Source organism: Micromonospora sp. NPDC051006, assembly GCF_044456245.1.
Classification (GTDB): Bacteria; Actinomycetota; Actinomycetes; order Mycobacteriales; family Micromonosporaceae; genus Micromonospora.
Genome location: NZ_JBITFP010000024.1, coordinates 1 through 107,583, shown reverse-complemented (window position 1 = coordinate 107,583; position 107,583 = coordinate 1). Strand labels below are relative to the sequence as shown.

General features: G+C 72.8%; 130 protein-coding genes, 2 tRNA genes, 1 pseudogene and 1 riboswitch (1 of these 134 only partly in view). Of the genes and pseudogenes, 46 read left to right on the top strand and 87 right to left on the bottom strand.

The features are described 5' to 3' along the window. On the bottom strand, window positions 1–1,294 hold the 5' end (the start) of the coding sequence (locus tag ACIBBA_RS27975) for a ThuA domain-containing protein (protein WP_396701045.1). The gene continues 2,036 nt to the left of window position 1, outside the view; only the first 1,294 of its 3,330 coding nucleotides appear in the window; its start codon is at window positions 1,292–1,294; its stop codon lies off the left edge, out of view. Between the two features lie 280 nt (window positions 1,295–1,574). Beyond that, complete coding sequence (locus tag ACIBBA_RS27970) at window positions 1,575–1,973, bottom strand: hypothetical protein (protein WP_350874077.1); 399 nt, start codon at window positions 1,971–1,973, stop codon at window positions 1,575–1,577. A gap of 294 nt (window positions 1,974–2,267) precedes the next feature. On the opposite strand from ACIBBA_RS27970, the gene ACIBBA_RS27965 reads away from it, so the two are divergent. The 6 genes from ACIBBA_RS27965 to ACIBBA_RS27940 all read left to right on the top strand — a co-directional run bounded on the left by ACIBBA_RS27965 (window position 2,268) and on the right by ACIBBA_RS27940 (window position 8,732). Further along, a tRNA-Asn gene (locus ACIBBA_RS27965) sits at window positions 2,268–2,340 on the top strand. A 227-nt stretch (window positions 2,341–2,567) separates the two neighbouring features. Further along, window positions 2,568–4,688: an MMPL family transporter gene (locus ACIBBA_RS27960; protein ID WP_396701042.1), complete on the top strand. Its 2,121-nt coding sequence runs from the start codon at window positions 2,568–2,570 to the stop codon at window positions 4,686–4,688. Then, on the top strand, window positions 4,678–5,916 hold the full coding sequence (locus ACIBBA_RS27955; protein ID WP_396701040.1) for an NAD(P)/FAD-dependent oxidoreductase: 1,239 nt from the start codon (window positions 4,678–4,680) through the stop codon (window positions 5,914–5,916). Before ACIBBA_RS27960 ends, ACIBBA_RS27955 begins: the two co-directional genes overlap by 11 nt. A 44-nt stretch (window positions 5,917–5,960) precedes the next feature. Then, the gene (locus tag ACIBBA_RS27950; protein ID WP_396701038.1) at window positions 5,961–6,911 is read left to right on the top strand and encodes a hypothetical protein; all 951 of its coding nucleotides are present in this window, start codon (window positions 5,961–5,963) and stop codon (window positions 6,909–6,911) included. Beyond that, window positions 6,908–8,593, top strand: coding sequence for a M16 family metallopeptidase (locus tag ACIBBA_RS27945; protein ID WP_396701037.1), 1,686 nt, complete (start codon window positions 6,908–6,910; stop codon window positions 8,591–8,593). Before ACIBBA_RS27950 ends, ACIBBA_RS27945 begins: the two co-directional genes overlap by 4 nt. A 62-nt stretch (window positions 8,594–8,655) precedes the next feature. Then, window positions 8,656–8,732, top strand: a tRNA-Ile gene (locus ACIBBA_RS27940). Between the two features lie 82 nt (window positions 8,733–8,814). On the opposite strand, the gene ACIBBA_RS27935 is transcribed toward ACIBBA_RS27940, so the two are convergent. The 4 genes from ACIBBA_RS27935 to ACIBBA_RS27920 all read right to left on the bottom strand — a co-directional run bounded on the left by ACIBBA_RS27935 (window position 8,815) and on the right by ACIBBA_RS27920 (window position 11,177). Next, window positions 8,815–9,123: a hypothetical protein gene (locus ACIBBA_RS27935; RefSeq protein ID WP_396701035.1), complete on the bottom strand. Its 309-nt coding sequence runs from the start codon at window positions 9,121–9,123 to the stop codon at window positions 8,815–8,817. Between the two features lie 119 nt (window positions 9,124–9,242). Next, window positions 9,243–10,244 carry a hypothetical protein gene (locus ACIBBA_RS27930; RefSeq protein ID WP_396701033.1) on the bottom strand — a complete coding sequence of 334 codons (1,002 nt, stop codon included), beginning with the start codon at window positions 10,242–10,244 and terminating at the stop codon, window positions 9,243–9,245. Window positions 10,245–10,499: 255 nt separating this feature from the next. Further along, entirely contained in the window at window positions 10,500–10,901 is a 402-nt protein-coding gene (locus tag ACIBBA_RS27925; protein WP_396701031.1) for a GntR family transcriptional regulator, read from the bottom strand. A gap of 63 nt (window positions 10,902–10,964) precedes the next feature. After that, a complete protein-coding gene (locus ACIBBA_RS27920; RefSeq protein ID WP_396701029.1) occupies window positions 10,965–11,177 on the bottom strand; it encodes a winged helix-turn-helix domain-containing protein in 213 nt (70 codons plus the stop codon). A 225-nt stretch (window positions 11,178–11,402) separates the two neighbouring features. Between ACIBBA_RS27920 and ACIBBA_RS27915 the strand changes: the two genes are divergently transcribed. Then, window positions 11,403–11,600, top strand: coding sequence for a hypothetical protein (locus ACIBBA_RS27915; protein ID WP_396701027.1), 198 nt, complete (start codon window positions 11,403–11,405; stop codon window positions 11,598–11,600). Continuing rightward, window positions 11,597–12,004, top strand: coding sequence for a DUF397 domain-containing protein (locus tag ACIBBA_RS27910; RefSeq protein ID WP_396701025.1), 408 nt, complete (start codon window positions 11,597–11,599; stop codon window positions 12,002–12,004). Before ACIBBA_RS27915 ends, ACIBBA_RS27910 begins: the two co-directional genes overlap by 4 nt. Window positions 12,005–12,061: 57 nt before the next feature. Here the strand turns inward: ACIBBA_RS27910 and ACIBBA_RS27905 are convergent, their stop codons facing one another. After that, on the bottom strand, window positions 12,062–12,274 hold the full coding sequence (locus tag ACIBBA_RS27905; protein ID WP_396701023.1) for a hypothetical protein: 213 nt from the start codon (window positions 12,272–12,274) through the stop codon (window positions 12,062–12,064). 133 nt (window positions 12,275–12,407) lie between these two features. On the opposite strand from ACIBBA_RS27905, the gene ACIBBA_RS27900 reads away from it, so the two are divergent. From ACIBBA_RS27900 to ACIBBA_RS27885, 4 genes are all read left to right on the top strand, one after another. Next, a complete protein-coding gene (locus ACIBBA_RS27900) occupies window positions 12,408–13,388 on the top strand; it encodes a DUF2637 domain-containing protein (RefSeq protein ID WP_396701021.1) in 981 nt (326 codons plus the stop codon). A 72-nt stretch (window positions 13,389–13,460) separates the two neighbouring features. Further along, complete coding sequence (locus ACIBBA_RS27895) at window positions 13,461–13,742, top strand: hypothetical protein (protein WP_396701019.1); 282 nt, start codon at window positions 13,461–13,463, stop codon at window positions 13,740–13,742. Between the two features lie 133 nt (window positions 13,743–13,875). Then, window positions 13,876–15,285, top strand: a complete 1,410-nt coding sequence (locus ACIBBA_RS27890) for a hypothetical protein (protein WP_396701017.1) — start codon at window positions 13,876–13,878, stop codon at window positions 15,283–15,285. 26 nt (window positions 15,286–15,311) lie between these two features. Continuing rightward, window positions 15,312–17,432, top strand: coding sequence for a hypothetical protein (locus ACIBBA_RS27885; protein ID WP_396701015.1), 2,121 nt, complete (start codon window positions 15,312–15,314; stop codon window positions 17,430–17,432). Window position 17,433: 1 nt separating this feature from the next. Here ACIBBA_RS27885 and ACIBBA_RS27880 read toward each other — a convergent pair whose 3' ends face one another. Continuing rightward, window positions 17,434–17,670: a hypothetical protein gene (locus ACIBBA_RS27880; protein ID WP_396701013.1), complete on the bottom strand. Its 237-nt coding sequence runs from the start codon at window positions 17,668–17,670 to the stop codon at window positions 17,434–17,436. Between the two features lie 116 nt (window positions 17,671–17,786). On the opposite strand from ACIBBA_RS27880, the gene ACIBBA_RS27875 reads away from it, so the two are divergent. Both ACIBBA_RS27875 and ACIBBA_RS27870 read left to right on the top strand, forming a co-directional pair. Then, complete coding sequence (locus tag ACIBBA_RS27875) at window positions 17,787–17,987, top strand: hypothetical protein (RefSeq protein ID WP_396701011.1); 201 nt, start codon at window positions 17,787–17,789, stop codon at window positions 17,985–17,987. Window positions 17,988–18,072: 85 nt separating this feature from the next. Beyond that, the gene (locus ACIBBA_RS27870; RefSeq protein ID WP_396701009.1) at window positions 18,073–18,597 is read left to right on the top strand and encodes an FxLYD domain-containing protein; all 525 of its coding nucleotides are present in this window, start codon (window positions 18,073–18,075) and stop codon (window positions 18,595–18,597) included. A gap of 73 nt (window positions 18,598–18,670) precedes the next feature. Here ACIBBA_RS27870 and ACIBBA_RS27865 read toward each other — a convergent pair whose 3' ends face one another. Continuing rightward, on the bottom strand, window positions 18,671–18,910 hold the full coding sequence (locus tag ACIBBA_RS27865) for a hypothetical protein (protein ID WP_396701008.1): 240 nt from the start codon (window positions 18,908–18,910) through the stop codon (window positions 18,671–18,673). A 27-nt stretch (window positions 18,911–18,937) separates the two neighbouring features. Between ACIBBA_RS27865 and ACIBBA_RS27860 the strand changes: the two genes are divergently transcribed. After that, entirely contained in the window at window positions 18,938–19,189 is a 252-nt protein-coding gene (locus tag ACIBBA_RS27860) for a hypothetical protein (RefSeq protein WP_396701006.1), read from the top strand. A gap of 589 nt (window positions 19,190–19,778) precedes the next feature. Here the strand turns inward: ACIBBA_RS27860 and ACIBBA_RS27855 are convergent. From ACIBBA_RS27855 to ACIBBA_RS27805, 11 genes are read right to left on the bottom strand one after another with little or no spacing between them, the layout of a single operon-like run. Beyond that, complete coding sequence (locus ACIBBA_RS27855) at window positions 19,779–20,078, bottom strand: hypothetical protein (protein ID WP_396701004.1); 300 nt, start codon at window positions 20,076–20,078, stop codon at window positions 19,779–19,781. A gap of 6 nt (window positions 20,079–20,084) precedes the next feature. After that, a complete protein-coding gene (locus ACIBBA_RS27850) occupies window positions 20,085–20,948 on the bottom strand; it encodes a hypothetical protein (protein WP_396701002.1) in 864 nt (287 codons plus the stop codon). Next, a complete protein-coding gene (locus tag ACIBBA_RS27845) occupies window positions 20,948–21,211 on the bottom strand; it encodes a hypothetical protein (protein WP_396701000.1) in 264 nt (87 codons plus the stop codon). The genes ACIBBA_RS27850 and ACIBBA_RS27845 overlap by 1 nt, the downstream gene beginning before the upstream one ends. After that, the gene (locus ACIBBA_RS27840; protein ID WP_396700998.1) at window positions 21,208–21,759 is read right to left on the bottom strand and encodes a hypothetical protein; all 552 of its coding nucleotides are present in this window, start codon (window positions 21,757–21,759) and stop codon (window positions 21,208–21,210) included. Before ACIBBA_RS27840 ends, ACIBBA_RS27845 begins: the two co-directional genes overlap by 4 nt. A gap of 9 nt (window positions 21,760–21,768) precedes the next feature. Further along, a complete protein-coding gene (locus ACIBBA_RS27835) occupies window positions 21,769–24,183 on the bottom strand; it encodes a hypothetical protein (RefSeq protein ID WP_396700996.1) in 2,415 nt (804 codons plus the stop codon). Window positions 24,184–24,195: 12 nt separating this feature from the next. Then, window positions 24,196–25,656, bottom strand: a complete 1,461-nt coding sequence (locus ACIBBA_RS27830; RefSeq protein ID WP_396700994.1) for a hypothetical protein — start codon at window positions 25,654–25,656, stop codon at window positions 24,196–24,198. Between the two features lie 15 nt (window positions 25,657–25,671). Next, window positions 25,672–25,854 carry a hypothetical protein gene (locus ACIBBA_RS27825; protein WP_396701065.1) on the bottom strand — a complete coding sequence of 61 codons (183 nt, stop codon included), beginning with the start codon at window positions 25,852–25,854 and terminating at the stop codon, window positions 25,672–25,674. After that, a complete protein-coding gene (locus tag ACIBBA_RS27820; RefSeq protein WP_396701063.1) occupies window positions 25,848–26,414 on the bottom strand; it encodes a hypothetical protein in 567 nt (188 codons plus the stop codon). Before ACIBBA_RS27820 ends, ACIBBA_RS27825 begins: the two co-directional genes overlap by 7 nt. Next, entirely contained in the window at window positions 26,411–27,175 is a 765-nt protein-coding gene (locus ACIBBA_RS27815; protein WP_396700992.1) for a phage tail tube protein, read from the bottom strand. Before ACIBBA_RS27815 ends, ACIBBA_RS27820 begins: the two co-directional genes overlap by 4 nt. A 13-nt stretch (window positions 27,176–27,188) precedes the next feature. Further along, window positions 27,189–27,638: a minor capsid protein gene (locus ACIBBA_RS27810; RefSeq protein ID WP_396700990.1), complete on the bottom strand. Its 450-nt coding sequence runs from the start codon at window positions 27,636–27,638 to the stop codon at window positions 27,189–27,191. A gap of 1 nt (window position 27,639) precedes the next feature. Next, window positions 27,640–27,984 (bottom strand): hypothetical protein, encoded by a 345-nt coding sequence (locus ACIBBA_RS27805; RefSeq protein WP_396700989.1) that lies wholly within the window; start codon window positions 27,982–27,984, stop codon window positions 27,640–27,642. Window positions 27,985–28,146: 162 nt separating this feature from the next. On the opposite strand from ACIBBA_RS27805, the gene ACIBBA_RS27800 reads away from it, so the two are divergent. After that, window positions 28,147–28,386 carry a hypothetical protein gene (locus ACIBBA_RS27800; protein ID WP_396700987.1) on the top strand — a complete coding sequence of 80 codons (240 nt, stop codon included), beginning with the start codon at window positions 28,147–28,149 and terminating at the stop codon, window positions 28,384–28,386. Window positions 28,387–28,388: 2 nt separating this feature from the next. Here the strand turns inward: ACIBBA_RS27800 and ACIBBA_RS27795 are convergent, their stop codons facing one another. The 35 genes from ACIBBA_RS27795 to ACIBBA_RS27625 all read right to left on the bottom strand — a co-directional run bounded on the left by ACIBBA_RS27795 (window position 28,389) and on the right by ACIBBA_RS27625 (window position 47,918). Further along, a complete protein-coding gene (locus tag ACIBBA_RS27795) occupies window positions 28,389–28,736 on the bottom strand; it encodes a hypothetical protein (RefSeq protein ID WP_396700985.1) in 348 nt (115 codons plus the stop codon). Window positions 28,737–28,739: 3 nt separating this feature from the next. Further along, window positions 28,740–29,111 (bottom strand): hypothetical protein, encoded by a 372-nt coding sequence (locus ACIBBA_RS27790; protein ID WP_396700983.1) that lies wholly within the window; start codon window positions 29,109–29,111, stop codon window positions 28,740–28,742. Between the two features lie 57 nt (window positions 29,112–29,168). Beyond that, window positions 29,169–29,411 (bottom strand): hypothetical protein, encoded by a 243-nt coding sequence (locus ACIBBA_RS27785; RefSeq protein WP_396700981.1) that lies wholly within the window; start codon window positions 29,409–29,411, stop codon window positions 29,169–29,171. Window positions 29,412–29,422: 11 nt separating this feature from the next. Further along, entirely contained in the window at window positions 29,423–30,298 is an 876-nt protein-coding gene (locus ACIBBA_RS27780; protein WP_396700979.1) for a N4-gp56 family major capsid protein, read from the bottom strand. 26 nt (window positions 30,299–30,324) lie between these two features. Further along, window positions 30,325–31,029, bottom strand: a complete 705-nt coding sequence (locus tag ACIBBA_RS27775) for a hypothetical protein (protein WP_396700977.1) — start codon at window positions 31,027–31,029, stop codon at window positions 30,325–30,327. A 76-nt stretch (window positions 31,030–31,105) separates the two neighbouring features. After that, on the bottom strand, window positions 31,106–32,230 hold the full coding sequence (locus ACIBBA_RS27770) for a phage minor capsid protein (protein ID WP_396700975.1): 1,125 nt from the start codon (window positions 32,228–32,230) through the stop codon (window positions 31,106–31,108). Window positions 32,231–32,236: 6 nt separating this feature from the next. Then, window positions 32,237–33,757, bottom strand: coding sequence for a phage capsid protein (locus tag ACIBBA_RS27765; protein WP_396700973.1), 1,521 nt, complete (start codon window positions 33,755–33,757; stop codon window positions 32,237–32,239). 14 nt (window positions 33,758–33,771) lie between these two features. Then, the gene (locus ACIBBA_RS27760) at window positions 33,772–35,073 is read right to left on the bottom strand and encodes a PBSX family phage terminase large subunit (RefSeq protein ID WP_396700971.1); all 1,302 of its coding nucleotides are present in this window, start codon (window positions 35,071–35,073) and stop codon (window positions 33,772–33,774) included. Beyond that, a complete protein-coding gene (locus tag ACIBBA_RS27755) occupies window positions 35,073–35,552 on the bottom strand; it encodes a helix-turn-helix domain-containing protein (RefSeq protein ID WP_396700969.1) in 480 nt (159 codons plus the stop codon). The genes ACIBBA_RS27760 and ACIBBA_RS27755 overlap by 1 nt, the downstream gene beginning before the upstream one ends. Window positions 35,553–35,747: 195 nt before the next feature. Beyond that, window positions 35,748–35,975 carry a hypothetical protein gene (locus ACIBBA_RS27750; RefSeq protein ID WP_396700967.1) on the bottom strand — a complete coding sequence of 76 codons (228 nt, stop codon included), beginning with the start codon at window positions 35,973–35,975 and terminating at the stop codon, window positions 35,748–35,750. Next, on the bottom strand, window positions 35,972–36,262 hold the full coding sequence (locus ACIBBA_RS27745; protein ID WP_396700965.1) for a hypothetical protein: 291 nt from the start codon (window positions 36,260–36,262) through the stop codon (window positions 35,972–35,974). Before ACIBBA_RS27745 ends, ACIBBA_RS27750 begins: the two co-directional genes overlap by 4 nt. A 100-nt stretch (window positions 36,263–36,362) precedes the next feature. Next, entirely contained in the window at window positions 36,363–36,620 is a 258-nt protein-coding gene (locus tag ACIBBA_RS27740) for a hypothetical protein (protein WP_396700963.1), read from the bottom strand. Between the two features lie 69 nt (window positions 36,621–36,689). Continuing rightward, window positions 36,690–36,887 carry a hypothetical protein gene (locus tag ACIBBA_RS27735; protein ID WP_396700961.1) on the bottom strand — a complete coding sequence of 66 codons (198 nt, stop codon included), beginning with the start codon at window positions 36,885–36,887 and terminating at the stop codon, window positions 36,690–36,692. Window positions 36,888–36,985: 98 nt separating this feature from the next. Further along, complete coding sequence (locus ACIBBA_RS27730) at window positions 36,986–37,639, bottom strand: hypothetical protein (RefSeq protein ID WP_396700959.1); 654 nt, start codon at window positions 37,637–37,639, stop codon at window positions 36,986–36,988. Between the two features lie 8 nt (window positions 37,640–37,647). Next, on the bottom strand, window positions 37,648–37,920 hold the full coding sequence (locus ACIBBA_RS27725) for a hypothetical protein (protein ID WP_396700957.1): 273 nt from the start codon (window positions 37,918–37,920) through the stop codon (window positions 37,648–37,650). Then, the gene (locus tag ACIBBA_RS27720) at window positions 37,917–38,102 is read right to left on the bottom strand and encodes a hypothetical protein (protein WP_396700955.1); all 186 of its coding nucleotides are present in this window, start codon (window positions 38,100–38,102) and stop codon (window positions 37,917–37,919) included. Before ACIBBA_RS27720 ends, ACIBBA_RS27725 begins: the two co-directional genes overlap by 4 nt. Next, window positions 38,099–38,467: a DUF4326 domain-containing protein gene (locus ACIBBA_RS27715; RefSeq protein ID WP_396700953.1), complete on the bottom strand. Its 369-nt coding sequence runs from the start codon at window positions 38,465–38,467 to the stop codon at window positions 38,099–38,101. Before ACIBBA_RS27715 ends, ACIBBA_RS27720 begins: the two co-directional genes overlap by 4 nt. A gap of 24 nt (window positions 38,468–38,491) precedes the next feature. Next, the gene (locus tag ACIBBA_RS27710; RefSeq protein ID WP_396700951.1) at window positions 38,492–39,583 is read right to left on the bottom strand and encodes a hypothetical protein; all 1,092 of its coding nucleotides are present in this window, start codon (window positions 39,581–39,583) and stop codon (window positions 38,492–38,494) included. Between the two features lie 5 nt (window positions 39,584–39,588). After that, window positions 39,589–39,843, bottom strand: coding sequence for a hypothetical protein (locus tag ACIBBA_RS27705; protein WP_396700949.1), 255 nt, complete (start codon window positions 39,841–39,843; stop codon window positions 39,589–39,591). Continuing rightward, window positions 39,830–40,042: a hypothetical protein gene (locus ACIBBA_RS27700; RefSeq protein ID WP_396700948.1), complete on the bottom strand. Its 213-nt coding sequence runs from the start codon at window positions 40,040–40,042 to the stop codon at window positions 39,830–39,832. The genes ACIBBA_RS27705 and ACIBBA_RS27700 overlap by 14 nt, the downstream gene beginning before the upstream one ends. Beyond that, window positions 40,039–40,875 (bottom strand): hypothetical protein, encoded by an 837-nt coding sequence (locus ACIBBA_RS27695; protein ID WP_396700946.1) that lies wholly within the window; start codon window positions 40,873–40,875, stop codon window positions 40,039–40,041. Before ACIBBA_RS27695 ends, ACIBBA_RS27700 begins: the two co-directional genes overlap by 4 nt. Window positions 40,876–40,954: 79 nt before the next feature. Next, complete coding sequence (locus ACIBBA_RS27690) at window positions 40,955–41,419, bottom strand: hypothetical protein (protein ID WP_396700944.1); 465 nt, start codon at window positions 41,417–41,419, stop codon at window positions 40,955–40,957. Continuing rightward, window positions 41,416–41,982, bottom strand: a complete 567-nt coding sequence (locus ACIBBA_RS27685) for a hypothetical protein (protein WP_396700942.1) — start codon at window positions 41,980–41,982, stop codon at window positions 41,416–41,418. Before ACIBBA_RS27685 ends, ACIBBA_RS27690 begins: the two co-directional genes overlap by 4 nt. Then, window positions 41,979–42,176, bottom strand: coding sequence for a hypothetical protein (locus ACIBBA_RS27680; RefSeq protein ID WP_396700940.1), 198 nt, complete (start codon window positions 42,174–42,176; stop codon window positions 41,979–41,981). The genes ACIBBA_RS27685 and ACIBBA_RS27680 overlap by 4 nt, the downstream gene beginning before the upstream one ends. Then, window positions 42,173–42,400 carry a hypothetical protein gene (locus ACIBBA_RS27675; RefSeq protein WP_396700939.1) on the bottom strand — a complete coding sequence of 76 codons (228 nt, stop codon included), beginning with the start codon at window positions 42,398–42,400 and terminating at the stop codon, window positions 42,173–42,175. Before ACIBBA_RS27675 ends, ACIBBA_RS27680 begins: the two co-directional genes overlap by 4 nt. Continuing rightward, complete coding sequence (locus tag ACIBBA_RS27670) at window positions 42,400–42,660, bottom strand: hypothetical protein (protein WP_396700937.1); 261 nt, start codon at window positions 42,658–42,660, stop codon at window positions 42,400–42,402. Before ACIBBA_RS27670 ends, ACIBBA_RS27675 begins: the two co-directional genes overlap by 1 nt. Next, window positions 42,653–44,275 (bottom strand): UvrD-helicase domain-containing protein, encoded by a 1,623-nt coding sequence (locus tag ACIBBA_RS27665; protein ID WP_396700935.1) that lies wholly within the window; start codon window positions 44,273–44,275, stop codon window positions 42,653–42,655. Before ACIBBA_RS27665 ends, ACIBBA_RS27670 begins: the two co-directional genes overlap by 8 nt. After that, window positions 44,272–45,570 carry a hypothetical protein gene (locus ACIBBA_RS27660; RefSeq protein ID WP_396700933.1) on the bottom strand — a complete coding sequence of 433 codons (1,299 nt, stop codon included), beginning with the start codon at window positions 45,568–45,570 and terminating at the stop codon, window positions 44,272–44,274. Before ACIBBA_RS27660 ends, ACIBBA_RS27665 begins: the two co-directional genes overlap by 4 nt. Beyond that, window positions 45,567–45,833, bottom strand: coding sequence for a WhiB family transcriptional regulator (locus ACIBBA_RS27655; protein ID WP_396701061.1), 267 nt, complete (start codon window positions 45,831–45,833; stop codon window positions 45,567–45,569). Before ACIBBA_RS27655 ends, ACIBBA_RS27660 begins: the two co-directional genes overlap by 4 nt. Window positions 45,834–45,853: 20 nt before the next feature. Further along, the gene (locus ACIBBA_RS27650) at window positions 45,854–46,177 is read right to left on the bottom strand and encodes a hypothetical protein (RefSeq protein WP_396700931.1); all 324 of its coding nucleotides are present in this window, start codon (window positions 46,175–46,177) and stop codon (window positions 45,854–45,856) included. Continuing rightward, window positions 46,174–46,464: a hypothetical protein gene (locus ACIBBA_RS27645; protein ID WP_396700929.1), complete on the bottom strand. Its 291-nt coding sequence runs from the start codon at window positions 46,462–46,464 to the stop codon at window positions 46,174–46,176. Before ACIBBA_RS27645 ends, ACIBBA_RS27650 begins: the two co-directional genes overlap by 4 nt. Continuing rightward, window positions 46,461–46,718: a hypothetical protein gene (locus tag ACIBBA_RS27640; RefSeq protein WP_396700927.1), complete on the bottom strand. Its 258-nt coding sequence runs from the start codon at window positions 46,716–46,718 to the stop codon at window positions 46,461–46,463. The genes ACIBBA_RS27645 and ACIBBA_RS27640 overlap by 4 nt, the downstream gene beginning before the upstream one ends. After that, a complete protein-coding gene (locus ACIBBA_RS27635) occupies window positions 46,715–47,329 on the bottom strand; it encodes a hypothetical protein (protein ID WP_396700925.1) in 615 nt (204 codons plus the stop codon). Before ACIBBA_RS27635 ends, ACIBBA_RS27640 begins: the two co-directional genes overlap by 4 nt. 74 nt (window positions 47,330–47,403) lie before the next feature. Beyond that, a complete protein-coding gene (locus ACIBBA_RS27630; protein WP_396700923.1) occupies window positions 47,404–47,682 on the bottom strand; it encodes a hypothetical protein in 279 nt (92 codons plus the stop codon). After that, on the bottom strand, window positions 47,679–47,918 hold the full coding sequence (locus ACIBBA_RS27625; RefSeq protein ID WP_396700921.1) for a helix-turn-helix domain-containing protein: 240 nt from the start codon (window positions 47,916–47,918) through the stop codon (window positions 47,679–47,681). Before ACIBBA_RS27625 ends, ACIBBA_RS27630 begins: the two co-directional genes overlap by 4 nt. A gap of 119 nt (window positions 47,919–48,037) precedes the next feature. Between ACIBBA_RS27625 and ACIBBA_RS27620 the strand changes: the two genes are divergently transcribed. After that, window positions 48,038–48,433, top strand: a complete 396-nt coding sequence (locus ACIBBA_RS27620; protein WP_396700920.1) for a helix-turn-helix domain-containing protein — start codon at window positions 48,038–48,040, stop codon at window positions 48,431–48,433. Here the strand turns inward: ACIBBA_RS27620 and ACIBBA_RS27615 are convergent. Together ACIBBA_RS27615 and ACIBBA_RS27610 are read right to left on the bottom strand one after the other, a co-directional pair. Next, on the bottom strand, window positions 48,430–49,767 hold the full coding sequence (locus ACIBBA_RS27615) for a tyrosine-type recombinase/integrase (protein ID WP_396700918.1): 1,338 nt from the start codon (window positions 49,765–49,767) through the stop codon (window positions 48,430–48,432). The two genes, ACIBBA_RS27620 and ACIBBA_RS27615, sit on opposite strands and share 4 nt — an antisense overlap. A 576-nt stretch (window positions 49,768–50,343) precedes the next feature. After that, a complete protein-coding gene (locus ACIBBA_RS27610) occupies window positions 50,344–51,114 on the bottom strand; it encodes a hypothetical protein (RefSeq protein ID WP_396700916.1) in 771 nt (256 codons plus the stop codon). Window positions 51,115–51,361: 247 nt separating this feature from the next. On the opposite strand from ACIBBA_RS27610, the gene ACIBBA_RS27605 reads away from it, so the two are divergent. The 6 genes from ACIBBA_RS27605 (at window position 51,362) to ACIBBA_RS27580 (ending at window position 55,427) form a co-directional block, all read left to right on the top strand. Then, complete coding sequence (locus ACIBBA_RS27605; RefSeq protein ID WP_396700914.1) at window positions 51,362–51,958, top strand: hypothetical protein; 597 nt, start codon at window positions 51,362–51,364, stop codon at window positions 51,956–51,958. A gap of 110 nt (window positions 51,959–52,068) precedes the next feature. Then, window positions 52,069–52,821 carry a hypothetical protein gene (locus tag ACIBBA_RS27600; RefSeq protein WP_396700912.1) on the top strand — a complete coding sequence of 251 codons (753 nt, stop codon included), beginning with the start codon at window positions 52,069–52,071 and terminating at the stop codon, window positions 52,819–52,821. Window positions 52,822–52,901: 80 nt separating this feature from the next. Beyond that, window positions 52,902–53,393: a hypothetical protein gene (locus ACIBBA_RS27595; RefSeq protein WP_396701059.1), complete on the top strand. Its 492-nt coding sequence runs from the start codon at window positions 52,902–52,904 to the stop codon at window positions 53,391–53,393. Window positions 53,394–53,556: 163 nt separating this feature from the next. Further along, window positions 53,557–54,360, top strand: coding sequence for a DUF4253 domain-containing protein (locus ACIBBA_RS27590; protein ID WP_396700910.1), 804 nt, complete (start codon window positions 53,557–53,559; stop codon window positions 54,358–54,360). Window positions 54,361–54,423: 63 nt separating this feature from the next. Next, a complete protein-coding gene (locus tag ACIBBA_RS27585) occupies window positions 54,424–54,981 on the top strand; it encodes a DUF3592 domain-containing protein (protein ID WP_396700908.1) in 558 nt (185 codons plus the stop codon). Window positions 54,982–55,046: 65 nt separating this feature from the next. Next, window positions 55,047–55,427 (top strand): VOC family protein, encoded by a 381-nt coding sequence (locus tag ACIBBA_RS27580; protein WP_396701057.1) that lies wholly within the window; start codon window positions 55,047–55,049, stop codon window positions 55,425–55,427. A 12-nt stretch (window positions 55,428–55,439) separates the two neighbouring features. On the opposite strand, the gene ACIBBA_RS27575 is transcribed toward ACIBBA_RS27580, so the two are convergent. Next, window positions 55,440–56,399: a GlxA family transcriptional regulator gene (locus ACIBBA_RS27575; RefSeq protein ID WP_396700906.1), complete on the bottom strand. Its 960-nt coding sequence runs from the start codon at window positions 56,397–56,399 to the stop codon at window positions 55,440–55,442. A 52-nt stretch (window positions 56,400–56,451) separates the two neighbouring features. Here ACIBBA_RS27575 and ACIBBA_RS27570 point away from each other — a divergent pair, with 52 nt between their 5' ends. From ACIBBA_RS27570 to ACIBBA_RS27560, 3 genes are read left to right on the top strand one after another with little or no spacing between them, the layout of a single operon-like run. Beyond that, window positions 56,452–57,108 (top strand): DJ-1/PfpI family protein, encoded by a 657-nt coding sequence (locus tag ACIBBA_RS27570; RefSeq protein WP_396700904.1) that lies wholly within the window; start codon window positions 56,452–56,454, stop codon window positions 57,106–57,108. Further along, the gene (locus ACIBBA_RS27565) at window positions 57,050–57,463 is read left to right on the top strand and encodes a class I SAM-dependent methyltransferase (RefSeq protein ID WP_396700902.1); all 414 of its coding nucleotides are present in this window, start codon (window positions 57,050–57,052) and stop codon (window positions 57,461–57,463) included. Before ACIBBA_RS27570 ends, ACIBBA_RS27565 begins: the two co-directional genes overlap by 59 nt. Before the next feature lie 15 nt (window positions 57,464–57,478). Further along, complete coding sequence (locus tag ACIBBA_RS27560) at window positions 57,479–57,844, top strand: hypothetical protein (protein ID WP_396700900.1); 366 nt, start codon at window positions 57,479–57,481, stop codon at window positions 57,842–57,844. Between the two features lie 40 nt (window positions 57,845–57,884). Here the strand turns inward: ACIBBA_RS27560 and ACIBBA_RS27555 are convergent, their stop codons facing one another. Both ACIBBA_RS27555 and ACIBBA_RS27550 read right to left on the bottom strand, forming a co-directional pair. Further along, window positions 57,885–60,611, bottom strand: a complete 2,727-nt coding sequence (locus tag ACIBBA_RS27555; RefSeq protein ID WP_396700898.1) for an SUMF1/EgtB/PvdO family nonheme iron enzyme — start codon at window positions 60,609–60,611, stop codon at window positions 57,885–57,887. A 54-nt stretch (window positions 60,612–60,665) separates the two neighbouring features. Beyond that, window positions 60,666–61,718: a hypothetical protein gene (locus ACIBBA_RS27550; protein ID WP_396700896.1), complete on the bottom strand. Its 1,053-nt coding sequence runs from the start codon at window positions 61,716–61,718 to the stop codon at window positions 60,666–60,668. A 588-nt stretch (window positions 61,719–62,306) separates the two neighbouring features. Here ACIBBA_RS27550 and ACIBBA_RS27545 point away from each other — a divergent pair. Continuing rightward, complete coding sequence (locus ACIBBA_RS27545) at window positions 62,307–62,576, top strand: hypothetical protein (protein WP_350874087.1); 270 nt, start codon at window positions 62,307–62,309, stop codon at window positions 62,574–62,576. Continuing rightward, window positions 62,576–63,613, top strand: a complete 1,038-nt coding sequence (locus ACIBBA_RS27540) for a hypothetical protein (RefSeq protein ID WP_396700894.1) — start codon at window positions 62,576–62,578, stop codon at window positions 63,611–63,613. The genes ACIBBA_RS27545 and ACIBBA_RS27540 overlap by 1 nt, the downstream gene beginning before the upstream one ends. Before the next feature lie 56 nt (window positions 63,614–63,669). Here ACIBBA_RS27540 and ACIBBA_RS27535 read toward each other — a convergent pair whose 3' ends face one another. Together ACIBBA_RS27535 and ACIBBA_RS27530 are read right to left on the bottom strand one after the other, a co-directional pair. Further along, window positions 63,670–64,200 (bottom strand): SRPBCC family protein, encoded by a 531-nt coding sequence (locus ACIBBA_RS27535; RefSeq protein WP_396700892.1) that lies wholly within the window; start codon window positions 64,198–64,200, stop codon window positions 63,670–63,672. Further along, entirely contained in the window at window positions 64,200–64,517 is a 318-nt protein-coding gene (locus tag ACIBBA_RS27530) for an ArsR/SmtB family transcription factor (RefSeq protein ID WP_396700890.1), read from the bottom strand. Before ACIBBA_RS27530 ends, ACIBBA_RS27535 begins: the two co-directional genes overlap by 1 nt. A gap of 115 nt (window positions 64,518–64,632) precedes the next feature. Here ACIBBA_RS27530 and ACIBBA_RS27525 point away from each other — a divergent pair, with 115 nt between their 5' ends. Then, the gene (locus tag ACIBBA_RS27525; RefSeq protein ID WP_396700888.1) at window positions 64,633–65,562 is read left to right on the top strand and encodes an LLM class F420-dependent oxidoreductase; all 930 of its coding nucleotides are present in this window, start codon (window positions 64,633–64,635) and stop codon (window positions 65,560–65,562) included. Window positions 65,563–65,618: 56 nt separating this feature from the next. Here the strand turns inward: ACIBBA_RS27525 and ACIBBA_RS27520 are convergent, their stop codons facing one another. Continuing rightward, window positions 65,619–66,020, bottom strand: coding sequence for a hypothetical protein (locus ACIBBA_RS27520; protein ID WP_396700886.1), 402 nt, complete (start codon window positions 66,018–66,020; stop codon window positions 65,619–65,621). Between the two features lie 133 nt (window positions 66,021–66,153). Here ACIBBA_RS27520 and ACIBBA_RS27515 point away from each other — a divergent pair, with 133 nt between their 5' ends. Next, window positions 66,154–67,431, top strand: a complete 1,278-nt coding sequence (locus ACIBBA_RS27515) for an FAD-binding protein (protein ID WP_396700884.1) — start codon at window positions 66,154–66,156, stop codon at window positions 67,429–67,431. Between the two features lie 176 nt (window positions 67,432–67,607). Here ACIBBA_RS27515 and ACIBBA_RS27510 read toward each other — a convergent pair whose 3' ends face one another. Both ACIBBA_RS27510 and ACIBBA_RS27505 read right to left on the bottom strand, forming a co-directional pair. Beyond that, a complete protein-coding gene (locus ACIBBA_RS27510) occupies window positions 67,608–68,750 on the bottom strand; it encodes a site-2 protease family protein (RefSeq protein ID WP_396700882.1) in 1,143 nt (380 codons plus the stop codon). An 83-nt stretch (window positions 68,751–68,833) separates the two neighbouring features. Next, window positions 68,834–69,688, bottom strand: coding sequence for an alpha/beta hydrolase (locus tag ACIBBA_RS27505; RefSeq protein ID WP_396700880.1), 855 nt, complete (start codon window positions 69,686–69,688; stop codon window positions 68,834–68,836). A 175-nt stretch (window positions 69,689–69,863) separates the two neighbouring features. Between ACIBBA_RS27505 and ACIBBA_RS27500 the strand changes: the two genes are divergently transcribed. Genes ACIBBA_RS27500 through ACIBBA_RS27485 form a run of 4 tightly spaced genes read left to right on the top strand, consistent with a single transcriptional unit; the run spans window position 69,864 to window position 73,361 of the window. Next, complete coding sequence (locus ACIBBA_RS27500; RefSeq protein WP_396700878.1) at window positions 69,864–70,763, top strand: ABC transporter ATP-binding protein; 900 nt, start codon at window positions 69,864–69,866, stop codon at window positions 70,761–70,763. 2 nt (window positions 70,764–70,765) lie between these two features. Beyond that, window positions 70,766–71,575: an ABC transporter permease gene (locus ACIBBA_RS27495; RefSeq protein ID WP_396700876.1), complete on the top strand. Its 810-nt coding sequence runs from the start codon at window positions 70,766–70,768 to the stop codon at window positions 71,573–71,575. A gap of 26 nt (window positions 71,576–71,601) precedes the next feature. Beyond that, a complete protein-coding gene (locus tag ACIBBA_RS27490; RefSeq protein WP_396700874.1) occupies window positions 71,602–72,741 on the top strand; it encodes a sensor histidine kinase in 1,140 nt (379 codons plus the stop codon). Continuing rightward, window positions 72,738–73,361, top strand: a complete 624-nt coding sequence (locus ACIBBA_RS27485; protein ID WP_396700872.1) for a response regulator — start codon at window positions 72,738–72,740, stop codon at window positions 73,359–73,361. The genes ACIBBA_RS27490 and ACIBBA_RS27485 overlap by 4 nt, the downstream gene beginning before the upstream one ends. A 7-nt stretch (window positions 73,362–73,368) precedes the next feature. On the opposite strand, the gene ACIBBA_RS27480 is transcribed toward ACIBBA_RS27485, so the two are convergent. Continuing rightward, window positions 73,369–74,283 (bottom strand): L,D-transpeptidase, encoded by a 915-nt coding sequence (locus tag ACIBBA_RS27480; RefSeq protein ID WP_396700870.1) that lies wholly within the window; start codon window positions 74,281–74,283, stop codon window positions 73,369–73,371. A 180-nt stretch (window positions 74,284–74,463) separates the two neighbouring features. Then, a complete protein-coding gene (locus ACIBBA_RS27475; protein WP_396700868.1) occupies window positions 74,464–75,909 on the bottom strand; it encodes an alpha-amylase family protein in 1,446 nt (481 codons plus the stop codon). A 419-nt stretch (window positions 75,910–76,328) separates the two neighbouring features. Between ACIBBA_RS27475 and ACIBBA_RS27470 the strand changes: the two genes are divergently transcribed. The 4 genes from ACIBBA_RS27470 to ACIBBA_RS27455 are packed head-to-tail and all read left to right on the top strand — an operon-like array spanning window position 76,329 to window position 80,798. After that, window positions 76,329–77,813, top strand: coding sequence for a pentapeptide repeat-containing protein (locus ACIBBA_RS27470; RefSeq protein ID WP_396701055.1), 1,485 nt, complete (start codon window positions 76,329–76,331; stop codon window positions 77,811–77,813). A 6-nt stretch (window positions 77,814–77,819) separates the two neighbouring features. After that, window positions 77,820–79,289 (top strand): NADH-ubiquinone oxidoreductase-F iron-sulfur binding region domain-containing protein, encoded by a 1,470-nt coding sequence (locus ACIBBA_RS27465; RefSeq protein WP_396700866.1) that lies wholly within the window; start codon window positions 77,820–77,822, stop codon window positions 79,287–79,289. 25 nt (window positions 79,290–79,314) lie between these two features. Then, complete coding sequence (locus ACIBBA_RS27460; RefSeq protein ID WP_396700864.1) at window positions 79,315–79,950, top strand: redoxin domain-containing protein; 636 nt, start codon at window positions 79,315–79,317, stop codon at window positions 79,948–79,950. After that, complete coding sequence (locus ACIBBA_RS27455; protein ID WP_396700861.1) at window positions 79,947–80,798, top strand: cytochrome c biogenesis CcdA family protein; 852 nt, start codon at window positions 79,947–79,949, stop codon at window positions 80,796–80,798. Before ACIBBA_RS27460 ends, ACIBBA_RS27455 begins: the two co-directional genes overlap by 4 nt. A 72-nt stretch (window positions 80,799–80,870) precedes the next feature. Here the strand turns inward: ACIBBA_RS27455 and serS are convergent, their stop codons facing one another. The 4 genes from serS to ACIBBA_RS27435 all read right to left on the bottom strand — a co-directional run bounded on the left by serS (window position 80,871) and on the right by ACIBBA_RS27435 (window position 85,046). Further along, window positions 80,871–82,157, bottom strand: coding sequence for a serine--tRNA ligase (gene serS / locus ACIBBA_RS27450; protein ID WP_350874104.1), 1,287 nt, complete (start codon window positions 82,155–82,157; stop codon window positions 80,871–80,873). Between the two features lie 103 nt (window positions 82,158–82,260). Next, window positions 82,261–83,322, bottom strand: a complete 1,062-nt coding sequence (locus ACIBBA_RS27445) for a MerR family transcriptional regulator (protein WP_396701053.1) — start codon at window positions 83,320–83,322, stop codon at window positions 82,261–82,263. 47 nt (window positions 83,323–83,369) lie between these two features. Beyond that, window positions 83,370–84,563 carry a saccharopine dehydrogenase family protein gene (locus tag ACIBBA_RS27440; protein ID WP_396700859.1) on the bottom strand — a complete coding sequence of 398 codons (1,194 nt, stop codon included), beginning with the start codon at window positions 84,561–84,563 and terminating at the stop codon, window positions 83,370–83,372. Window positions 84,564–84,602: 39 nt separating this feature from the next. Then, entirely contained in the window at window positions 84,603–85,046 is a 444-nt protein-coding gene (locus ACIBBA_RS27435) for a hypothetical protein (protein WP_396700857.1), read from the bottom strand. 157 nt (window positions 85,047–85,203) lie between these two features. Between ACIBBA_RS27435 and ACIBBA_RS27430 the strand changes: the two genes are divergently transcribed. Continuing rightward, window positions 85,204–88,065, top strand: a complete 2,862-nt coding sequence (locus ACIBBA_RS27430) for a LuxR C-terminal-related transcriptional regulator (protein ID WP_396700855.1) — start codon at window positions 85,204–85,206, stop codon at window positions 88,063–88,065. A gap of 3 nt (window positions 88,066–88,068) precedes the next feature. Here the strand turns inward: ACIBBA_RS27430 and ACIBBA_RS27425 are convergent, their stop codons facing one another. Genes ACIBBA_RS27425 through ACIBBA_RS27415 form a run of 3 tightly spaced genes read right to left on the bottom strand, consistent with a single transcriptional unit; the run spans window position 88,069 to window position 89,852 of the window. Continuing rightward, on the bottom strand, window positions 88,069–88,617 hold the full coding sequence (locus tag ACIBBA_RS27425; RefSeq protein ID WP_396700853.1) for a DsbA family protein: 549 nt from the start codon (window positions 88,615–88,617) through the stop codon (window positions 88,069–88,071). Continuing rightward, window positions 88,614–89,111 (bottom strand): redoxin domain-containing protein, encoded by a 498-nt coding sequence (locus ACIBBA_RS27420; RefSeq protein WP_396700851.1) that lies wholly within the window; start codon window positions 89,109–89,111, stop codon window positions 88,614–88,616. Before ACIBBA_RS27420 ends, ACIBBA_RS27425 begins: the two co-directional genes overlap by 4 nt. Window positions 89,112–89,165: 54 nt before the next feature. Continuing rightward, window positions 89,166–89,852 carry a BON domain-containing protein gene (locus tag ACIBBA_RS27415; protein WP_396700849.1) on the bottom strand — a complete coding sequence of 229 codons (687 nt, stop codon included), beginning with the start codon at window positions 89,850–89,852 and terminating at the stop codon, window positions 89,166–89,168. 199 nt (window positions 89,853–90,051) lie between these two features. Between ACIBBA_RS27415 and ACIBBA_RS27410 the strand changes: the two genes are divergently transcribed. Further along, window positions 90,052–90,690 carry a maleylpyruvate isomerase N-terminal domain-containing protein gene (locus ACIBBA_RS27410; protein ID WP_396700847.1) on the top strand — a complete coding sequence of 213 codons (639 nt, stop codon included), beginning with the start codon at window positions 90,052–90,054 and terminating at the stop codon, window positions 90,688–90,690. Window positions 90,691–90,759: 69 nt separating this feature from the next. On the opposite strand, the gene ACIBBA_RS27405 is transcribed toward ACIBBA_RS27410, so the two are convergent. Both ACIBBA_RS27405 and ACIBBA_RS27400 read right to left on the bottom strand, forming a co-directional pair. Then, window positions 90,760–91,167, bottom strand: coding sequence for a hypothetical protein (locus ACIBBA_RS27405; protein WP_396700845.1), 408 nt, complete (start codon window positions 91,165–91,167; stop codon window positions 90,760–90,762). Between the two features lie 132 nt (window positions 91,168–91,299). Next, entirely contained in the window at window positions 91,300–91,440 is a 141-nt protein-coding gene (locus ACIBBA_RS27400; protein WP_396700843.1) for a hypothetical protein, read from the bottom strand. A 353-nt stretch (window positions 91,441–91,793) separates the two neighbouring features. Between ACIBBA_RS27400 and ACIBBA_RS27395 the strand changes: the two genes are divergently transcribed. Next, entirely contained in the window at window positions 91,794–92,156 is a 363-nt protein-coding gene (locus ACIBBA_RS27395) for an STAS domain-containing protein (protein WP_396700841.1), read from the top strand. 70 nt (window positions 92,157–92,226) lie between these two features. Next, entirely contained in the window at window positions 92,227–92,697 is a 471-nt protein-coding gene (locus ACIBBA_RS27390; RefSeq protein ID WP_396700839.1) for an SRPBCC family protein, read from the top strand. Between the two features lie 9 nt (window positions 92,698–92,706). Here the strand turns inward: ACIBBA_RS27390 and ACIBBA_RS27385 are convergent, their stop codons facing one another. From ACIBBA_RS27385 to ACIBBA_RS27365, 5 genes are all read right to left on the bottom strand, one after another. Then, complete coding sequence (locus ACIBBA_RS27385) at window positions 92,707–93,228, bottom strand: hypothetical protein (RefSeq protein WP_396700837.1); 522 nt, start codon at window positions 93,226–93,228, stop codon at window positions 92,707–92,709. Window positions 93,229–93,375: 147 nt separating this feature from the next. Next, window positions 93,376–94,446: a coiled-coil domain-containing protein gene (locus ACIBBA_RS27380; RefSeq protein ID WP_396700835.1), complete on the bottom strand. Its 1,071-nt coding sequence runs from the start codon at window positions 94,444–94,446 to the stop codon at window positions 93,376–93,378. A 4-nt stretch (window positions 94,447–94,450) separates the two neighbouring features. Continuing rightward, window positions 94,451–94,580, bottom strand: a riboswitch (cyclic di-AMP (ydaO/yuaA leader). 153 nt (window positions 94,581–94,733) lie between these two features. Then, window positions 94,734–95,648 carry a cation diffusion facilitator family transporter gene (locus ACIBBA_RS27375; RefSeq protein WP_357049624.1) on the bottom strand — a complete coding sequence of 305 codons (915 nt, stop codon included), beginning with the start codon at window positions 95,646–95,648 and terminating at the stop codon, window positions 94,734–94,736. A gap of 104 nt (window positions 95,649–95,752) precedes the next feature. Then, window positions 95,753–97,870, bottom strand: coding sequence for a HelD family protein (locus ACIBBA_RS27370; protein WP_396700832.1), 2,118 nt, complete (start codon window positions 97,868–97,870; stop codon window positions 95,753–95,755). A gap of 125 nt (window positions 97,871–97,995) precedes the next feature. Further along, window positions 97,996–98,934, bottom strand: a complete 939-nt coding sequence (locus tag ACIBBA_RS27365; protein WP_396700830.1) for an alpha/beta fold hydrolase — start codon at window positions 98,932–98,934, stop codon at window positions 97,996–97,998. Between the two features lie 144 nt (window positions 98,935–99,078). Between ACIBBA_RS27365 and ACIBBA_RS27360 the strand changes: the two genes are divergently transcribed. Continuing rightward, entirely contained in the window at window positions 99,079–99,744 is a 666-nt protein-coding gene (locus ACIBBA_RS27360; protein ID WP_396700828.1) for a carbonic anhydrase, read from the top strand. 127 nt (window positions 99,745–99,871) lie between these two features. On the opposite strand, the gene ACIBBA_RS27355 is transcribed toward ACIBBA_RS27360, so the two are convergent. After that, window positions 99,872–100,201 (bottom strand): hypothetical protein, encoded by a 330-nt coding sequence (locus tag ACIBBA_RS27355; RefSeq protein WP_350874121.1) that lies wholly within the window; start codon window positions 100,199–100,201, stop codon window positions 99,872–99,874. Between the two features lie 321 nt (window positions 100,202–100,522). On the opposite strand from ACIBBA_RS27355, the gene ACIBBA_RS27350 reads away from it, so the two are divergent. Together ACIBBA_RS27350 and ACIBBA_RS27345 are read left to right on the top strand one after the other, a co-directional pair. Continuing rightward, complete coding sequence (locus ACIBBA_RS27350; protein ID WP_350874122.1) at window positions 100,523–101,014, top strand: DUF3145 domain-containing protein; 492 nt, start codon at window positions 100,523–100,525, stop codon at window positions 101,012–101,014. Window positions 101,015–101,098: 84 nt separating this feature from the next. Next, window positions 101,099–102,832, top strand: coding sequence for a glycoside hydrolase family 3 protein (locus ACIBBA_RS27345; RefSeq protein WP_396701051.1), 1,734 nt, complete (start codon window positions 101,099–101,101; stop codon window positions 102,830–102,832). Window positions 102,833–102,838: 6 nt separating this feature from the next. Here the strand turns inward: ACIBBA_RS27345 and ACIBBA_RS27340 are convergent, their stop codons facing one another. Both ACIBBA_RS27340 and ACIBBA_RS27335 read right to left on the bottom strand, forming a co-directional pair. Next, the gene (locus ACIBBA_RS27340) at window positions 102,839–103,483 is read right to left on the bottom strand and encodes a lipoprotein (protein ID WP_396700825.1); all 645 of its coding nucleotides are present in this window, start codon (window positions 103,481–103,483) and stop codon (window positions 102,839–102,841) included. A gap of 82 nt (window positions 103,484–103,565) precedes the next feature. After that, the gene (locus ACIBBA_RS27335) at window positions 103,566–105,380 is read right to left on the bottom strand and encodes a potassium channel family protein (RefSeq protein WP_396700823.1); all 1,815 of its coding nucleotides are present in this window, start codon (window positions 105,378–105,380) and stop codon (window positions 103,566–103,568) included. 92 nt (window positions 105,381–105,472) lie between these two features. Between ACIBBA_RS27335 and ACIBBA_RS27330 the strand changes: the two genes are divergently transcribed. Further along, window positions 105,473–105,691 carry a hypothetical protein gene (locus ACIBBA_RS27330; RefSeq protein ID WP_396700821.1) on the top strand — a complete coding sequence of 73 codons (219 nt, stop codon included), beginning with the start codon at window positions 105,473–105,475 and terminating at the stop codon, window positions 105,689–105,691. An 86-nt stretch (window positions 105,692–105,777) separates the two neighbouring features. Here the strand turns inward: ACIBBA_RS27330 and ACIBBA_RS27325 are convergent. From ACIBBA_RS27325 to ACIBBA_RS27315, 3 genes and pseudogenes are all read right to left on the bottom strand, one after another. Continuing rightward, a pseudogene (locus ACIBBA_RS27325) lies at window positions 105,778–105,897 on the bottom strand (carboxyl transferase domain-containing protein); the annotation flags it as partial. 27 nt (window positions 105,898–105,924) lie between these two features. Next, window positions 105,925–107,151 carry a beta-ketoacyl-ACP synthase II gene (gene fabF / locus ACIBBA_RS27320; protein WP_396700820.1) on the bottom strand — a complete coding sequence of 409 codons (1,227 nt, stop codon included), beginning with the start codon at window positions 107,149–107,151 and terminating at the stop codon, window positions 105,925–105,927. A 2-nt stretch (window positions 107,152–107,153) separates the two neighbouring features. Continuing rightward, window positions 107,154–107,393, bottom strand: coding sequence for an acyl carrier protein (locus ACIBBA_RS27315; RefSeq protein WP_007072348.1), 240 nt, complete (start codon window positions 107,391–107,393; stop codon window positions 107,154–107,156). Window positions 107,394–107,583 lie beyond the last annotated feature (190 nt).

The window sequence follows — 107,583 nt, the reverse complement described above, 5'->3', positions numbered from 1 at the left end:
AGAGGTTGTTCGCCGAGTCGAAGGCGATGTCACCGGCGACGTGGCAGCAGGCGCCCCGGTCGACCGGCACCTGGAGGATCTTCTGCTCCGATGCGACGTCCAGCGACGGGGACTCGCCGTCGACGAACTTGAAGCGGGACAGCTGGAAGTAGCCCTTCCACTGGTCCCAGGCCGCCGGGTCGGTGCTGGTGGTCGGCGCGCCGCCGGTGGGGGTGTCCAGTGGTGGCGCGTAGTACAGGTACACCCACCTGTTGGTGGCGAAGTCCCGGTCGATCGCCGGCCCGTACATCCCGTCCTCGCTGTGGGTGTAGACCGGGATTTGGGCGAGCACGGTGGTCTGGTTGCTCTTCGGGTCGTGCAGCCGTACGCCACCGCGACGGTCGGTCTGGATGACCCGGCCGTCGGGCAGCACGTCGAAACCGATCGGCTCGTTGACGTTCGGCTGCGCGCCGACGACCTCCATCTGGTAGTTGGCCAGCACGGTCGCGCCACAGTCGCCGTCGGTGGTGCGGGCCGCCCACTGGATCGCTCCGGCGAGGTGGGCCCGCAGGTCGGCGCCGGAGTAGCTCTCCGGGGTGGCGCCGAGTCCGGTGTAGAAGGAGCGGCCACCCTGGTAGTCCTTGCACCAGGTGACCGGGTGGTCGAAGCCCATGCTGCCGCCGGCGTACGTCTTCTCGTCCACCGTGGCCAGGACGTGTGAGAAGCCCCGGACGTTGGCCGCGAAGTTGTACCACCGGTCGGTCGTGGTCCACCGCTCGGGCAGCGGGGCGGACGCCGGGTGCACCCGGTCGGCGACGGTGACCGTGGCCGGGCTGGCCGGTGCCGCGGGCCCGGCGGCGCGGGTGCCGAGCACCTGGTCGAGGAAGGACCAGCCCGGCTCCGCCTCGATCGCCGAGTGCACGCCGACGAAACCGCCGCCGTCGCGGTAGTACTGCTCGAACGCCGCCTGCTGGGCGTCGGTCAGCACGTCGCCGGAGGTGTTCAGGAACACCACCGCGCGGAACTGCTTGAGGTGCGGCTCGTCGAACTTGCGGGAGTCGTCGGTGACCTCGACGGTGAACCGCCGGTCGTTGCCGAGTTCCCGGATCGCGGCGACCCCGGCGTCGGTGGCGGCGTGGCTGCCGCCGGCCGATCGGGTGAAGACGAGGACCTTGTACTGGATGCCGTTGCTCTGCTCGGCCGGGGCGGCCTGCGCCGGCGCCGGCTGGTGGGGTTCGGTCGCGACGAGCGTCGCGCCGACGAGGGTGAGAAGGCTGAGGTAGGTGACGGCTCTTCGGCCGATGGGTCTGCGCATCGAACCTCGCTCTGGTCGGGCGGGTCCGCCCCAGCGCCGGTACGTCGCTGAGGAGGTCGCCGGGGGAGTACCAAGAGCCTGGCCAGGTTCTACGCAGGACGATATTTGCGGGTGACACTAAAGAGAAGGGGTAACCGGCAGAAGTTTTTGTCGATACGGTCGAACTTTCGTTCCAAATCGGAGAAAGTCTCCCCAGCCGTTGACCGTGCGGCCGTGACGTGCGCAGACACGGTACGGGCCCGACCGCCGAACTGGCGGTCGGGCCCGTACCCAGGTGCGACTAGAGGGTGTTGCTGTTGGTGCCCGAGCCGGACGGCTTGGTCCGCGGCGTGGTGCTGGCCGACGACGTCGACCCGCCACTCGACGCACCGGTGCTGTGCTTCGCGCCGACCGTGGCCGGCGTGCCGGCGAACGCGTCGTCCGCCGCCGTCAGCTCCTGCTTGTGGCCGTTGCCGGTGCCCAGCTTCTCGCCCAGCTTGGTCTGGCCGAGCTTGTCCTTGCCCTCGCTGTAGAGCCGGGTCGCCTGGGCCTGAGCCACCCCGGCCGCCTCCTGGACGGTCGGGTGGTCGAGCACCTTGCGGCCCCGGACCACCAACTCCTCGTACTTCTCCCGGCCGGCACGGGCGCCCAGGACGAATCCCGCAGCCAGCCCGCCAAGAAACATGATCTTTCCGCGCATGGCGGCTCCTTCCGTACCTGACGCGCCGTCGGTCGCGTCGGGTCACCCCGGCGTACGACCACCTCGCGCCTGCGTCCTGTCGTCCGCAGCTAACTACCCATCCTGCTCCGTACTCATACCTGCTTGTGCCGTGATGACGATTTATCCGAATTGCCGATCCCGAGCGCCCCGGGTGGCCGGCCACTGTCCGGGCCGGGATGGGCTCGGTAACCCCCTGGACTCACACCCCCCGGAGTCCTGTATTCTTGTCCCCGTCGCACGGCGCCGGAGAGATCCGCACGCCAGCCGATGCAGTCCCCTGTAGCTCAATTGGCAGAGCAGCCGGCTGTTAACCGGCAGGTTATTGGTTCGAGTCCAATCGGGGGAGCCGCTCCACGAAACGCCCGTCGGCCCTCGCCGCCGGGCGTTCGTCGTTTCCGCCCTCCCTGCCCCGCTCCCGGTGTGGCAGTCCGCCGGCGCGCCGGTTCCGCCACGGCGCAATCGGGGCATAGGTGCCGTTTCGCCCCCTCCTGGTTCGCCTCCCGGGCAGGATGGACGATGTCGGCTTAGGCTTCGGTTGCGTCGTTTTGTGCGTCGAATCACGGGTGGGGGCGGATGTCCGGACCGGTAGGCCGCAGCCGGGCCACGCTGATCGCGGTCGTCGTGGTGCTGGCGTGGCTGGTCATCGGCGCGGTCGCCGGACCCTACTCGGGGCGCCTCGGCGACGTGGCGACCAACGACAATGCCGCCTTCCTCCCCGCCGACGCCGAGGCCACCCGCGCGCAGGAACTGGCCGGCGGCTTCGTGGACCGGCAGAGCACCCCCGCCCTCGTGGTCTACGAACGGCGCTCCGGCCTCACCGAGGCCGACAAGCAGCGGGTGGCCGGGGACGCCGCCCGGTTCGCGCAGCTGCCCGGGGTGGTCGGGCCGCTGCCCCCGCCGATCCCGAGCGCCGACGGGCAGGCGCTCCAGGTGGTGGTCCCGATCGACGACGCCGAGGGGGAGCGGATCGGCAGCGTCGTCGAGCGGATCCGGGGAATCGCCGGCGGCGGTGCCGGCGGGCTGACCGTGGACGTCGCCGGTCCGGCCGGCCTGCTCGCCGACCTGATCGAGGTCTTCTCCGCGATCGACGGCGCGCTGCTGCTGGTCACCCTCTGCGTGGTGCTGGTCATCCTGCTGATCGTCTACCGCAGCCCGGTGCTCTGGGCCTTCCCGCTGCTCGCCGCCGGGATGTCGTACGCCGTGGCGTCGCTCTTCGTCTACCTGCTCGCCGACGCGGACCTGGTCACCCTCAACGGGCAGGCGCAGGGCATCCTCACCGTGCTGGTCTTCGGCGCCGGCACCGACTACGCGCTGCTGCTGGTCGCCCGCTACCGCGAGGAGCTGCACCGGCACGAGACGCCCTGGGCGGCCATGCGCACCGCCTGGCGGGGCGCGGCCCCGGCCATCATCGCCTCCGGTGGCACCGTCATCGTCAGCCTGCTCTGCCTGCTGCTGTCCAGCCTGAACTCCAACCGGGCGCTCGGGCCGGTCGCCGCGATCGGCATCGCCGCCACCCTGCTGGTGATGCTCACCTTCCTGCCCGCGCTGCTGGTGCTCGGCGGACGTTGGGTGTTCTGGCCGCGTCGGCCCCGCAACGACCGGGCCGACCCGCAGGCCGAGCACGGGATCTGGGCCCGGATCGCCGGCTTCGTGGCCCGGCGCGCCCGGCGGGTCTGGGTGGTCACCGCGCTCCTGCTGGCCGTCCTCGCCGTCGGCCTCACCCAGCTCGGCACCACCACGCTCGGCCAGTCCGACCTGTTCACCCAGCGCACCGACTCGGTGGCCGGCCAGGAGGTGATCGCCCGGCACTACCCGGCCGGCACCGGCAGCCCGGCGAGCATCTTCACCAGTCAGCAGACCGCCCGGCAGGTCACCGAGACGGCCCAGGGCGTCCGTGGGGTGGCCGCCGTGCGACCGGTGACCGCCGAACTGGCCGGCGCCGCCGCGTCGGGGACGCCGCCGCTCGTGGTCGACGGCCGGGTCCAGCTGGAGGCGACGCTCGCCGACCCGCCGGACAGCGACGGGGCCGAGCGGACCATCCGCGAGCTGCGTGCGGCCGTGCACCGGGTGCCGGAGGCCGGCGCGGTGGTCGGTGGCTTCACCGCGATCAACGTGGACACCACCGACGCGGCCGAACGCGACCAGAACGTGATCATCCCGGTGGTGCTGGCGGTCATCGCGGTCATCCTGGCCCTGCTGCTGCGCGCGATCGTGGCCCCCGTCCTGCTGATCGTGACCGTGCTGCTCTCCTTCGCGGCCACCCTCGGGCTCTGCGCGCTGCTGTTCCGGTACGTCTTCGACTTCCCCGGCGTGGACGCGTCCTTCCCGCTCTTCGCCTTCGTGTTCCTGGTCGCCCTCGGCATCGACTACAACATCTTCCTGATGAGCCGGGTCCGGGAGGAGTCCACCCGACGCGGCACCCGGGCCGGCGTGCTGGCCGGCCTCGCGGTCACCGGCGGCGTGATCACCTCGGCCGGCGTCGTGCTCGCCGCGACCTTCTCCGCGCTCGCCGTGCTGCCGCTGGTGGTGCTGGTCGAGCTGGGCACCGCGGTCGCGGTCGGCGTACTGATCGACACCATCGTGGTCCGCTCGCTGCTGGTGCCCGCGGTCGCGTACGACATCGGGCCGACGATCTGGTGGCCGGGCCGGCTGGCCCGCCGCAACCGTGAGGAGGGCCGGCTGAATGCTGGTTGAGACGGACGTGGTCATCGTCGGCGGCGGCCTGGCCGGGCTCGCCGCCGCCCGCCGGCTGCATCGCGCCGGTGTGCCCTGGCTGCTGCTGGAGGCGAGCGACCGGCTCGGCGGCCGGGTGGCCACCGACGCGGTCGACGGCTACCTGCTGGACCGGGGTTTCCAGGTGCTCAACACCGCCTACCCCCGGCTCGGCACGCTGCTCGACGTCGACCGGCTGCGGCCGGGCCTGTTCACCTCCGGGGTGCTGGTGCGCCGCGGAGACCGGCTGGTCCGGCTGGTCAACCCGCTGCGCGAGCCGACCGGCGCCCCGGGCACCGCGCTCGCCGGGATCGGCTCCCTGCTCGACCGGATCCGTTTCGCCGGGCTCGCCGCCGGCTGCGCCACGCTGCCGGCCGGACGGCTGCTCAGCGCGCCGGAGACCACCAGCGAGGTGGCGCTGCGACGGGCCGGCCTCTCCGACACGATCATCGAGGAGCTGATCCGCCCGTTCCTCTCCGGCGTCCTCATCGACCGCGAGCTGGAGACCTCCAGCCGGGTGCTGGCGATGGTGCTGCGGTCGTTCGCCCGCGGGCGGATCGGCCTGCCGGCCGAGGGGATGGCCGCCCTGCCCCGGGCGATCGCCGACCCGCTGCCGGCCGACCTGATCGAGCTGAACACCCCGGTCGCCGAGGTCGCGCCCGGCCGGGTGCGCACCCAGGCCGGCGACCTCCGCTGCCGGGCCGTCGTGGTCGCCGTGGACCCGCCGGCGGCACCCACGCTGCTGCCGGCCGTGGCGACGGTACGCATGCACAGCTACGCGACCTACTACCACAGCACCGAGGCGGCACCGCTGGACGAGCCGATCCTGCTGCTCGACGGCGAGCGGCGGGAGATCCTCGCGAACACGGTGGTGGTCAGCAACGCCGCGCCGACCTACGCCCCGACCGGCCGGCACCTGGTGGCCACCTCGGTGGTCGGCCCGAAACCCCCACCCGAGCCGGCCGTACGCGCCGAACTGGCCCGGCTCTACGGCCGGTCCACCGCCGACTGGACCCACCTGACCACCGTCCGCGTACCCGACGCGCTGCCCGCCGCGCCGCCGCCTCAGGGCCGGCTGCGCAAGCCGGTGGCGCTCGGTGACGGGCTCTTCGTCGCCGGGGACCACCGGGCCAGCCCGTCCATCCAGGGCGCCCTGGCCAGCGGCTGGCGGGCGGCCGGCGAGGTGCTGGCCGAGCTGCGTGCCGGCTGAACGGGGGAGTTGCGGCCCGTTGATGATCACTTATGCTCTCCGCCGTGTCCGCACCCCTCGCTCCGCCGAACTTCGACCCCGCCGCGGCGTACCCGGAGGTCGCACCGGTCCGTGACGCGCTCGCCGCGAACGACTGGCCGGCCCTGCGCGCGCTCCTCGAAGGGCTCGACGCCGGCGCCCGGACCTTCCTGATCGGAGTGGCCGCCGAGGCCGAGGCCGCCGAACCGTTCCTGCGCAAGGTGGTCGCCGACGACCCGGACGACGCGCTGGCCGGCACCCTGCTCGGCGCGCACCTGATCCAGGCCGGCTGGCGGATCCGCTCGTCCTACCGCGCCCAGTACGTCAGCCGTGAGCAGTTCGCCCAGTTCCACGACTACCTGCGCCGCGCCGAGCAGGTGCTCATCGACGTGACCGCCCGGCACCCGGCCGACGCGGCCGCCTGGACTCAGCGGATCACCAACTGCCGCGGGTTGGAACTCGGCCAGGCCGAGGCGCGCCGACGCTACGACCGGCTCGCCCAGCACCACCCGCACCACCTGCCGGCGCAGGCCTCGCTGCTGCAGCAGTTCTGCCCGAAGTGGAGCGGCACCTGGGAGCGGGCGCACGGCTTCGCCCGGGAGTGCGCCGAGGCCGCGCCGCCCGGCGCGCCGAACGCGGTGCTGGTCGTCGAGGCGCACCTGGAGCAGGCCCTGGACGGGAACCTCGGGCAGGCCCAGGCCTACCTGCGCAGCCCGCAGGTCAGCCAGGAGATCCACGCGGCCGCGCACCGCTCGGTCCGGCACCCCGACTTCCGCCACGAGCACGGCTGGGTCTGGGTGCGCAGCATCTTCGCCATGGCGTTCGTGCTGATGCAGGAGTACGGCCCGGCGGCCCAGCAGTTCGTGGCCATGGGGCCGCTCGGCGACAAGGCGATGTTCGGCTACATCGACGGGGACGCGAGCAAGCTGTTCCAGCGGTTCCGCGCCGAGGCGTACGAGAAGGGCGGTGTCGCATGATCCAGGAGCTGGACGTGGACGGGGTCCCCACCCTGCTCGCGCCGACGGCGGGCCCGATGCGGGCCGGGCTGACCTTCCGAGTCGGCACCGCCGACGAGACGCTGGCCCGCAGCGGCATCACCCACCTGGTGGAACACCTCGCGCTCGCCCCGCTCGGGCTCGCCGACTACCACTTCAACGGCGCCACCGCGCCCGTCGCCACCAGCTTTCACCTGCAGGGCTCCGAGCAGGACATCGCCTCCTTCCTCACCGCGGTCTGCCAGCACCTGCACGACCTCCCGGTGGCCCGGATCGAGGTGGAGAAGGAGATCCTGCGCACCGAGTGGAGCAGCCGAGGGGCCTCGGCGGTCGGCGACCTGCCGCTGTGGCGGCACGGCGCCCGCGACCACGGCCTGAGCAGCTATCCCGAGTTCGGCCTCTCCGCGCTGACCGCCGAGGACCTGCGGCAGTGGGCCGCCCGCTGGTTCACCCGGGAGAACGCGGTGCTCTGGATCGCCGGCGACCGGATCCCCGCCGGGCTGCGGCTGCCGCTGCCCGCCGGTGTCCGCCAGCCCGTTCCGGCGGTGTCGTCGGCGCTGCCGCAGACCCCGGCGTACTTCGTCAACGGCTCCCGGGCGGTGGTGCTCGACGCGGTGGTGCGGCGGAGCACCGCGGCGAGCGCCTTCGCCGGGGTGCTGGAGCGCGAGCTGTTCCGCTCGCTGCGGCAGGAGGGCGGCCTCTCCTACGCCATCCAGGCCGGCTACGAGCCCCGGGGCGACGGGCACGCCACGCTCCGCGCGCTGGCCGACGCGCTGCCCGAGAAGCAGGACGCGGTGCTCGGTGGCTTCATCGACGTACTGGCCAAGCTGCGGGTGGGCCGGATCGAGCAGGCCGACCTGGACGCGACCGTCGCCAAGCGGGAGGAGTTCCTCGCCACCGGCGAGGTGGACGCCGCCCGGCTGCCGTCGTACGCCCTGAACCTGCTGACCGGTGAGCCCAACCTCAGCACCGACGAGCACCGGGCCGAGCTGAAGGCCGTGACGGTCGCCGACCTGCACGAGGTGGCCCGGGAGGTGACCGCGTCCGCGCTGCTCATGGTGCCGGACGGGCACACCGCGGACTGGGCCGGCTTCGTCGCGGCGCCCACCCGCTCGGCCGGTGTCGTCACCGGCACCGCCTACCGGGAGCGGGACGGCGAGGGCGAGCTGCGGGTCGGCCTGGAAGGGGCGAGCTACGTCGGACCGCACGGCCCGATCACCGTCCGGTACGCCGAGTGCGCGGTGATGCTGGCCTGGCCGGACGGCGCCCGCCAGTTGATCGGCGCCGACGCCATCACGCTGCGGATCGAGCCGACCCTGTTCGCGCTGCACCCCGACACCGTCCGGACCATCGACGCCCTGGTGCCGCCCGACCGGCACGTCCTGATGCCCGCCCGCGACCCGGAACGCGTTCCGCAGCCGCGCAACCCCGCCCGGCCGGCCCGCGAAGGCGCGCGCTCCTGGTGGGAGATCCCGGTGCTGGTGCTCAGCTGGCTGGCCGTGCTGTGCGTCGGTGGGCTCGCCCTGCTGATGACGATCGGCACGTTCGCCACCGCGCCGGCCGAGCGCGACGGCTGGCTGTGGGGCATCGTCGTGGTGAGCTGGCTGCTCACTGTTATCCTCGCGTTGCCCATCGTGCTGCTGCGACAACGGCGGCGCCGATGATGCGCACCGGCCCCAGTGCTGGCCGGTGATCGACCGAGCGGGATAAGATCCGGCGCGGTGCCGGGGCGGTAGCTCAGCCGGTTAGAGCAGGGGACTCATAATCCCTCGGTCGCGGGTTCGAGTCCCGCCCGCCCCACCACGGTTTACCTGCTGAAACGCCCCGCCGGAGGTCATCCGGCGGGGCGTTACGCATTGCATGGGGACGTAGAGGGGACAGCGGACTATCCGATACGGCGCACGTTGTCCTTCTGCGGCAGCACCGACGCCAGCCGGTCAACCGTGTCCCCAACCCCCTGGACGTAGCGGGTGGCCCGCTCCTCGACACGCTTTTCCATGCTCTCGATCGTCACGGCGTCGCCGATCAGCTTGATCGCCGACATGCCAAGGAACAGGTCGACAACGCCGATCACCATCAGCTCCGCGGTCATCGGCCGGGCGGTGCCAACGGCGTATCCGGCGAGGCTGGCGAGCAGGAGCAGGGCGAGAGCTCCGGCCACGTAACCGACCTTCTTGCACGTGCTGGGTTCCACTAAGTCAGCTCCTCCGACGAAAGGGGTGGTGGGGGGTATCGGAGGTCGGGGACGCCTCCAGCCGGGCCACTCGGTACGGCCGGCGCCTGTCCCACCATCAGAGTGGTGGGGCGGTCGGCTCAGGCGGGTCCGGGCTCCGGGTGTGTCGTCCAGCCGGTGGGCACCTCGGAGCGGGCGCGCAGAGTGTGGAGGCGCTGGAGCGCCAGCTGCCTGGCTCCCGCCGGCACGGTGGCGGCAAAGAGGGACAGGGCATCGTGCCCAGCGTGGTGCACGGCCGCGACCCCGGGGATGGCGGCGTCAGGTAGGCCAGGCAACCCGGGGCATGGCTTCGCTGGCGCGCCCTTCCGCAGCACGGGTAGGACGCTGCGCTTGTCGGTGATGATCCATACCGCGCCGGGGCCATGGGCGACGTCGGCGGGTCGTTCGTCGGCGCACAGCGGCGTGGTGCGGCCGACGTCGCGCAGCGGGTCGACACCGAGCGGCGCATGCTCCTCGAGGTCGACGTTGACGAGGAGCGGGCCGATGGGTACGGGCAGCTCGTCGAGCAGCGGCACGGCCGGCGGTGTGGGCGCCAGGATCGGCGGTACAGGCAGCACGATGACGGGGGTGTAGGGCTTCTCCGGCTGCTCTTCCTGCTGCGGTGTCTCGTCTGCGGGCGCCGCCGGCGGCAGGGGCAGGATCGGCGGTGTGGGGAGCTGCTCGCTGACCTGGTCAAGTTCGTCCTTGACCTCGTCGATGATGTCGCCGATGGGCGTGACCGGCGGTTCGCTGCCGGTCGGCTCCTTGCCGCTCTCCGGCGCGTGCTCGGTGGGGTAGTCGGCCGTGGGCGCGTCCTCGTCGCCCTGCTCCGGCTCGGCCGGCTCGCTGCTGCCGGCGTCGCTGGCGGTGTCCTCGCCGGCGGGCGGGTCGAGGACTTCCTCGGCGGCCTCGCCGGCCTGGCTTGCGGCCTGTTCGGGGAGGTCCACCGCGCGGGCGAGCAGCCCCCCCGGCTGCTCGACGGCGTGCGGCTTGTGTCCGGGACGGGCGTGCGCGGCGTCCTGGTCGATGGTGGACCAGGCGCACCATGCGACTCCGGCGAGGCCGCACACCAGTGCTGCGCGGATGACGAGTCGATGGTGCACGCAGCCTCCCCCCGGTGACGGTCCGCCCTGGTCCCGCCGCCGGGACCGGACAGCGGCAGGTGCACATGGTTGCGTAATAGAGCAACGCTCGCATCTATCCACACTGGAGCGGGGGTCTGCGGGGGGTCGATCTGTGTGGATTCCTACGCATTCACGCTGCGTCATTTGCAAGATGCGATCTGCAACGCCCACCGGACGAACCAGTCAGTAAGGCATCGAACACATGTTCGAACCGGTCAAGATCGCCGATCTTGCCTAGCTGTGCGACAGCTCCGTCCGATCCGCCGCGTACCGCTTCGTCTTCCCGCCGTACAACACCAGCAGCAGCGGCACGCCCTCCGGCATGTCCAGCTCGGCCCTCTCCTGAGGCGTCGGCATCCGCGACCGGACCCGCGCGCCCCGAGGTACCTTCACCAACTCTGGCGCGCCAGCCTCCCGCACCCGCGTCCCCCGGCCCGACGCAACATCCACCAGGCCCTCACTGCGCAGGATCCCGATCGCCCGGCGGACCGTGCCGCGGCCCACCCCGCACTCCTGGCTCAACCGCGTCTCGCTGGGCAGCAGCGCGCCAGGCGCGTAGTCCCCGGCCTCAACGCGGGCGCGCAGCTCGTCGGCGAGCTGCCGGTGCCGCGGCACACCAGAGTGCGGGTCGATCACGTCGCGGACGGTATGGGCGGCCGGACGGACGTTCCCCGGGCGCAACGTTCGAACGTTCGCCGGTTACGCGGGCGGCGTCGCCGCCACGAAACTCCCCTTGCCCTGATGTGTCTCGATCCAGCCCCGCTCGTCGAGGATCCGCAGTGCGTACCGGATCGGCGTCGCGCTGGCGCCGTACTGGGCGCACAGCTCGACGATCGACGGCAGCTTGTCGCCCGGCTTTAGGGTGCCGGCCCGGATCGACGCCGTCACGTCATCGATCACCTGTTCGTACACGGGTCGTCGGGGCATGGCGGGGCCACCTCTCGTCAGCACCCCGATCGTGGCACCCCACGTAGCACTCTGTGCATGCTGTGTTGACTCTGCATACTGTGCACTCTAAGTTCGCCCGCAGGGACTCTCGTCAGCAGCGGAGCTCCCTGCCGGGCGGGGGACTGGCTGGTCCCCCCGGACTCACCGCCCCCGCCCGGCCCTACCTCCTACTGCTGAGGAGGCCCGGCGATGGTCGAGCGCTACCAGGGTGAGCCGCTCCCACCCGCACACCCCGTACCCGGCGGCCGGCCGCCCCTCCCTGACGGCCTGGGCATCCCACAGCCGCCGGCGCCGCTCCCCCCGAGCGCCCTTCGCCGAGCCCTCCTGCTCGCCGCCCTCGTCGTGGCCGTCGTCCTGGCCGTTGTCGTCATCGGGCTGACCCGGTGAGCCGCCTCGACGAGCCCGTCGACCGGGCCAGCGTCACCTACTCGGCGCGCCTCACCGCGGACGCTCACGATCATGGCCGACGCTGCTGCGTGGACTGCCCCGGCGAGGGCTGCGCGCAGGACGCGTGGGCACTGGAGACCCTGGGCCTGGCCACCCGAACCGCCCCGCTCGACGACCGGCCGCACGGTGTGGCCGGCGATCAGAAGGAGACACCCGTGCAGCAGCTCACCTTTGTCCGGCCCGAGCGGTGCGACAACAGCGGCCCGAACTGCGTCGAGGTCGCGATCGACGTCGACGGCAGCCGCGTCGTTCGGAACTCGCAGCAGCCGGAGACGCAGATCCGGTTCAGCCAGCGCGAGTGGACCGCGTTCGTGGACAGCGTCCGCGCTGGCCAGCCGCTCTGACCCCGTACGACGGAGCCGCCCCCGACCATCGCGGTCGGGGGCGGCTCTGCGTCTGGGTCACGACTCGGGCTGGCCGGCCTTCCGCTGCACCCACGAGCGGCGGAGCTGGTAGATGCCTCGGGTCGATAGCGGCTTGTGCCGCCAGCCCTCCCCTTCGTCGCCCCACTCGGCGGCGCGCTGCTGCACGTCGGCGAGGGACCGCTGCACGGTGCGGGCGGACACTTCGAGGGCCTCGGCTGCCTCGGTGACGCTCATCCATTCGCCGCTCAACGTGCGCTCCCAGGTCCGACGGTGCTTGCACCCGGATGATCGCACGACGCTCGCGCCAGTCATAACCACGCGGTCAGGTTAACCGGGTGGCGACAGTTGCGCCAGATACGACAGACGCGTCATGATGGTCGGCATGACCGACGCCACCGCGCAGCCCCACGAGTCGGACCAGACCCCGACACCGCCGCAGACCTGGCGGCAGCGGGTCGCGTCCGCACTGCCCATCGGCATGGCACTCACCCTCATCGCCGGGGTCTGGGTCGCCGGCGCGGTCTGGTCCTTCGAAGAGCAGACCCGCTTCGCCGACTCCCTCGGCTTCGACCTGCCGGAGCTGCTGCCCCTGGTCCTCGACGGCATGGCCGTCGCGATGGCCGCCGTCGCGTGGGCAGCCAGCCTCGACGCGCGGCCCGCCGTCCTCGCCCGCCTCGGCACGGGGGTGGCGATCGCGGCCAGCTCGGCGAGCAACGCCACGGCTGCGTGGGAGCGGTCGGCGGCCGACGTGGTGACCGTGGTGGTCGCGGCCGGTGTGCCGGTGTTCGCCATGCTCGCGTTCGAGGTGCTGTTGGCAGAGATCCGCCGCCGGGTCCTGCGCCGCCGCGGCCAGCCCGGACCGGTAGCAATCACGTACCCGCGGTTGATCCGGCTGGTGCTCGCCCCATGGCCGACGTTCGTCGCCTGGAGGCGTCTGGTGTTGGAGGCGACGGACCCGGCGGCCGCGTTCGTAGGCGTACGTCCGGCGGTCCGGGTGCGGGCCACCGTTGCGGCGCGGATGCCGGACCCGGCTCCGGTGGGGTCCGGTCCGATTCGGCAGGCAATCGCGGACCGGCCAGCCTCGACGGACCCCCAGACCCCCGCCGTCGAGCGGACCCCCCGACCGGTCCGCCGGCCCGCCGCAGCGAGGGCCGGCCTGGTCCGGCCACCGGTCACCGCCCGGGTCGGTGGCACAGACCAGGACGCGGCGGACCTGGCGAAGCTGCGCCAGTGGCAGGACGACAACGAGGGCCAGACCCTCAGCCTCGGCCAGATCGAAAAGGTCCTCGACTGTGGCCGGTCCAAGGCGATCCGGTTGCGTGACCGCCTCGCCGCCGAAGACGCAGACCGCGCGGCGGTCTGACCTCAAGCCGCGGGGACCCGGTCTCACCTTCCGAGCCAGGCCGGGCCCCCGCCTCCAACAGAGGAGAGCACCATGATGCAGCACACCGACAGCGAGATCGACCTGGCCCTCGACGACCGCGAGCCCGAGCTGGTCTACGAGGCCAGCGTCTGGACTCGACTCTTCAACGCAGCGCTCCTGTCGCTGCTCCTGCCCACGTTCGGCGCAATGTGGGCCGATGTGACCGGCCGGCGGGGGCTCCTCGTCGGCTCGTGCTTCGCCTTCTGCGCGCTCGTGGCCGTGGTCGTGTTCGCGCTCGTGATGCAGTACCGGGAGGACCACCGGGCCCCCGAGGTTGGCGGTCACGGTGCGTGACCTCAACGCCTTGAAGCGTCAACCCCGTCAAGGGGTTGAGACGCCGCCGACCGCCGGGGACGTCTCCCCGAACCCGGCTCCGGCCAGCGGCATCAACCCCTTGACACCTCAACCCCTTGATCCGTCACGCACCGTGACCGACAAGGCCCCGCGAGCCACCGGGGCGCGGGCGAAGAAGCGGCACCCACTGCTCTCGCCGCCCGTCCTCGTCACGGCCGCGCTGGTGGTGCTGCTTTTGCAGCTGGTGCTGTGGGTGGCCGTCGGGCCGCTCTGGTGGCTGGCCATCAACCTGCTGGTGCTGGCGATGCTGACCGCGCCGGTGGCGTGGTTCGTCCGCTGGTGGCGGCGCGCTGCCCAGGCTGCGGCGGCAGGTGGCAGCAGCACGCCGACCCGGGGGCCGCTCGGCCGACTCGCCGGCAGCAAGTCCGGCGGCCCGAGCGGAAGCCGGTCCGGGTCGAGCGGGGGTCGCCTCGGCCGGCTCTTCGGCGGGTCTGGGAAGTCGGGCGGCTCGGGCCGGTCCGGCGGGGCGGCCGGGTCCGGTCGACGCGGCGGTCTGGGTCGGCTGCTCTCCAGTGGCCGTCGGACCGGGTCCGGTACGGCCGAGCGGTCCGGTCCGGGGTCCGGCCGGTCCGGGTCCGGGCGGTCCGGTCTGCGCGGTGTGCTCTCCAGGTCCGGACGGCGGTCCAACACCGGCCGGTCCGGCGGCGGTCTGCGGAGTCTGCTCGGCGGACGGAGGGCCACCGGCGGTGCCAGCCGGTCCGGCGGTACGGCGGGGCGGACCGGAGCGGCTGGCGGCAGCCGGCGCAGCGGGGCGGTCGGCCGGATGCGGTCCGCCGGCCGGGGTCTACTCGGCCGGGCCAGCGGCCGGCCGTCGAGCACCAAGCGGGCAACCCCCACCGGCAGCCCTCGCCGCACGAGCGCGCCCCGGAAGGGGCCGGCCGGTCTCGCCGGGTTCTTCAAGGGCGTCCGGCAGGGCGCCGAGGCGGCGAAGCGGAAGCCGTCACCCGGACCGACTGCAGCGAAGAAGGCCGAGCCGGACAAGCCCGAGCCGGCGGCGGCCGAGAAGACCACGCCCCGCCAGCAGGCGGAGCGCAAGCCGAGCCCGCAGCCGCGGGCCGTACCGAAGGAGAGCCGCACCATGGTTCAGCACCAGGACGACGTCAGCCTCCAGCGTTGGGGTCGCAACCTCACCTCCGTCAGCCCCGCCATCGAGGAGTTGGCGAAGCAGGCCGACGCCCAGGGCGAGCTCGCCGGGGCCGTCTCCGTGGCCGTCAACAAGCTGGCCACCCAGGGCGACGACGAGCTGCCCGCAGCGAAGACGGTGGTCGCAGAGACGCAGGCGATCGCCGCCGAGCTGAAGCAGATCGAGGCGGAGCAGGCCGCCGCCGCGCAGAAGCTCCGCGCGCTCATGGGCCGGGCGGACGCACTCGGTGCGTCGTACCAGCGCAACCACGAGGTCGACGAGGCCCGGCTCGCCGGTGAGCGCGGCGGACGGCACAAGGAGAAGCGCGCCGACGTCGGCCAGGCCGAGCAGGACACCTGATCCCCCCTCCCGGAAGGAGCACGACGATGCAGCAGGGAGCCCGCAACGGCGCCGCGTGGGTGCCGGCCTGGACGGTTGCCACTGTGCTGGTAGCCCATGCGCTGGGCAGCGGCATTACGACCCTGTCGTGGTGGCTGCCGCTCGGCGCGGCCGTGGTCGGTGTCCCGGCGGCGGTGCTCGTCACCTTCGCCATGGACCGGCCCCTCGCCGTGCCGCACCGCGTGGTCGCCGTTGCGGGCGCCTGCCTATGGGCGGCGCTGGTCGCCCGGTCCGGGTGGACCGAGGTCCGCACCATGGCGTTGCTCGGCGGGGCCGTCCTCGTCGCCGCACTCGAGCTGTTCATCCCCGGACCGCGGACCGGACCGGTCGGGTGGACCGGTTCGGCGGGAGAGACGCCGGACCGGCGACCCGCCCCGGTCCGCGAGTGGGAAAGTCTGCTGCGGGAACTCACCCGCAAGCCCGTCGTCGTCACGTCCGTCACCCCGTGGGAGCGGACTGGCGACGGCGAGCGGGTCGCCGTTGACCTGCCCGTGGGAATGACGGTGAAGCACCTGGCGGCGATCTGCGACGAGATGGCCGGCGCGCGGCACCTGCTGCAAGGCTGCGTCGTGCAAGCCCTCGACGGCGCGCACCAGGGGTCCGCCGTGCTCGACGTGATGCTCCGGGACTGCCTCGCTGGCGACAGCCGGGTCATCGCCGAGCCGACCACCCCCGCCTCGATCTACGACCCGTTCGACATCGCCACCACCGCCCGCGGCGAGAAGCTCGAGGTGTGCCTGCGGCAGAAGTCCGCCGTGGTCGGCGGCACCGTCGGCTCGGGGAAGACCACCCTGCTGCACCGGATCATCTTCCGGCTGGCCCGCTGCACCGACACCCTCATCTGGATCATCGACCTCAACGGCGGCGGCGTGGCCGCCCCGTGGACCCGGCCGTGGGCGGTGGGCGCCGCGAAGGAGCGGACGATCGACTGGATCGCCGACAACGAGGCGGAGGCCGCCGTCATGGTCGCGGTCGGCCGGGCCATCGCCAAGGACCGGAAGACCAGCCGGGAGGCGATCCGCCGGAAGCGGGAGGCCAACACCACGGTGCTGCCGGTGGACGCCCAACTGCCCGCGTTCGTGATCCTCACCGACGAGGGCGGCGAGGTCCGGCAGGCCGCCGGCCTGCTCGCCCGCCTCGTCGACGAGGGCGTGGCCCGGCTCGCGCAGATCGCCCGCGCCGAGGGTGGCCGGGTCGTCATGAGCATCCTGCGCGGCACCTCCGACCTGCTCGGAAAGGGCCTGCGCTCCGTCGCCGGCATCCGGGTATGCCTGCGCATGGAGGAAGAGGGCGAGTACGACCACGTCCTGGGCGTGAACCCCGGCCGTGCCCGGCTGCTGCACATCGGTTCGGCGTACGTCTACCGCACCGACACCGACTACCGGCCGGTCCTCGCCCGGACCGTGGACGTGGACTTGGAAAGCATCGAGCGTCACGCCATCGCCACCGCCCACCTGCGCCCTCAGCTCGACGAGCGGGGCCGCATGGTCGCGGCGAAGGTGACCGTGCAGGACGTTCTCGACGGCCGGGACCCGCGCGACCACGTCGACATCGCCCGCCTGGCCGTCATGCGGGATGTGGAAGCCGGCCGGGCGTACGAGGGCCGGTGGGAGCGGCAGGCCGCGATGCTGGCCGAGCTGCGCGGCGAGGACCTCCCCGAGGACGACGAGCCGCCCCGGCCGGCGTCGGTCCCGGACCGGCCCACCGTGGCCGCTCCGGGCAGCGCGGCAGAGCGGCTGCTGCTCGGCACCGGTGTGGTCGTCGACGAGCCGACTCCGATCCCGGCGCCCCGCCCGTCACCCGAGCCGGAGCACACCAGCGAGCGGGACGTGATGGCCGAGGCGGAGGCGCTGCTGTCGCCCGAACACCTCGCTATCGACGGCACGCCGGGCCGCACCGAGCAGCTCGCGCCGGCCACCGCGCGGGAGGCGATCCTGCTGGTGCTCCGCGACGCCCGACCGGATCTGCTCATCAACGCGCAGGTGCACGCCCGGGTCGTCGAGTCGGGGTACGAGGTGTCACCGCAGCGCGTGCACCAGCTGCTCACCGCGATGGCGGGCAAGGGGGAGGTGCGTCAGGTTGGCACCGCGTATGGGCTGCCCGAGTAGGTCAGGCGGCGTTGGTGGCGCGGAGCAGCTGCTCGACGGCGCTGCCGGGCGGCGGGGTGAAGTCGCCCCGGCTGGCCGGCGGCGTCTGGGTCGGCTGGCGGAGGGCGTGGACGCGCTCGCCCTCGGCGATGCCGGCTTGGACAGCGGCGAGGATCGCCTCCGGGTCGGCGCCGGCGAGGACGGCCTCGGTCGCGGCGTCACCAGCGCGGCGAGTCCAGCGAGCGGCGTCAGTGTCCATGCGTCCACCATGCCACACGCCAGCGACAGGCAGAAGCACGGCGATATCGCACCAGGGTCCTCACTCGTTAGAACGGGGGTGAACGAGCAGTGAGCCGGGCAACTATCGTGGGGGCCGTGGTCGTGGCCGTCGTGGCCGGCCTGGTCGCGCTGCTGGCCGGGCCCGACGCGAACACCAGCGACCGCTTGGGTGAGCCGTGTGACCAGGTCGGGCAGCTCGTGGTCGACGACGCCGGGCGGTCGCTGGCGTGCACGACGACGCTTGTGGACAGGCAGCCGCGGTGGCGGACCGGCCGGCTCGACCTCCCGACACGGTAGGCCACTGCGAGACGTCCGAAGGGCCCCGCTGACCAGCCCGGTTGGCGGGGCTCACCCGTTGCTGCCGGTCGGTAGCCTGCCGTGCATGACCACGCCGCCGCAGCCGCCACAGCAGATGCCGCCCCAAGGTGGCTATCCGCCGCAGGCCGGCCACTACCCGCCGCCGCAGTACGCACCCGGAGGCCCGCCGCCCGGCTTCTACCCGCCGCCCCGGCCGCCGCAGAAGAAGCACTTCCTCGCCACCCCGGGCGGCATCTTCCTCGTGGTGTTCGGGACCGTCGCGCTGATGGGCGCCATCTGCGTCGGGCTGGTCACGGTCGGCCGGGTCAGCGACAACAACGCCGTCAAGCAGCTCGACGTGCAGGTCACCTCGTGCACCGGTACGAGCTCGGTCGCGACGATCGGCTACACGGTGAAGAACAACGGCAACGAGGACCGCCGGGTCACCTTGAAGGTGGAGTACCGGGACTCCTCTGGCGCCCGGCTGGACACCGACACCGCGTACGTGGGCAGTGTGCCGGCGGGCGACACGGTGCGGGGCGAGGAGTCGACGGTGCTGAACGCGTCGCCCGGCTCGTCGATCACCTGCAAGATCGTGGACGTGTCCTGACCCTGGACAGCAAGAAGCGCCCCACCCGGCCGGAGCCGAGCGGGGCGCTTCGTCTTGCGGGGAGGACCTGGGACTACCGGCGCAGCAGCTTGGCGACCGTCGCCGGGGAGTACACCCGACCACGGGACAGCGCCGTCACCACCAGCGGCGCGGCGACCGCGGCCACGCCGAGGATCGCCGTCTTCTGGTCATCGCTGATCGGCAGGCCGAACGCGACGAGCAGGCCGATGACGGCGGTGACCGCCGCGGTGAGGCTGCCGACGTTGAGGAGCGGCTCTGTCGACGACTCGTTGGGCTCGTAGAGGTTCTGCATAGTGTTCCTCCTGGGTACGGTCGGGGGATGCCAGGTCAGCCGCGACTACGTGAGGCCGCCTGGCTGTACGGAACCGACCCCGACATCCCCCTCGCGCACGTGCGCCTAGAGGAGCGGGCCGACGGCACAGGCTGGGATCTGTATCTGTCCGACCCGGCGCGCGCGCCCAGCCAGCACGTCCGATACGACACTGAGGACGCCGCCAGAGCCGAGCTCGAGCGCATCTACCGCGAGGGCCAAGCCGACGGCGAGTGGCGGATCACGAAGCGGCCAAGCTAGTCCTCGACGCAGGCGGCGATCTGCTGCGCGCCCTCGGTCGTCACCACGGTGACCGTATCGGCGTGGGTCCCGGTCGGGCACTGGCCGCCGGCGGGGCCAGCCTCACCCTGCGGGCCTTGTGGCCCCTGCTCGCCACGAGGACCAGGGGGCCCCGAAGGGCCAACCGGGCCGGTAGCGCCAGCGGGCCCGGCGGCACCGACAGGACCGGTCGCGCCCTGCTCGCCGTTCTCACCACGCGACCCAGGCGGGCCGGTCGCCCCCGGCGCACCGTCAATGCCGTCGTCGCCGTCCAGCCCAGGCAGACCGGGAGGGCCAGGCGGGCCAGCCGGACCCGGGTCACCGCGGTCGCCCTTCAGCTCCGACGGGTCGACGATGCAAGACCCGCCCAGCTGCCGAACCTGCTGACACAGCTGCTCCGCCCCGGACACGGCGGTGTCCGCCCGCTGCTGCTCAGCGGTGGCCTGCCGGCCGAGCGACGCCGCCCCCCAGCCGATCGCCGCCGCGATCAACGCGGTCGCCAGGACCGCGACGATTGCCCGCCGCTTCCCGCGCCGGTCCATCCGCCGGCGAAGCCGGACAGTCTCATCCGTCACGGCACACCACCACTCGGGGGAAGCTGCCGACTGAGCGCCGCCGCCTGGTCCTCGGCCGCACGGCGAGCTTTCCGCGCCTCGTCGACCACCTCCTGAAGGCCTTCAGCCTTGGCCTCGGCTTCTCGGCGGCGAGCCTCCGCCTCGTCGGCCCGCTTCTCCGCCCGGTCAATCGCGTCCTGGTACTCCCGCCGGTCAACGCGGTTGGCGTTGAGCAGGTAGATGACGACGCCGAGCAGGGTGCCGCCGACACCGACCGCCCCGAGTCCTCCCGGTGGGAGGAGTGCCGCAAAGTCCACACGACGTCAGGCGGCCGGTGCGGCGAGCTTCTCGCCGACGAGCCGGACGAACTCGGCGGCGTCCAGCTCCCCGGACTTGGCCTGCCGGACCAGGTCGGCCAGCTCGGCATCCCGCTCGGCCTCGGCAGCGGCGTGCTCGTCGAGGCGCCGCAGGACCGCGTCCATGTCCAGGCCCTCGACGGACGCGGCCAGCGCGACCAGGAGCCCGTCGACGCGCTTCTGCCACGCCTCGTCGCGGATGCGCCACTTCACCGGCTCGACGTTCTCCTTCGCCGAGGTGGCGGGCATCCCCGACGCCCAGGCCTCGATGACGCGGCTGGCTCGCTCCGACATGTCGTCGTCCTTTCCTCGGATCCGGGTTACCGGGTCGTAGCCGGCCCCGACGGTGCTGGTCTCGTAACCGGTCAGCCCGGACATGTGGATGTGACCGCGGTCGGTGCTGGTGGTGCGCTTGTATGTGGGCCGCCAGGCCTCCTTGAAGCACCGTCCGCCGTTGTTCCGGTCGGGCTCCCAGTTCATGTACTTCAGCCACCGGATCCCGGGCACGCCCGCGTTGCGGTCGGCCAGGAGCCGCGCGCCCAGCTGCTGCAGCGATGGCAGCGGAAGCCCGTCGACCTTCGACCGGGCGCCCGCAGCGGCCGGCATGATGTCGATCGCGTAGCCGACCCCGTACTTGGCCTGGCCCGGGTAGCCAGTCTCCGAGTACGGGGTGTGGTCCTCGGGCGGCTCGTGCTCGAGGTGGGACTGGTTGCCGATGTCGTAGACGGTGTAGCCGTGCCTGCGCAGCACGTCGCGCAGATCCCGGGCAGGACGCATCAGCGTGAACGGGGAGCCCCGGTCGATCCAGCGGAGCCGGTCACTCGCGCCCATCAGCTGGCCCCTTCCAGGCGGGTGACGGTGGTGGCCTGGGCGATCAGCTTCGGGTGCGGCTCGCCCTGCGCCAACGCCACCTCGAAGCCGGAACCCGGGTCGTCCCACCAGTTCTCCGGCACCCCGTGCTCGTCGGACCGCGCCTTGATCAGCGGCGGGAGTTCATCCACCGTGACCATGCCCAGCTGGTACAGGTGCATCTCGTCGGGGATGCGGACGATCAGCCACCAGTCGATCGGCTCCGGCTCGGTCGGATCGGTCACAGCAGCCCCTTCCAGATCACGTTCATGGTCGACTGCTCCTCCGCGGACACGTTGGTGTTGAGGTTGGCCCCTGCGGTGTGCTGCGCGAACAGCTCCACGTAGTCGCCGATATCGAGGGGCACCAGCTCGGTCCGAGCGGAGATCCGGGTGGTGTTTCCGCTGACCGCACCGACGAGCACGTCGTTGCCGAGGATGTTCGTGCCGTTCACCGCCCAGCGCAGCAACCGAATCCCGGTCGCGCTGCTGGCGAAGGTGCACCCGCCGCTGATCTGATACCAGCCCGGGTAGCGGGCCGTGTAGCGGCTCGTGTTGCTGCTGGTGGAGTGCCCGCCGATCCCGTCGAGGTCGGTGTCGACGGTCTCCGCGGTGAACGTCAGCGCCGTCAACACCCCCGTCGTCAGCGTCTGGGCGACGGCCTGCCGCAGCTTGGCCCGCGGCGGATTCATCAAGAAGCGGATCGGGTCCCGCAGGTAGGCGTTCAGGTTGGTGCTGTTGAGCGCGTCGGTGTTGTCGGTCCAGGTGGCCTTGGTCTCGGGTACCGCAGGCACGCGCCCTCCTCAGTAGGCGATGACGGTGGATGCGCCGACCATGGTGGCCGGGGCAAGATCGACCTCGTCCGCCCACACCTGGGCGGAGGCTGGGGCGGTGCCGCCGATCCGCAGGCGCAGCTGAGCGAACGCCGCCGTGGCCGGCGCCTGCGCCACCAGCGACAGGTACACCCATTGCCCGGCGGGCACGGCCGTTGCCGCCCCGAACGAGTTGGAGATCGACGTCCCCGCCGCTGAGCGCCAGTCGACGGCGATGCTCACGTCAGACCAGCCGGCTGGGGCGTTCATCCACCCAGAAGCGAGGTACCAGCCGGACGCGGTCACCGGGAGGCTGAGCGTGCGGGCACCCACAACGGCCACTCCGCCGGGCGGCGTGACCCGCATACTCCAGGAGCCATCGTGGGCGCGCACGTTGCTCGGATCCACGGTGGCGCCGCCGTCCGCCGACCAGCCGGCTACCGTGCCGTCCTCGAAACCGCGGTTGGGGTTAAGTCCCGCGCCCGCAGCGCCGACGATCGGGCCGGCCGGCGGCACACCCGGCGCGGGTCCGAGCAGCGGCGACGTGTTGAACTCGATGAACCTGCGGCGGCCAGGTCCGATCGTGTGGTCGATGCCCTGAACGATCAGGTGCCCCACGTCCGCCGGGCTGCCCGCCGGGAGGCCAGTGATCTGGATCCGGTCGCCCACCTTCAACCGCAGCAGCGACTTCCGCTCCGCAAGGCTGCGGCGAAGCATGTTGATGCGGATACTCGGGGCCCGCGTCCGGGACTGGCCGTGCGCGGCGAGCGCCCACGACGCCAGGTTGACCAGGTCTGCGTCGACCGCCGTGTCCAGCTCGTACTGCTGCCCGGTCACCCCGTACCGTTGCGCCCTCGCCCGGTCGGACCGGCGGACGCTGCCGCCCCCCGTGCGGTTCACGGTTACGTCGGTGACCGGCCGGTCAGGCCGGTAGCGGAGCCCCCGGTATCCGATCCACCCGAACGGGATGGCCATCTTGACGGGCTGGTTGTACCGCTGGCCTCGCGGCACTGCGGTGATCCGGCCCGCCCCGTCCGTGATGAGGAGATCCTGTCCGGTGACGGCAGCCCGGCGCAGGCCGTCAGCGGGCCCAACACCGGACAGCCGGGCCACCTGCATTGGCGTGGAACAGGCGGCCGGCACAACCACCTCAGTGGCAGGCACCCCGGCGTAGCCGGCGAGGGTGACGATCCGCTCGGCGGCCGTCTGCCGGTGCAGACCCCGGTAGCCGTGCTGATGCTGAGCTAGATGGTCCGCGAAAGCCATCGTCGACGCGCTCGGCCCGACCCGCACCTGAACCTGGCCGATGCTTCCCTTCCACAGGAAGTACCCGATGTGGATTTCGTGGAACGCCACCGAGGCGGGCGGCGACGGCACCACGGCCGACGCCAGAGCCTCGTTGCCGACCCAAAGGTTGACCGCCCCGGACGGCAACGTGATCCGCACCGTCACCAACCGCCACGCATCCAATTCCAGTGGACGGTTGATGTCGGCGAAGACCATCCCACCGCCAGCCTGGACACCTACCTGCCAGGTGTTGTCGGCGTCCCCACCGATCAGGATCTGGTTGGCGCGGTTGGCGCTGGCCAACCAGATCGCCGCGCTGTTCGGCGGGGAAATCCCCGCGTTCAGCGTGTGAGACTCCAGGTAGGTCCAGAAGGACACGGCGATCGTCTGCCCCGACGTGACCTGCAAGTCGAGGTTCCGGCTGACGAGGGCCGGGTTGCCGAGGAAGGTCAACCCGTCCTCCGACATCGACTGCAGCCATTGCGGATACGACTGGTCGTCTCCTGGCGGGCCGGCCTGCCCGGCGGGCCGGATCAACTCTTCCGGGTCCACGTCGGGCAGCGCGGGGAAAGCGCCGACCTGGCCGATCGAGAGCTCCAGCTGCGAGGCCGTGATGGAGGACATCATCGGAATGGTCGGGTCGGTGAGCGGGAAATGCGTCACCAGCGGCCCACCGTGGGCGCGGACGTGCTCGGCGAGGGTGCCCTCGAAGGGCGGTGCCGACTCCAGCCGCCCCATCCAGTCCACCGCCGACACAATGACCGGCTGGGTGCTACGCGAGTCGACGATCTGCATGTCCGGTATTTCCAGGAACCCGGTGCCGAGGAGGAACTCCTCGCCGTCGATCACCTCGGCGATCTGCACCCGCCGGCCCTGCTCCCACTTCCCGGCGTACGGGCTGGCCGCGTTGTTCGGGGTGAAGAGGTTGTCGCCGTTGCGCAGCGCCCAGCTCATCTCGGTGGGCTGGATGTCTGCGGTCTCGTTCTGCCGGCCGATGCTGACCTTGACCTCCTGGCCGCCGTCGCCGTAGTGCACGCGGTCGGTGATGTCGGTCCAGGCAGGGGCGGGGTCGGCGGGGTCGCTGTCGAGGGCGACTCGCGCCCGGATGTCAGGGTCCACGCCCGCCCTCTCCTAGCTGGTGCTGACGTTGAGGTATCGACCCACGTTCTGGCCGCGCAGGCTGGCGGCGTCGACCAGCTGGTCGCGGATAACTCGCCCGTCGGGCCACTGGAGGATGACGCGCAGCGTGCCGCCTGCACCGCCACCGAGCTTCGACAGCGGCACCACTGCCTCGTCCTCGCCGCCCTCGCCCACGTTGACGAGGCGGCCACCCGGGGTGGCCCGGACGATCCCGCCGTCGGCCAGCTGGGGGATGTTCGGCGTGTTCAGCGTCATCCCGCCGAACACCTGCCCGAGGCCCGGCACCGACACGGCGGGCAGCCGGAAACTGAGGTCGTTCCACTTGCGGACGATCCAGTTGACGGCGCTCTTGAAGCTGTTCTTGATGCCGTCCCACATTCCCGACGCGGCCTTACCGATCCGCTTCGGAAGGCCACCCACGAAGCCGACCACCTGGTCCCATTTCTTGACGATCCAGTCCTTCACTCCGGTGAAGAACCCGCCGATCTTGTCGACGCCGGCCTTGAGCTTGTCGACCAACCAGTTCCACGCCGCCGGCACCTTCTCCGTGAAGAAGGTGTTCAGCACTTCCAGGGTGTTGGACCAGAATTCGATGCCGTTGCCCCAGAAGCGGATCAGGCCCTCGAAGGTGCTCAGGATCAGGTCGAGGAAGATCACGGCGCCGGGGCCGGAGTCGGCGATGGAGTCGAAGAACGAGTTCAGCGAGTCGCCGATCTTCGGCAGGTGCTCGGCGAGCTTGTCGAAAAGCGGCTTCGACTCCTTCAGCGCCTTCTCGATGCCGGGCATGGCCTTTTCCGCCAGCGACGTGAACGCCGGAGCGAGTTTGTCGATGATCGGGGCCATGGAATTCCCGATGCGGGTGAAGCTGGGCTCCATCCGCTCCATGGCGTCACCGAAGGTCTTCGCGGCCCGGGACACCGGCCCCTTGAAGGCGTCCGTGAAGCCGGTCAGGGACGCTTTGGCCCGATCGCCAAACTGCTTCCACGCTGCGGCGACGGCCGGGTCCTTGACGGCGAGCATGATGCCGGCGGCGAGTACCCCGCCGCCGAGGCCCAGGAGGACTGCGGCGGCGAGGCCGGCGGCGAACACGGCGCCGACCGCGGCAGCGGCCGCAACGACTACGCCCTGAACCTGGGGTGGCAGCCCCGAGAAGCCGCCGGACACGATGCCCGGCAGCCCGGCCATCCCGCCGCGGAACTTGTCGAGGAAGCCGAGCGCGCTGCTGTCCCCGGCCTCGCCGACGGCCTTAACAAACCGGCCGCGACCGTCACGCAGCTTCCCATCGGCGCCGCGCCAAATGCCGCTGCCCATCGCCTCGCCGGCGGTTACGGCCTGCCGCTCCAGCTCCCGACCGGTGTCCTTGAAGTCTTTCTCGGCCTTGTCGAGGCCCTTGTCGAGCTGGCTGTTGTCGGTCTTGAGGTAGGCGACCAGCTCGCCGAGTTTGAGCGCCACGGGCCACCTCCAGGGCTACGACGGTGTTTCGGGATCCGGGGCGAGGGCGCGGCGCAGGCGACTGTCAGCGAACAGCAGCCCGGTTATTCGGGTCTCCAGCCACCGCCACGACCGGGCCCGCATCAGGTCCCGGTCCTCGACGTCGACGCCGTACACGTCGTGGAGGTCGGCTTCGACGAGCGACCAGCGGGTCAGGATGTCCGACCAGCCGACCCTCTGCCCCGTCCGCTCCTTCTCCTGGAGGACGTCGTCTGGGATCTCGTACCACTCGAAGAGCCCGGTGCGGGCGTCGCGGCGGCCTCTGCCGTACTGCTCCGACCAGTGCGCTGCGCCCGGCGTTCCTGCCTGTTCGCCGGGCGCCATGCTTCCGGGCGGCCACCGGATGTCCAGTACCGCTCGGCGGCTTCCTCACCGGCGACGATCCACACGTAGGCGGTCTGCGCGCAGAACTGCACGTACGGGTCCGGCACCTGGCTGGCCGCCATCTCGGCGTACGCCGCCCCGAGGAGCCGCTCCTCGAAGCTGAGGTCCCCGGACAGGCGGGGTAGGGCCTCGACGCGGGCGTTGGCCCGCTTGACGGCGTCCTGCATGTCCTCGTCGGTCGACGCGCCGTGAATCTCACCCGCTGTCTCCGCGAGACGCCGGCACCACAGGCCGAGCTCCGCCGACGGCAGCGGCAGCGTGTACTCCTTGCCGAGCACCGTCAGCGTCAGCCCCGGGCTGAAGTACTCGTCGAGGTCGGAGAAACGGGCCATCAGGCGTACGTGTAGTCGTCGGCCGAGGTGTTCGGCGAGATGCCGCCCGGCGTGGTGACGGTGACGTCCTTCGCCCCCGCCGTGGCCGCCGGCGCGGTCGCAACGATGTGCGAGTCGGACACCACCGTGTAGTTCGTGGCGTTGGTGGCCCCGAACTTGACCGCGGTGGCACCGGTCGCGCCCGTGAACTTCGAGCCGTAGATGTTGACCAGGTTCCCGCCAGCGAGCGCGCCGCCCGCCGGGGCCAAGCCGGTCACCGCAGGGACGGCGCTGGCGGCCGGGTTGGTGATCTCCGCCAGCGGGCCCTGACCCTGGATGACCAGGCTGATGACGTCCAGGGCTCCGGGGTTGCCGCCGTCCGGCGGGAACGCCTTCACGTACGCGCGGCCCTCCTTCGACGGGTCACCGGACAGGCCGTTGCGGTCGTACCAGCGGACGCCGAACTCGCCGTTCTGCACGCCGCTCTTCGCCGCTTCAAACATCGAGCGGAGGAACGCGTGGACGGGGTCCAGGGCAGTGCCGGCGGCGTTCGTCGAGTGCAGCAGCTTGATTTCCAGCCGCCAGCTGTAGCCGGTGACCGACTCGCGCGCCGCGCCGTCGTCCTCGTACGACTCGTCGGACTCCGTGCGCAGCTCCTCGACGAGCTTGACCTCCTGCTTTCCCATCAGCTCCTGGTACTGGGAGGCGGGGAAGGTGGCCGTGTCGATGTCGACGCGGGTCCGCCGGGCGAGGGCGGTCACGCGGGTGGTGGGGGTCGTCGCCATGACGGTCCTCTCCTCAGTCGGTCCGGTTTGCCGTGGGCCTCATGGCCTCGACGTAGTAGTTGTGCGACATCTCCCACCGGCCGTTCGCGTCGGCGCCGAGCGCCGCGTACGACTGCCGGTACACCTGCACGATCGGGATCCCGCCCCAGCGGAGGCCGGTAGCGGAGTCGAGCAGTTCGAAGATGGCGTCGCCCAGGTCCTCGGCGACGCGGGGATCCTGGGTGCCCCGCACGCGGATCTGTACGCCCTGGGTGAAGTCGGCCAGCCCAGGCGGGGAGGCGACCACATAGGGGGCGAGGGTGATGATCCGGTCCGGGCTGGCGGGGATGGAGCGGATGACGATGCCGACCTCTGTGGAGGTGTAGGCGGGGCCGTCCAGTCGCCACTCGCCGATGCCTGCGGCGGCCAGGTCCTCGGCACAGCCAGCGAGGAGTCGGGATGTCCAGCCGTCGCCTACTGCCATGTCAGCCTCCCAGCGCGTCCTGGATCGGCGCGGCAACCAGCTCAAGCAACGTTTCCCGCTCCGCGTTCATCGGGTCTTCCAGGTACTTCGCCTTGCGGCCCTCGTCGTGACGCCAGGTCATCTCTTCGTGCTGCCTGACCGCGTACGGGGTGTCGTAGGAGACGGCGGCGATCATGTCGGCGTCGTCTACCTCGGCGACGCCGGAGCGCTCCAGGGTGGCTTCCTCGATGGGCACTTCGGTGCGGGACACCTGGAGCAGGTGCTCTGCAGCTAGGAGCAGGCCAGCACCTGAGGCGCCTTCGATGATGGCTTCGAGTTCGGGGCCGTTCCATTCGACGTCCGCCACCGTGCACCCCCCCGGGGATTGACTCGGGCCGCTACGGTGCGGCTCATGCCTGCCCGCTGGAATTTCCGCCTCGGTCCGATCCAGTTCACAAAGCCGGTGACCACGGCGTCCGTCGCCGGTATCGCCGTGTTGGCGCTGTGCTGCTGCGTGCCAGGGATCGTCATGACCGCGATGGAGGACTCCCCGGACAGCCCGACGCCGCCCTCGTCCGTGGTGGAGACGTCGGCGCCGGCGGCGACTCCAACCCGCACGAAGGCACCCGCTACGTCTGCCACGTCGTCGGCTCCGCGGTTGGTGACGGCGGGTGCGTTCTGCGACACCGCCGGGCAGACCGGCGTCACCAAGGGCGGCACTGCGATGGTGTGCAAGGGCCCCGGTGACCTGCGCTGGCGTCGCCCCTGAGGTCACTCCAGGGACAGCTCGACGTGCTCGGGTAGGCCAAGACCGTGGTCTTCCATCACGCTGACGGCGAGCACCTTGGCGGTGCGGCCGGCCCAGGGCAGGGTGACCAGCGACCCGGGCGGCGCGACGGTGGCCATCGGGGCGAAGACGGTGGTCGAGGAGACGCCCTCCGCGCCCTCGGCGTCCTGGGTTTGCACGACGACCCGGCGGGTTGTGTCGTCGACGACGCACGGGCCCACGTCGGCGGGGTCGGCGTACACGTCGCCGTACGCGCCGGAGCCGGTGAGCGCCTGAACGCTGATCGTCCGGGGCTCGGGAATGTGCAGCTCGATGAACTCTTCCCACGTCATCGGTCACCTGCTCTGCGGGCCGTGCCCGGTCAGCCCGGCGCCCTGGAGAATCGTCCAGGCCTGCTCCCACAGGGAGCCGATCTTCACCGGCCGGTCCTGCGGGTCGCTGCTGGCCTGGACGGACAGGCGGCCGATGGTGAAGCCCCCAGCGCGCCCGCCGCCGTTTCCGGTGACGTTGCCGGCGTCGAGGTTCGCGGCGACCTGCTCGAGCGTGGCCTCCCGGCGGGCGTCGGTCACGTCCTGGTCGTCGGGGTCGTAGATCGCGCACAGCAGCGCCCGGTCCACGTCCCGCGACGCGCGGTCGAGCAGCTGCTGGGCGTTGACCGGTGTCCGGCCCAACTTCTCGTTGAGCTGCTCGATGGTCGCGTACGCCACCGTTCCCCCTCAGCGGGTAGGAGGGGGCGGCCGGCCGTGGTCCGGCCGCCCCCACGATCACTCGGGCCGGGGCCCGTACTTCTCGCGCAGGTCGTCGCGCTTCATCGCCCGCACCTCGGCCTCGTCGACGCCCTCGACGTTGGCGATGACCCAGTCCGCCCAGTCCGCCTGGGAGGCGTTGCCGGCGGGCGGCTCGACCGGCGACGGCGAACCGTCGCCGTCCTGCTTCGTCTGCGCCGTGGTGACCCCGGTGGTCCCGTTGTTCTGCCCCTCCGGATCCGGGTGGTACCGGCGGAGCATGCCGACGCCCATCAGGTCGCCGACGTGGTCACCACGACCACGCCCTTGTCGTTGAGGCGCTTCACCGCGTAGTGGAGGTTCGTGGTCACCACGTTGGTGCGCTTGAGGATGTCTCGGTCCTGCTCGACGATCGGGCGCCGCTTCCACAGAACGCCGAGCGAGTTCCGCTTGACGATCAGGGAGGTGCGGGCCGCGAGCCGGTTGGTGACGAACACCGGCATGCCGCCGATCTGGCCGAGGAAGCCGCGGCGGACGATCTCGTTGCCGGCCTGCGTCTGGGCGGCCGAGATGAACTGGCTGTCCTTGTGCAGGTCGGCGATGGCGTCCGAGCGGACAAACATGCCGTACACGTCGTCCAGGTCGAAGTCGTCGCCGAACTTGGCGATCGAGTCGACGATGATCGGCCAGGTCAGCTTGGTGTTGCCGGTGGCGAGGGCGTTGGCCAGCGGCGCGGAGTCGCCGACGATGGTGCCGTCCGGGCGGGTGATGCCGCCGGTGACGGTGGCGCCGGCGGCAGCGATGAGGTCGGCGTCGACCTTCCGGGCGGCGAGGATGCCGAACTGGCGGATCGCCTCGCCCTGCGGGTCACCGAGGCCGGTCAGCATGGCCTTGTCGGTGATCTCGACCGCCTTGCCGGCCTCCTTGATGGTGGCCTTGCTGGCGGACTGGGTCATGGCCTCGGGGACCATGGCGACGCCCTCGGTGAGGTCGGCCAGCTCGGTGAGCGCGTCCCACTTGGGGAAGTCGACCTCATCGCCGGGGCTGCCGACGAGGATGTCATCGGAGAGGGCGGCGTTGGCGACGACGACGCGGCCGACGAATTCGGCCTGCGCCATGTCCTCCCAGACTTCGGGCGCGTACAGCTTCGGGGAGTCAGTGAGTGCCACGTTGGGCTCCTGGATGGGTGTGCGGGCTAGCGGCCCGCGAGCTTGCGGTACAGGTCAGGATTGGTGCGGTGCAGTTCGGCGCGCTGAGCGACGGTCATGCGCTTGAACTGCTCCGAGGTGACGGCGTCGCCACCGGGCCCGCCGGTGAACTCGCCTCCGCTGCGCGCGGGCGCCTGGCCTGCCTCGCGGTACTGGGGGTTGTCGTCGATCGCCTTCTTCATCGCGTCGCGGAGCTTCGCGGGGAAGTCGTCGGCGGTCGGGTCGAGCTTGTGCACCCGGTCCATGAAGGAACGGCTGTCGGTGAGGGACTGCGGGTTGGCTCCGGCGGGCTTCGCACCCTTCCAGATGGCCAGCTCGACGGCGAGGGCCTTGTTGCTGTCGGCCATCTGGGTGAGCTGCTGGGTGAGCTGCGCCGGGTCTGCCTGCTCGGCGTCGCCGTCCTTGACGAGGCCGATGGCCTTGCCGATCTTCTGGGCCAGCTCCTGGCGGGCCTGCTCGGCGGCCTCGGTAGCGGCCTGAGCCTTGGCGTTGGTGCGGGCCTTCGCTTCGCCCTCGCGGGCGTCGCGGACGACCTTCTGCGCCCACGCGGGCAGCTCCTCCAGCCGCTCGCCGGTCGGCTCCTGGCCGGCCTGCTGGGTGGGCTGGATGGTCTGCTGCCCGGCATCTCCCGGCTGCTCTGTGCTGCTCGGGCTGGTGGTGTCGCTGCCGGCGGGGGCGGTGGTGGTGTCCACGGTGGGTGTCTCCTGGGTGTCGACGGCCGGGCGCCTGGCCTGGCCGTGGATGACCTGCCGCACCTGGCGGCAGGGGTCAGCGGGCGGTGCCGATCTGCTCGCGGGCCGACTGCCGGTGCAGTCCGGTCGCGGCGACGTGGGCGCGGATCCGCGCCTGGTACGCGCGGACCTTCGCGCCGGCGGCCTTCGCGGCGGCGGGGTCGATGGCGGCGGCCTGGCGCAGCTTCCAGGAGCGGACCTGTCGCTCCAGGTAGCGCAGCTGCTGCCGCGCCTTGTCGCCCTCCGGGTCTTCCGTGTTGGTGGGCGCCTTCGTGATGCCGGGCAGGTAGGCGCTGAGGCTGTGCCGGCAGTTGGGGTGCATCAGCCCCGCCGTGATGGCCTCGGCGACTGACCCGGCCAGGTCGACGGTGACCAGCTGGGCGCGGCGGGTGGTGTGCGGCAGCTGGAGCTCCCGGCTTCCGCCATCCCCGGTGCGGGTGAGGACCTTGCCCTCCCACGGCCGACACAGGACGCATTCCTGCGGGGCGTTGGACACGATGACCAGGTCCAGGCCGGCCGAGCCGAGCCGGTCGAGGTGCCCCTCGACGGCGGCCTGCGCCACGGTGGTGCGGGTGGCCATCTCGACGTACGAGGCGAGCTGCCAGTTGCGGCCGCTGCGGTCTGTGAACCCGGTGATGCCGTCCGAGAGCAGCTGCTCCCAGGCCCGTTGCGCGGTGCGGCGCCGCGTCTCCACGCCGAGCAGGGTGCCGACGCTGGCCCGGGCGACCACGGTCCGGTAGGCGTCGAGGGCCCAACGTGTGATCCGCAGATGCGTGCCCCGCAGAGTTGAGACGAGCGAGAAGACCAGCCGCTGGATGGCCTCCGCGCCGGGAAGGTCCCGGCGGATCGCGGTCATCTGCGACGGGACGGCGCTGCCGAGCCGGCCCAGCTCGTCCAGGGCGGCCTGTCCGCCTCGGGCGTAGGCGAGGACCAGCAGCTGCTCAACCTCGGCCCCTGTGGCGGTGTCGAGGCGGCGGACGATCCGCTCGGCCAGTTCCCGCACCCCGCCGATAGCGAGGAGCTTCCGGGTGGCCCAGTCCGGGGCTTCCAGTTCGGCGGCGAGCATCCGCGCCAGGTCAGCGGCGAGGCGGGTCTCCGCCGCGGTGAACAGATCCACGATCGTGCGGGCCAGATCCGCGGCAAGGGGCCGGCTGACTGGCATCGCTCATCACTCCCCGGTCGGCGGCTGGTCGGGATCCTCGACGGAGCGGCCGGTGTCGGCCTTGATCCGGTCGACCTCCTCCTCAATCTCCGTCTTCTCCCAGTCGGGGTGAAGCGCCTTGACCTTCAGGTAGGTCGAGATGGCGCCCGCCGCGTCGAGGTACTGGAGGGTGCGGGCCTGCGACTCCGGGTCCTGGGACACGGTGTCGCCGAAGTCGACCTGCGGCGTCTCAACCGTGACGCCCGAGCCGAAGAGCGCGGCGTCGACGGCGAGGAGGGTCTCCAGGATCTCCTGGAGCGCCGGCCGCCAGTGCATGATCTTCGCGTCGCGCCCGATGAAGCTCTCCCGCTCGCGGGCGGTGACCTCCGTCGCGGTGACCGCCACCCCGTCGGCCATGCCGAACGACTGCGCGCTGTAGCCGGCGGTCTCCACGATCAGGCGGGCCTGCTCGGCGGAGATGCGCAGGTGCTCTTCGACGCGGATGAGCGGCTGGATCAGCTCGATGTTCAGGCCGGTCGAGTCGTCGGCCATGGTCTTGATCGGGGTGAACAACTCCCGGGCCATGTCGAAGGTCGCGCCCTGACCGGGGCCTAGCGACGTCAGGTACTCCTCGGGGACGACGAGGCGGGCGCGGGCCAGCCGCAGGTCCCGCATCAGCGACGTCCACGTTTCGTCGAGTGCGTCGAAGAGCGGCTCTACGCCGTCGTAGTCGGAGCGGCCCAGGTTCGCCGCTGCGGGCAGGTCGGCCCAGATCCGCGACGGGGTGACGTTCGGGACGTACACGGCGGTTAGCCGGTCGTTCAGGCCGGTGGCGATCTCCCCGGTGGGGGCGACGTCGGCCAGCCACGCCATGTCGGGGTGGGCGCCGAAGTCGACCTGCCGGCCGAGCTGGTCGCGGGTGCCCTCGTAGAGGCCGTGGAGGATCGCGCCGCGCTCGTGGCGCTCCAGGTGCCGCAGCACCCGGGAGCCGTCGTCCTCCAGGACCCGCCAGAAGGTGACCGCGTTGAGGGTGTCCCACCGCCACTCGGGTACGGCGGCCGTGGCGTCGACGCGGGACAGCCAGGGCCGATCCCGTACGCCCTTGTCCCAAACGACCCGGAGGTAGGTGCCGCCCTTCGCGGCGCCAGTTTCGGCGGCGGCGAGGAGTGTGGCGTGTGCGCCGTCGTCGACCAGCTCGTCAAGGCGGGCCTGAGTCCGCTCATCCGCTGCGGTGAGCGTGGGCGGCTCGCTGAAGAGGAGCCGCGCCGACGTCTGGGCGATGTCCGCGGCGAGCGGGACGTGCAGCTTCGCGCGCTGCTCGCCGTCGACGGTCGGCTCCCCCCAGAAGCGGCGGGCGACCCAGCCGACGAGGCCACCGCGGTACTGCGATGGCCGGTTGTAGGGGCGGGTCAGGTCGGTGCCCTGGTAGACCTTGGTGAGCCGGGCGACGTCGCCGGCGTACCACGCGGACCACTCGTCGAGCTTCGCGTACACAGGGGCGAGGCTGCGGGGCGGCCAGGCGGCGTCGGGGGAGGTCGGCAGCGGCACGGCGGGCCTCCCTTTCAGGCGGCTACGTGGACGCCCGACCTCAGGGCCGAGCGCCAGATCGAGCGGGTGGTGTGCGTGGCGTATCGGCCGGCATCGACGCCGTGATCGGCCAGCTTGATCGGCTGGTCGGTGCCGTCCCGCTCGGCCGCCTTGTCGTCCCAGCAGTAGCCGGGAATCTCCAGGAGCAGCTCCTTGCAGGACTCGTGGATGTCGAGCAGGTCCAGAGCGAACAGCGACGACAGGGTCCGGATGCCGGGCAGGACGTTGTTGTCGGCGGGCTTCGAGAAGAGTCCGTCCTGGTGAAGCTGGACGCGGAAGCCGGTGGCTGACGGGTCAACGATCGTGTACTCGGGTGTGACCCCGAGCAGGTCGGTTTGGGGCACGGGCACGGTGGTGAGCCAGTGCCGGACCTCGCGGGAGTACTCGGCGTCGGAGAGCTGCCGGCGCTTGGCCGCGGAGTCCCACCGCCACTCGCGGGTGATGTGCAGCTTCCGATCCGCGCCCAGGCCGAGGATGACGGCATGGAACGGGTTTCGGGTGCCGTGGTCGATGCCCATCGAGATCCAGCGGCTGATGGCAGGCAGGGTGGCCGTGACGTGGCGCTTTTCATCGAACATGTCGAAGATGGCGCCCTCAGCCGGCACCCAGAGGCCCTGGATGTACCGCTTGAAGAACAGGCCCACGTACTGGCGCTTCAACGCGGCGACGAAGTCCGGGGAGAGGTGCGGGTTGTCGTCGAGGGTGAAGCTGAACCGGTGGAGGTCGACCGGGTCTGAGGCGTGGCTGGTGGAGATCGTGCCGTCGTGGCCGAGCCAGAGGGCGGACCGGTCGAGCCAGTTCCGCTTGAGCCAGGCCGTGGGGCCGGCGGGGTTGCAGGTGCCGAAGAACTGGGCGCCGGGGACGCTGAGGCGGGTGCCCAGCATGTCCCAGAACTCCTCGGGCCAGGTGGCGATCTCGTCGCCGTACGCTCCGGCCAGGGTGAGGCCCTGGATCTTCTGGACTGCGCGGGCGTCGTTGGCTCCGGCGGTGTAGATGCGCCGGCCGAACAGGTGCAGCTCACCGGCCCCGGCCAGGTAGCGGCAGCGCTTGTCGCCGACCATCTCGATCATGGGGTCGATAACGTTGCGCTTGAGGGACCGTTCGGTCTTGCCGATCATGGCGAGGTTGCCGCCGGGCCCGGTGCGCGCGTACTTCATCCACCGGAAGATGCTGGCCACGGTCTTGGAGGACCGGACGGCGCCTTCCCAGATGTTGAAGCGGGCGGTGGAGAGCTGGACGCTGCGCTTGGCTTTCCCGGTCAGGGGCTTGTAGGCCATCAGTCGTCGCCGTCGTCGGTCATGTGCTCCAGCCAGGCGTCCACCCCGGAGGTCGCTGCGTCGGCGCGGTCGTGCTCGGCGATCTTCAGCGCGGTCTGCATGAGCGCCTGGACGCTGGTGGCGATGGCGCGCTTGTCGGCGAACGGCGGTTCGTCGTGGGTCTGCTCGTTGTAGTCGTTCTCCTTGCCGCCGAAGTTGAAGACCTTGGCGGGGGCGAACATCTGGCTGAGCAGCTTCTCGGTGGCGGCCAGTGCGGTTTCCTCGATCCGGGCCCGCCGGGTGGCGGCGTCGGCCTTGCGGGCTTCGGTGGCGGCCGCGGTGCGAGCACCACCACGGCGGAAGCTGAGGCCCAGCTCGGCGGCGATGGCGGAGACACGCTTCTGGTGGATGCCGGTGCGCCGGCTGATCTCGTTGCGGCCGTGGCCCTGGGCGTGGAGCTCGGTGACCTGTTCGCGTTCGCGGTCGGTGAAGGGGGCCATGGTTCACTCCGTCCCGGCGCCTGGCCGGTCAGGGATCGGTGGTGGGACGGTCGGGTGTGCGGGCAGGCCGGCCACCACAGCGGCCTGCCCGCCATCCCCGCGCCCTGTGCGTCCCGTCCCCGGACGCAGAACAACCCGGGAGCTTGAGCTCTACCGGGCTGCGGGCACACTCCGCCTGTTCGGCGTGTGATCAAATCATCCGGCTCCGACCAGGGCCGGGTCAAGTTGGCGGGGTCGTCCGCGTGTCGCGTGTCGCTTGGCGGCTTCGATCTCGGCGGCCTGGTCGAGGGGCGAGTAGCCGGCGATGGTGGTGAGGCCGTCGCGGCGACGCCAGTTGCGGATCATGTGCACGGTTACGTCGGGGCCGAGGGCGGCGGCGAGCTGGTCCGCCGTGCCCCAGTAGGTGCCGTCCCGCCAGATCACGCCTGGTCGTCCGGGTCTCGTTCGGCGTACGCGACGCCCAGCTCCTGGAGGATCGTGTCCTGAGACTTGCCGGTCGCCTTGCTCAGCTTGTGCAGGAGCACCCCGGCGGCGACGAGCAGGCCGTTGAAGACGTCCTGCGCGCCAGCCATGGGCGACCGCGCGGCGTTGACGTGGTCGTTGATGACTTGGGCTGCGCTCCTGTCGTCCTCGTGGACGTAGGCGGTTAGGGCGGCGAGGCCGAGGGAGGCGATGCGTCCCTCGTCTTCGGTCAGGAATTCATCGCTCACGGTCCTCATCGTATCTTCCTAGGCCACTCGCCTTCGTGAGCCTCGTTCGCACATAAGGGTAATTATGGTGTGCGCAAATTCGGTCCAAACCGGACGCTTCTTACTCCTCGCGGTCTATCCCGTGAATCCGGCGCAGCACGTCCGGAGGGGCCTCGTTCAGCTCGTACGCCAGGATGAACGCGAGCAGGTGGCGGAGCTGCCGGCAGGTCGCGCACCCGGCGCAGTAGCGGTCGTGGTCTGCAGCCATGCTGCGGACGGTCGCGATGGTGAAGCCCATCGCGTACGAGTCGACCATGTACGACGGCTTGGCGGCGAGGTCCTGGCGGTAATGCTCGACCAGTTCGGGGTCTGGCTTCATGGTGGTCGAGAATAGCGAGCAACGTGGCCCGGGACGCGAGGTGCGAACGCGTCCCGGGCCACACTCCGCCTACTCGGTGAACTCGCGCACCGGAGCCTTGAGGATGCCGCTCGGGTGGACGTAGTGGCTGATTGGTCCGTCGTCGGCGGTCTCGGAGATGGCGACGTGGTGGGTACCGTCGGCCAGCTCGACGAGGACTTCGATGCCGTTGCCGTTGTGGGCAGTGCTCTTGGTGAGCCAGACGCCCTTGATTTCGATGGTCTTCACGGTGGCGCTCTCCTTCGGTCAGTGGGCGGGTTGGGTCGGTGCGGCCCCCGCGACCGCACCGAGAGGTACGCTGAGGGCTCTTACAGCCGGAGGCCGCACTACGCCGCCTCCGGCTTCGCCTTGCTCGGCACGAGCACGGCGGCGCGCGGCCAGATGTGGGCGACGCCTTCGACCGCACCGGGCATGCCGCACGGGCAGCCCTGACCCATGCAGAGCCGGCCGGTGGCGCAGATGACGGTCCAGCGCTCGATGGGGCCGGCGGTTTGGACGTACAGCTGCCGCTCCCCGCAGTGCGGGCAGTCCACGCCGGGCAGGAGTTCGCGGGCCGGGGCGAGGCCGACGGCGTTGCGGATCCACGTGTCCTCGTCGGCCAGGTGCTGGGCGACGAGGCGGACGGTGCCGGGCTGAAGGCGGACGATGGCGGTGAGGACCCGGCTGAGCGGGTCGAAGCCGACGGTGTCGCCGAGCTGGCAGGCGAGCCAGTCCAGCTTGGCGTCGACGCGCTCGACCATCTCCGCCCACCGGTTCCGTCGCGGCGGCCGGTCGTCGACGGCCACCATGCCGGGCGTGGGGTCGCCGTGGCCGCCGTGGGCGTGCCGGCTGCCCCAGATCGGGGAGCGGAGCAGAGACGGGGCTTCCATCGCCTCTGCGGCGATCTGAGCGGCCTCGTCGCGGGCGAGGTCGGCGAGCCGGAGCCGGGCGGTGTGGAGGGACCAGGCGGCGGCGGTGGCGTGGAGGTGGTGCGGCGTCACGGTGCTCCTCAGGCGGCGATGCGGTTGGTGGGACGGCGGGCGCCGGCGGGCGGCGCCGGGTCGCCGAACAGGTCGACTTGCACGGCGAGCGGCCGCAGAGCGGTGACGTAGACGCTGGTGCTCATCCCCGGCGTCCAGCGGGTGCCGTCGAGGCGCATCTGCTGGACGACGACCTTGCCGTCTCGCTCGTCGCCGGTGATGCGGCAGTGCCAGCCGCCGGGGTTCGGCTCGCCGTGCGGGAGGACGTGCGCGGTGATGGTGTACATCTCGCCGCGGGTCACTTCGACCTCCGGCTGAGCAGGAACGCGAGGAGCAGGTACTGGCCGAGGAACACGGCGAAGACGGCCTGGGCGACGGCCATCTGCGGGTCCCAGTGGATGTCGAGGGCGGCGGAGATGGCGAGGGTGGCGGCCACCCCCGCCACCAGTGCGGCGGCGAGGGCGACCAGCAGACGGCGGATCACGATGACACTCCGGGTACCTCGACGGTGACGACCTCCGGGCTGTTGGCGATCTCCAGGAGGACGTCGGCGTGGCACGGGTCGCCCGGCTTGCACCAGCAGGCCAGGTTCTTCCCGGCCAGGTCGCCGCGGTCGAGCGCCGCCTTGAGGTGGACGTGGGCGACGATCAGGTCGTGGTCCCAGAAGAGGTGGGGGAGCGAGTCCAGCGAGATCCAGAAGCGGAACTGCGCGACCAACCGCTCGGGGTCGTAGAAGCAGCGGATGGTCGGACCGCAGAAGCTCTGTCCGGCGCGGAACGGGTTGCCGTACACGGTGGGGCGGCCGACGTAGACGGTGTTCTCGGGCATCCGCCATCCCTTGGTGCGCATGCGCTGGATCCGCTTCGGCACCGGTCAGCCCTCCCGCTCGGGCCGGACGGTGGCGCCGGCGGGCAGGTCCACCAGCTCCGGGCCGTGCTCGCTGCGGATCTGCCGCTCCTCGGCCAGGCGGCGGACCTCGGCCGGCACCCGCGCCAGCAGCGTCCCTGGGCACGGCCACCGGCTGTACGTGCCGTCACCGTTCTGGCGGTAGAGCGTGGGGTGCTCCAGCTCGTACCGGTCGAGGCCGCGCACCAGCTGCAGCACCCAGGCGGGCAACTCGGCCGGCTGCTCCTGCGCGCGTGACGGGGAACCGAGGCCCGGCGGCAGCGGACGTTCTGCGGTGGGTACGAGCTGCGCGTCGATGAGGTCGACGAGGACCCGGTCGCATTCCTGGGCGGGCTCGCCTTGGAAGCTGTTGCGCCAGGCAGTGAGCACTTGGCCGACGTGCTGGAGTTCAGCCGCCTGGGAGTTGATGACGGTCTGACGGTAGATGGCGACTTGCCGGGTGGAGTCGAGGTCGTCGGCGAGCCGGTTGACCAGCTCTGGGGTGCTGGCGGTGGTGTTCGGCTGGAGGCCGGCGTGGGTGAGGGCGTCTCGGGTCTGGGTGAGTTCGTGGTGGAGGTCGTCGCGTTGGCGGCGGGCGGTGTCGCGGGCGTCGTCGCGTTCGGCGGCGATTCGGTCGATGAGGTCGGCGGGGTTGGCGGTGGGGTCGGTGTGGCCGGCGCGGTGGAGGGCGGCCTGGGCGGCGTCGATGGTGTTGCCGGCGTCGGTGAGGTCGGCGAGGAGTTCGCGGACGGCGCGGCGGGAGCTGCGGAGGTCGTTCTCGAGTCCGGCGATTTTGTTGTGGAGTTCGGTGTGGTGGGCCTGGGCGGCGGCGAGGTCCGTGCGTAGCCGGTCGTTGGTGTTGGCGATGGCCTGGAGGTCGGCGGCGTTCTGGTCGCGTTCGCGGCGGGCTTGGTCGCGGTCGTCGAGGGCGTCGTCGCGTTCCTGTTCGGCGCAGGCGGCTCGGGCGTCGAGCTGGTCGCGTTCGCTGCTGGTGAGGTAGGTGGCGAAGTCGGTGCGGGCGTCGCGCATGCGGTCCTCCCGGGTGGGCACGGGGCGCGGTGCGGGGATCAGGTCGGTCACGGCGGTCAGCCCTCCTCGTGGTCGAGGTCTGCCGGGAACAGCGGCCCGCCTCGCGCGACGCGCCGCACGATGTCGATCTCCTTGGCGTACAGGTCGGGGCTGACGCCGGTGATGCGCTCGACGATGAGCAGCAGCAGCGTGACGAGCTGGTCTTCGCTGACGAGGCCGTTCCCGGCCTTGACGTCGAGTTGGAAGCCGCCGGGGTCGTCCGGGTCGGGGCGCTGCTCGATGTGGATGAAGGGGTGCTCAGTGCTGGGCATGGTGGCTCTCCTCGATTTCGTGGCGGATCTGTCGGGCGCGGGCGTGGTCGACGTACGGGTACTGGCGGCCGAGCTCTTCGTCGGCGTCTGGCGCCGGCGGTGGGGTGGCATGGGCGAGGGCTCGGGCGATGGCGGCTTGTGCGGACTGTTGGGCGCGGCGTTCGCCGGGGGTGCGGTGCCGGTACGGGGCGGTGGTCATGACGCGGTCCGGAGATGGAGGGCGCAGGCGTCGCCGGTGGCCGTGTCGACGGCGAGCGTGGTCTTGCCCTCGGCGTGGCAGGCGAGGCAGAAGCCGAATCCGCGGCCCGGGGTGGGGACGAGCCGGAGCCGGGGCGTTTGCTCGCGCGCGCGGTCGTGAGTTGCGGTGTCAGGCTGAGGTGGTTGATCTCCGCCCGAAGAGAGTGAGTTTTCAATCTCGTTCCCAAGATCCCCGGTTTTGGGATCTTGGGGGCGCAGGGGGTTTGGGGGCAGCGTGCCCCCAAGGGGAGGTTCCTCGGATGGTTGGTGGGTGGTTCCCGGACGGTTCACGGGTGGTTTGGGCGGCGCTGCGTCCGTACGTACGTCGCCAGAATCCGTACGTACGGATTCTCTGTCGGTACGTACGTACGCAGGATCCGTACGTACCGACTCTGCGTCCGTACGCTCCCGCTTCTGCTTGCGCCGGTACTCCCGCACCCGGGCCGCCTCGGCCGCCTTCTTCCCATCGATCTCGGCCTCAAGCTGAGCCCACTCGTCCGGGTCGCGCTTCTTGGTCATGTCGAGGTTCCAGCGCGGGGTGCCCCACCGGGTGACGCCGTCCGGGATCAGTAGGCCGGCCGCTTCGAGGCGCTCCTGGGCCCGCTGGATGGTGCGGGCGTCGTACCCGGTGCGCCAGATGACGTCGGTGATCGCGGCGTGGGTGTCGCGGCCGAACTCGTCGGCGCGTTCGGCCCGTGCGACGAGGACGCCGCGGGCGGTGCTGTCCGGCAGGCCCTTGGGCGTGCGGAGCATGGGGGCCTCGTCGAGGGCCCACTGCACGGCCTGGTAGCTCACCCGGTGGCTCCTTGGTCTTCTGGCGGTGTGGTCGGGGTGGCTGGCGGGGCCCCGGGGAAGTGGGGCCCGGCCAGCCCGGTCAGGCGTCGCCGTTGCGGATGTCGGCGATGTGCTGCTGGAGGGCGCCGTAGTTGTCGTCGGCCTCGCGGAGGTCCTGGCGCAACTGGTCGGCGACGGCCCGCTCGGTGTCGCGCTCGCGCTTGTAGCGGTCGCGGGCGGCAGCGGTCTGGTCGCACCGGCCGTTGACCTCGGCCAGCTCGGCGCGGAGCCGGCGGACCTCGGCGACCAACGCGGGCACATCGGTGCGGGCGTGGGCGATGAACGCGGCGTCTCGGGCGTTGCGGACGTGCTCGCCCTTGATGCCGGTCAGGGCGACGATCCCGGCCCGGTCGGTGGGGTCGGTGGCGTAGACGTACTCGTGGGCCTCGTGGCAGCGGCGCCACGCGCTGTCCGGGTCGGTGGCCCACGGGCCGGGGGTGGCGCCGGCAGCGCGCATCTCGATGGCGTCCAGGTCCAGGTCGGTCACGATGGCCTCGGTGGTCATGCGGCTCGGGTCTCCTCTGTCGTGGTGGCGGGCTCGCCCTTAGCGGCCCAGTAGGCGGTCTTCTTGCGGTCCCGGTCCCGCTCCCGCTCGGCCTGCCGGCACTCGTCGCACAGCGGCTCCTTGCGGTACCGGTGCCGCTCGGCGGCGGCGTGCGTGCCGTGCGGCTGGAGCCGCGACTCGCGGTCCTGCTCCGCCCACGCGGTCAGGGACTGCATCGACCGGTTGAGCGGCACTGCGGCGGCCAGGACGTACAGCAGGGCCTCCCGGTCGGCCAGGTCCGGCAGCACCTCGTGGAGCCACTGCTGGTTGTCGGCCGGGTGGTTGTCGCGGACCCGGACGGCGAGCTGCCGGCCAAGGTCGGCGAGGTGGGCGGCGTACTGGTCGGCCGGGTCCAGCTCGGGCTCCGGCTCCGGGTCGGCCATCGCCGGTGCGGGCTGCGGCTCGTCGACGGGCTCGTACCGGTCGCACCCGCAGTCGAGGGCGCGACAGCCGCGGCGTCCAAGCCGGTGGGCGAACTGCCGGTGGCTGCACAGGCAGTCGGGGCCCTGTTGGAGGTCGCTCACTGGTCGTCTCCGATCCGGCGGAGGTGCTCGGCCTGCGCCGCGTCGACCTGCGCGACCGCCTCCGCGTTGTGGGCGGCGTTGCCCTTGGCCCGGCCGCAGATGCACGGCCGGAGCCCGTTGTGGTCGGCGGGGACGGTCGTCGACGCGGCGTACCGGTGGGGCCGGACCGTCCGGCGCCCGCGGCGCGCCTTCACCGGGCTCCCCCGTAGATCTGGCGGGCGGTCTTGCGGCCCTCCACGACGGCCAGCGGAAGGTGGCCGATGTGCCAGTGGCCCTTGACCAGATCGCAGCGGTACTCGCGCATTCCGGTGTTGGCGTGGAACTTGCGGATCTGCTGCTTGGCCTGCTTCCGGGAGCTGTAGAGCCGCTTCTGGTGGGTGTCGCAGTAGCCGATGTGCCCGGGTCGCTGGTCGCCCATCACGCACCGCCGCTGCGGCGCTCGAGTTCGGCGGCCAGCTCCCGGCGGAGCAGCTCCAGGCGGTGGATCTCGTCGCGGAGCGCGGGGATGTCGTCGGCGCACGCCCGGGCGAGCAGCGGCAGCGTCCAGTCGTCGGTCTCGACGGCCTCGGCGTACGCCACGTAACGCTCGCCGATAGCGTCGAGGTCGGCCATGGCGGGCGGCGGCCCGGCCGGGGCCGGCAGAGCGCCGGCCCCGGGGAACTGGATGACGTCAGCCACGGCTCGCTCCGGCGGTGACGGGTGCCGGCCAGGTCTGGCGGACCGTGGGGTCGCAGAGGAAACACGGCCGCTTTCCCGAACAGCGCGCACCGCCCGCCGGCGTGGGGTCGTCCGTCAGCGGGTCCGGGGCGTCCGGCAGGATCGCCCACTCCGGGTGCTGCTTCGGCACCACCGCCGCCGCCCCGGTCGCGTACCGGTCCACCCAGGCCAGCCCGTACCGGTCGAGCACCTGCTGCGCCCGGGTCACCGCGACGTAGGCCAACATCACCTCGTCCCGGGCGATCCGGAACGAACCGTCCTCCCGCTGCTTCGGCTCCGGGAAGTCGTCGGCGATCAGCACCCGGCCCCACTCGCGGCCCTTCGCCTTGTGCGCCGTCGACACGATGGTGTCGGCGTACCGCTCGTCGACCAGGGCGTCGCACACCCGCATGACCTCGCGGGCACCGTGCTTGTCGATGAGCCTGACGAACACGCGCAGGTCGGAGCCGCCCGCGTCCATCTCGACGTACTCCTGAACCTCCCGCCAGCTGGTGAAGGCGAACAGGTCCGGGTGGTCCGTGGGGATGCCGGCCTGGAGCCGCTCGGCGGCTTCGGCCATGCGGCGGATCTCGTTGCCGCCGCCGACCAGCGCCGCCCGGCGTCCCCGCCCGAGGGCGTCAATGACGCGGATGATGGCGCCGGCGTTGGACCGGCAGAGCACGGCGTCCGGCTCGGCGACCGGCTCCACGCGGGACTGGATCCGCTCGTAGCCGGTCAGCCTCAGGTCGGTGTTGTCGAGCAGCGACAGCCACTTGTTGGCCTCGTCGGCGACGGCCGGCCCGAACCGGAAGCTCTGGCTCAACTGGAAGCGGCGGCCGTCGAACGAGGCCATGGCGTCGGTTGCCCCGCGCCAGCCGTAGATGGCCTGCGCCCGGTCGCCGACGAGGATCCGCTGCGCCGGCTGCCGCGACACGAGCCCCGCGACGGCCGGGTTGGAGTCCTGCGCCTCGTCGAGGAGGACGAAGTCCGCGTGGATCACCGGGTCGGTGAGGATCCACATCTTCAGGTACATGTCGTGGGTGAACCGCAGCTGGCCGTTGAGCTGGGTCAGGTCGCCGTCCCACGCCTTCTGCGCGATCGGCATCAGGTACTTCGCCAGCTCGGCCTGGCCCGGCTGGTCGAGGCCGTTGACCAGCGGGACGTGCATCCGCTGCACCTGGCGGTCGTCGGAGTAGCAGAACCGCTGGATGGTCTCGGTGACCAGCCGGGCGAGCTGCTGCGGGGCGAGCATCGTCTCGCCGAGCTTCACCGGCTCGTTGAGGCCGAGGATGATGGCGGCCTGTCGGGCGGGCACCCGCGGCCCGTTGAGCCGGTGGGCGAACTGCCGGCCGACCGCCCCGTAGGCGAAGGAGTGCGCCGTCTTGCAGGTGACGCTGGACGGGAACTCCTTCGCCGCGTCGGTGGCGATGCTCTTGTTGTAGGCGAGGTAGGCGCCGCGCTTGCGGCCGGCCTCGCGGGACAGCATCTTCAGGGTGCTGGTCTTCCCGGTGCCGGCGCCGGCCTCGATGGTGAGGTCGTCGCCGGTGCGGGCCGCGTCGATGATGGCGGCCTGCTCCGGGGTCGGCGTGTGGCTCATGCGGCGGCCTGGCCTTCCTCGTCGGTGGCGGGCGGGGTGTTCTGCGCGGCGGCGGCCTCCAGGCGGTCGATGACCTTCTTGGCCTCGTCGAAGCTGAGCCGCCGCTGGGTGTCGATCTCCCGGCCGGTGACGTCGGAGAGGAAGAGGAGCCGGGTGTCGCGGTCGTCGAGGCCGGCGTCCTTGCACAGGACGTGGATCTTCTTGTGCATGGCCTCGGTGGCCGGGTTGGACGGGATGAGGTGCTCCTTGCGGGCCTTCCACTGGTTGCGGAAGTGCTCGGCCTCGGCGTCGCTGACGCGGCCCTCGTTGGCGGCCTCGCCGGCGGCCTTCCACACGCGGCGGAGGCCGGTCTCGTCGGTGGCCTCGGCCAGGTCGTGGAGCAGGCCGGTGGCGGCGGCAGACAGGGCGGCGGGCGGCCCTGAGACCGGGCGGGCGGCGGGCGGGGCCGACACCGGCCGCTCGTCGTCCGGCTCGGACGGCTGCAACGCGACCAGGTCCCGGGTGTGCGCCTCGGCCGGCGCGCATCGCAGCGTGTCGAAGACGATGTTCTCGATCGACCAGTCGCGGGCCAGCTCGATCGCCGGGTCGTAGCCAGGCCGGATACCGACGTGCACCGACCGGACACCGACCACCGTTCCCGGCTTGGCCCGGTCGAGACGGATCCAGCAGGACACGTCGAAGCCCAGCGTCTTGTGACCCTCGACCTTGTAGTCCCGCTGCCGCTCGATCGGCTTCCCGGCGTCGTCGAGCGCGGCGACCTCCTTGCCGCGGGCCGTCAGCAGAACGATGCCCGGGAAGGTCATCAGCGTGGTCATCAGCTTGCGGTGGCGGGCGCCGGCCTCGTTCCAGAGGTCCATCGAGATGGTCGGCTCTTCGTCGGCGGCCAGCTCCGCCCGCTTGTACTTGCGGGCCTTGGCGTTGTACCGCTGGCGGGCCTTGTCGGACGCCCAGTCCTTGAGGAGGTCCCACTCCGCGGTCATCGAGTCGATGACGAGCACCACGGGCGGCTCACTGGCGGCGGCCGCGCGGGCGGCCTCAGCCTTGACGGCGTCGACGGCGCCCTGGATCTGCGCCCAGGTTCCGTCGTGCTCGACGACCAGGTAGTTCGCGCCGGGGATGGCGCCGTACTCGTCGGCCGCGCCCTCGCCGAGGTCGATCCAGTACATCTGGCCGATGCGGGGGCTGGTGCTGAACTGTGCGCAGGCCCAGCTCTTGCCGGACTTCTCGCCGCCCTCGATGAGGATGAGCGGCCACGGGACGCGGCCGGTCGGCTTGCGGGTCTTCAGGGCGGTCACGCTGCTCTCCTCTTCATGGCGCGGCGCTCGCGCTCGGACATGCCGCCCCAAACGCCGAACCGCTCGTCGTGGCCCAGGGCGTACTCCAGGCACTCGGTCCTGACGTCGCAGCGGGAGCAGATGCGCTTCGCTTCGCGGGTGCTGCCGCCCTTCTCCGGGAAGAAGGCCTCCGGGTCGGTCTGGTTGCAGAGGGCCCGCTCGCGCCAGCCGGGCTGGGTGCCGAGCAGGTCGGCGACGGTGAGCGCCTCGTCGGTGCCCCGGATCACCTGCAGGTGGGCGTGCTTCACCGGGCACCTCTGGCGAGGGTGTTGAAGAGGTGCGGCGGGGTGATCGGGCCGACCAGGAGGACCCCGAGGTGCTCGTCGTGGACCTCGCGGTAGGGGACGGCGGCCAGGGCCGGCAGCTCCCGCCGGACGGCCGGGATGACGGCGGTGGGGGTGTCGTCGGCGCGGCTGGTGGCCGGCGCGTCGGTCAGGCCGGCGCGGAGCAGGGACGCCCACTCGGGGGTGGCGCCCTCGTGCTCCGGCTCCAGGCCGAGGCGCTCGGCGAGGCTGGCGCGTAGGTACTGGAGCGTGGTGATCCGGTACGCCGGCATGGTGGTGGTCATCGGGCGTCTCCCGGGTAGGTGATGGGCAGCTCGGCGAGGTCGGCGTAGACGGCCTCGGTCATGGACGGCTCGCCCGTCTGCTCGTTCAGCTCGTCTCGCAGCTCGGCGTTGCGCTCCTGGAGGTGGCGGGCCTTGACCTGCTCGGTGGCCAGCTGCTCGGCCAGGTCGTCCGCGATGCGGTGGAGGCGGGCCTCGGCCTTGTTGGCGGCGCGGTCCCGGCCGATGAGCAGGACGACGAGGACGAGGCACAGCCAGAGCAGGACGCCGATGGCGATGGGGGCGATCACGCCGCACCGCGCAGGGCCGGGTCGGTCAGCGGCTTCAGGTCGGCCGCGTGACCGGGCAGGGTCACCACCTCGGCGTACGCGTCCGGCGACTGGTAGATGCCGGCGGCGACACCCCGCCAGTAGTCGCAGGTGCTGTCGTGGCGGTCGCCGGGCAGGTGCCCGCAGGCGTCGGCGATGACCACGATGGGGGCGGTGGCGGGGAAGGTCTGCGGGCCGGGCCGGTTGCCGCTGTGCGGGCCGGTCGGGGCCGTCACCGGGTACCGCCCTTGGCGAGCTGCGCCTCCAGCTCGGCGATGCGGGCGCGGAGGTGGTCCTCAGCTTCGGCCGGCTTCGTCACGTTCGCGTAGGCCGTGACGTCGACCGCGCCGATCGTTGCCGTCGCCCGGTGGTCCCAGGAGCCGCGCCGGTTGTGGTCCCCGGTGGTGGCTTTGACGCTGAGCGCCTCGGCGATGGCGTCGACCATCGGGACCGCACTGGTCTCCTCCGACCGCAGCAGGCCGGCGCAGACGGTGAAGGTGACGTAGCTGGGCTTGCCGGGCGTGCCGGCGAGGGCGGCGATCCGGTCGGCGACCTGGCGCAGGTCGTCGGCGAGGGTCAGCCAGTAGTCCGGCTTCGTCTCCTCGCGGTAGATCGATCCGTGCTCGATCACGTCACCGTCGACCGAGACGACCACCGTGCCGGCGTCGTAGTCGATGGTGACGGCGAAGTCGTTGCCGTCGTCGATGACATCGGCGAGGAGGAACTTGTGGTGGAGCCGGGTGGTGACCTCGGCGAGAGTGGTTCCGGCCGGGAACGTCATCGGCTCGACGCCGGCGTTGACGTCGAAAGCGATCCGGTACTGCTCCGGTAGGGTCTGGTCTTGCATCTGGACTCCTTGATGTGCGCTTGGTTGTCCGGGTGGGAAGCCCTCGCCGTGTCCGCGGCGGGGGCTTCGTTCGTTCAGGCCGCAGCGCGGCGCTGGCGCGGCGCCCGGCGGCCGACTCGTTCGGCGGTCTTCGCCAGGTCGTCTGCCCGCGTGCTCGCGCTCTCGCTGGTGACCGTGTACGCCTTGATCAGCGCGGTCAGCTGGTCATCGGTGAGGTAGCGCTCCCGCCCGATCCGGACGTGATCGAACTGGCGGGCCCAGGACCGCTCGCGCAGCGTGCGCAGCGGAATCCCGAGCCGCTTGGCGACCTCCGGGAACGGGTGGAGCTTGGGCAGGGGGGTTGCGGTGGTCATCGCGTCTCCCTCGCGGTGACGGTGTGGCGCTGGATGAAGGCGCGCAGCCCGCTCTCCGGAATGCGGATCACCCCGCCGACCTCGACCGCTTCGAGCTGCCCCGACTTGATGAGTCGGCCGACGCTCCACCGCGAGACCCGCAGCCGGCCGCCGACCTCCTTGACGGTCAGGTAGAGCTCTTCCACGTCGTTGCCTCCGGGCTGTTCAGAGCTGCGCTGGCTTGGTGCGTTCAACACGCTACAAGTCTTAGCAGCACTGGTCAACTCTGGGCAAGGCTGGGCAGGGCTGAGCCAGAAAAAGTAGCCATACGGACATGGGCTATGTCCACTACCGCACGCCGTGCTACAACCTGCACGTGACTGATCGGGGAGTGGCCTACCAACTCTGGGCAGAAGTCGAGAACGAACGGCTGAACCGGAGTTGGTCCGCTGTCGAGATGGCCAAGTCTCTCGGCGTCGCCCGCAACACGATCAGCAACCTGCGGACCTCGCCGCACAAGCCAACCCCGCCCACGGTGCACAAGGTCGCCGACGGACTCGCCAAGCTCGGCGTCAACATCGACCGCGAGCGCGCAGAGCAGCTCGCCGGCCTCCGCCCCTTCGCTCCGACCGAGGGCGCCGGACAGGTCAGCGTCCGTGACGCAGTGAAGGCCGACCCGGTCTACACCGAGGAGCAGCGGCAGGCCATGCTCCAACTCCTCGACATCTTCGAGCGGGCCAACCGGGGCGGCGAAGAGCGCCAGGCCGGCTAGCCCTCCCGGCCAGCCCGGCGGGCATCCGCCACCGCGTCCACAGCAGCGTCGATCGCCTGCGGCATCAGGTCCCCGTAAATCTCGCTAGTGGTGGCCAGCTGCTGGTGGCCGAGGAGCCGGGACACCGCCAGCGGCGTCATCCTCGGGTCACTGAACAGCCAGGCCGCGTACGTGTGGCGCAGGTCGTGCCACGACGGGGCGGCCTGCAGCACCCCCGGGCAGTCGCAGTCCGAGACCGCGCCGGGCGGGGGACCGTAGTGGGCGGCGCAGCGGGTGGTGCCGGTGACGACTCGGGCGCCGCAGGGCTGGCCCGTCCAGGTCGTGCCGCCGTAGTCCCGGCACCGACCCCGCGCCCCGTCCAGCTGCTCACCCTCACCGAGCGGGGGATGGGCAGCGCAGCGCCGGGCACGCAACAGCGCCGGCTTCCACACCCGGTCGTACATGTGGTCGTAGTCGAGGGCCTGGCCGTCGTCGTCGCGGAAGAGCAGCGCCTCCGGTGGCTTCCCGTCGACCAGCTCGGCAAGCGTCACGTACAGATCGGACCCAATCGGTAGGACCCGCTTCGCGCGGCCCTTCGTCGTGCCGAGGTACCGCCGGCCGTTCGCTTCCTTCCACGCCCTCCACACTCTGATCCGCGGCCCGCTGCCGCCGGCGGCGGGCACGAGGTGCTGGGCGGCGAGCGCGGTCACCTCCGACCAGCGGGTGCCCGTCTCGACGATGCAGTCCAGCAGCGGATGCCACCGGTCGGCGAACTGGGCGCGGAGGATCTCGAACTGGCGGGGGGTCAGGTAGACGGCGCGGTGGCCGCCGGTGTCGTCGTCGTCGGCGACCTGGTCCCGGACGAAGTCGGTCCCGTGGCACGGGTTGAGGGGAATGTGGCCGTGGCGGACGGCCGCTCCGAGGGCGGTGTGCAGCAGCGAGTAGTAGCGGGTGACCGTCTTCGGCCCCATCACGTCGCGCAGTTCGTTGAGCCAGCGGCCGACCATTACCGGGGTGATCTGCGTCAGGGGAGTGTCGCCAAAGGCGGGGTGTATTCTGTCGCGGAGTTGTTGCTCATACCGTTCACGGGTGCCAGGTGTGATTCGCGTTTTTGACGGAAGCCATTCCGCGCACCATTCCCGGAGCGTTATTCCGTGGTCGGGGGAATCGGTATCCCCCATGTCTATGCCCATATCTGAATAGACGCGTTCGGCGGTGATGCGCCCGCGGTGGCCGTCGACGATGGACTTGGCCTCTTTGGCGTACGTTTCGGCTGGCCAGGTGGTGTACTGCTTCCGGCCGTCGTACCGCCAGACGACCCGCCAGGAGTCCCCTCGTCGTTCGATGCTCGCCACGGGGACAGATCATCGTCCCCATGGGGACAGACGGCAAGGCTAGCCCCGTGTTTGGCCGTCACGGGCCGTGCTGAACGCACGCGCCGTTACGAGGTCAGAGGGCATCCGGGCAGGTCAGTGCAGGGTCACACGATCAACTCATAATCCCTCGGTCGCGGGTTCGAGTCCCGCCCGCCCCACCAGCCGTTTTCCCTGGTCAGCCATGCTTCCGGCGACCCGGACGCACCGCATCAAGGCGGTCCGAAACGCGGGCCCGGCCCCGGCCTGCTGGCGACCTCCGGCCGGCATCGGCCGGGCCGGACGGCGGCCACGCTGACGGACGACCAGGGCTTGAAGACCTCGGGGCTCCGCCCCGGACCCGACCCTCCTCAGAGATGCCGCTGCAGATCACCTCGCCGGGCACCACAAGGGCTACCAGCCTCCCCGGACGGGGCCAAGGTCGTACGTCCGGGTGGGCGCTCCACCTTGTCCCCGTCCCGGGAGGCTGGACTGTCTACGACTGCCCGACGAGGAGATCCCACAGTCCTTCAGGATGCGAGATTCCATTCCGCGCCCGGCTCGACGGCGCGCGGTCTGCTAGCCACGCCTGCTGGCACTTGGGCTAGTTCCGGGCACCGCAGTCGTCGCCTCGGCGGCGGGGCCGGTCGGGTTCGATCGCCTTACGAGAACGATCAATCCGGCCAGCAGAAGCACGAGCCACAGCGGCACCAGCAGAGGAGCGAGTGACCGCCAGATGGGCCACACCGGCTCGGCGAGCCCGTCCGTGATCAGGTCCGCCCAGGTAAGGGCGGCGCCCGGGAGTAGCGCGACCATCACCAGCGTGCGGACCAGCCAGGGTACGGGCGGACGTTGCCGCGCCACCAGCCAGAACAGCGCAGCACCGGCGGCAGCGCCGAGGAGGGTGCCAAGGAGCGTGGAGGCGAGGAACCCGTCCGGTGCGGCCGGCGTGACGTTCAGCGTCGACCCGGTCGCACGGTGGGTGAGGGTGACCATCAGGCCGTCCGCCTCGGCTCGCCAGCCGTCGCACGGGTCGCCCGGAACGCGATGAAGGTTCTGCCACCCCCGCGATGCGGCGTTGTGCCGTAGCTGGTCTGAGAGCGCGCAGTCGGCGCGGTCGCCGTAGTGGAAGTCAGCGTGAGCGGAACCGAAATCATCAGTGGCCAGGAAGACGCCGTACCGAAAGGCGCGTACGAGCATGTTGCTGCCGGTTGGCTCGGCCCCGGGCAGCAGCTCTGCTGCCACGTCCTGAGCCCGGTCGGAGCTGAGCGGTACGGTGCCGCGACCGCCATACCAGGAGCCGATACTCAGGCCGGCCGTGCCTAGTAGCACCGCGCCGAGCAGCAGCATTGCGACGCCCCGCAGTCGATGTCGCACCGACCCTCCCCTTGTCATGGTGCGGCAGAGAGTAGCCCTCAAGATCCATGCCTGGTGCCCCGCGAGCCCGGCCTGCCCATTGCACGCCCTTTCGGCCGGGTTGCCGCGGGTTCGGGTCCCGCCCGCCCCACCAAGCGTGTCAGAAACACCTTCTCCATCCGCCCGATGGAGATCCGCTAGAGATCTTCACAGCGCGGCCACGAATCCGTACGGTGGCGCCGTGAACGACGAGGCTGATGCCGGTCGGCGAGCAGGGTTGGCCAGGGTTGGGGCGGGGTTCGCAATCATGCTCGTCGTCTGCGCTGCCGGTGGCTACCTCGCGTGGCCTGCCTTGGCCGAGCCGGTCTATCTGGTTCGCTCATTCTTCAACCGTGGCTGCTTCGCCGCACCGGACGAGCCAGCGAAGTTGGCTCGCGAGGCAGCCTTTCAGCAGCTGCCGGCAGGCGCGTCGCCGGTTGGCGAGCCGGCCACACTACAGCCGTGCACCGAAACTGGTCCGGGCAGTGAGAGCCAGATCTATGGCGAGGTGACCGTCGAGTATCGCAGCGGACTGTCGGACAAAGAGATCCGGAGCCACTACGACATGGTCGCCCGCGAGTCGGGGTGGAGGTCCGAAGTCTCAGACCTCCGGCTGCTGTTCGCCAGGAAGATGGTGCGGGATAGATGCCTGTGGTTGAACGTCTTACGCGACCACGCTCACCGGCCCGGCTACTACAGCGTCCGGGTCGACTATTGGCCCAAGTACCACGACCACTACTGCCACAGGCCTCTTACGGCGTTGCTGAACGAACCGACTACTACACCGCCACCACGATGACAGCAACGGATGAAAGCAACGGTGCCGGACGGACCGGCGAAGCAAGGACGAGTAGAGCGTTTCGATCAGTGATTATCGATCCTCCTGCACGAAGCCAGACAGTTTGGGACATGCTCGCTGGTCTCGACGCACTGGACGCGCTGCGTAGCGAGGGGTGGGACCATCGCCGGGGATGGGAGTTCGTCCGTGCCTTGACCGCGAGGCTCGGCCGTCCAGTGATCAGGGGTGACGGTGTCGAGGCCAGGCAACTGCAGGCGGCCGAGGAACGGATGGGCATGGCCCTGCCAGCCGCACTGCGTGAGGCGTACCTGTTGTTCGGCCGCCGGCGGGACCTGACCGCCGCTCAGGACCGCTTGGTGATGCCCGACCAGCTTCGCAGAGATGCCGACGGCGTTCTGGTGTTCCGTGTTGAGGCCCAGCATTGCGCGTCGTGGGGCGTGGCGGCCGAGCCCGTCGGCCAGGACGACCCAGCGGTTGTGATGGAGACCGGCGACGGCTGGGTGCCCTACTCGGATCGGCTGTCGGTTGCGCTGGTCGAGATGGTGCTGTCGGAGGCGATGTTCTCCGCCGATGAGGGCAACGTCGACAACCGGGAATTGGACGGCACAGCCAGCGCAGCCCTGGACACCACCTTCGAGCGTCTGCCGTTGCCGGACCTCCCGTTCTGGGCAGGGATGGATGGGCCTCCGGTGCGCTGGTTCGCGGGTGCAGACGTACTGCTGCGAGACGACGGCGGAACATGGCTGTGGGTCCATGGCCGGGCCCCGGCGGCCGTGCAGGCCGTACGGGATCGGCTGCCCGGCGAATGGCTGATGGCCTCGGACAGCAACGACTTCTTCGCTGATGGCGATGAGCCCGAGTAGGCGGGCAAGGCTCAACAGCGTGCGACGGCCGTTGACAGCGGTCAGGTATCCCAGGGATGACTGGTGACGGTGGGTAGGTGATGGACGCGTCCGAGCGTCTGGCGCGGGTCCGGCAGCTCCTGGCCGGCCTGCCCGGCCCGTACGGCAACGAGTACCTCTGGGCATCGGCCTGGTTCGCCGGTCGCGAGGTCGTGTTCACCAGCGTGTTTGAGTTCCTGCGCGACTGCGCGGTGATCGACGGGGTCAGCCGGTTCGGAGATCCGCCGCAGGCACCGCAGAACGATGCCGAACTCGCTTCACTCCTGCGGCAGGTCGACGCTGCTGACGCGGTCGAGTTGCTCGCCGGCCTGGCGTCGCGGACCTTGGCGTACCACGTCGCGGGTCGCTACCCGGTCGAGAAGGCCCATGACGTCTTCGGGCGGCTCCGCAAGCTGCTCGGGTACGACTCCAGATGGTGGACGAACACCACTCTCGGCTCCTGGAATCCCGTCACCCAGCACACCTTCGACGCGCTGGTCGTGGGAATGGGTGATGGGGTCGTCGTCGCCGTACTCGCGGTCGACGAGGACTGAGGGCGACGAGGACTGAGGGCGGCGAGGACTGAGGGCGGCGCGCAGCTGCTGACAAGCCGGCATCGTTCGACGAAGAGCATGCAAGGCAGTGATCGGCCCGGGCCTTGGTCAGCGACGGGTAAACCGGTGGGCCGGCGCGCCCGCGGGCTGTGATGATCAAATCGTGGAGACCTTGCTCAGTCGGCTGGACGGGATCGAGCGTGCCGAGACGGCGGCCGGCGTGCCGTTGATCAGCGGGACCTTTCCGGCGGGCGAGCACGATCGGGTCTGGTGCGCGCTGCGGGCCGAGCAGCCTCGCACGGGGCTCTGGCCGGTGCTGGGCTGGACTGGCGACGAGGCGGCGGAGGGCACCTACCAGTGGTGCCGTGAGCAGCAGGGCCCGGCGTGGCTGGCGACCCTGCGAGAGATCGATCCGGCCGAGCGGATGGCGCTCGTCGTCGGGTCCAAGCTGGAGTGGACCACCTGCCCGGGCGACCCCTCCGACCCACAGGTCGCGGCCTGGCAGGAGGAGGATCGGGCCGCCTTCGACCCGGCACGGGTCGCCGCCGGCGTCGGCCCGCTGGGGGAGCCCCCGCCCGGTATCGCGCGGCACACCCGGTCCTATCCGCCGAACAGCGTGCTACTCGTGCCGGCGGCGGCGGGCCACGAGGTGCTCGCCCTGGTGCCGGGACTCATGGCGATCATGAACAACTGGAATGGCGGCCCCTCGCACCCGGAGCTGCTCTACGCCGACCACGTGTTCGTGCTGCGGCACTGGGAGACCGCCTGGGGCGCGGAGTTGTACCACCCCGGCTTCGACAGCCTGGAACTCTCGGTAACCCGGCCGCCACGCGACCCGCTGGCCGCCGCGACCTGCGCGATCGAGCAGTGGTCCTACTGCGACGACCTGGAACAGATCCTCGGCGATGTGCACACCGTGGCGCGGCGGCAGGCTCCGGCGGACCACTGGTCGTTCTGGTGGGACTGAGCGTTCGGCCGGGCAGCCCGAGCCGTGCGGAACGGGGTTGCGTCGCGGCGGCACGATGGCCGGGTGCGAGTCCTGATCATGATGCGACGGTCTCCGGCCCTGGTGACCCTCGGCTGCGCGTTGTTGGTGGTGGTCGGCGGTGCGCTGCTCTGGCTGCCGGCCCATACCCAGTACGCGCTCGATGACTGGAAGGCCGAACTGCGGGCGAACGGTGCACCCGCGCGGGCGTCCATCTACGACCGGGTGACGAAGCGTGGTGGCACCTCGACCACGATGTATTTCCGGTACGAGCTGGCCGGCCGGACGTACGAGCAGGAGGTCGCCTGCTTCGAGGTGTGCCGGTCGATCGGTGACGAGGTGCCGATCTGGGTGAACCGTGCCGACCCGACCGACTTCGTCACCGACTTCGACCAGCTCAGCGGCCATCGTGGCCGGATGCAGGGGTTGCTGGGCGCGGCCGGGTTCGCGATCCTGGTCGGCGCGGTGCCGCTGCTGCTGTCGCGCATCCCGTTCCGGCGCTGGTTTCCTCGACGTACGCCATCGCGGCGCTCTGCCACCCCGGGTGCGGGCGGTGCCGGGTTCACGAGCCGCTCCAAGCACAAGAGCGGCCGGCGACGGTGAACGTACGCCTGCCACGCTGAAGGCTCGCCGCCGCGCACCCGCCGCGATAGCCTCCCGCCGTGTCGATGTTTCGCACTCCGCAGATCATCCTGTTCAGTGAGGACGTCCCTCGCGCCGTCGCGTTCTACTCGCGGCTCGGGTTCATCGAGACCTTCCGGGTGCCGACCGAGGGCGAGCCCATTCACGTCGACCTCGTGCTCGACGGCTACAAGATCGGCGTCGCCTCGGTCGAATCCACCCGTGACGATCACGGGCTGGATCCGGTGCCCACGGGACAGCGGGCGGCCGTCATCCTCTGGACCGACGACACGGCCACCGCGTACACGGAACTCATCGCGATGGGGGCTCCGGCCCTGGCGTCACCCCACGAGTGGCTCGGTCGCCTGCTGATCGCCTGGACCGCCGACCCGGACGGGAACCCGATCCAGATCGTCCAACGCCTCTGACCACAGGAACCGTCAGCGGTCCGGGTGTCCGGGGGTGAAGGCTCGCCGGTAGGCCGTGGGGGTCGCGGCGAATGCCCGGCGGAAATGTGTCCGCAGGTTGGTGGCGGTGCCCAGGCCGGTGCGTCGAGCCACCTCGTCGACGCTCAGGTCGCCGTCCTCCAACAGCGTGCAGGCGGCGCGCAGCCGTTGCTGGACGAGCCAGGCTCGCGGGCTCAGGCCGAATCGGGCCTGGAAGGCGCGGTGCAGGCTGCGGGTGGACTGCGTGCCTCTGCGGGCAAGGTCGCTGACGGTGATGGGCAGGTGCAGGTTGGCAGTCGCCCAGGCGGTGACGTCGGCCAGTTCCACGGCTTCGACCGCGGCGCTCGACGGAATGAACTGTGCCTGGCCACCGGCCCGGTGCAGAGGCGTGACCATGCGGCGGGCGCGGTGGATGGCCGCGGACTGGCCGTGGTCGCGGCCGACCAGATAGAGGCAGAGGTCGAGGCCGGCGGCGAGCCCGGCGCTGGTCAGCACCTGGCCTTCGTCGATGTACAGGGCGTTCGCGTCGACCGTGACCTGGGGGTGCTCGCGGGCGAGCGCGTCGGCGTGCAGCCAGTGGGTCGTGGCGCGTCGGCCGTCGAGCAGGCCGGCCTGGGCCAGGGCGAACGCGCCGGTGCAGATCGACGCGATCCGCGCGCCGCGACGGTACGCGAGGGCCAGGGCGGCGAGGGCCTGCACCGGCGCCCGCCCGCGGGCGAACCCGGGCACGACGACGGTGTCGGCGTCGGCGAGCGCGTCGAGGCCGCACTCGACGGTCAGGCCGAGGCCCGCAGTGGTGGTGGAGACCGCGCCGCTCTCCAGCGAACAGATGGTGAGCGCGTATCGGCCCTGGCCGTCATGGCCGAACACATGAGTCGCGATCGTGAGGTCGAACGCCACCGTGGACGGCAGTGCGAGTACGGCCACCCGATGCGTGGCAGTTTCCTTACGCATGATGGCAAGCATGCCACTGGTGCCCACGATGCCCCGACGGGATGCTGGCCGGGTGCGAATCGAGATCGTGGTGTTCGACGGCGTCGACGAACTGGACGTGTTCGGGCCGTTCGAGGTGTTGTCCATGGCCGGGTTCAGCGTCGAGCTGGTCGCTGTGGAGCGACCTGGCCCGGTGACCAGCATGCGTGGTGTCAGGCTCGACGTACCGACGGTGTTGGGCCAGCCCGACGGTCTGGTCGTGCCCGGCGGTGGCTGGTTGAACCGCGCCCCGGCGGGTGCCTGGGCTCAGGCGCAACTCGGCGTTCTGCCGGCCCGGCTGGCCGCGCTGGCGCCGTCGACCCGTTGGGTGGCCTCGGTGTGCACCGGCGGCCTGCTGCTGGCGGCTGCCGGTCTGCTGGCCGACCGGCAGGCCACCACCAATCAGAACGCGTACGAGGAGCTGCGGGCCTACGGGGTGGAGGTCGTCGCCGAACGGGTCGTCGACGACGGTGACCGGATCACCGCGGGCGCCCTGAGCGCCGGGCTGGATCTGGGCCTCTGGATCACCGATCGGGAGCTGGGCTCGGCCACCGCGGACCGGGTCGCCGACGTCATCGGGTACGCGCGAACGGCCCGCGTCTTCCACGCGCGAGGGCGCGTATCGTGCCCCCATGACGGGCCCGGTCTGGGTGGACGGTGTGGCGTACGAGGCGTACGTCGGGCGGTGTAGCCGTCGCGTCGCGATGGAGTTCCTGAGCTGGCTGGACCAGCCGCCCGGCCGGCGCTGGCTGGACGTCGGCTGCGGGACCGGCGCGCTCACGTCGACGGTGCTGGCGATGGCCGACCCGAGCGGGGTGACCGGCGTCGACCCGTCAGCGGGGTTCGTGGTCCGTGCCCGGGCGCTGATCGAGGACGGGCGCGCCGAGTTCCTCATCGGTGACGCCCGGTCCCTGCCGGTGTCGGACGGCGACGTCGACGTCGTGGTCAGCGGGCTGATGCTCAACTTCGTGCCCGAGCCGACGCGGGCGGTGGCCGAGATCGCCCGGGTGCTCGCGCCCGGCGGGGTGGCCGCCGCGTACGTCTAGGACTACGCCGAAGGCATGGCGATGATGCGTCACTTCTGGGACGCCGCCGCCACGCTCGACCCGTCGGCGGCCGAGCGGGACGAGGGCCGCCGTCGCGGGGTCTGCGACCCGGAGGCCCTGCGCGGGCTCTGGGCCGACGCCGGGCTGCGGGCCGTGACGACGCAGGCCATCGAGGTGCCGACCGTCTTCGCCGGCTTCGACGACTACTGGACCCCGTTCCTCGGCGGGCAGGGCACGATCCCGGGCTACGTCAGGTCGCTGCCCGAGCCGCAGCGCAACCGGCTGCGCGACCTGCTCGCCGCCCGGCTGCCGGTCGAACCCGACGGTTCGATCCGGCTCACCGCCCGCGCCTGGGCGGTCTCTGGTGTAGCGCCGGTGTGACCGGACCCGGGTTTCAGGTCCTGTCGGCGCTGCGGCTGTATCAGGCGCCTCCGGCTGGGTCGATGCAGACTCGGAAGCCGAAGTCCTGCAGCCGGAGGTCGGGGAGGTTGATCAGCCGGGAGGTCCTGATCGCGTCCTCGTGCCCCGCCAGGAATGTCCCGCCGCGCTGGACCCGTGGCAGGAATTCGTGCGCTGCGCTCGGGTCGAAGCCGTCGAACCCGGTCGGATAGTGGACCAGCTCTCCCTTGGCCAGCCGGCCCGGCGACAGCGTCCATTCCCAGACGTTGCCGGTCATGTCGGCCAGGCCGGCGGGTGAGTCCCCGCCGTGAGGGGAGAAGAGGCCGACGGGAGTGGGTACCCCGATCCCGCTTTCGCTGGTGTTGCAACGCACCGAACTGAAGTCGTCGCCCCATGGGAAATCGGTGAGTGGATGATCGGGAAAGCGGAAGGCGTACTCCCATTCGATCTCGGCGGGAAGCCGGACAGTCTCCTGACGCTGCGCGGACAGGTACTCGCAGTACGCGAGCGCGTCGAAGTAGTTAACGAACACGACCGGGAGATCCGCGATCGAGGAGACAGCGTCGACCGGGTCCCGGGAGGCCAGCCAGTGACGGGGGGCGTCGTATCCGGAGGCAGCCACAAAGCGGGCGTACTCCAGGTTAGTCACCGTGAAGCGGCTCATTCTGACCGCCCAGACCTCCACCCGCTCGCTGCTTCCGCGCGTGCCCGCGAGCAGTTCGGTCGCCGGTAGGTCGACGAACTGCCCATCCTGGTCGACCGAGGGAGATGCCGATCGGGCTGCCAGGTGGCGGCGCGCCGACCGGCGTATGGCCTCCACCGGCTCGTCCGCGCGCTGTCGGGCGACCTCATCGAAGTCCACGACGCTGGCAAGGACCGCCTTAACCGTCGGAGTCAGGAGCCCGTACGTCACCAGGCCCAGGCCGCGGCGGAGCACCGCGGCCACCGCCTCGGCTACCCGCTGCGGATGCGCGCGGGCGAAATCACTCAACCAGTCGAGCCGTTCCTGGGTCGCGCAGATGTAGGCGACCGTGACCTCGAGGGTGTCGTCAGTGAAGTCCGACCACTCCAGGTTCTCGACCATCAGCGCGAACTCGGACTGCCGCGGGAGGTCGCCGCTGCGCCGCCACGATTCGGTGGCCGATTGCATGAGCTTGCGTGCGTAGAGCGGATCGGCGTTGAGTAGCTCGATGGCTGAGGCAAGTCGTGGCCAATATCGGAAGAGCGCCTCGTGCGCCACCTCGACGGTAGCGTGGCCCGCGTCGTCCACTGACGCGAAGAGAAGGCGTGACTCGACCATCTGCTCGATGGTCGACTGCATCTCGCCGTCGAACTCGTCGCGGCGTGCACGTCGTCTCGCCGGGACCCCCTTCGCCGATATCGTCGCCAGGTTTCGGGCGATGGCGTCGATCGTCTGCGCCTGCCGCTCGGCGGGAAACGCCGAGACAATGGCCTCGGCGTGCTGAGCCAGAGCCCCCTCAAGGCCCCCGGTGGCCTGGTAGTCGGCGAGCGTGAATCGGTTACGGCCGGCGAGGCCGTCGTACATCGTGCGCAGCACGTACGAAGTCAGCGGAAGTGGATCGGCGATCTGCGTCGAGTCGGCCAGCAGTCGCTGCACCATCTCGGCCTCCACGGCCAAGCCTGCGACCTCCGCCGGCTTGCGGATGACCTGCTCGAGTTCGGTGCGCGCGAGGGGGCCGAGAAGGGTCGGCTCCTGGAGTAGCCAGGTGGCGTCGTCGCCGTATGCGGTGAGCAGGCCCTCGAGGTAGTCGACCCGCAGCGTCGCCACCAGGACGAGGCGGTCCCGGCCAAGATCATGAGCCGCCTGCCGCAAGGCCGACAGGAAGCGGCGGGACACCTCGGGTGGAACCTGAGATACCAGTTCCTCGAGCTGATCGAGGAATAGACACATGGCATCGGCGCCCGCCACCGCCATCGCGTCGGACAGCGTCATGCTCAACCCGGCGTCGTCGGCCGTCAGGCTGGCCAAGATTTCCCGGACGCCACCGAGGTCGGGTGTGATGCGGCGCAGTTGCTCGGCGAGTCGGCGAAACGGATCCGGCGCGGGCCGAACCGAGAGGTACTTCCAGTCCTCGGACCCGGGCACGCCGCCGTGACGCAGCGCGGGAGTGACGGCCGCACGTACGAACGAGGACTTGCCCACTCCCGACGGCCCGACGAGCACGAGCCTGCGGTGCCCGCTGGTCAGCTGGTTACGCTGCAATCTGGCCAGCGCGGCGCTCAGATCCTGCGTCCGACCGAAGAAGAAAATCGAGTCCTCCTCCGCCAACGAGGCCAGCCCCCGGTACGGCGGCCGCATGCCGGCGCGGCTCGTCGCCTCTGCCGATGCGGACACCAGGCGCCCCAGGGCGCTGCGCAGCCGGTCCCAACCCTTCGCCGGGTCCTGACTCAGGTCGACGTACTGGATGTTCGTCCGGAGGACCGCCCACAGGTTGCTGGAATCGCCGCGCAGAATCACCGGGATGACCGGCTTGCCTTCGTAGCGGGCGATCATGATCTCCGCGAAGCACCAGAGACTGTTCCTGACCTCGGGCGACACGCACAGCAGTACGGCAGAGCTGGAGCGGATCGCCTCCAGCACCGTCTGCTCCCACTGTGCGCCCCCGAGGACGCCACCGTCCGCCTCGTAGTAGACGAACGGATTGAAGCCCCAGTCGCGTAGTTGGCCGCTGAGGCCGTGCACGGTCGCCCTGTCCTCGCTCACGTGGCTTACGAAGATCTTCGACAAGGTCTCACCCCCTGGCCCGAGAACCCGTGATGGTCGGAAGCGGCGCCACCCGACCTACCGCACTTCGACCGCAGACGTGACGGTCACGTCGGTGGCGCGCAGCTTGGTGTACACCGCATCGAAGCCGAACCCGGCGATGAAGCCGATGGCCAGGACGAAGAAGACGAGCCGTTTGGCGCCACCGCCGGAGAGCACTTCCGGATTGGTGGCCAACTGGGCGGCCACGAAGAGCAGGAACGCGACCGCGCCGGCGCAGGCACCGAGCACCGCGGCGCGCAGCCGGTTACCGGATCCGTCGGAGGCGCTGCGCATGATCGCGCCGCACATCGCGGCGAGCACCGGGGCGGCCGCGAGGACGGTCAGCGCACCCCAACTCGCCGGCTGCCAGGCGTACGACAGGGGGATCGCCGCGAGCGCCGCGAGCAGCAGCACCAGCCCGACCAGTAGGCTGCGGGTGCCCCGGCGGGCCTCCAGCGCGGACTCCCGGCGCAGCCGCTCCAGTTCCTGCTCGTGTCGGCGGTGCTGCTCGACCAGCGCGGCGACCACCGTCCGGGCCAAGCCGGGCCGCCACTCGGCGGCGGTGGCCGCAAGCTCGTCCTCGGTGGCTTGGTCCGGCTCGCCGCGCAGCCGCTGCCAGGCCTTCTCCGCCCCGCCGCCAAACGCGGCGATCGGGACCAGCGGCACACGGCGGGAGAGCGCGATGAGCCCGGCGATGAAGGTGGACCGGCCGCCGCCGACGAGCAGGACGGCGTCCACCGCGAGCAGTGAGCGGTAGAAGCTGACCTCCCAGTCGGTCGAGTCGTCGGGCAGCACGTGGAACAGCTCCGGCCGGCGGGCCACCTCGGCGAACCCGGCGCGGGTGTCCTCGTAGGGGCCGCGGACCTGGATCGAGCCGGATTCGGCGTCGGCGATCGCGGCATAGCCGCGCACCACGGCCGACTCGATGAACTGCTCGTCGCCGGAGAAGACCACGATCCGGCAGTGCTGGGCGGCCAGTTCCCGGCCCAGCTCCTCCGCCGCTGCCGACGCCGTGGCCGCGTCGCGCAGGGGCGGATCGTAGCTGCGGCCGGGGGCGGCGCTGCCGACTATCGCAACCGTCGGGGGCATCGGACCTCCACACCGTCCACTCGGGACTTGTTGACGTCGCCGGCCGTCGGGGTCGATCCCATGATGCCAGTCACCACCCTGCCGGCGGAGGCCCGCGACGGTGGGCGGGCGGGCAGCGACTACCGGCCAGACACATGCCGATGTTCTTCGCAAGCCGGGACCACTGTCCGATAGCGGACAAGACGTCCGGGCCTCCGGCGTCGCACTGTTGTAGCAGGTGAAGAGGCTGACGGATGGCGGGCCACATCCCACTCCTCCGGCCCGGCGGGGACAGCATGGTCGCCGCCGACGCCGCCATCCCGAGCCCGTCCGGCCGCTCGCGGCGGACCCGGCGTAGCAGCGCCGATTCCGACCGCGTACCCGCTCGGTCGTGGCCGCGGCCCGCACCGTCCCGGGCGCCCGGAGCGGTGCCGATCTCATCGGCGACAAGGACGTCATCCCACCTCCCGGTAGCCGACGCCGCCGCCGGCCGGCAGCGCGCCGACGCGCCCCCGACGGTCCCGGCTCCCCGCATCCCGACACCCGACCGGACCGGCGTCGGCTTCGCGCCGTGCGCCCCGGCGACCGAACAAGAGAGGAGGGGCCGACATGGCCGCTCCCAGCGCGACCGCATCCCTCAACGCGTCGACGTACTCACCGGGGGACCAGATGACCCTGACGGTGACCTACTCCGACGCCGACACGAAGCCGTTGACCGTCACGATCGTGGTCACCGACGCGCAGGGCAACAGCAGCGCTCCGGTCCGCGTCGCCGCGGTGATCGACCCGCTCACCGTCACCGTCACCGACGACTCCGGTCGCACCTGGACCCGGCTGTCGGACAGCGGCTCGGTGGCCGTCTACCGGGCGGTGGCGTGATGCCCCGGGTCACCGTCACGGTGCGCGACTCCGGCGGGCGCACCGCCACCGCCACCGCCGACTACGCCATCGCCCAGCCGGTGCTCGGCGGCTACTACCTCTCCGGAGGGGCCGACCCGACGGCGGACATGGCCGGCGGGAACTTTCGTTCCCTCACCCAGTACCGGAGCTTCGCCGACGGCTACACCTTTCCCGGCTACCAGCGAACCTGGCTGACCACCCTCGGCAAGGCCGGGGTGAAGATGAACATGGTGCTGGAGCTGAAGCACTACGGGGCGCCCAACGCCGGGCCGCAGACCTTCACCGTGGACGGCACGTCGTACACCGTCCCGGAGCCCGCGATGACCATCCAGCAGCGACCCGGGACGACCTGGCCCAAGGCGTACGGCTACGGCCAGGTCATCGCCGGGCAGTGCGACGGGCTCTTCGCCCGGGCCCTGTCGCAGTACCGCACCCTCGGCTTCGGGGTGAACATCCAGCTCGCCTCGGAGCTGGACACCGACCACGAGTTCGGCACCAGCGAGGCGGGCAAGGCGTACACCTGGGCGGAGTCGGACGCCCGGGCGGTGCAGGCGATGACCTACATCGTGAACTGGTTCCGGGCGCGGTCGCTGCCGGCCGGGACCACCTTCTCGGTGGGGCTGGGCGGGTTCGACCGGGCCTGCTTCCAGCGCACCCACCCGGAGGCGCTGATGGCGAAGCTCGACTTCCTGCAGTGGAACGCCTACGCCACCAGCGCCAGCCACACCGCGCTGTCCCGGTTCCGGCGCACCAAGGACTGGGCGGTGGCCGACCTCGGCCCGGTCGCGCTGTCCCGCCCGGTGATCATCGCCGAGTGGGGGGTGCGGGTGGCCGAGGTGCCCGACCAGGCCGCCTGGATCGCCACCGTCCCGGCGGCGATCGCCCAGCTCAACGCCGAGCGAGGGCCGCGGATCGTGCGCACCAACTACTTCAACTCCGGCTGGGGGACGCTGTCGCCCAAGGCCGCCGGGCTGGCCGCGCTGCGGTCCGCGTACGCAAAACGCCCGTACGTCTGACCGCCGCCGGCCCAGTGCCGTCGAGGCGCCGGGCCGGCCGGCGAGCCCGGCGCGGCTCAGCCCAGGTCGAGCTGTTCGGCGTACGCGTCGCGCAGCTCGGCCCAGCCGAAGTCCTTCGCCTCCGCGCCCCGGATCGGGCCGACCGGGTCGCCGTCGAGCAGCTGCCCGGCCACGTCGAGGCAGAGGTGCCAGCCGGCGGCGACCATCGGCACGATGGCGCGATCGGCCACGGTGTGCCGAAGCGTGAGCCGGGTGCCGGTGTCGGTCGCTGCCAGCTCCCAGCGCAGCAGGTCGTCGCCCCAGGTGTACTCGAGCAGGTGCGGCGGCTCGGCCCGGCCTACCACCGCCGGGTGCTCCTCGCGGGTTGCGCCGTCGACCATGGTGAGCACGGCGGCGCCGGGCGTGCCGAGGTCGCGGTCGGCGAGGAACGGCGCCCACTCGGCGAGCCGGGCCGGATCGGTCAGCGCCGCCCAGACGGTGGCCGGCGGGTGGCGCAGGTCGCGGACGAGGACCAGGGTGGCGCCCCCGCCGGTGGTCTCACAGCCCAGCTCGCCGGGCGGGCTGGGGCGGAACGAGTCGCGGTCCATCACTGCTCCTGACTGTCGAGGTGCCGTTCCAGGGCGTCCAGGTGTCGCGCCCAGAGCCGCCGGTAGGGGTCGAGCCAGCCGTCGACGGCCTGCAACGGGGCCACGTCGATGCGGTAGATGCGCTGCTGGGCGGCTGTGCGGCAGGTGACGAAGCCGGCGTCGCGGAGCACCCGCAGGTGCTTGGAGACCGCCGGTTGGCTGACCCGCAGGGCACCGACCAGCTCGCCGACGGAGCTCTCGCCGAGCCGGAGCTGGTCGAGGATCCGGCGCCGGGTGGGCTCGGCGAGGACGGTGAAGGCGTCGACTGCGGGCACCACCACAATATGCTGCCACCGGCATATGCCTGTCAAGGTATGTATAGCTCCCCGACCCTCCGCCGGCGGTCGGGCCGGTCCCCGGGCGGGGCCCGTGGCGGCTTCCTATGCTCGGAGCATGGAACTGCGGATCTTCACCGAACCCCAGCAGGGCGCCAGCTACGACGAGTTGCTCGCCGTCGCCCGCTGCACGGAGGACGCCGGCTACGGCGCGTTCTTCCGCTCCGACCACTACCTGAAGATGGGCGCGGTGAGCGGCGACCCCGGCCCCACCGACGCGTGGACCACCCTCGCCGGCCTGGCCCGGGACACCAGCCGGATCCGGCTCGGCACGCTGATGACCGCCGCCACCTTCCGGCTGCCCGGGCCGCTGGCGATCACCGTGGCCCAGGTCGACCAGATGAGTGGCGGCCGGGTGGAGCTGGGCATCGGCACCGGCTGGTACGCCGAGGAGCACACCGCGTACGGCATCCCGTTCCCGTCGCTGGCGGAGCGCTTCGACCGGCTGGAGGAGCAGCTCGCCGTCATCACCGGGCTCTGGGCGACGCCCCGGGGCGAGACCTTCGACCACGCCGGCCGGTACTACCCGGTGACCGACTCGCCGGCGCTGCCCAAGCCGGTGCAGGACCCGCGCCCGCCGATCCTGCTCGGCGGCATGGGCCCGAAGCGCACCCCCCGGCTCGCCGCCCGGTACGCCGACGAGTTCAACCTCCCGTTCGCCTCGGTCGAGGACTCGGTGGCGCAGTTCGACCGCGTACGCGAGGCCTGCGCCGAGATCGGCCGCGACCCGGCCCAGCTGCACTGGTCCAACGCCCTGGTGCTCTGCTGCGGGCGAGACGACGCCGAGGTGGCCCGCCGGGCCGCGGCGATCGGCCGGGAACCGGACGAGCTGCGGGAGAACGGCCTCGCCGGCACGCCCGCCGAGATCGTCGACAAGATCGGCCGGTACGCGGCGATCGGCAGCCAGCGGCTCTACCTCCAGGTGCTCGACCTGGCCGACCTCGACCACATCGAGCTGGTCGCGGCCGAGGTGATGCCGAAGCTCTGACCCGACCCGTCAGCGGGACGAGGCGTCAGCGGGCCGACCCGTCAGCGACCCACCCGTCAGCGGGCCGGCCCGGGGTCGCGCAGCACCGTGTCCAGCCGGCCGTCGCGGTCCCGGTCGACGTAGGTGACGTCCGGCACCCCGTCGCCGGTCAGGTCGACCTGCACCACGTCGGCCACGCCGTCGCCGTCGAGGTCGGTGACCACCTCGACCGACCCGTCCAGGTGCCGGGTGACGATCGAGCGCCCGCCCGGTCCGGCCGCCCGCGGTGGCGGGGCCGGCGTCGGCACCGGTCGCGGCGCCGGCGGCGGCGCCGGGGTGGGCCGGGGGCCGGGCGACGACGCGTCCGGGTACGCCCCGGCCGGCCCGCTGGCCGGTTGCACGCCGGTGCCGGTCGGATCGATCTCCTCTTCCGAGGGGAAGACGTCGCCACGTGGTGCGGGATCTCGGTAGCTGCTCATGGGCGTAGGGTTTCCCTCCGACGCCGCTGGCAACCGTGTCCGGTCGACCGGGCCCGCCGCGTCGGGGCGTCGGCGCGGGTGCCACCGCGGCCACGGTCAGGAGTGGGGGGGCAGGGACGTGGGACAGCGCCAGATGGCCGAGCCGGAAGCCGCCGGGAGCGGGCCCGCGGATGTGCCCCGACAGAACTGGGCCGGGAACGTCCGGTACGCCGCCCGCCGCTTCCACCGCCCGACGACGGTGGACGAGCTGCGCCGGCTGGTCGCCGGCAGCGAACGGATCCGGGCCGTCGGCAGCGGGCACTCCTTCAACCGGCTCGGGGACAGCCGAGGCGACCTGGTCACCCTCGCCGGGCTGCCGCCGGAGATCACCATCGACCGGGACCGGCGTACGGTCACCGTCGCGGCGGGCCTGCGCTACGGCGACGTGGCCACCCGGCTGCATGCCGAGAGTTACGCCCTGGCCAACCTGGCCTCGCTGCCGCACATCTCGGTCGCCGGGGCGATCGCCACCGGCACCCACGGCTCCGGCGTGGCCAACGGCAACCTGGCCACCGCCGTCGCCGCGCTGGAGCTGGTCACCGCCGACGGCGAGCTGCTCCGGGTGGACCGCGAGACCGACGGAGACACCTTCGCCGGGATGGTGGTCTCGCTCGGCGCGCTGGGCGTGGTCACCCGGGTCACCCTCGACGTTCTGCCGGCCTTCGACGTCCGCCAGTACGTCCAGCTCGACCTGCCCCGCGCCGAGGTGGCAGCCGCGCTCGGCTCGGCGTACAGCGTCAGCCTCTTCACCGACTGGCGCTCGCCGCGCATCGGCCAGGTGTGGCGCAAGCAGCGGGTCGAGCAGCCCGCGCCGCCGCCCGGCTGGCTCGGTACGACGGCGGCCGACACCCCCCGACACCCGGTGCCCGGCATGCCGGCGGAGAACTGCACCCCGCAGCTCGGCGCGTCGGGGCCGTGGCACGAGCGGCTGCCGCACTTCCGGCTCGGCTTCACCCCGAGCAGCGGCGACGAGCTGCAGTCGGAGTACCACGTGCCGCGGGCGGTGGCGGCCGAGGCGCTCGCCGCGCTGGACCCGGTGGCGCACCTGATCGCCCCGGTGCTGCAGATCTGCGAGCTGCGTACCGTGGCGGCCGACCAGCTCTGGCTCAGCCCGAACCACGGCCGGGACAGCCTCGCGATCCACTTCACCTGGATCGACGACGCCGACGCCGTGCTGCCCGTGCTGGCCGCCGTGGAGGAGCGGCTGGCGCCGTTCGGGCCGCGCCCGCACTGGGGCAAGGTCTTCGGGATCGCCCCGGCCGAGGTGGCCGCGACCTACCCCCGCCACGCCGACTTCGCCGCCCTGCTGACCCGCCTCGACCCGACGGGCACCTTCCGCACCGACCTCCTCGACCACCACTTCCCCCGCTAACCCCCCGGCCCTCCCGCGCCTCCCGCACCTCCCGCGCCCCCGCGACCTCACCCCCGCCGCCGGTGGATCATGCAGTTGTGGTGCCTGACAAAAGGCGCATTCGGCGTGGAACCGGCACCACAACTCCTTGATCGACGGAGGCGGGGGCGCGGGGGCACGGGGCGGGGCGGGGCGGGTTAGCGGGGGGTGGGGGTTAGTTGGTCGCGGACGGTGCCGCGTTGTACGGCGCGGCTGATGTCGCTCGGGGAGACGATGCCGACCAGTCGGCCGTCGCTCACCACCAGCGCCCGCCCGTCGGCGCACTCGCTGAGCCGGGGGAGCAGGTGGTTCAGCGGTTCCTCCGGCTCGGCCAGGGCCAGCTCCTCGGGCCGGCAGGCCACCTCGGCCAGCGTCGTGGTCGCCCGCTGGTCCGCCGGGATGCCGCGCACCCGGTCGAGGGTGACCAGGCCGATCGGCCGCCCGTTCTCGGTCAGCGGCAGCGCCGAGTGCCGGTACGCGAAGAGGTAGTGGTCGACGAAGTCGGCGACGGTCATCTCCGGCGACGCGGTCTGCGGCTGTGGGGTCATCACGTCGGTGACCCGGATGCCGCGCAGCGCGCTGCCCATCCGGGCCTGCCGCTCCTCCATTCCGGCGGCGCCGATCAGGAACCAGCCGATCAGGGCCAGCCAGAGCCCGCCGAACCCGACACCGGAGAGGAACTGCCAGAGGCCGAGGCCGATCAGCAGCGCGCCGAGCACCCAACCGGCCCGGGCGGCCACCACCGAGGCCTTGGTCCGGTCGCCGGTCCACTTCCAGACCGCCGCGCGCAGCAGCCGCCCACCGTCCAGCGGGGCGGCCGGCAGCACGTTGAAGACCGCCAGCAGGATGTTGATGCCGGCCAGCCAGGCGAACGCGCCGAGCAGCAGGCCGCCCGGCCCGACCAGGGCGAAGATGATGGCGAACGCGCCGAAGAAGAGCCCGATGCAGAGGCTCACCAGCGGCCCCACGCCGGCGATGCGCAGCTCCGCGCCGGGACTCTTCGCCTCACCCCGCAGCTCGGCCACCCCGCCGAAGAGCCAGAGCGTGATGCCGCCGACCTCCAGCCCCTCGCGCTTGGCCACCACCGCGTGCGAGACCTCGTGGGCCAGCAGGCCGACGAAGAAGACGACCGCGGCGGCCAGCCCGGCCAGCACGTAGAGGACCACCGGGCGGTCCGGATAGGAACGGGGGAACTGGTTGGCCGCCAGCCCCCAGGCGATCAACGCGAAGATGACCAGGACGCTCCAGTTGACCCCGACGGGTACGCCCGCGATCCGGCCAAGTCGGAAGCTCGCCCTCATCTTCCCGTGATACCCCCGAAGCGTGCCGCTATGCCCAGCGGCGGCGGTGACCGGTTGCGGTTGGTCGAGCCGTCGACCCTCGGTCAGGGTCGGGGGGTTTCGGACGTGATGGTGGCCTGGCGGGGCAGGGCGGCCGCGCGCAGCGCCCAGTCGAGGGCGAAGTCGGCGACCTCCTCCCAGCCGTCCTGTCCGACGGTGAAGTGCGATCGCCCGGGAAAGCCGTGGAACGCGGTCAGCGCCCGGGACTTCGTGTAGAGCGCGGCGTTGCTGCGTACCACGCCGGGCGGGACCACGTGGTCGGCTCCGCCGGCGATCAGCAGCAGCGGTGGCCGGTCGTCCCGGCGGGTGTCGACCTCGGCGGTGCTGTTCGGGTCGAGGTTGGCGAAGGCGCCCTCGAAGAGCACCCGCCCGGCGCCGGGAACGGCGTAACGCTCCCAGGCCCGGTCGGAGTCCGCCCGGCTCATCGTGTTGCCGAACGCGTAGTGGAAGTCGTCCTGGGTGAACGGGACGGCCCGGTGCCGGTTGGCCGGGCTGCGCAGGATGGAGAAGCCCGAGCGCAGGGTGCTCAGCGGCAACTTGAGCACTCCCTTGATCGGTGCCGGGTGGATGGCCACCGCGGCCGCGCCCAGGCCCCGGTCGACCAGGACCTGGGTGAAGAGCCCGCCGAACGAGTGCCCCATGATGATCGGCGGGCGGGGAAGCTCGGCGATGATCCGCTGGTAGTGATCCACGATGTCGGCCATCCGCTGCTGGGCGATCGGGGTGGGGTCGTCGCGCAACTGCTGGACCTCACCCTCCATCCCGGGCCAGGCGGGGGTGAGCACCCGCAGGCCGCGCTCGGCGTACCGGTCGGCCCATCGTTCCCAGCTGTGCCGGGTCATCCACAGCCCGTGGACCAGTACGACGGTGTCCACATCTCCCAGCGGCGCGCTGCCCATCAGCGTCCCCTCCCCAGGTGTCGCGGTGCGCGGAACCGGCGGTTACCCGGCTGGCGGGGCGGGAATCCTGCCGGCCCGGCCCGTGACGGGGAGAACCGGCTCCTGACAAATGTCATGCCCGGAAGGTGACGCGCGCTCCGGGACCCGGAACCGGGCGCGCCGGAGCATGGCTGTCATGACCAGTACGCATCCGGCCGTAGAGCTGAGCGGCCTCACCAAGACCTTCGGCGCGGTCACCGCGGTCGACGGGCTGAGCCTGCGGGTGGAGCCCGGCGAGGTGGTCGCCTTCCTCGGCCCGAACGGCGCCGGCAAGACCACCACCATCGACATGCTGCTCGGCCTGGCCCGCCCGGACGCGGGCCGGGTGCGGATCCTCGGCGGCCCCCCGGTCGACGCGATCGCGCACGGCCGGGTGGCCGCTGTGTTGCAGACCGGCGGGCTGCTCAAGGACCTGACCGTCGGCGAGACGGTCCGGATGACCGCCAACTTCTACCGGCGTACCCGCCCGGCGCAGGAGGTGCTGGAGCGGGCCGGGATCGCCGACATCGCCGACCGGGTGGTGGGCCGCTGCTCCGGCGGCCAGCAGCAGCGGCTGCGCTTCGCGCTGGCCCTGCTGCCCGACCCGGACCTGATGGTGCTCGACGAGCCGACCACCGGGATGGACGTCGAGGGCCGCCGCGAGTTCTGGCAGGCCCTGCGGCGCGACGCCCGGGCCGGGCGGACGGTCATCTTCGCCACCCACTACCTCGACGAGGCCGACGCGTACGCCGACCGGATCGTGCTGGTCCGGCAGGGGCGCGTCGTCGCCGACGGCACCACCGCCGAGATCAAGAACCTGGCCGCCGGCCGACTGGTCCGGGCCACTCTGCCCGACGCCGACCAGGCCGCGCTCGCCGCGCTCCCCGGCGTCGACGGGGTCGAGGTCCGGGGCGACAGCGTGCTGCTGCACACCGGCGACTCCGACCGGGTCGCCCGGCACCTGCTCACCCGGACCACGGCCCGGGACGTGGAGATCACCTCCCGCAACCTCGAGGACGCCTTCCTCGCCCTCACCACCGACCACCCCGGAGCCTGACGATGACCACCACCCTGCCGGCGACCGCCACCACCGACCGCTCCGACGCCGCCACCCGCCGACCGCCCGCCCTGGGCGGGTTCTCCCCGGCCGTGCTCGGCATCGAGCTGCGCCGGGTGCTGCGCAACCGGCGCACCCTCGCGTTCACCCTGCTCATGCCGGCGGTCTTCTTCCTCATCTTCGGCCTGCCCCAGCGCGGCCAGGATCTGGACAACGGCCGGCCGGTGATCGCGTACGTCATGGTCAGCCTGGCCGTCTACGCGGCCATGGTGGCCACCACCAGCGCGGGCGCCGCGGTGGCCACCGAGCGGGCGCTGGGCTGGAGCCGGCAGCTGCGGCTCACCCCGCTGCGCCCCACCGCGTACGTGGCCACCAAGGTCGCCACCGCGATGGCCCTCGGCCTGCTCGCCGTCTGCGTCGAGTTCGCGGTGGGCGCCGCCGCCGGCGTACGGCTGCCCGCCCACGTCTGGCTGCTCTCCGGCCTCGGGGCCTGGCTGGGCTCGCTGGTCTTCGCCGCCTTCGGTCTCTTCATCGGCTACCTGGTGCCGGCCGAGAACGTCATGCAGTTCATCGGGCCGATCCTTGCCGTGCTGGCCATGTTCGGCGGGCTCTTCGTCCCGGTCGAGGTGCTGCCCGAGGTGCTCGCCGAGGTGGCCCGGTACACGCCGGTCTACGGCCTCGGCGAGGTGGCCCGCGCCCCGCTGACCGGCGACGGGGTGAGCCTCGGCGCGCTGGTCAACCTGCTCGCCTGGACGGCGGTCTTCACGGTCGGCGCCGCCCGGCTGTTCCGCCGGGACACCGCGCGGGTCTGAGCGGGCCGACAGCTAGCGTGGACCCGATGGACGTCGTCATGCCGGGTCAGCCCCGGCCGGTGAGCCGCCGATGGCGGGTCACCGGCTGGCTGCTCGCCGCGGTCTGGCTCTTCTTCCTCAACGTGCCGGTGGCCACCGCGCTGCGTCAGCCCGAACCGTGGCGCCGGGTGGTCGGGGTCGGCACGGTGGTCGCCTTCGGCATCGCGTACGTGCTGCTCTTCCAGTGGGTGCGGGGGCTGCGGCAGGCCGGCCGGCCGATCCCGCGCGGCCGGGCGGTCGCCGCGCTGCTGGCGCTGCTGGCGCTCGGTGTGGCCGGGATCCCCGGCACCGACGGGGACTGGTTGACCACCCTGGTCTTCGTCGCCGCGGCGGCCGTGCTGCTGCTGCCGGGCGGCTGGGCGCTCGCCGTCGTGGCGGCCGCCGCCGTCACCCCGCTGGTCGCGGCCGGGCTGGTGCCGGGTTGGGAGGCGGAGAGCACCATCACCTTCGCCGTCCTGCTCGCCTCGTTCGCGATGTTCGGGTTCGCCCGGCTGGCGCAGCGCAACAGCGAACTCCAGGCGGCACAGCAGCAGATTGGCCGGCTCGCCGTCACCGAGGAGCGCGCCCGTACCGCGCGGGACCTGCACGACATCCTGGGCCACTCGCTCACCGTGGTGGCGATCAAGGCCGAGCTGGCCGGCCGGTTGATCGAGGTGGACCCGGCCCGGGCGGCGAGCGAGATCGCCGACGTGGAGCGGCTCGCCCGGGCGGCCCTCGCCGACGTGCGGCAGACGGTCGGGGCGTACCGGGGGGTGCGCTTGGCCGAGGAGCTGGCCGGCGCCCGCGCGGCGCTGACCGCCGCGGGCATCGCGGCGCAGCTGCCGACCGAGCTGCCGGAGCTGCCGGCGGAGCGCGACCAGCTGTTCGGTTGGGCGGTGCGGGAAGGGGTGACGAACGTGGTCCGGCACAGTGGGGCGCGGTGCTGCACGATCCGGGTCCGGCCGGACCAGGTGGAGATCAGCGACGACGGTCGCGGACCGTCCATGCCGGACGCGGTGGCCACCGGGCACGGGCTGGTCGGTCTGCGTGAGCGGGCGGCGCGGCTGGACGCGACGGTGACGGTGGGCCGCCGCCCGGACGGCCCCGGGTTCCTGCTCCGGGTCGGGCTGCCGGCGGGTGCCCGGTGAGCGCCCCGATCCGGCTGCTGCTCGCCGACGACCAGGCGCTGGTCCGGGGTGCGCTGGCCGCGCTGCTCTCGCTCGAGCCGGACCTGACGGTGGTGGCCGAGGTCGGGCGGGGCGACGAGGTGGTGCCGGAGGCCCGACGGACCAGCCCGGACGTCGCGTTGCTCGACGTGGAGATGCCTGGCATGGACGGGATCGCCGCGGCCACCGCGCTACGGGCCGCGCTGCCGTCCTGCCGGGTGCTGGTGGTGACCACCTTCGGCCGGCCGGGTTATCTGCGGCGGGCGATGGAGGCCGGCGCCAGCGGCTTCGTGGTGAAGGACACCCCGGCCCGGCAGCTGGCCGAGGCGGTCCGGCGGGTGCACGCGGGCCTGCGGGTGGTCGACCCGACGCTGGCGGCGGAGACGCTCGCCACCGGGGCCAGCCCGTTGACCGAGCGGGAGACCGAGGTGCTGCGGGCGGCCCGGGGCGGCGGGACCGTCTCCGACCTGGCCGCGACGCTGCACCTGTCCGAGGGGACGGTGCGCAACCACCTCTCCGCGGCGATCGGCAAGACCGGCGCGCGCAACCGGGCCGCAGCCGTTCGGATCGCCGAGCAGAACGGCTGGCTGCTCGGCGAGTGAAACCCGTCTATGCGGTGGGCGGCGGCTCGGGCAGCGCCTCGACCACCACCACGCTGCTGCCGGGCCGCACCTCGGCCAGCAGTTCCCGCTGGCCGCTGCGGGTCAGCCGGATGCAGCCGTTGGTGGTGTTCTCGCCCAGCTCGCCGTCGTGGTACCAGGTGTGCAGGCCGATGTGCGCGCCGCGCAGGCTCTCCGGGACCGAGTCCGGGTCGTCGGGCACCGAGCCGAGGGCGTAGATGTCCACGCCGCCGTAGACGTCCTGTGGTGGCGGGGTGCGGCCGAGGATGAAGGTACGGCCGAGCGGTGTCTCCTGCCCGCGCTGCCCGAGGCTGATCTCCCAGGTGCGTACCGCCCGTCCGGCGCGGTACCAGGTCAGCCGGTGCCGGCCGCGCTCCACCACGATCTGGTCGCGCAGCGCGACGGTGGTGAAGCCGCCGGGCGGGAGCCAGGCGAGCTTGCGGTTGGCCGAGGGCAGCAGCACCGCCGTCCAGCCGGACTGGCGGTCGGCGATCGGCATGGTCAGCTCGACGCCGCTGATGGTCGGCGCGAGCAGCGCCACCGGTCGCCCGCCCGGCGCGTTGTAGGCCGCGATCTCCCGGGTCGGGTGCAGCCCCTCGGTCAGCGGCGTGGTGTCCAGGGTGGCCGGATCGGCGGGAAACCCGGCCGGCGCCGGATCGTAGGTGATCACCGGCAGCCCGGGTGGGGCCGGCGCGGCGGGCGGCACGCTCTCGTCGGTGCCCTGGTCGGCGCTGCTCGGCGCGGGCTGCGCGGTGGCCAGCGGCGCCGCCTGTCCGCCGGTCGGCTCCGCATCGGGGGTCAGCGCCAGGCCGGTGAGCAGCGCGGCCACCAGCAGCGCCGGTACGCCGATGCCGGCGGCGATCCAGCCACCGCGCCGCTGGGACTTCATTCGGTCAAACGACACGAAACCACTCTATGCCCGATACCACCCCCACCAGCCCCGTTCCCCCCAAAAAGCCCACCATCAACACCGGTGATCAACAGGTTCGCGTCAGGATCCGGGCGGAAACTGACGCGAACCTCTTGATCAACCCGGGTGGCGGCCCGGCGGGGGGGCCGGGGGCGGGCCGGGGTGGGGTGGGGGTTAGAGGCGGGCGTTGGTGTGGATGGCTATTGCGTCGTGGGGTGGGACGTTGGCGGTGAACCAGCCGTTGGCGTCCACGGTGATCAGCGGGCCGCTGCACGAGCCGTTGCTGAAGGTGCCGTGGATGACGTCGCAGTAGCGACCCGCGGGCAGCCCGGTGGAGTACGACCGCCCGGTGATCGCCTGGTCCTCGTCGTTGACGGTGAGGTAGCCCTTGCCGGTCCGGCTGAAGGCGATGTGGTTGTTGCCGTTGTCGTACCAGTTGCTCACGCCCGCGCCCTCGGTGGCGTTGCGGAAGCCGACCATGTTGGCGATCACCGGCCAGCGGTGCTCGCACTCCCAGCCGGAATAGCAGGTGGTGTTCAGGGTCTTGTTGTTGCCGTCCGAGGGCGGCCCCTGGTCGCGGTTGCTGAACGTGTAGCTGGACATCACCGTGGGGGAGCCGTACGGCCAGGCCAGCATGAAGGCGTTGGCCAGCGCGTAGATGCCCCGGTCCCGGTAGGTCAGCACCCCGCCGGTGTCGCGCTGGGTGTCGTGGTTGTCCACGAACACCGCCGCCGGGCCGCTCGGCAGGTGGCCCCAGCCCGTGCCGAAGTTGCTCAGGTAGGCCAGCCGCTCCGAGCGGAACACCCGGGCCAGGTCCTTGCCGTAGCGGAACTCGTGCACGTCGCCGTTGCCGGTGTACTCGGTCGGCTGGATCGGCTCGCCCGCGCCGTGGATGACCTCCTGCACGATGTACGCCGGCCGGGACAGCCGGGCCTTGATGGCCGCGATGTCGGCGGCCGGCATGTGCTTGCTGGCGTCCATCCGGAACCCGTCGACGCCGAGGGAGAGCAGGTCGTTGAGGTAGGCGGCGATCCGGCCCCGGACGTAGTCGGACTCGGTCTTCAGGTCGGCCAGGTTGACCAGCTCGCAGTTCTGCACCTCGTAGCGGTCGCCGTAGTTGGCGATGTCGTTGTTGCCGTTGCGGCCGCAGTAGTGGAAGTCCTGTGACTGGTAGTTGCCCGGGTAGTCGTAGTGGCCGTACGACGAGCCGGCCCAGCCGGTGCCGCCGGCGTCCTGGCCGGACATGTGGTTGATCACCGCGTCCACGATCACCTTGACCCCGGCGGCGTGGCAGGTGTTCACCATGGACTGGAACTGGGCGCGGGTGCCCTTGCGGGACTCGATCCGGTAGCTAACCGGCTGGTACGCCAGCCACCACTGGGAGCCGCGGACGTGCTCCTGGGGCGGGGAGACCTGGACGTAGCCGTAGCCCTTCGGGCCGAGGGTGCTCTGGCACTCGGCGGCGACCGACGGCCAGTTCCACTCGAAGAGCTGGACGATGACCTTCTTGCTGCCGCTCGGGGCCGCGACGGCCGGGGGTGCCGTCACGACGGTAGGAACAAACAGGCTGGCGATCATGCCGACGGCGAGGATCGCCGATCGGCATCGGCGTCGATGCATCGCGACTCCTGACGGGGGTGGGAGGGCGGGTGGCGCGGCGGGGGAGGGCGCCCACGTCTGCCGGAATCTTGCAGCGAGGGCTGAAATTTTCCGAAAGGTTACAAGCGTGTTGCAGCGACTGTCAACGCATGGATGCCTGTCGTTGCATTGAGGTCGTCTACACGTGTCACGGTGCCGCCCGGTTCGATCCGGCGGTGGAAATTTCTCCGCCACCGGTGATCCGTCCGCGCCGCCGGTCCGTACTCGATGGGGGAGCAGGGTCGGGCGGTGCGCCGCCGTTAGACGATCGAGGAGCAGATGGCCCGGGCTAAGCAGAATCAGAAGCCGGCGACCGTCCGGACCAGCGAGAGCAGCCGGGGGGTTCGCGGCCGGTCACGGTCCGCGGTGGCGGCGCTGATCGTCTCCGCGCTCGCCGCCGCGTGGGCGGCGGTCATGCTCACGGGAGCCGGCCAGCGGGCGTACGCGTACGGCTTCTTCTTCACCGAGTTCTTCGCCGGGGTGGTCACCCTGGTCGCGCTGAGCCTCACCGTGATGCTGGGCCTGCTGGCCACGGACCGGCTGGTGCTGTTGATCCGGCACCGGGTGCTGCTCCAGTCCGCGCACCGGGCGACCGGCGTCCTCGGCATCGTCGGGCTGGTCTTCCACGCGCTCACCAAGATCGCGACTGGGCGGGCGGCGAGCACCGACGCGGTGGTGCCGTTCGTCGGTGGGCGCGGGCTCTACGTCGGGCTCGGCACCGTCGCCGCCCTGCTGATGGTCTCCGTGCTCTGGACCGGCGTGGTCCGGGCCCGCTTCGCCGGCGTCGGTCCGAAGTGGCTCTGGCGGGCGCTGCACTCCCTGGCGTACCTCTCCTGGCCGTTCGCCCTGCTGCACGGGCTCAACGCCGGCCGCCCGGCGACGTCCTGGGTGACGCTGAGCTACCTGGCCTGCGTGCTGCTGGTGGTGCTGGCGCTGTTGGTCCGGCTCTCGGTGACCCTGGGCCGGCGCAGCCGGGAGCAGTACCAGGCCGCCGCGATGAACAGCGCCCTCGCCGGCCGGCCGGCCGAGGACGGCAAGGGCCGATCGGTGCTGGCCGGCCTGGGCCGCCGCGCCGACGCCAAGCGCGAGGCCCAGGCCGCTCGGGAGCGCCGGGAGGCCGAGTGGGCGCAGACCACCGCCGAGTTCTCGATGTCGACCGGCGATCGGCGCCGCGACCCGCAGCGCTTCGCCGTGCCGGTGGTGCCCGAGCCGGGCACCCTGGGCGAGCCGCCGGCGCGGTCCAGCCGCAAACGGCGCGACGAGGAGTCGGCGCCGGCGGCCCGCCGCGCCCGACGGACCGCGGAGGTCGAGCCGGCCGGCCGGCAGTCGTCCCGCTACCGGGACGAGGAGCCGGCGGCGGGTCGGTCCCGGCGCCGCCGCGCGGAGCAGCCGGAGTCGCCCCGTCGCGACGAGGAGCGCACCGGCGCCCAGGCGCCGGTGCCGAGCCGGCGGCGCCGCCGCGCGGCCGACGAGGTGGACGCCGGTACGCGGTATCAGACCCCGTCGCGGCGGCGGACCGACGAGCCGGAGGAGCCGTGGGACAGCCCGCGCCGCTGGGAGGTGGGCGAGCCGGTCTCCGCCGAGCCCATCTCCGCCGGGCCGATCTCGGGCGAGCCGATCTCCGCCGGGCCGATCTCCGCCGCGCCGCGCAGCGGCGCCGGCCGGCACAGCGCCGAGGACGACCAGCCGGAGGAGCCGGACTACTGGCGCCCGCCGGCCCGGTACGTGCCGGAGGAGGTGGCGCCGCCCGTGGACGACACCCCGACCCTGGTCGACCTGGCGTCGCGGCGGGCCCGCCGGGCCGCCGGCGAGGGCCGGTCGGGCCGCCGCAAGCGGGCCAACGCGGACGCGGTGGACGGGGCGTACTGGGCCGGGCTGCGGGGTGAGGCGAAGTGACGACGCGCACCACCGTCCCCCCGGTCGCCTGCGTCGGCGAGCCCCGGCTGACCGCCGGCTTCGCCGAGTTCGGCCGGCTGAACCTGGCCGCGCACGAGGAGGTGCACGGCCCGATCGGGCCGATGGAGCCGGCCAACCTGCTCCGGCTCGTCGACGGGATCCAGCTCAAGGGCAAGGGCGGGGCGGGCTTTCCGTTCGCCCGCAAGCTGCGCGCGGTGCTGGAGTCCTGCGAGCGGCAGGACCTCAGCGCGGTGGTGGTGGTCAACGCCACCGAGGGGGAGCCGGCCAGTTGGAAGGACAAGGTGCTGCTCACCCGGGCCCCGCACCTGATCCTGGACGGCGCGGCGCTGGCCGCGTACGCGCTGGACGCCGACGAGATCGTGATCGGGATGGCCGACGAAGGGGTGGGCCGCGAGTCGCTGATGGAAGCGCTCGCCGAGCGGCGGATGCCGGTGCCGACCAGCATCGTCACCGTCCCGCACCGGTTCATCTCCGGCGAGGGCGGCGCGCTGGTCAACGGAATCAACGGGCTGCCGCACATCCCGCCCGGCACCAAGAAGCGGTCCAGCGACTCCGGCGTGAGCGGGCTGCCCACCCTGCTCTCCAACGCGGAGACCTACTCCCAGCTCGCCGTCGCCGCCCGGCTCGGCCCGTACGAGTACGCCGCCCTCGGCACCGACGACGAGCCCGGCACGGTGCTGCTCACCGTCACCGGCGCGGCCGGCCGGCCGGCGGTGGTCGAGTGCGCCGCCGGCACCCCGCTGCGGGACATCCTGGACCTCTGCGAGGTGCCCGACGGCCCGGGCATCCTCACCGGTGGCTACCACGGCAAATGGATCACCCCGGAGGCGGCGGACCGGGCCGAGATCTCCCGAAAGGGGCTGGCCGCGGTCGGCGGCACGCTGGGTGCGGGCATCATCATCCCGCTCGGCCCCGACACCTGCCCGCTCGGCGAGGCCGCCCAGGTGGTGCGCTACCTGGCCGGTGAATCCGCCGGCCAGTGCGGCCCGTGCCGGATGGGCCTGCCGGACCTGGCCCGCGCGGTGGACCTCGCGGTCGCCGGCAGCCAGCCCGCCGACGTCGTCCGGGCCGCCGCGGGCGAGGTGAAGGGCCGCGGCGCGTGCAGCCACCCCGACGGTACGTCCCGCTTCGCACTCTCCGCGATCGAGGTCTTCGTCGAGGACCTGCGCCTGCACGCCACCGGCGAGGGGTGCGGCCGGCGGGTCAAGGCCGTGATGGGCCTGCCCGGCGCGCCCGACCCGAACCCGCAGAAGTTGACCCTCGACTGGTCCCGCTGTGATGGGCACGGGCTCTGCGCGCACGTGGTGCCGGACTTCATCCGGCTGGACGGCAACGGGTACCCCGCGTTCCCGCCGACGCCGGTGCCGACGTGGCTGCGGGAGGGCGCGATGAAGGCGGTCAAGGTCTGCCCCGAGCTGGCCCTCCGGCTGGCCAAGGCCGAGTAGCGACCGGGACGAACGGAGACGGGCGATGCGGATGCTGAAGGCCGGGCGACCACCCCGGGCGGCCCGGGCGGGGCAGGGGACCATGGCCCGGGTGCGGCGGGTCGTCGCGGCCGGCGCCCTGCTCGCCGGGCTCGCCGCCACCTCGGCCTGCACCGGCGGCGGGGCTCCGGAGGCAGCCGCCGCCACCCCGGCCGCGGCGGCCCCGAGCGCCGCCGTTCCCGCGACCCCGTCGGCCGTCCCGGCGGCGCGGGTGCCGGACATTCTCGACTTCACCGGCACCACCCTGGACGGCGCGTCCTTCTCCGGCGCCGCGTTGGCCGGTCGGCCGGTGGTGCTCTGGTTCTGGGCTCCGTGGTGCGCCACCTGTGCCAGCCAGGCCTGGACCGTGGCCGAGGTGGCGCCGACCTACCGGGACACCGTGCCGATCGTCGGCGTCGCCGGGCTCGGCGAGCAGCGGGCCATGCGGGACTTCGTCACCGAGTTCGAACTGGCCGGGGTGCCGCAGCTCGACGACCGCGCCGGGAAGCTGTGGCGCCGCTTCGAAGTGGTCGAGCAGAGCACGTTCGTGATCATCGACCGGAACGGGAGCGTGGTCCACCAGGGCTTCCTCGACGGCGAGGCGCTCACGGCGCGGCTTGGCGCGCTGGCCGCCGGCCGGTGACGACCGCCCTGCTGCTGGCGCTGACCGCCGGCATGCTCGGCGCGGTCAACCCGTGCGGCTTCGCGATGCTGCCGGCGTACCTGTCGCTGCTGGTGGCCGGCGCGCCGGGCACCCGGGGCGCCGTCGGCCGCGCGCTCACCGCCGCCGCCGGCCTGACCCTGGGGTACGTGCTGGTCTTCGGCGCCTTCGGCCTGGCGCTCGCCCCGCTCGCCGGGTGGCTGCGACCCCGACTGCCCTGGGTCACCGTGGCACTCGGCCTGCTGCTGGTGGCGGCCGGCGCCTGGCTGCTCGCCGGCCGGCGGCTACCCGCGCCGGGACGGTTCACCCGGGCCCCCCGACTGACCCGTCCCTGGGCGTCCACGGTGCTCTTCGGCGCGGCGTACGCGGTCGCCTCACTCGGCTGCGCGATCGCGCCGTTCCTGGCCATCGTGGTGACCAGCCTCCAGGCCGGGTCGACCCCGCGCGGCCTGGCGCTCTTCGGGGCGTACGCGATCGGGATGGGACTGGTGGTCGCGGTGGCCGCGCTCGGCGTGGCGCTGGTGCGCGACGGGCTGGTGGCCCGGCTGCGCGGCGCCGGCGCGCTGGTGCCCCGGCTCAGCGGTCTGGTGCTGATTGCCGCTGGCGGCTACGTCGCCTGGTACGGCTGGTACGAGGTGCGGCTCGCCGCCGGCCGGCGGGACGCGTTCGGTGACCCGGTGGTGCTCGCCGCGACCCGGATCCAACGCGCCCTGACCGACGCCCTGGACGCGGCCGGTCCGACGACCCTCGCCGTGGCGCTCGCCGCGCTGCTCCTCCTCGCTGCCCTGTCCCGTCGCGCAACGCGTCGATCATGCAGTCGTGGTGGGTGACGGAAGGTACGAAGACGTAGCTACCGGGCACCACAACTGCATGATCGACCGCGACGCGCGGGTTGGGGTGGGTCAGCGGGTGGGGGTTAGGCGGTCGGTGCCCATCCGGTCGTGCAGGACCTCGGGCAGCAGCACCGAGCCGTCGGGCTGCTGGAACTGCTCCAGGATGGCCGGGAAGAGCCGGCTGGTGGCCAGCGCCGAGCCGTTGAGCGTGTGCACGAACCGGGTCTGCTTCCCGCCCGGCTCGCGGTAGCGGATGGCCGCCCGGCGCGCCTGGTAGTCGCCGGCCCAGGAGACCGACGAGACCTCCTTGTACTTGCCGGTGCTCGGCATCCACACTTCGATGTCGAGGGTCTTCTTCATCGACGCGCTGGCGTCGCCGGCGGAGAGCAGGCTGCGCTGGTAGTGCAGGCCCAGCCGCTCGACCAGGCTCTCCGCGTGGCTGAGCATCTCCTCGAGCGCCGCGTCGGCCTGCTCGGGCAGGGTGAACTGGAAGATCTCCACCTTGTTGAACTGGTGGCCCCGGACGGTGCCGCGCTCGTCGGAATGCGAGCCGGCCGCCTCCCGGCGGTAGCACGGGGTGTAGGCGAACGCCTTCAGCGGCAGCTTCGGGGTCTCCAGGATCTCGTCCTGGTAGGCCCCGAGGATCGCGGTCTCCGAGGTGGGCAGCAGGAACTGCCCTCGCGGGGCCGACTCCCGGTCCAGGTGGTAGACGTCGTCGTAGAACTTGGGGAACTGGCCGGCGGCGAAGCCTGCGGTGTCGAGCAGCAGGTGCGGCGGGAGCAGGAACTCGTAGCCGGCCTTGACGTGCTCGTCGATGAACCAGTTGATCAGCGCCCACTCCAGCCGGGCACCGACCCCGGTGTACATCCAGAAGCCGGAGCCGCCGAGCTTGACCCCCCGCTCGTGGTCGACCAGGCCCAGCGCGCGGCTCAGCTCGATGTGGTCGCGGACCTTCTCGATCACCGGGGGCTCGCCGAAGGTCTTCACCACCCGGTTGGCCTCCTTGCCGCCGGGCACGACGTCGTCGGCGGGCAGGTTGGGCAGCTCGCTCATCGCGGATCGCAGCCGGGCCTGCACCTCGTCCAGCTCGGACTCCAGCTGGGCGAGCTGTTTACGCTCGGCCTCCGCCGCGGTGACCTGCGGCTCCACGCCGGCCCGCTTCGCCTCGGCGTACGCCCGCGCCTCCGCCTTGCGGCGCTGCCGCTCGGCGTCGATCTCCGTGATCAGGGCGCGGCGTTCCTGGTCGAGTCGCTGGATCTCGTCCAGCGCCCGGTTGACCTCGGCGGGATCCAGTCGCTTCGCCAGCGCGGTCGCCACCGCCTCGCGATCCTTCCGGATCAACTCCATGTCGAGCATGCTGCTCCGTACGCCTCCGTCTTGGGAGTCGGGTGGGACCCCCAGATGCTACCGTCGCGCCCCTTCCCGGCAGGGCCGGGGCGCGACGGCGCCTCGGGCAGGGTCAGAGGCGGATGGGCATCAGGATGGAGAAGGCGTCCTCGTCGGCGGAGCTGCGGATCGCCAGCGGGGCGATGGGGCCGTCCAGCTCCAGCACCAACTGCCCGTCGCCGGCGGCGTCGAGGGCGTCGAGCAGGTAGCGCCCGTCCACCCCGATCCGTACCCCCGCCGTCGACTCGTCCGGGCCGAGGATCCGTAGCCCGTGGTCGTCGGCGCCGAGCACCGTCACCGCGTAGGTCCGCCCGTCGTGCTCCCGGTCGATCGTGGGGGCGTCGGGGGCGCGCAGTGCGGTCCGCAGCGCGGCGGCGTCGACCGGGAACCGGTGGGCCGGTGGCGTACCCCCGGCTCGGGGCAGCAGCCGCCGGTAGTCGGGGAACTCGTCCGGCATCGTCGCCCCGGTGACCTCGCCGCCGTCGACCGCGACCAGGACGCGATCGCCGGTCAGGGTCACCGTCACCGCCGCGCTCCGCCCGGCCGCCAGCAGCGGCCGGATCTCGTCGACGACGACGGCGGCGGGGAGCAGCGCGCGCACCGGCGGGCCGTCGACCGTCCCGCCGGCCCGGGCGACCGCGAGTCGGTGCCGGTCGGTGGCGACCAGCCGGACCCCGTCCGGCTCGACGTCCAGCAGGACGGCGCTCAGCATCGGCAGATCGGGGTCGTCGCCGACGGCGAACCGGACGGCGTCGACGGCGTTCGCCAGCTCGACGCGGGACAGGATGAGGCGGGTGGTCATGGTGAGCTCCTCGGGGCCGATCAGGCTACGGATCCGGGAGAGCTCGCGGCGGGCATCGGCGAGGCCGTCCTCCAACCGGCGTTGGTGCGCGTCCAGCAGCCGGTGCACGTCGGCCGGCTCGGCCCGTACCGCGGCGGCGATCTCGGCGACCGGCATGCCGACCCGGCGCAGGCCGGCCACCAGCCGGGCCGACGCCAGCTGCGCGTCGGTGTACCAGCGGTAGCCGGTCGTCGGATCAACCCGGGCCGGCACCAGCACCCCGGCCGAGTCGTAGAACCGAAGCGCGCTGACCGTGAGGCCGCTGCCCCGGGCCAGCTCGCCGATGCTGCGCAGTTCGCTCTCCACGACCGGTGATCCTGTGGTCTCGACCAGGTCGAGGGTCAAGCCGCCGGCGCGGCCGGGGCGCCCAGCACGCGGAAGGTGATCCCGGCCCGGGTGAGCCGGCCCAGCAGCGCGTCGCCCATCGCGGTCACCGAGGTGACCTGACCGGCGGTCGGCGGCAAATCGTCCAGGGCCAGGCAGAGCGCGGACTCGGCGAGCATCTTCGCCGTCTCGTCATAGCCGGGGTCGCCGCCCGCCACCTCGGTGTGGACCCGCCGGCCGCCGCCCGCGCCGACGAACCGGACCCGGAACCACGACGTGGCCCGCTGCTGCGGGGTCGGCCCCTGCCCGGAGGCGAGCCGACCGAGCAGCCAGCGCCGGGTGGGCGCCAACCGCACCAGGCCGGCCAGGGCACCGAGGCCGGCCGCGCCGGCCAGCACGGTGGGCAGCCGGCGCACCGCGGCGAAGTGCCGGTAGCGGAAGTCCGGGCCGTACTCGGGGCGGGCCGCGGCCGAGCGGCGGACCACCTGCGGGTCGATGGTGGGCAGCGGCACCGTCCACATGCCCAGCTCGGCCGAGCGGGCGAGCCGGCCGGGCACCGCCCGGACCCGCCGGTCGGCCGGCCGCGGCTCGGCCGCCCGGCGCTCGCGGGCCGCCCGGCTGGCCTGCGCGGCTCGGGAGAAGGCGATCAGCGCCGAGTGGTAGGTGCCGGCGGAGATGCGCCCGCCGGCCCGGACGAAGCCGTCGACGGTGATCGGCACGTCGGTGGGGAGCTGCCGAACCGTGAACCAGACGCCCAGGTCGTGCGGGATCGAGTCGAAGCCACAGGCGTGCACCAGCCGCGCACCGGTGCGGACCGCCTCGGCGTGGTGGCGCAGGTACATCAGGTCGACGAACTCCGGCTCACCGGTGATGTCGAGGTAGTCGGTGCCCGCCCGGGCGCACGCGGCGACCAGCGGCTCCCCGTGGTGGATGAACGGGCCGACGGTGCTGGCGACCACCTGGGCGCTCTCCGCCACCGCGCGCAGCGAGTCGGCGTCGGTGGCGTCGGCGGTCAGCAGCGGCAGCTCGGCCAGCGCCGGATCGATCCCGGCGAGCCGCTCCCGCACCGCGCCCAGCTTGGCGGGACTGCGCCCGGCCAGCGCCCACCGCAACCCCGCCGGGGCGTGCCGGGCCAGGTAGTCGGCGGTCAACCCGCCGGTGAACCCGGTCGCCCCGAAGAGCACCACCTGGTACGCCCGCTCCCCAGCCATCCCCAGAGTCTGCCACCCGACCCACCGAGCGGCACACCCTCACTCACCCGGCCCCGCCCGGTCCACTGCCGAGTGGTCCGCGCGGAGCACCTCGCCGGTTTCGACCAGCTGCTTGGCCTGCCGCAAGGCGCCGGCGACCAGCAGGCCGGGATGGTCTCCGACCAGGTGCGCGGCGAGCCCGGCGGGCGGGGGCGCCCCGACCCGGGGCCGGGCCGCGAGTTCGCTGCCGCGGCCGCCCGGCGCCGGGCGTACCCGCACCTCCACCGCCCCGTCGAGCCGGCGCAGCGGCTCCGGCCACCGGCCGTCGGGCAACACCTCGTCCGGCGGGCGGTGCACCGTCACCACCTGCCATCGGGCCGGCTCCGGCCGCCCGCCGGTGCGGCCCGGCCACCGGGGTACGACCGGTGCCCGGGCCACCGCCCCGGCGGCCACCGATCCGGCGAGGGCGAGCGCCCAGCCGGCCAGCCGCCCGAAACGTCCCACCTCGTCCCTCCCGCCTCCTTCGCGGCCCCAGACCCGCCCCGCACCCGATCCTCGGCGCGGCGCGGGTGAAGCGGGCTCGCCCCGAAGGGGTGAACCGGCCCGCGCCGGGTAACCGCCCGCCGACCGGGGGTGGAACGCGTCCGTGGGGGTGGGCCGCATGCCGGAACAGCAGAGCGGAGCACGGGTGGAGACGGTGGCGCCGGCCGGTCCACCGCTGCTGGCCTCGCGGCTGACCCCGCCCGCGCCGCCCGAGCCGGTGGTGGCCCGGCCCCGGCTGCTGCGCCGGCTCGACGCCGGCAGCGCCGGGCCGGTCACCCTGGTCCGCGCCCCGGCCGGCTGGGGCAAGACCACCCTGCTCGTCTCCTGGATCCGGCTGGTCGACGCCGGCGCAGGGGAGGGGGCCGAGGTGCGCCCGGACGGCAGCGTCGACGACCGTGCGCGACCGGCCCCGGCGTGGGTGTCCGTGGAGTCCGGCGACGACGGCGACCGGCTCTGGTCGTACCTGGCGGCGGCGCTGCGCGCCACGGCGGACCCGCTGAGCCTGGCGGCGGCGCCGGTGCCGGACCGCCCGCCCCGCCCCGACCAGCTGGAACTGCTGGCCGCCGCGCTGGCCGCCCGCGAGCGGCCGGTGCTGCTGGTGCTGGACGACCTGCACCGGGTCACCGACCCGGCGGCGCTGGCCGGTCTGGAGTTCCTGCTCCGGCACGCCGACCAGCGGCTGCGCCTGATCGTCGGTGCCCGGGCGGGTCTGCCGCTGGCCGTGCACCGGCTGCGGCTCGCCGGGGAGCTGACCGAGATCGGCCCGGACGAGCTCGCCTTCACCGACGACGAGGTGGCCGACCTGCTGAGCGCGCACGGGGTGCAGCTGCCCGGCACGGCGCTGCGCCGGCTGCGGGAACGGACCGGCGGCTGGCCGGCGGCGCTCCGGTTCGCCGCGTTGGCGCTGCGCCGGCAGCCGGACCCGGCTCGCTGGGTCGCGCAGTACGGCGGCGACCAGCCGGAGATCGCCGGGTACCTCCACGAGGAGGTGCTGGCCGCGGTGGACCCGCCCGCCCGCGAGCTGCTGCGCCGGACGGCGCTCGCCGAGACGGTCTGCGCGGACCTGGCGGACGCGCTCACTGGCGGTTCGGACGCCGAGCGGACGCTGGCCGACCTGGCCGGCGACGGCGGTCTGTTGAGCCGCGACGACAGCCGCCCGCCCTGGTACCGCTGCCATCCGCTGCTCACCGACCTGCTCCGGGCCGAACTGGCCCGGCTCCCCGGCGAGGAGCTGCGCGAGCTGCACCTGCGCGCCGCCGGCTGGTACGCCGACAACGGCCGGCCGGCCGAGGGGCTGCGGCACGCGCTCGCCGCCGGGCGGTGGGACCGGGCCACCGAACTCTTCATCGCGCACTGGCCGGAGCTGGCCCCGTACGACCAGGTCGGCGCGGGCGGGCCGGCGCCGGCAGCCCCGCCGGCCGAGGCCGTGCGCCGCGACCCGGAGCTGGCGCTCGCGTGCGCCGCCGAGCGGGCGTACGCGGGTGACGCCACGGCCGCCGAGACGTACCTGCGCACCGCCGCCGCGAACGCCGACGCGCTGCCCACCCCGCGTCGCGACCGGTTCCTGCGACTGGCCACCACGCTGGAGCTGACCCTGGCCCGGCTGGCCGGTGACTCCGCCGAGGTACGCGCCGCGGCGGCCCGACTGGTCCGGGGCCGGCCGCTCCCGCCCGCCGGGGCGTCGCCGGGCGCCGAGCCGACGGCGGCCGAGCCGCTCCCGGTGTCGTCGAGCGGCGCCGGGCCGCGCGGAACCGCGACCGACGACGCCGACCTGCGTGCCTTCGCCGGTACGGCGCTCGGGTTGGCGGAGCTGGCCGACGGACAGCTGCCCACGGCGCGGTTCGACCGCGCGCTGGCGGCGGCCCGGGAGGCCGGCCGGCCGCGCACCGAGCTGGTCGGCGCCAGCCGTTCGGCACTGCTGCACGCCCTCCGCGGTGAGCTGCGCGCGGCCGAGGCGGCGGCCCGGGACGCGCTGTCCATGCCGCCCTGTCACGGGTGGGCCTGCCGGCTGGACTGCGGGTACGCCTACCTGACGCTCGCCGTGGTGGCGCTGCACCGCGACCAGCCCGAGGAGGCCGCCGCGAACCTGGCGCTCGCCACGCCCGCGACCGGCGGCGCGGAGCCGGACGAGCGTCCACCCGACCGCGCGGTCCCGGCGGGCGAGCTGACCGCCGCGACGGCGGCCGCGCTCTGCCGGGCCCAGCTGCTGCACGACCGGGGTGAGCCGGCGGCCGGGCAGCGGCTGCTGGCCGAGGCCCGGGACCGGCTCGCCGACCGGCCCGCCGCCGCCGAGTTGGAGCACTGGCTGCTGGCCGCCGAGGCGGATCTGCGCGGCGGGCGGGGCGACCTGGAGGGCGCCCGGGAGCTGCTCGCCGGTCGGGTCGGCGAGCGGGTCGAGCCGCTGGCGCCGATCGCGGTCGCGCTGGCCCGGGTCGAGCTGCGGGCCGGTGATCCGCGGGCCGCCGGGCGGGCGCTACCGGACTGGCGCGCGCCGGAGGCGGCCGAGTGGCCGCTGCCGGTACGTCTGCAGGCCGGGCTCCTCGACGCGGTCCTGGCTCGGCAGGGCGGGGACGAGCGTCGGGCCGGCCGGCTCCTGGAGGAGGTGCTCGACCTGGCCGGTCCGGACGGCTTCCGGCGAGTCTTCACCCGGGCCGAGCCGGCCGTCCGGGACCTGCTCGCCACCCATCTGGACACCGGCACCGCGCACTGGCCGATGGTGAGCGACCTGGTCCGCGGCGCGGACGTGCCGGCGGAGCGGGGCCCGGCGGAGCCGGGCCCGGCGCTGGACGAGCCGCTCACCGAGCGGGAGCTGACCATCCTGCGCTACCTGCAGAGCATCCTGTCCAACGTGGAGATCGCCAGCGAGCTGTCCCTGTCGGTCAACACGGTGAAGACCCACGTTCGCAACATCTACCGCAAGCTCGACGCGACCCGCCGCCGCGAGGCGGTACGGCGGGCGCGCGAGCTGCGGCTGATCTGAGGCTCAGGTGTCGGCCGCGGCGTCCACGGCGGCGAGCAGATCGGGCAGGGCGTAACCGCCGTCGTGGCGGACGTCGTTGACGAAGAGCGTCGGGGTGCCGTTGACCCCGCTGCGGATGCCGCCGACGAAGTCCCGCCGCACCCGGTCGGCGTGCGCCTGCCGCTCCACCTCGGAGCCGATCTCCTCTGGCGGTAGGCCGAGCTGCTCGACGCCGAGTGACAGGTGCACCGGGTCGAGCTGATCCTGGTGCTCGAAGAGCCAGTCGTGCATCTCCCAGAACCGACCCCGGGCCCCGGCGGCCTCGGCCGCCTCGGCGGCGCTCTCGGCGTACGGGTGCACGTTGGCGATCGGGAAGTGGCGGAAGACCAGCCGCACCGTCCCCTCCCGCTGCCGGAGCAGATCGTGCAGGTTGGGGTACGCCGCGCCGCAGTACTGGCACTGGAAGTCGCCGTACTCGACGACGGTCACCGGCGCGTCCACCGCGCCACGGACATGGTCGCTCTCGGTCACCGGCGTCCGGAGACGGGCGGTGACCTGCAGTGGCGTGGTCATCCGGCCACCACCTGCCGATCGGTGCCGAGCCGCTCCAGGGCGTCCAGGATGCCGTCGGCGCCCGGGTTGACGTCGGGCGGGGAGAGGTGGCTCCAGGCGACGGCGCCGTCCGGGTCGAGCACCACCAGCGCCCGGGCGGCCTCGCCCCGCGGGGTGTACGCGCCGTACGCGCGGGCGACCTCGCCCTTGGGCTCGAAGTCGGCCAGCAGCGGGAACGCGATGCCCTGGCTCTCGGCGAACGCCCGGTGCGACCAGATGCTGTCCACCGAAATGCCCAGCACGGCCGCCCGGTAGCGGTCGAACTCCGGCATGGCGGCCTGGTAGAGCGCCATCTGGTCGCCGCAGACCGGGCTCCAGTCGGCCGGGTAGAAGGCGAGCACCACCGGCCGCCCGCGGTATCCGCCGGGTCCGGTGTGCTGCCCGTCCGGGGTGGCCGGCAGGGAGAAGTCCGGCGCCGGCCGCCCCGGTCTGATCAGCCCGTTCGGATCAGTCATGGTTCCCACGCTCGCCCCCGGGCGGGTGAGGCCGGCTCACCCGGCCCGGGTGGTTCAGTGCAGCACCGGGGCGACCGCGATCTGGTTCTGCACCTCCCGGATTCCCGGCGCGGACCAGGCCACCCGCTCCACCTCGGCCCGTTCCGGGATCGAGTGGACCAGTCCGGACAGCACCACCGTGTCGCCGTGCACCCGTACGGTGACCCGCTCGGCCTCGCTAGCCCGGTTGCGGGCGAGCGCGTCGACTATCCGCTGGACCAGTTCGTGCCCGTCCGGGCGGATGGCCGGGCGGACGGTGATGCCGTTGCTGACCCCCTGCACGCCGCGCAGCCGGCTGACCACGCGTTCGGCGGCGCGCCGCTGGTACTCCCACTCCACCTCGCCGTGCATCGTCACCCAGCCGGCGGAGACGGTCACCTGCAGCTGCTCGACCGGGACGAACGCGTCCCACTCCAGCGCGCGTCCCACGTCGGCGGCGATGTCCGGATCGGCGCGTTCCGCCCCGCCGGGCAGCTGGACGGTCAGGTCGTTGGCGACCGCGCGGACCATGGCCACCCGGTGCGCGGCCCGCTCGGCCGCCCACTTCTTCGCGTAGCTGTCCACCCGGCCGGTCAACGTGACGACGCCCTCGGCGACGGTCACCCCGATCTCGTGGGGGCGTACCCGTGGCTCCCAGGTGAGCTCGTCGAGGACGTCGGACTGGATGTCCTGGTCGGTACGGGTGATCGTCGCGGTGGCCATCTGTCCCTCCTGAGGTTCGTGGGGCGGCACGCACCCCGGCCTGCACCGATCCTGTCGCCTGCCGGGGTGAAACCCCCTCGCCCGACCGGGGTGAGCCGGTGCGGCGGCAGTGGGCGACCGACCCGGTGGGAGCCCGTCGGAGAGGCGGGGCGGGCGGCCGGGTCGTACGCTCGCCGTGGCCACCCCGAGGAGGTATGACATGAGTCCGATCAGGACGGCCTATCTCACCGCCGCGCGCTCGGCCGTCGGACTGCTGGGCGACCCCGCGGTCGCCGCCCGCTGGGACACGCCGAGCGCGCTCGCCGAGTTCGGCGTCGCCGGCCTCGCCGGGCACCTCGCCTCGCAGGTCTTCCAGGTCGAGGCGGTGCTGGCCGAGCCGGTGCCGGAGGGCGACCCGATCGGGCTGCTCGACCACTACGCGCGCGGGAGCTGGGGCGGCGCGAGCGTCGACGACGAGGTGAACGTGGGCATCCGTCGGACGGGGGAGAAGATCGCGGTGGCCGGCGCCGCCGCGCTCGTCGAGGGGACCGCGGCGGCGGTGGGGCGGCTGGCCGCGGCGCTGGCCGACGAGCCGGCGGACCGGGTGGTGCACCTGGCCCGGGGCCCGTGGTCGCTCGCCCTGGACGACTTCCTGACCACCCGGCTGATGGAGCTGGCGGTGCACTCCGACGACCTGGCGGTCAGCGTCGACGTGCCCACACCGCAGCTGCCCGCCGAGGTGATCGACCCGGTGCTGTCCCTGCTCGCCCGCCTCGCGGTGCGTCGACACGGTCAGCCGGCGGTGTTGCGGGCGCTGACCCGGGCCGAGCGGGCTCCCGCCCTGATCAACGCGTTCTGACCCGCCGGCACGCGAAGGCCCCGACCGACGGTGGTCGGCCGGGGCCCCCGCGTCGGGTGGCTCGGGCGGTCAGCCGTCCTGGCCGACCGGGGAGTTCGGCCGGTCCACGTCGACGAACTCGATGTCGTCCGCGGCGCGGTCCTCGCGGCTGCCGGCGGCCCGGGCAGCGGTGCCGGCGGCCCAGCCGACGGCGGCGCCCACCAACGCGGCGCCGATCAGCAGCGTCCAGGGCAGCGCCGGCCGGCGGCCGGCGAGCGCGTCGAAGGCGAGGCTCGCCCGGTGCCGAGCCTCGTCGGCGGCGGAACCGACCAGGTCGCCGGCCTCGTCACCGAGGCGATGGCCACCGCGGCGAGCGGACCGGGCGGTGTCCCGGACGCTGTCCCCCGCGGCGTTGACGGCGGAGATCAGCTGCTGCCACGCCTGGTCCGCGATCCGCTCGGGCTTGGTGCGGCGGTCCACCAGGTTGGTTCCGAACATCGTGATTACCTCCTCGGGTGCCGGAGTCAGCGGCCACTTCGGACTCCGGCGTCTGTCCAGCGCCTCACGGTTCGCCTACCCGCCAGTGCCCCGCCCGCCGACGCCGCAAACCCGCCGCCTCGGGCGGTGGGTTCAGTGCAGCACGACCACGGCCGCGCCGCGGGCGAAGTCGTCGTCATCGTCATCGTCGTCGCCTCCGCCGCCGAAGCCGCAGGCCAGGGCGAGGGCGAGCAGGGCGGCGACGCCGGCCAGCCCGGCCAGTCTCTTGATCATCGATGGTCCTCTCCGTCGCGGTGCACTCCCGGCCGATGCTAGGCACCGCCGGCAACCGCACGGACCGCCCGCGCGCGTCCCCGGCGCGCCGGGTCGGCGGTGGGGCGCGCCGGGCCCGCGCCGTTTCGGCCGCGGTGGCGGGCACCGGTTACCCTGGTCCGGCGACGCGTCGGTTTGGCGATTCGCTGAACGAACAGACGAAGAGAAGACTCCGGACAAGGGTGACAAAGTGTGCCCTGATCCGCGAATTGCTCATCCTGAGGGGTGGCGACCGAGGCCGTCAGCGGAATACTCTCGGTCGCGGCCCGCGTACTGATGAGGCGCCCGGGGGACGGGCGGGTGGAGGTGCTCGCGTGAGCCTGTCGATTGTGAAGTCGGTTCTGTCCGGTGGTGTAGTGGAGATCGCCCCGCGCGGCGAGATCGACGTCGACACCGCGTACGAGGTGCGCGAGGCGATCGCCGAGGTGCTCGCCAAGGGGCGCCCGGCCCGGATCGAGCTCAACATGCGGCTCGTCACCTTCATCGACTCCGTCGGCATCAGCGCGATGGTCGCCGGCTTCCAGACCGCCGAGGTGAGCGGGGTCAAGCTGCTGGTCACCGAGCCGAGCCGGTTCGTGCACCGGCAGCTCTGGGTGACCGGCCTGCTCGGGCTCTTCGGCGCGCCCGAGCCCTACTACGCCGGCAGCGCCGCCCCCGAGGTGCTCCCCGGCGCCTGATCCGTCCGGGCGTTGCCAGCCCGCCCGGCGTACGCGACGATCGGGCGACCAACGGCGGCGGGGAGACGGTGTGCTCAGGCGAGACTCGTTCAGCTACACCGTCCAGGCGCGGTGCTCCCTCGCCGAGGCGACCGCGCTCCTGTCCGACCTGCGGCGGCAGGGCGAACTGCATCCGCTGATCATCGAGGTGCGGCAGCTCCCGCCCCGACCCGGGGCGCGCGCCAGCTACGCGATCAGCGACCGGTTGGCCGCCGGTCCGCTCCGGTTCCGGACGACCTACCAGGCAGACCTGCTGGTCAGCACTGACGAGGAGATCGTCATGGTGGCCCGGCAGTGGCCGGCCACCACGGTGCGCAACCACACCCGGCTGCGCGTCGAGCCCGGCGGGCTGGTCCGGATCGACGTCGAGATCACCCTCGCCGCGCCGGCGCCCCTGTTCGGGTACGCCTTCCGGCAGGCGCAGGCGGCGCACCTCGGCCTGGCCAGCCGGCTCGCCGCGGTGCTGGACGCGGCCCCGGGCGGCCCGAACGCCACCGACTGACGCCGCAGGTCAGCGCGCCGGGCGTCCGGTCATCGCCGACTGGCGGCGGCTCGCCACCGGCCCGGCCGCCCGACGTGGCCGGCCCCACGGCTTGTAGGTGGAGAGCACCGTCGCGATGATCATCAGGGTGGTCGACACGGCGGGCGCGATCACGAGGTCGGCCCGGTCCCGCGACGGCAGGGTGGCGCCGAGTTCCCCGGCGGCCCGAAGGTTCGGCGTGAGCAGCAGCAGCACCAACCCGACCATCACCGTCGTGATGAGCAGCTTGACCAGCACCCAGCGGTGCCGCAGCAGGCCCCACGGGGTGAGCAGCGCGCTGGCCAGGCCCACCAGCCAGACCAGCACGCTGAGCGGGGCGAACAGGGCGGTGCCGATCAGCGCGGCGACCGGGTAGACCACGGCCGGGTCGGCGCCCCGCTGCACGGAGATGCCGAGGGTGAGCAGGACCAGGTCGGTGCCGAGCCACCCGAGCGAGGTGACCAGGTGCAGCGTGAGCAGCGCCTTGCGGGTGCGGGGCGATAGCCGGGTCATGCCGACGATGCTGCCCGCGCGGGCCGGTCGATTCGTCCGGCGACCGACGACACCTCGGCTACGCCCGGCGACGTAGCGCCGCCGGTGGCGACGCCACGGCGGGCGTACGCCGGGCGGCCCGTGGCACGGACCGCCCGGCGGGCCGGGTCAGTAGACCGAGAGGTGCACGTGGTTGGTGTGGTCGCTGGACGGGTCCCCGCCTGCCCCGCTGTACGACTTCCAGCCACTGCTGGGTAGCCAGATCTGCCGGTACCAGATCACGTAGAGCACGGCGAGCCGGTCGGAGTTGCGGATGAAGTACGCCGCCAGGTTGTTGCCGTAGGTCTTGTCTCCGCCGGTGGCGTCGCCGCCGAAGCCGCTCTTCTGCGCGGCGAAGTCGCAGGCCCGACCCTTCGGGTGCTCGCCCGAGCCACCGTTGCGGTGGCAGGAGACGTACCGGGTGAAGCCGGCCGCCTTGGCCTGGTTGAGCGCGTGCAGGGTGCGCGGGGTGATGCAGCCGGTGGCCGGGGTCGGGTCGTTGACGCTGCAGGACTCCGGGGGCCAGGAGCCGTCGGAGTTGCGCCGGGCCGGGGTGGCCGTCGCGGTGGAGGTGCCCCGGTTGGAGACGTCCGCGGCGCGGGTGGCGTTGTTGTTCGCCACGGTCAACGCCCGCTCGGCCTGCTCCTTCCGCTTGGCCATCACGGTGACCTGCTTGCGCTGCTCGCGGATCTCGCCGTCCAGCGCGGCCCGGGTCCGGTTCGCCTCGTCCCGGGTGGCCAGCAGCTCGCGCAGCACCCGGTCCTCGTTCGCGGCCACCGCGTCCAGGGCGGCGGCCCGGTCCATGAAGCCGTCCGGGGAGCCGCTGTTGAGCAGCGCCGACATCGCGCCGAGCCGGCCGGTGCGGTAGGCCACCCCGGCGATCTCGCCGACCTTGCCGCTGCGCACGTTCAGCTCGGCCTCGGTGGTCTTCAGCTCGCCGGTGAGCTGCTGTTGCCGCTTCACCGACCGGTCCAGTGCGCTCTTCGCGTCCAGGTAGCCCTTGCTGGCCGCCTCGAGCTGGGCCCGCAGTGCGGGGGTGCCCCCCTCCTCGTCCTGCCCGGGGGCCGCGGCGAGCTGGCCGGTCGGGGGAGCGGCTCCGGCGGCGGTGCCGGGGGCGATCGCGACGCCGAGGGCGAGCGTCGCGGCGATCAGGGCCGCCATTCGGGCGGCGCGTCGTCGTACGGGTGCCACTGGTGGCATGCACATGTCCTTCCGTCAGCCGCCGACCGGGTTAGCTGACGGGTTCGGGACGGAAGATCCCTACCGCTGACGCGGATGCACCCCACGAACGTGGTTCCCCGGCTCGCCGTGTGGCGATTAGGCGACGGTCACCGCCGGCGCCGATGGGCGCCGCCTGGCGGAGGCCGGGACCGAGCCTACCGGTGCCAGGGCGACCCGTGCAGCAGAAGTGACAGAGGGTGCTGCTGTGGTTACCGGAAAATCCGACGTAAGCGGACGATAGCCACCCTGATTTAAGAGTGTCCTCATCACCACTCCACCGATCCGCAGGCCCCGGAGGTCGCTCCGGGCTCGATCTGCAGGGTGGCGTGCTCGATGTGGAAGTCCTCGCTGAGCGCCGTCCGGGCGGCGGCGAGCACCGCGCCGACGTCGGCCCCGGGCGACATGGTGAGGTGCGCGGAGGCCACCTCCATGCCCGAGGTGAGGGTCCAGACGTGCAGGTCGTGGACGCCGGCCACGCCGGGCACCTCGGCCAACCGGTCGTGCACGGCGGTCACCTGCAGGTGCTCCGGGGCGGCCTGGACCAGGATGCGGACCGCGGCCCGCCCGAGCCGCCAGGTGCGGGGCAGGATGAACACGCCGATGGCCACCGCCACCAGCGGGTCGGCCCACCACCAGTCGGTCACCGCGATGAGCGCCGCCGCGCCGATCACACCGAGCGAGCCGAGCAGGTCGCCGAGCACCTCGAGGTAGGCGCCCTGCAGGTTGATGCTCTCCCGGGCTGCCGAGCGCAGCAGTGCGAAGGCGCCCAGGTTGGCGAGCAGGCCCAGCGTGGCCACCACCAGCACCGGGCCGGCCAGCACCTCCGGTGGGTCGCCGAAGCGGCCGACGGCCTCGACCACCACGTAGACCGCGACGCCGGAGAGCAGGACGGCGTTCGCGAGCGCGGCGAGCACCTCGAGCCGGTAGAGGCCGAAGGTGCGTTGCGGATCCTGGTTGGCGTGCCGGCTGGCGGTGATCGCGGCGAGCGCCATGCCGATGCCGAGCACGTCGGTGAACATGTGCCCGGCGTCGGAGAGCAGGGCCAGCGAGCCGGTGCGGAACGCGGCCACGGCCTCGACCACCATCAGGCCGCTCAGCAGGGCGAAGGCCGCCCAGAGCCGGCCACGGTGATGCTGCGCGGCGTTCGCCACCGACCCGTGGTGGTCATGACCTGCGCCCACCAACTCACCCTCCGCCGACGGTCCGGACCGGTCAAATATATGCTCACATTGCTATGTGTGCAAGTAATTGACCGCGCTCAGTGGCGGCCGCGCCGCGCGCGATGTCAGCCGGTCGGGTCGATCGTGGTGAGCCGCTGGGTGGCCCGGGAGAGCGCCACGTAGAGCGTCCGGACGCCCGAGCCGGGGTCGGCCCGGATCTCGCTGGGCGCGACCAGCACCACCCCGTCGTACTCCATGCCCTTGGCCTCCAGGCTGGTCACCACCTGCAGCCGGGGAGCGTTGAGCGCGCCGAGCCAGCCGGCCACCTCGTCCCGGCGCGGCACCGGCGTGATCACGCCGACCGTCCCCTCCACCTCGCCGAGCAGCGTGGTCACCGCCGCCACGGTGGCGGTCCGCGCCTCGCTCGCGGGCACCACCAGCTCGACCGGGTCGACCCCGGTCGAGCGGACCGCGCTGGGCAACGTGAGGTCCGGGTAGAGCCGGCGGATCTCGGCCGCTGCCACCGCGAAGATCTCCGCCGAGTTGCGGTAGTTGGTGGTGAGGGTGAACTGCTGCCGGCGCCGCCGGCCCAGCGCGTGGTCGCGGGCCCGGGTCAGCTCCGCCGGGTCGCCGGTCCACGCCGTCTGCGCCGGATCGCCGACCACCGTCCAGGACGCCAGCCGGCCGCGCCGGCCGATCATCCGCCACTGCATCGGCGAGACGTCCTGCGACTCGTCCACCACCACGTGCGCGTACTCCCGGTAGTCCTCCGGGCGCTGCCGGGCCGCCTCCCGCGCGGCCCGCTGCCGGTCGGCGAAGGTGCTCAGCTCCCGCACCCCGCCGGCGAGCTGGTACGGGTCACGCTTCGCCCGGGCGGGCCGCACCGGCTGGCCGAGCATCGCGTCCAGTTCGTCGAGGAGCGCGATGTCGGCGATCGTCAGCCCTTCGGCGTCCAGCGTCCGGTACGCCGCGTCCAGCAGCCGGATCTCGCCGCCGGCGAGGATGCCGCCGGCGTAGCGGCGCAGCCGCTCCGGGCGGGCCAGCCAGCCCAGCACGTGCCGTGGGTGCAGCCGTGGCCACCAGGCCTTCAGGAACTCCCGGAACTCCGGCCGCTCGGCGATCTCGTCCTCGAAGGCGCGCTGCTCCGGCAACCGGCCGATGCCCAGCCGGCGGGCCTGCGCCCAGAGCGCGGCGAAGACGCCGTCGAAGCCGGCCCGGCGCACCTCGTTGCGGCGGGCCCCCCGGTGCAGCGCGCGCTCCCGGATCCCGTCCAGCTCCCGGTGGTCCAGCCGGAGCAGCGTGCCCCGGTAGAGCAGGCGCAGCTCGGTGGGGCCGTCCGGCACGGCGTCGCGCACCGCCCGCTCCAGCACCCGGCGCATCCGCAGCGAGCCCTTCACCGAGGCCACCTCGGGCGGGTCGGTGCGGGTGGCGGTCATCCCGGGGAAGAGCGTGCCGAGCGAGTGCAGGGTGGCGGTGTCCTCGCCGAGCGAGGGCAGCACCGAGGCGATGTACTCGACGAAGACCGAGGACGGACCGACCACCAGGATGCCGCCGCCGGCGTACCGGCTGCGGTCCGAGTAGAGCAGGTACGCCGCCCGGTGCAGGGCGACCGCCGTCTTGCCGGTGCCAGGGCCGCCCGAGACGATCGTCACGCCCGACCCGGGGGAGCGGATCGCCTCGTCCTGCTCCCGTTGGATGGTGGCCACGATGTCCCGCATGCCCCGCCCGGTGGCCCGGGAGAGCGTGGCGAGCAGCGCGCCGTCGCCGACCACCGCCATGTCCGGCGGGGCGGCGGCCGGGTCGAGCAGGTCGTCCTCGATTCGGGTGACCCGCTCCCCGCTGGACTGGATCGTCCGGCGGCGCACCACGCCGAGCGGCTGGGCCGGGGTGGCCTGGTAGAAAGCCGCGGCGGCCGGGGCCCGCCAGTCGACCACCAGGCTGACCGCGTGCTCGTCCCGGATGCCGAGCCGGCCGACGTGCAGCACCTGCTGGTCGCGCAGGTCGAGCCGGCCGAAGACCAGCCCCTCGTGCTCGGCGTCCAGGGCGTGCCGGCGTCGCGCCGCGTGGAAGACCATGGCGTCCCGTTCGACCAGCGCGCCGAAGTTGCCGACCCGGGCGAGCCGGTAGCCGTCCCGCTCGGCGTGGACCGCCGCCCGCCGCAGCTCGGCGAGTCGGGCGTACACCCGGTCGAGATGTCGCTGTTCGGCGGCGATCTCCTGGTCCAGGGTGGTCTGGTCGGTCAACGAACGCTCCTGATCCCCGTCGGCGCGGGCGCCGCGGATACCGCGGGCCGTGTGCCGGGCCAACCGGACGAGGGTACGGCCCCGGCCGGCGCCACCGCGCCCGAGGTGCGCCCCGGACGTCCTGGTCAGCCCCCGGGCACCGGCGCGGGCCCGCTCGCCGGGGCGGGCCGGCTCAGCACCTGCCGGAGCACTCCGAGCAGGGCGGCGTTCACCTCGTCGGGCCGTTCCATCATCAGCATGTGCCCGGCGCCGGGACAGACGGTGAGCTCGGTCGCCGGCAGAGCGGCGGCGATCGACTCGGCGCACGGCGGCGGGGTGAGCCGGTCCCGGTCGCCGACCAGCGCGGCGGCCGGCAGGTGGGCGAGCGCCGCCAGGGTCTCCAGCCGGTGCTGCGCCCCGATCGAGGCGCGGAACCCGCCGATCGAGCGGAGCGAGGCCCGGGCCACCGCGGAGGTGACCAGGCGGATGTCGGTGGGGTCGCAGCGGTCGCCGAAGAGCAGCCAACGGATGCTCGGGCGCAGCGCGCGCAGCAGCGCCAGGGGTGGCCGCCACGATCCGCACCGGGCCAACACGCCGGCGCCGGTGGTCTCGGCGAGCCGGATCAGCCGGGCGATCCGCGGGGTGAGCCCGTAGACGGTGTGCGTGTGCCCCTCGGCCGTGGTCGAGACGAAGGCCAGCCCGGCCGTGCGGGCGGTGAAGTGCGTCGGGTGCCGGTGCGCGTACTCCATGATCGTCATGCCGCCCATGGAGTGCCCGACCAGGACCACCCGGCCGCTCGGGGCGACCGCGTCCACCACCGCGGCCAGGTCGTCGCCGAGCTGGGCCAGCGTCGCCGTGCGCAGCGACATGCAGCTCGACCGGCCGTGACCGCGGGCGTCGTAGGCGACCAGCCGCACCGCCGGACCCAGCGACTCACCGAGAGCGGCGAGCTGCCGGTGCCAGCTCCGCGCGTCGAGCGTCCAACCGTGCAGCAGGATCACGGTCACCTCGGCGTCCGCCGGGCCGGTCACCTCGACGTGGAGCCGCACTCCGTCGGGGAGGCGGACCTCCGACTGTTCCGGCATCGCCACCTCCCAGGTCGCCCGGATGCACCCACCGGGATACCCGGCGGTAACACCGGCTACCCGCCATGACACCACGCCAACCGTGGCAGTGGGAAGATTCGCATCCGCGCTGCGCGGCGCCGGGCGGGCGGTCAAGCTGAGAACATGGGGTCGCCCCTGGCACCGCCGCCCAGGCCGGGCCGGTCGTCGTCCGCCGGCTCCGCGCCGCCGGGGCGCCCGGCCGGTGGTACGCCCCGCACGGCGCTCGCCGAACTGTTCGCCGGCAACCGTCGGTTCGTCAGCGGCCAGCCGGTACACGGTCACGACGTCACCGCCGCCGCGGCGAGCGCCTCCGGCGATCAGCAGCCGTACGCGGTGCTGCTCGGCTGCATCGACTCACGGGTGCCGCTGGAGGCGATCTTCGACCAGACCTTCGGCTCGATCTGCGTGATCCGCACCGGCGGGCACGTGCTCGACCGGGCGGTGCTCGGCTCGATCGAGTACGTGGTGCACCAGCTGGGGGTGCCGCTGGTGGTGGTGCTCGGGCACGAGCGGTGCGGCGCGGTGGCCGCCACGATCGAGGCGGTGCGCAGCGGCGAGCGGCCCGGTGGGGCACTGGCCCACCTGGTCGACCAGATCGCCCCGGCGGTGACCGAGGTGGGCGCCGCCGACCCGCGGGTCCAGCCACTGGCCATCCGCCGGCACGTGCTGCGGACGGTGGCCGCGCTGCGTGCCGACGACCTGCTCGCCGGCCCGGTCGCCGCCGGCCGGGTGGACGTGGTCGGCGCCCTCTACGACCTGGCCAGCGGTGAGGTCAGCCTGCTGCGCTGAGCGGCGTGGGCCGGTCTCGCGGCCCGACGTCCAGGCGAGCCGGGGGCGCGCCCGAGGGCGGAGACGACGAACCGCCCGCCGGGAGGTCCCGACGGGCGGTTCGGATGTCGCTGGTGGAGCGGGCGGATCAGGCCTCGAAGACGCCGGCCGCGACCAGGCGCTTCTCGGTCGCGTCCCAGCCGTCGCCGGGGTGCGCCTGCGCCAGGGTGTTGATCTCGGCCCGGATCTTCGCGGCGTGACCGGCGGCGGCCAGCACCCGGATCTCCTCGACGAAGGCGTCGGAGTCCGTGCGCAGGTGCGCGGTCTTGCCGTTGGTCAGGTTCCGCACGTAGGCGTGCTTGCCGCCATTGAGCGGGATGAGGTACTTGAACTCGCCCAGCACGCTGAGGGCGCCACCCTGGCCAGCCTGGCCGGCCCGGACGGACGCGCGCGCGGTCTTAGAGGTGTTGCTCGCCACGGAGGTACTCCTTGCAAGACGTACGGGAGGACTGGACGTCCGGGGGCTGGTGCGGGAAGCACCGGAAAGGTGGACCCGCGAAAGTCGTGCGCGGCAGAAGCCGCCGGTGGAACTGTACACGACCACGATGCCTGGCTGGTCATCGCGCTGTCCCGAGAGACAACGGCGGTCACCCGGTCGGCTATTCCGTGGCCTCGGGCCCGGCGAATTTTCCGATTCCCTGGCGCACCATCCGTCACAGGAGTCATCATGTGTTGCAGGAACCACTCGGGTGACACGAGGTCGTAGGGGAAGACGCACCTCGCTCTCCGGGAGGTCACCGTGCCAACGCGTGGCGTCGTATACGTCCACTCGACCCCGCTCGCCGTGTGCTCGCACGTCGAGTGGGCGATCGCGCGCGTCCTTGCCGCGCCGGTCAACCTGCAGTGGACGGCTCAGCCCGTCGACCCCGGCGCCCGCCGGGCCGAGTGCGGGTGGACCGGTCGTCCGGGGACGGGCGCCGAGCTGGCTGCTGCCCTCCGGCAGTGGCCCATGATCCGTTTCGAGGTGACCGAGGAGCCGAGCCCTGGCGCCGACGGTGAACGGTTCATGCACGTCCCGGGGCGTGGCCTGTTCCGGGCCACGGTCGGCGCGGCCGGCGACATCCAGCTCGGCGAGGACCGACTGCGCAGCATCCTGGCGACCGCCCGGGCGCCGGAGGCGATCGCACACGCGGTCGAGAAGGCCCTCGGCACCGCCTGGGACGCCGAGCTGGAGCCCTACCGCTACGCCGGCGACGGCGCCCCGGTGACCCTGCTCACCAGGGTCGGCTGATCCGCTCGGGCAGCGGCGCCGATGGCTCGCCGGGCGGGCCGACCGCAGAGGTCAAGTTGCCCCGATACGCGGAGAACTGGTGGGATAGGCGGCGTGTCGTTTCGCCCGCGCCGCGCCAGCGTCGCCGTCGCCGCCCTGACCGCCCTGCTCGTCTCCGGCTGCGCGACGGGCCCGGACCGCCCCGGTCCCGCCCCGTCGGGCGCGACCGCGGCGCCGACCCCGACCGCCACCACCCCACCCCCCGATGATCCCGCGGCCCGCGCCGCCGCCCTGGTCGGCACGCTCGGCGACGAGGACCTGGTCGGTCAGGTGCTGATGCCGTACGCCTACGGCAGCGCGGCGACGAAGGTCTCACCCGGATCGGCGGCCGGCAACCGGGCGCTCGCCGGGGTCGACACCCCTGCCGAGATGATCGCGAAGTACCGGCTCGGCGGGCTGATCCTGGTCGGCTTCAGCGCCGACGACCCGACCAGCGGCAACCAGGAAACCACCAACGTGGACAGCCCGAAGCAGGTCCACGAGCTGACCACCGGGCTACGCGAGGCGGCCGGCCGGCTGCCCACCGGTGCCGCGCCCTTCCTGATCGGCACCGACCAGGAGTACGGCGTGGTCACCCGGATCACCGACGGGGTCACCGCGCTGCCCAGCGCGCTGGCCGCCGGTGCGGCCGGTGACCCTGCGCTGACCGAGGCGGCCTGGCGGGCCGCCGGCGCCGAGCTGGCCGCGATGGGGATCAACCTCGACTTCGCGCCGGTCGCCGACGTGCTCGCCACCCGCAGCACCGTGATCGGCTCCCGGTCGTTCGGCGCCGACCCGAAGCGGGCCGCGGCGCAGGTCGGCGGCGCCGTGCGCGGCCTGCAGGGCGCCGGCGTCGGGGCCACGGTGAAGCACTTCCCCGGGCACGGGCACAGCGCGGCCGACTCGCACCAGGAGCTGCCGACGCTCACCCAGTCCCCGACGGCGCTGGCAGCCGGCGCCTGGCCGCCGTTCAAGGCCGGGATCGACGCCGGCGCGATGGCCGTGATGTCCGCCCACCTCGACGTCCGGTCGATCGACCCGGGCACCCCGGCGACCTTCTCCCACAAGCTGCTGACCGACGTGCTCCGCAACCAGCTCGGCTTCCAGGGCGTGGTCATCACCGACGGGATGAACATGCCGCCGGCGAAGCGCTGGTCGCCGGGGGAGGCCGCGGTGCGGGCGCTGAACGCCGGCAACGACCTGATCCTGATGACCCCGAACGTGGGCCAGGCGTACGACGGGCTGCTCGCCGCGCTGCGCGGTGGCTCCCTGCCCCGCGCTCGGCTGGTCGACGCGGCGACCCGGGTGCTGACCATGAAGTTCCGGCTGGCCGGGCAGCCGGCCCCGGCGATGTCCACGCTCAACGACCCGGCGCACCGCGCGGCGGCCGACGCGCTCGCCGCCGCCGCGGTGACCGTGCTGCGCGGCGCCTGCGGCACCGCCGGAGTCGCCGGACCGGTGACCGTCACCTCCTCCGGCGGTCGGGACCAGACCCGGAAACTGCTCACCGAGGCCCTCACCGCCGCCGGCGCGCGGGTGGTGCCCAGCGGCGGCACGATCGTGCACCTGGTCGGCTACGGCGACGGCGCCGGCGACCTGCGCGCCGACGCCGCCGTGACGGTCGCCATGGACACCCCGTACGTGCTGGCGAAGGCGAAGTCGCCGACGCTGCTGGCCACCTACTCCTCCAGCCGGGCCTCGATGACCGCGCTGGCCGGGGTGCTCGCCGGGAAGGCCCGCCCGGGCGGCCGGTCGCCGGTCAAGGTGACCGGGCTGCCCGCCACCACCTGCGCCAGCTGAGAGCCGTCAGTAGCGCCTGACCCGGGCGGACTGCTTCACCAGCTGGTACGCGGGCAGCAGCTCCTCGGTGTCCGGGGTGTCCAGGGTCAGCACCACCGGGCCGTACAAGGAGGCCATGGCGATGGCCCGGTCCCGGACGGAGCCGCCGCCGTCCTTGAAGTAGCTCGCCTCGAAGGCGTCCACCTTGCCGGCCTTGATCCGCCGGTACTCGGCATCGGCGGACTCCGGCGCGTACTGGTTCAGGTAGTGCTTCAGGTGCGGCTCGGTGCCGCCGGCGACACCCTCGATCCGCCACACCCGGACGAAGCCGGTGACACCGCTGGGCCGCGCGTCGATCTCGCACAACAGGTCGGCGTCCCCGAGGTCGAGCTGTCCGGCCTTGCCCTCAATCGACCGGACCTTCCAGCCGGCGGGCACGGAGAAGGTGACCGGCAGCTCGCAGGTGCTGCCCGCTTCCCCCACCGTGACGCCGGCCGGGGCCGCGGCGACCTCGTCGTACCAGGGTGGGCCGGGCGTCACCGGCGAGGCGGTGGGGCTCGGCGACGCTGTCGGCGAGGCGCTCGCCGACGGTTGCTCGTTCTTCTCCGCGCAGCCGGCGGCCAGTGCGATGGTCAGCGCCGCGAGTACGGCGACAAAGCTCCGCTGCCCCATGGGATCCCCCCGTTGTCGATCTTCAGCCGGCACAGCAAACCGGGTCGGGGCGGCGGCGTCAACTCCGTTGCGGGGACGGGGGTCACGCGGGGCGGTTCGGCTCCGGCCGGTGCGTCCGCTCGCGCTGAGCCGGCGTGGCGAGCAGTGGCAGCGGCGACGGTTCGGGCAGCGCCGGCGGGTCGGCGCTGGGCACCGTCCGGGGCAGCAGCGCGGCGAGCCCGGCCCGGGTCGCCACCACGATCAACCGGTCGGTCCGGACCAGTGGACGGCGGTCCGGCAGGGACCAGATGGTCTGGCCGGCCCGGCCGGTGCGCATCGCGATCACCCGGACCTCCCCGGGCCGGGAGATGTCGGGGCAGAACAGGCCCTCGATCTCGGAGCCGGCGCCCACCGGCAGGTCGGCGATGAGCAGGACCCGGCGCCCGACCGAGATGGTGTCGATGACCTCGCGTCCCATCATGGCGGCCGCGAACGCCGGCGCGGCCAGGTACGACACGCTGCGGGACCGGGTGAGGCCGAAGGTCCGCTGCACCCGCTGCGCGAAGGCGTCGTCGAAGAGCCGCAGCACGATGCGCAGCGGCGGCTGCCCCGCGGCGGCGCGCTCAGCGGTGTGCCCCGGCCGGCCCAGCAGGGCCGTCTCCAGGTTGGACACGTCGTCGCCGGTGAGCACCACCAGTGCCCGAGCGGTGTGCAGCGAGGCGGCGCGCAGCGTCTCGGGGCTCGTCGCGTCGCCGATCACCACGGGCAGCCCCAACTCGCGGGCGACGGCCACCCCGCGCGCCGACTCCGTACGGTCGACCGCCACCACCAGCACCCCGAAGGAGTGCAGTTCTTGGAGCACCCGGGTGCCGATGTTGCCCAGGCCGACCACGATCACGTGGTCGGCCACCGGGTCCACCAGCCCGCCGGCGGCCACCGTGAGCCGGGCGTGCACGAGCGCGTCGACCACGAGAGCGGTGACGGTCGGCACGATGGCGACTCCCGCGATCACCAGCACCACCGCGGTCACCTTCTCGGCGAGCGGAGCGCCCGGGTCGGCGTCCGCGCCGCCCAGCGCGGTGAGCAGCACCAGGTACGCCGCCTCGGCCGGTTGCAGGTCCCGGGCCAACGCGAGCACCGTGCCGGCGGCGACGAAGAGTGCGGCCAGGCCGGCCAGCGCCCGCCGCACGTTCCGCCCGAAGATCAGGCCGGTGGTCCGCAGCAGGCGGGAGCGGCGGCGGGGCGGCTCGGGGCGATGCTGCCCGTACGTGCGGACGAGCACCAGGTCGGCGTCCTCCTCGTCCTCGGGGAGGGTGACCGTTTCGGGCCCGTCGGTGTCCGCGAGGGCGCAGACGATGTCGGCGGTGGCCGGACCGAGCGCCTCCCGGTGAGCCGTGCGGACGAGTTCGTCGTCGGGCAGCCGCAGGTAGGTCGGGGCCTCGTCGCCCAGGGTGGCCGCCACGAACGCCGGGGCGGCGAACTCCGAGCCGGACAGCACGGCGCAGTCGCCCAGCGCGGTGGCCACCCCCTCGCCGAGCACCGAATTGAACAGACGGACCACGAGACGTACGTCCGGGTCCAGCTCGCGCACGATCATCGCGGCGTCCACGTTGGTGACGTCGTCGTCGCCGACCAGTGCCACCGCCGCCGCCTGCCGCACCCGGGCCCGCTCCAGCACCTCGGCGGTCAGCCGGCGGGCCACCAGCACCTCCGGTCGCTGACCCGGCCCACCCGGCTCCGGGGAGAACTCCGCGATGTCCGGCGCGTGGTTCTCGGTCAGCGACGGCAGCACCACGGTGACGGCCACGCCGTAGCGATCCACCAGCTCGGCCACCAGGCGACGGGCGAGGGTGCCGTCGCCGCAGACCACGTAACGCTGGCCGGATCGCTCCGCGGCGGGGAGGGTGTCGTCGGACACGCCCCGGATGGTAGCCGCCGGACTCCAGCCGGCGGCGGCCGTCGGGCCGGAATCCGGTCGCGCCGGCCCGGCCCGGCTGGCACCCTGCGGGCATGACAGCGGCGCGGGAATTCCGGTACGTCGAGCGGGCCGACGGCACGGTGGTGATAACCCATCACGGGCGGGTCGCCGGCACGTTGCGCGGCGGCCGGGCGGCGCAGTTCCTCGCCGAGGTCGACGACGACCCGCAGCTGGTGATGGCGCGCTGGACCGGCAACTACCGGCGGGGCAACGAGCGGACCGCGAAGCAGCACCCGCGCAATCGCGGCTGAGCGGCGGCAACGCCGAGGGCCCGCGCTCGGCGAGCGCGGGCCCTCGGTGAAACCGTCGAACGTTACAGCGGGATGTTGCCGTGCGCGCCCCGGGCCGCCGGGGCCGCGGCGAGCGCCTCCGCGTTCGGCCAGGCGAAGACCGCGGTGGCGCCGAGCGAGCGCGAGTTCATCGCGACGTACGCGCCGCCGTACGCCTTGCGGGTCACCCGCGCGGCGCCGACAGGCGTGTGGCCTCAGGCCCGGGTGAAGACGAGAGCCACGTTGTGACCACCGAAGCCGAAGGCGTTGTTCAGCGCGGCGGGGATCTCCATCTGGCGCGGCTTGTGGGCGGCCACCTCCAGGGTGAGGCCCTCCTCCGGGTCGTCGAGGTTGATCGTCGGGGGTACGACACCGTCGCGGATCGCCAGGATGGTGGCGATCGACTCCAGCGCGCCGGCCGCGCCGAGCAGGTGACCGGTCATCGACTTCGTCGCGGACAGCACCGGGTGGTCCCCGAGTGCCTTGTGCAGCGCGCCGATCTCCAGCATGTCGCCGACCGGGGTCGACGTGGCGTGCGCGTTGACGTGCACGATGTCCTTCTTGGCCACGTCCGAGTCGGCGATCGCCCGGGCGATGGCGCGGATGGCGCCCTCACCCTCGGCGTGCGGCTGCACGATGTCGAAGGCGTCGGAGGTGATGCCGGCGCCGGCGAGACGGGCGTACACCCGGGCTCCCCGGGCCGCGGCGTGGTCGGCCCGCTCCAGCACGACCACCCCGGCGCCCTCGCCCAGGACGAAGCCGTCCCGGCCCTTGTCCCACGGGCGGGAGGCGTGCTCCGGGTCGTCGTTGCGGGTGGACATCGCCCGCATCGAGGCGAACCCGGCGATCGGCAGCGGGTGGATGACCGCCTCGGTGCCGCCGGCCACCACCACGTCGGCCCGGCCGGACCGGATGATGTCCAGGCCGAGCGCGATCGCCTCCGCGCCGGTCGCGCAGGCGCTGGCCACCGAGTGCACGCCGGCTTTCGCGCCCACCTCGAGCCCGACCCACGCGGCCGGGCCGTTCGGCATCAGCATCGGCACGGTGTGCGGGGAGACCCGGCGCGGCCCGGAGGCCTCCAGGATGTCGTCCTGGGCGAGCAGGGTGGTCGCACCGCCGATGCCCGAGCCGACGCTGACCGCCAGCCGCTCCGGGTCCAGCCCGGAGTCGGCCAGGCCGGCGTCCGCCCAGGCCTGCTTGGCCGCGACGAGCGCGATGGCCTCGGAGCGGTCCAGCCGGCGCAGCTTGACCCGGTCCAGCACCTCGGACGGCTCGACGGCCAGCTGCGCGGCGATCCGGACCGGCAGTTGCGCCGCCCACTCCTGGGTGAGGGGACTCACCCCGGAGCGGCCGGCGAGCAGGGCTTCCCAGGTCGACGCGACGTCCCCGCCGAGCGGGGTCGTCGCGCCGAGCCCGGTGACGACGACGTCGGGGCGAGTCATGATCAGGACTGCGCCTCGATGTAGCTGACCGCGTCCCCGACGGTCTTCAGGTTCTGCACCTCGTTGTCCGGGATCTTGACGCCGAACTTCTCCTCGGCCGCCACGACGACCTCCACCATGGAGAGCGAGTCGACGTCCAGGTCGTCGGTGAAGGACTTCCCCTCGGCCACGTCGTCCGGGTTCACCCCGGCAACCTCTTCGAGGATCTCGGCGAGGCCGGCGGTGATCTCGTCACGGGTCATTGCGGTTGGTTCCTCTCATCGGGGGTTGATCGCGTCGGACGGCCGCGCCGTCCGGCGTGGGGGGGGGGGGGGGGGGGGGGGGGGGGGGGCGCGGGGCGCCCCCCCCCCCGCGGGGGGGGGGGGCGGGGGGGGGCCGGCCAGGGCGCCCCGCGCCCGCGCCCCCCCCCCCCCCCCCGCCCCGGGCCCCCCG

Excerpts from the sequence above, each read along its gene's own strand:
- ACIBBA_RS27495 (WP_396700876.1), top strand. The coding sequence starts at position 70,766 with ATGACCACCACCCTGCCGGCGACCGCCACCACCGACCGCTCCGACGCC.
- ACIBBA_RS27860 (WP_396701006.1), top strand. The coding sequence starts at position 18,938 with ATGCCAGGTCAGCCGCGACTACGTGAGGCCGCCTGGCTGTACGGAACC.
- ACIBBA_RS27850 (WP_396701002.1), bottom strand. The coding sequence starts at position 20,948 with ATGGGCGCGAGTGACCGGCTCCGCTGGATCGACCGGGGCTCCCCGTTC.
- ACIBBA_RS27870 (WP_396701009.1), top strand. The coding sequence starts at position 18,073 with ATGACCACGCCGCCGCAGCCGCCACAGCAGATGCCGCCCCAAGGTGGC.
- ACIBBA_RS27330 (WP_396700821.1), top strand. The coding sequence starts at position 105,473 with ATGACAGCGGCGCGGGAATTCCGGTACGTCGAGCGGGCCGACGGCACG.
- ACIBBA_RS27810 (WP_396700990.1), bottom strand. The coding sequence starts at position 27,638 with ATGGCAGTAGGCGACGGCTGGACATCCCGACTCCTCGCTGGCTGTGCC.
- ACIBBA_RS27915 (WP_396701027.1), top strand. The coding sequence starts at position 11,403 with ATGGTCGAGCGCTACCAGGGTGAGCCGCTCCCACCCGCACACCCCGTA.
- ACIBBA_RS27755 (WP_396700969.1), bottom strand. The coding sequence starts at position 35,552 with ATGGCCCCCTTCACCGACCGCGAACGCGAACAGGTCACCGAGCTCCAC.
- ACIBBA_RS27595 (WP_396701059.1), top strand. The coding sequence starts at position 52,902 with ATGGACGCGTCCGAGCGTCTGGCGCGGGTCCGGCAGCTCCTGGCCGGC.
- ACIBBA_RS27540 (WP_396700894.1), top strand. The coding sequence starts at position 62,576 with ATGCCCCGGGTCACCGTCACGGTGCGCGACTCCGGCGGGCGCACCGCC.
- ACIBBA_RS27610 (WP_396700916.1), bottom strand. The coding sequence starts at position 51,114 with ATGCTGCTGCTCGGCGCGGTGCTACTAGGCACGGCCGGCCTGAGTATC.
- ACIBBA_RS27565 (WP_396700902.1), top strand. The coding sequence starts at position 57,050 with ATGACGGGCCCGGTCTGGGTGGACGGTGTGGCGTACGAGGCGTACGTC.
- ACIBBA_RS27360 (WP_396700828.1), top strand. The coding sequence starts at position 99,079 with ATGGGGTCGCCCCTGGCACCGCCGCCCAGGCCGGGCCGGTCGTCGTCC.
- ACIBBA_RS27460 (WP_396700864.1), top strand. The coding sequence starts at position 79,315 with ATGCGGATGCTGAAGGCCGGGCGACCACCCCGGGCGGCCCGGGCGGGG.
- ACIBBA_RS27425 (WP_396700853.1), bottom strand. The coding sequence starts at position 88,617 with ATGACCACGCCACTGCAGGTCACCGCCCGTCTCCGGACGCCGGTGACC.
- ACIBBA_RS27525 (WP_396700888.1), top strand. The coding sequence starts at position 64,633 with ATGGAACTGCGGATCTTCACCGAACCCCAGCAGGGCGCCAGCTACGAC.
- ACIBBA_RS27945 (WP_396701037.1), top strand. The coding sequence starts at position 6,908 with ATGATCCAGGAGCTGGACGTGGACGGGGTCCCCACCCTGCTCGCGCCG.
- ACIBBA_RS27405 (WP_396700845.1), bottom strand. The coding sequence starts at position 91,167 with ATGTTCGGAACCAACCTGGTGGACCGCCGCACCAAGCCCGAGCGGATC.
- ACIBBA_RS27365 (WP_396700830.1), bottom strand. The coding sequence starts at position 98,934 with ATGCCGGAACAGTCGGAGGTCCGCCTCCCCGACGGAGTGCGGCTCCAC.
- ACIBBA_RS27960 (WP_396701042.1), top strand. The coding sequence starts at position 2,568 with ATGTCCGGACCGGTAGGCCGCAGCCGGGCCACGCTGATCGCGGTCGTC.
- ACIBBA_RS27440 (WP_396700859.1), bottom strand. The coding sequence starts at position 84,563 with ATGGCTGGGGAGCGGGCGTACCAGGTGGTGCTCTTCGGGGCGACCGGG.
- ACIBBA_RS27715 (WP_396700953.1), bottom strand. The coding sequence starts at position 38,467 with ATGCGCACCAAGGGATGGCGGATGCCCGAGAACACCGTCTACGTCGGC.
- ACIBBA_RS27800 (WP_396700987.1), top strand. The coding sequence starts at position 28,147 with ATGACCGCGATGGAGGACTCCCCGGACAGCCCGACGCCGCCCTCGTCC.
- ACIBBA_RS27690 (WP_396700944.1), bottom strand. The coding sequence starts at position 41,419 with ATGACCACCGAGGCCATCGTGACCGACCTGGACCTGGACGCCATCGAG.
- ACIBBA_RS27475 (WP_396700868.1), bottom strand. The coding sequence starts at position 75,909 with ATGCATCGACGCCGATGCCGATCGGCGATCCTCGCCGTCGGCATGATC.
- ACIBBA_RS27505 (WP_396700880.1), bottom strand. The coding sequence starts at position 69,688 with ATGGGCAGCGCGCCGCTGGGAGATGTGGACACCGTCGTACTGGTCCAC.
- ACIBBA_RS27500 (WP_396700878.1), top strand. The coding sequence starts at position 69,864 with ATGACCAGTACGCATCCGGCCGTAGAGCTGAGCGGCCTCACCAAGACC.
- ACIBBA_RS27665 (WP_396700935.1), bottom strand. The coding sequence starts at position 44,275 with ATGAGCCACACGCCGACCCCGGAGCAGGCCGCCATCATCGACGCGGCC.
- ACIBBA_RS27880 (WP_396701013.1), bottom strand. The coding sequence starts at position 17,670 with ATGGACACTGACGCCGCTCGCTGGACTCGCCGCGCTGGTGACGCCGCG.
- ACIBBA_RS27895 (WP_396701019.1), top strand. The coding sequence starts at position 13,461 with ATGATGCAGCACACCGACAGCGAGATCGACCTGGCCCTCGACGACCGC.
- ACIBBA_RS27400 (WP_396700843.1), bottom strand. The coding sequence starts at position 91,440 with ATGATCAAGAGACTGGCCGGGCTGGCCGGCGTCGCCGCCCTGCTCGCC.
- ACIBBA_RS27700 (WP_396700948.1), bottom strand. The coding sequence starts at position 40,042 with ATGACCACCGCCCCGTACCGGCACCGCACCCCCGGCGAACGCCGCGCC.
- ACIBBA_RS27770 (WP_396700975.1), bottom strand. The coding sequence starts at position 32,230 with ATGCCAGTCAGCCGGCCCCTTGCCGCGGATCTGGCCCGCACGATCGTG.
- ACIBBA_RS27650 (WP_396700931.1), bottom strand. The coding sequence starts at position 46,177 with ATGACCACCACCATGCCGGCGTACCGGATCACCACGCTCCAGTACCTA.
- ACIBBA_RS27430 (WP_396700855.1), top strand. The coding sequence starts at position 85,204 with ATGCCGGAACAGCAGAGCGGAGCACGGGTGGAGACGGTGGCGCCGGCC.
- ACIBBA_RS27630 (WP_396700923.1), bottom strand. The coding sequence starts at position 47,682 with ATGACCACCGCAACCCCCCTGCCCAAGCTCCACCCGTTCCCGGAGGTC.
- ACIBBA_RS27740 (WP_396700963.1), bottom strand. The coding sequence starts at position 36,620 with ATGAAGCCAGACCCCGAACTGGTCGAGCATTACCGCCAGGACCTCGCC.
- ACIBBA_RS27635 (WP_396700925.1), bottom strand. The coding sequence starts at position 47,329 with ATGCAAGACCAGACCCTACCGGAGCAGTACCGGATCGCTTTCGACGTC.
- ACIBBA_RS27865 (WP_396701008.1), bottom strand. The coding sequence starts at position 18,910 with ATGCAGAACCTCTACGAGCCCAACGAGTCGTCGACAGAGCCGCTCCTC.
- ACIBBA_RS27955 (WP_396701040.1), top strand. The coding sequence starts at position 4,678 with ATGCTGGTTGAGACGGACGTGGTCATCGTCGGCGGCGGCCTGGCCGGG.
- ACIBBA_RS27340 (WP_396700825.1), bottom strand. The coding sequence starts at position 103,483 with ATGGGGCAGCGGAGCTTTGTCGCCGTACTCGCGGCGCTGACCATCGCA.
- ACIBBA_RS27315 (WP_007072348.1), bottom strand. The coding sequence starts at position 107,393 with ATGACCCGTGACGAGATCACCGCCGGCCTCGCCGAGATCCTCGAAGAG.
- ACIBBA_RS27815 (WP_396700992.1), bottom strand. The coding sequence starts at position 27,175 with ATGGCGACGACCCCCACCACCCGCGTGACCGCCCTCGCCCGGCGGACC.
- ACIBBA_RS27550 (WP_396700896.1), bottom strand. The coding sequence starts at position 61,718 with ATGCCCCCGACGGTTGCGATAGTCGGCAGCGCCGCCCCCGGCCGCAGC.
- ACIBBA_RS27380 (WP_396700835.1), bottom strand. The coding sequence starts at position 94,446 with ATGCCACCAGTGGCACCCGTACGACGACGCGCCGCCCGAATGGCGGCC.
- ACIBBA_RS27575 (WP_396700906.1), bottom strand. The coding sequence starts at position 56,399 with ATGCGTAAGGAAACTGCCACGCATCGGGTGGCCGTACTCGCACTGCCG.
- ACIBBA_RS27785 (WP_396700981.1), bottom strand. The coding sequence starts at position 29,411 with ATGCTCCGCCGGTACCACCCGGATCCGGAGGGGCAGAACAACGGGACC.
- ACIBBA_RS27385 (WP_396700837.1), bottom strand. The coding sequence starts at position 93,228 with ATGACCCGGCTATCGCCCCGCACCCGCAAGGCGCTGCTCACGCTGCAC.
- ACIBBA_RS27520 (WP_396700886.1), bottom strand. The coding sequence starts at position 66,020 with ATGAGCAGCTACCGAGATCCCGCACCACGTGGCGACGTCTTCCCCTCG.
- ACIBBA_RS27885 (WP_396701015.1), top strand. The coding sequence starts at position 15,312 with ATGCAGCAGGGAGCCCGCAACGGCGCCGCGTGGGTGCCGGCCTGGACG.
- fabF (WP_396700820.1), bottom strand. The coding sequence starts at position 107,151 with ATGACTCGCCCCGACGTCGTCGTCACCGGGCTCGGCGCGACGACCCCG.
- ACIBBA_RS27580 (WP_396701057.1), top strand. The coding sequence starts at position 55,047 with ATGTTTCGCACTCCGCAGATCATCCTGTTCAGTGAGGACGTCCCTCGC.
- ACIBBA_RS27675 (WP_396700939.1), bottom strand. The coding sequence starts at position 42,400 with ATGGGCGACCAGCGACCCGGGCACATCGGCTACTGCGACACCCACCAG.
- ACIBBA_RS27705 (WP_396700949.1), bottom strand. The coding sequence starts at position 39,843 with ATGCCCAGCACTGAGCACCCCTTCATCCACATCGAGCAGCGCCCCGAC.
- ACIBBA_RS27560 (WP_396700900.1), top strand. The coding sequence starts at position 57,479 with ATGGCGATGATGCGTCACTTCTGGGACGCCGCCGCCACGCTCGACCCG.
- ACIBBA_RS27410 (WP_396700847.1), top strand. The coding sequence starts at position 90,052 with ATGAGTCCGATCAGGACGGCCTATCTCACCGCCGCGCGCTCGGCCGTC.
- ACIBBA_RS27415 (WP_396700849.1), bottom strand. The coding sequence starts at position 89,852 with ATGGCCACCGCGACGATCACCCGTACCGACCAGGACATCCAGTCCGAC.
- ACIBBA_RS27600 (WP_396700912.1), top strand. The coding sequence starts at position 52,069 with ATGCTCGCTGGTCTCGACGCACTGGACGCGCTGCGTAGCGAGGGGTGG.
- ACIBBA_RS27515 (WP_396700884.1), top strand. The coding sequence starts at position 66,154 with ATGGCCGAGCCGGAAGCCGCCGGGAGCGGGCCCGCGGATGTGCCCCGA.
- ACIBBA_RS27510 (WP_396700882.1), bottom strand. The coding sequence starts at position 68,750 with ATGAGGGCGAGCTTCCGACTTGGCCGGATCGCGGGCGTACCCGTCGGG.
- serS (WP_350874104.1), bottom strand. The coding sequence starts at position 82,157 with ATGCTCGACATGGAGTTGATCCGGAAGGATCGCGAGGCGGTGGCGACC.
- ACIBBA_RS27420 (WP_396700851.1), bottom strand. The coding sequence starts at position 89,111 with ATGACTGATCCGAACGGGCTGATCAGACCGGGGCGGCCGGCGCCGGAC.
- ACIBBA_RS27900 (WP_396701021.1), top strand. The coding sequence starts at position 12,408 with ATGACCGACGCCACCGCGCAGCCCCACGAGTCGGACCAGACCCCGACA.
- ACIBBA_RS27490 (WP_396700874.1), top strand. The coding sequence starts at position 71,602 with ATGGACGTCGTCATGCCGGGTCAGCCCCGGCCGGTGAGCCGCCGATGG.
- ACIBBA_RS27535 (WP_396700892.1), bottom strand. The coding sequence starts at position 64,200 with ATGGACCGCGACTCGTTCCGCCCCAGCCCGCCCGGCGAGCTGGGCTGT.
- ACIBBA_RS27760 (WP_396700971.1), bottom strand. The coding sequence starts at position 35,073 with ATGGCCTACAAGCCCCTGACCGGGAAAGCCAAGCGCAGCGTCCAGCTC.
- ACIBBA_RS27970 (WP_350874077.1), bottom strand. The coding sequence starts at position 1,973 with ATGCGCGGAAAGATCATGTTTCTTGGCGGGCTGGCTGCGGGATTCGTC.
- ACIBBA_RS27545 (WP_350874087.1), top strand. The coding sequence starts at position 62,307 with ATGGCCGCTCCCAGCGCGACCGCATCCCTCAACGCGTCGACGTACTCA.
- ACIBBA_RS27795 (WP_396700985.1), bottom strand. The coding sequence starts at position 28,736 with ATGACGTGGGAAGAGTTCATCGAGCTGCACATTCCCGAGCCCCGGACG.